At 65.9% G+C, this 114440-nt stretch carries 104 protein-coding genes, 1 tRNA gene and 1 pseudogene (2 of these 106 running past the window's edge); 33 read left to right on the top strand and 73 right to left on the bottom strand.

Annotated features, from left to right (window positions below):
- Positions 1–17, top strand: the final stretch of a protein-coding gene (locus Cte04_RS12350) for a response regulator (protein WP_066478137.1). Its footprint begins 364 nt before the window's first position; only the last 17 of its 381 coding nucleotides appear in the window; its start codon lies beyond the left edge, outside the window; it ends in the stop codon at positions 15–17.
- A 44-nt stretch (positions 18–61) separates the two neighbouring features.
- Here the strand turns inward: Cte04_RS12350 and Cte04_RS12345 are convergent, their stop codons facing one another.
- The gene (locus Cte04_RS12345) at positions 62–694 is read right to left on the bottom strand and encodes a response regulator (protein WP_066478135.1); all 633 of its coding nucleotides are present in this window, start codon (positions 692–694) and stop codon (positions 62–64) included.
- Between the two features lie 136 nt (positions 695–830).
- Here Cte04_RS12345 and Cte04_RS12340 point away from each other — a divergent pair, with 136 nt between their 5' ends.
- From Cte04_RS12340 to Cte04_RS12320, 5 genes are all read left to right on the top strand, one after another.
- Positions 831–2183, top strand: coding sequence for a CHASE3 domain-containing protein (locus tag Cte04_RS12340; protein WP_066477757.1), 1353 nt, complete (start codon positions 831–833; stop codon positions 2181–2183).
- Between the two features lie 185 nt (positions 2184–2368).
- Positions 2369–2530 carry a DUF1328 domain-containing protein gene (locus Cte04_RS12335; RefSeq protein WP_083526647.1) on the top strand — a complete coding sequence of 54 codons (162 nt, stop codon included), beginning with the start codon at positions 2369–2371 and terminating at the stop codon, positions 2528–2530.
- A gap of 153 nt (positions 2531–2683) precedes the next feature.
- The gene (locus Cte04_RS12330; protein WP_083526646.1) at positions 2684–3178 is read left to right on the top strand and encodes a hypothetical protein; all 495 of its coding nucleotides are present in this window, start codon (positions 2684–2686) and stop codon (positions 3176–3178) included.
- Between the two features lie 71 nt (positions 3179–3249).
- Complete coding sequence (locus Cte04_RS12325) at positions 3250–3570, top strand: BON domain-containing protein (RefSeq protein ID WP_066478110.1); 321 nt, start codon at positions 3250–3252, stop codon at positions 3568–3570.
- An 85-nt stretch (positions 3571–3655) separates the two neighbouring features.
- Positions 3656–4777 (top strand): zinc-binding metallopeptidase family protein, encoded by a 1122-nt coding sequence (locus tag Cte04_RS12320; protein WP_066477754.1) that lies wholly within the window; start codon positions 3656–3658, stop codon positions 4775–4777.
- Positions 4778–4877: 100 nt separating this feature from the next.
- Here Cte04_RS12320 and coaD read toward each other — a convergent pair whose 3' ends face one another.
- The 4 genes from coaD to Cte04_RS12300 form a co-directional block, all read right to left on the bottom strand.
- On the bottom strand, positions 4878–5387 hold the full coding sequence (coaD, locus tag Cte04_RS12315; protein ID WP_066477751.1) for a pantetheine-phosphate adenylyltransferase: 510 nt from the start codon (positions 5385–5387) through the stop codon (positions 4878–4880).
- A 74-nt stretch (positions 5388–5461) separates the two neighbouring features.
- Complete coding sequence (gene rsmD / locus Cte04_RS12310) at positions 5462–6178, bottom strand: 16S rRNA (guanine(966)-N(2))-methyltransferase RsmD (protein ID WP_066477746.1); 717 nt, start codon at positions 6176–6178, stop codon at positions 5462–5464.
- On the bottom strand, positions 6175–7530 hold the full coding sequence (locus Cte04_RS12305) for a M16 family metallopeptidase (protein WP_066477742.1): 1356 nt from the start codon (positions 7528–7530) through the stop codon (positions 6175–6177). Before Cte04_RS12305 ends, rsmD begins: the two co-directional genes overlap by 4 nt.
- A gap of 18 nt (positions 7531–7548) precedes the next feature.
- Entirely contained in the window at positions 7549–8985 is a 1437-nt protein-coding gene (locus Cte04_RS12300) for a M16 family metallopeptidase (protein WP_083526645.1), read from the bottom strand.
- Positions 8986–9049: 64 nt separating this feature from the next.
- On the opposite strand from Cte04_RS12300, the gene ftsY reads away from it, so the two are divergent.
- Positions 9050–10204, top strand: coding sequence for a signal recognition particle-docking protein FtsY (gene ftsY, locus Cte04_RS12295; RefSeq protein ID WP_066477736.1), 1155 nt, complete (start codon positions 9050–9052; stop codon positions 10202–10204).
- Positions 10205–10327: 123 nt separating this feature from the next.
- Here ftsY and cutA read toward each other — a convergent pair whose 3' ends face one another.
- On the bottom strand, positions 10328–10702 hold the full coding sequence (cutA, locus tag Cte04_RS12290; RefSeq protein ID WP_066477732.1) for a divalent-cation tolerance protein CutA: 375 nt from the start codon (positions 10700–10702) through the stop codon (positions 10328–10330).
- Between the two features lie 176 nt (positions 10703–10878).
- Positions 10879–12150: a beta-ketoacyl-ACP synthase gene (locus Cte04_RS12285; RefSeq protein WP_083526644.1), complete on the bottom strand. Its 1272-nt coding sequence runs from the start codon at positions 12148–12150 to the stop codon at positions 10879–10881.
- 106 nt (positions 12151–12256) lie between these two features.
- Between Cte04_RS12285 and Cte04_RS12280 the strand changes: the two genes are divergently transcribed.
- From Cte04_RS12280 to Cte04_RS12245, 8 genes are all read left to right on the top strand, one after another.
- Entirely contained in the window at positions 12257–12871 is a 615-nt protein-coding gene (locus tag Cte04_RS12280; RefSeq protein ID WP_066477726.1) for a TetR/AcrR family transcriptional regulator, read from the top strand.
- A gap of 598 nt (positions 12872–13469) precedes the next feature.
- Positions 13470–14702: an anion transporter gene (locus tag Cte04_RS12275; RefSeq protein WP_066477723.1), complete on the top strand. Its 1233-nt coding sequence runs from the start codon at positions 13470–13472 to the stop codon at positions 14700–14702.
- 476 nt (positions 14703–15178) lie between these two features.
- Positions 15179–16123 carry an RNA polymerase sigma factor RpoH gene (gene rpoH, locus Cte04_RS12270; protein WP_066478105.1) on the top strand — a complete coding sequence of 315 codons (945 nt, stop codon included), beginning with the start codon at positions 15179–15181 and terminating at the stop codon, positions 16121–16123.
- A gap of 138 nt (positions 16124–16261) precedes the next feature.
- Positions 16262–17254 (top strand): Bug family tripartite tricarboxylate transporter substrate binding protein, encoded by a 993-nt coding sequence (locus Cte04_RS12265; RefSeq protein WP_066477720.1) that lies wholly within the window; start codon positions 16262–16264, stop codon positions 17252–17254.
- A 129-nt stretch (positions 17255–17383) separates the two neighbouring features.
- A complete protein-coding gene (locus Cte04_RS12260) occupies positions 17384–18133 on the top strand; it encodes a sterol desaturase family protein (protein WP_066477717.1) in 750 nt (249 codons plus the stop codon).
- Positions 18134–19078, top strand: coding sequence for a fatty acid desaturase (locus tag Cte04_RS12255; protein ID WP_066477710.1), 945 nt, complete (start codon positions 18134–18136; stop codon positions 19076–19078). It begins immediately after the preceding gene.
- Positions 19079–19095: 17 nt separating this feature from the next.
- Positions 19096–21036 (top strand): StlD/DarB family beta-ketosynthase, encoded by a 1941-nt coding sequence (locus Cte04_RS12250; RefSeq protein ID WP_066477708.1) that lies wholly within the window; start codon positions 19096–19098, stop codon positions 21034–21036.
- 15 nt (positions 21037–21051) lie between these two features.
- Positions 21052–21996 (top strand): DUF6999 family protein, encoded by a 945-nt coding sequence (locus Cte04_RS12245; RefSeq protein WP_066477706.1) that lies wholly within the window; start codon positions 21052–21054, stop codon positions 21994–21996.
- Between the two features lies 1 nt (position 21997).
- Here Cte04_RS12245 and Cte04_RS12240 read toward each other — a convergent pair whose 3' ends face one another.
- From Cte04_RS12240 to Cte04_RS12220, 5 genes are all read right to left on the bottom strand, one after another.
- Positions 21998–23650, bottom strand: a complete 1653-nt coding sequence (locus tag Cte04_RS12240) for a putative bifunctional diguanylate cyclase/phosphodiesterase (protein WP_245633359.1) — start codon at positions 23648–23650, stop codon at positions 21998–22000.
- Between the two features lie 340 nt (positions 23651–23990).
- A complete protein-coding gene (locus Cte04_RS12235; protein ID WP_066477703.1) occupies positions 23991–24596 on the bottom strand; it encodes an SCO family protein in 606 nt (201 codons plus the stop codon).
- Positions 24597–24602: 6 nt separating this feature from the next.
- On the bottom strand, positions 24603–25517 hold the full coding sequence (gene cyoE, locus Cte04_RS12230; protein WP_066478099.1) for a heme o synthase: 915 nt from the start codon (positions 25515–25517) through the stop codon (positions 24603–24605).
- Positions 25518–25602: 85 nt separating this feature from the next.
- Positions 25603–26364: an SCO family protein gene (locus Cte04_RS12225; protein WP_083526643.1), complete on the bottom strand. Its 762-nt coding sequence runs from the start codon at positions 26362–26364 to the stop codon at positions 25603–25605.
- The gene (locus tag Cte04_RS12220; RefSeq protein WP_066478094.1) at positions 26303–27100 is read right to left on the bottom strand and encodes an SURF1 family protein; all 798 of its coding nucleotides are present in this window, start codon (positions 27098–27100) and stop codon (positions 26303–26305) included. Before Cte04_RS12220 ends, Cte04_RS12225 begins: the two co-directional genes overlap by 62 nt.
- Positions 27101–27144: 44 nt before the next feature.
- Here Cte04_RS12220 and Cte04_RS12215 point away from each other — a divergent pair, with 44 nt between their 5' ends.
- Positions 27145–27375 carry a twin transmembrane helix small protein gene (locus Cte04_RS12215; protein ID WP_066477700.1) on the top strand — a complete coding sequence of 77 codons (231 nt, stop codon included), beginning with the start codon at positions 27145–27147 and terminating at the stop codon, positions 27373–27375.
- Between the two features lie 148 nt (positions 27376–27523).
- Here Cte04_RS12215 and Cte04_RS12210 read toward each other — a convergent pair whose 3' ends face one another.
- From Cte04_RS12210 to Cte04_RS12185, 7 genes are all read right to left on the bottom strand, one after another.
- A complete protein-coding gene (locus tag Cte04_RS12210) occupies positions 27524–28405 on the bottom strand; it encodes a cytochrome c oxidase subunit 3 (RefSeq protein WP_066477698.1) in 882 nt (293 codons plus the stop codon).
- A 109-nt stretch (positions 28406–28514) separates the two neighbouring features.
- Positions 28515–28751 (bottom strand): DUF2970 domain-containing protein, encoded by a 237-nt coding sequence (locus Cte04_RS12205; protein ID WP_066477696.1) that lies wholly within the window; start codon positions 28749–28751, stop codon positions 28515–28517.
- Positions 28748–29362 (bottom strand): cytochrome c oxidase assembly protein, encoded by a 615-nt coding sequence (locus Cte04_RS12200; RefSeq protein ID WP_174522920.1) that lies wholly within the window; start codon positions 29360–29362, stop codon positions 28748–28750. Before Cte04_RS12200 ends, Cte04_RS12205 begins: the two co-directional genes overlap by 4 nt.
- 104 nt (positions 29363–29466) lie before the next feature.
- Entirely contained in the window at positions 29467–29574 is a 108-nt protein-coding gene (locus tag Cte04_RS21885; RefSeq protein ID WP_217997578.1) for a cytochrome oxidase small assembly protein, read from the bottom strand.
- 21 nt (positions 29575–29595) lie between these two features.
- A complete protein-coding gene (gene ctaD / locus Cte04_RS12195; RefSeq protein WP_066477693.1) occupies positions 29596–31239 on the bottom strand; it encodes a cytochrome c oxidase subunit I in 1644 nt (547 codons plus the stop codon).
- 35 nt (positions 31240–31274) lie between these two features.
- Positions 31275–32474, bottom strand: a complete 1200-nt coding sequence (gene coxB, locus Cte04_RS12190) for a cytochrome c oxidase subunit II (RefSeq protein ID WP_066478089.1) — start codon at positions 32472–32474, stop codon at positions 31275–31277.
- Positions 32475–33118: 644 nt separating this feature from the next.
- The gene (locus Cte04_RS12185; protein WP_066477689.1) at positions 33119–34027 is read right to left on the bottom strand and encodes a class I SAM-dependent methyltransferase; all 909 of its coding nucleotides are present in this window, start codon (positions 34025–34027) and stop codon (positions 33119–33121) included.
- A 343-nt stretch (positions 34028–34370) separates the two neighbouring features.
- Here Cte04_RS12185 and Cte04_RS21990 point away from each other — a divergent pair, with 343 nt between their 5' ends.
- The 3 genes from Cte04_RS21990 (at position 34371) to Cte04_RS12170 (ending at position 35904) form a co-directional block, all read left to right on the top strand.
- A complete protein-coding gene (locus Cte04_RS21990; protein WP_245633357.1) occupies positions 34371–34853 on the top strand; it encodes a ComF family protein in 483 nt (160 codons plus the stop codon).
- Positions 34854–34936: 83 nt separating this feature from the next.
- Complete coding sequence (gene trmL, locus Cte04_RS12175) at positions 34937–35431, top strand: tRNA (uridine(34)/cytosine(34)/5-carboxymethylaminomethyluridine(34)-2'-O)-methyltransferase TrmL (RefSeq protein WP_066477682.1); 495 nt, start codon at positions 34937–34939, stop codon at positions 35429–35431.
- A gap of 164 nt (positions 35432–35595) precedes the next feature.
- Positions 35596–35904, top strand: a complete 309-nt coding sequence (locus Cte04_RS12170; protein ID WP_066477679.1) for a DUF4148 domain-containing protein — start codon at positions 35596–35598, stop codon at positions 35902–35904.
- An 80-nt stretch (positions 35905–35984) separates the two neighbouring features.
- Here the strand turns inward: Cte04_RS12170 and Cte04_RS12165 are convergent, their stop codons facing one another.
- Both Cte04_RS12165 and Cte04_RS12160 read right to left on the bottom strand, forming a co-directional pair.
- Entirely contained in the window at positions 35985–36449 is a 465-nt protein-coding gene (locus Cte04_RS12165) for a MaoC family dehydratase (protein ID WP_066477673.1), read from the bottom strand.
- A 190-nt stretch (positions 36450–36639) separates the two neighbouring features.
- Positions 36640–37272: a LysE family transporter gene (locus tag Cte04_RS12160; protein ID WP_066477671.1), complete on the bottom strand. Its 633-nt coding sequence runs from the start codon at positions 37270–37272 to the stop codon at positions 36640–36642.
- A gap of 187 nt (positions 37273–37459) precedes the next feature.
- Here Cte04_RS12160 and kefC point away from each other — a divergent pair, with 187 nt between their 5' ends.
- Together kefC and Cte04_RS12150 are read left to right on the top strand one after the other, a co-directional pair.
- On the top strand, positions 37460–39319 hold the full coding sequence (kefC, locus tag Cte04_RS12155; protein ID WP_066477669.1) for a glutathione-regulated potassium-efflux system protein KefC: 1860 nt from the start codon (positions 37460–37462) through the stop codon (positions 39317–39319).
- 16 nt (positions 39320–39335) lie between these two features.
- On the top strand, positions 39336–39800 hold the full coding sequence (locus tag Cte04_RS12150) for a DUF1841 family protein (RefSeq protein WP_066477663.1): 465 nt from the start codon (positions 39336–39338) through the stop codon (positions 39798–39800).
- A gap of 80 nt (positions 39801–39880) precedes the next feature.
- On the opposite strand, the gene Cte04_RS12145 is transcribed toward Cte04_RS12150, so the two are convergent.
- A complete protein-coding gene (locus Cte04_RS12145) occupies positions 39881–40549 on the bottom strand; it encodes a c-type cytochrome (protein WP_066477659.1) in 669 nt (222 codons plus the stop codon).
- Positions 40550–40666: 117 nt separating this feature from the next.
- Here Cte04_RS12145 and Cte04_RS12140 point away from each other — a divergent pair, with 117 nt between their 5' ends.
- The 7 genes from Cte04_RS12140 to Cte04_RS12110 all read left to right on the top strand — a co-directional run bounded on the left by Cte04_RS12140 (position 40667) and on the right by Cte04_RS12110 (position 51932).
- Positions 40667–41509: an AAA family ATPase gene (locus Cte04_RS12140; RefSeq protein WP_066477657.1), complete on the top strand. Its 843-nt coding sequence runs from the start codon at positions 40667–40669 to the stop codon at positions 41507–41509.
- A 148-nt stretch (positions 41510–41657) separates the two neighbouring features.
- The gene (locus Cte04_RS12135) at positions 41658–42260 is read left to right on the top strand and encodes a GNAT family N-acetyltransferase (protein WP_066477649.1); all 603 of its coding nucleotides are present in this window, start codon (positions 41658–41660) and stop codon (positions 42258–42260) included.
- 18 nt (positions 42261–42278) lie between these two features.
- On the top strand, positions 42279–43463 hold the full coding sequence (locus Cte04_RS12130) for a vWA domain-containing protein (protein WP_066477642.1): 1185 nt from the start codon (positions 42279–42281) through the stop codon (positions 43461–43463).
- 4 nt (positions 43464–43467) lie between these two features.
- Positions 43468–45381, top strand: a complete 1914-nt coding sequence (locus Cte04_RS12125; protein WP_083526641.1) for an autotransporter assembly complex protein TamA — start codon at positions 43468–43470, stop codon at positions 45379–45381.
- Between the two features lie 2 nt (positions 45382–45383).
- Positions 45384–49742 (top strand): translocation/assembly module TamB domain-containing protein, encoded by a 4359-nt coding sequence (locus Cte04_RS12120; protein ID WP_066477629.1) that lies wholly within the window; start codon positions 45384–45386, stop codon positions 49740–49742.
- A gap of 101 nt (positions 49743–49843) precedes the next feature.
- A tRNA-Arg gene (locus tag Cte04_RS12115) sits at positions 49844–49918 on the top strand.
- 1489 nt (positions 49919–51407) lie between these two features.
- A complete protein-coding gene (locus Cte04_RS12110) occupies positions 51408–51932 on the top strand; it encodes a hypothetical protein (RefSeq protein WP_157081969.1) in 525 nt (174 codons plus the stop codon).
- A 219-nt stretch (positions 51933–52151) separates the two neighbouring features.
- Here the strand turns inward: Cte04_RS12110 and Cte04_RS12105 are convergent, their stop codons facing one another.
- From Cte04_RS12105 to Cte04_RS11990, 25 genes are all read right to left on the bottom strand, one after another.
- Positions 52152–52763: a hypothetical protein gene (locus Cte04_RS12105; protein ID WP_157081967.1), complete on the bottom strand. Its 612-nt coding sequence runs from the start codon at positions 52761–52763 to the stop codon at positions 52152–52154.
- An 8-nt stretch (positions 52764–52771) separates the two neighbouring features.
- A complete protein-coding gene (locus tag Cte04_RS12100) occupies positions 52772–53248 on the bottom strand; it encodes a hypothetical protein (protein ID WP_157081965.1) in 477 nt (158 codons plus the stop codon).
- A gap of 89 nt (positions 53249–53337) precedes the next feature.
- Positions 53338–53799, bottom strand: a complete 462-nt coding sequence (locus Cte04_RS12095; protein WP_066477612.1) for a hypothetical protein — start codon at positions 53797–53799, stop codon at positions 53338–53340.
- The gene (locus tag Cte04_RS12090) at positions 53800–56685 is read right to left on the bottom strand and encodes a DUF927 domain-containing protein (RefSeq protein ID WP_169798049.1); all 2886 of its coding nucleotides are present in this window, start codon (positions 56683–56685) and stop codon (positions 53800–53802) included.
- Positions 56682–57206, bottom strand: coding sequence for a hypothetical protein (locus tag Cte04_RS21750; RefSeq protein ID WP_066477601.1), 525 nt, complete (start codon positions 57204–57206; stop codon positions 56682–56684). Before Cte04_RS21750 ends, Cte04_RS12090 begins: the two co-directional genes overlap by 4 nt.
- Entirely contained in the window at positions 57203–57544 is a 342-nt protein-coding gene (locus tag Cte04_RS12085; RefSeq protein ID WP_083526638.1) for a helix-turn-helix transcriptional regulator, read from the bottom strand. Before Cte04_RS12085 ends, Cte04_RS21750 begins: the two co-directional genes overlap by 4 nt.
- A gap of 541 nt (positions 57545–58085) precedes the next feature.
- Positions 58086–58466: a hypothetical protein gene (locus Cte04_RS12080; protein ID WP_066477596.1), complete on the bottom strand. Its 381-nt coding sequence runs from the start codon at positions 58464–58466 to the stop codon at positions 58086–58088.
- Positions 58467–58469: 3 nt separating this feature from the next.
- Positions 58470–58715 (bottom strand): hypothetical protein, encoded by a 246-nt coding sequence (locus Cte04_RS12075; RefSeq protein WP_157081963.1) that lies wholly within the window; start codon positions 58713–58715, stop codon positions 58470–58472.
- Between the two features lie 295 nt (positions 58716–59010).
- The gene (locus tag Cte04_RS12070) at positions 59011–59907 is read right to left on the bottom strand and encodes a DUF4435 domain-containing protein (RefSeq protein ID WP_083526637.1); all 897 of its coding nucleotides are present in this window, start codon (positions 59905–59907) and stop codon (positions 59011–59013) included.
- A gap of 4 nt (positions 59908–59911) precedes the next feature.
- Complete coding sequence (locus Cte04_RS12065) at positions 59912–61381, bottom strand: AAA family ATPase (protein ID WP_083526636.1); 1470 nt, start codon at positions 61379–61381, stop codon at positions 59912–59914.
- A gap of 318 nt (positions 61382–61699) precedes the next feature.
- Positions 61700–62908 (bottom strand): tyrosine-type recombinase/integrase, encoded by a 1209-nt coding sequence (locus Cte04_RS12060; RefSeq protein WP_066477595.1) that lies wholly within the window; start codon positions 62906–62908, stop codon positions 61700–61702.
- Positions 62909–63090: 182 nt separating this feature from the next.
- Positions 63091–64119, bottom strand: a complete 1029-nt coding sequence (locus Cte04_RS12055; protein WP_066477592.1) for a sensor domain-containing diguanylate cyclase — start codon at positions 64117–64119, stop codon at positions 63091–63093.
- A gap of 84 nt (positions 64120–64203) precedes the next feature.
- Positions 64204–65646, bottom strand: coding sequence for an ATP-binding protein (locus Cte04_RS12050; RefSeq protein WP_066477582.1), 1443 nt, complete (start codon positions 65644–65646; stop codon positions 64204–64206).
- A 17-nt stretch (positions 65647–65663) separates the two neighbouring features.
- Positions 65664–66323, bottom strand: coding sequence for a response regulator (locus Cte04_RS12045; RefSeq protein WP_066478086.1), 660 nt, complete (start codon positions 66321–66323; stop codon positions 65664–65666).
- A gap of 46 nt (positions 66324–66369) precedes the next feature.
- Entirely contained in the window at positions 66370–67905 is a 1536-nt protein-coding gene (locus Cte04_RS12040; protein ID WP_066477580.1) for a Do family serine endopeptidase, read from the bottom strand.
- Between the two features lie 250 nt (positions 67906–68155).
- A complete protein-coding gene (gene arsC / locus Cte04_RS12035) occupies positions 68156–68527 on the bottom strand; it encodes an arsenate reductase (glutaredoxin) (protein WP_066478084.1) in 372 nt (123 codons plus the stop codon).
- A 42-nt stretch (positions 68528–68569) separates the two neighbouring features.
- Positions 68570–69934, bottom strand: coding sequence for a uracil-xanthine permease family protein (locus Cte04_RS12030; protein ID WP_066477578.1), 1365 nt, complete (start codon positions 69932–69934; stop codon positions 68570–68572).
- 189 nt (positions 69935–70123) lie between these two features.
- Complete coding sequence (locus Cte04_RS12025; protein WP_066477571.1) at positions 70124–71509, bottom strand: 8-oxoguanine deaminase; 1386 nt, start codon at positions 71507–71509, stop codon at positions 70124–70126.
- Between the two features lie 161 nt (positions 71510–71670).
- Positions 71671–72579 carry a LysR family transcriptional regulator gene (locus Cte04_RS12020; protein ID WP_066477568.1) on the bottom strand — a complete coding sequence of 303 codons (909 nt, stop codon included), beginning with the start codon at positions 72577–72579 and terminating at the stop codon, positions 71671–71673.
- A 34-nt stretch (positions 72580–72613) separates the two neighbouring features.
- On the bottom strand, positions 72614–73375 hold the full coding sequence (locus Cte04_RS12015) for a lysophospholipid acyltransferase family protein (RefSeq protein ID WP_066478081.1): 762 nt from the start codon (positions 73373–73375) through the stop codon (positions 72614–72616).
- Positions 73376–73498: 123 nt separating this feature from the next.
- Positions 73499–74797, bottom strand: coding sequence for a dihydroorotase (locus Cte04_RS12010; protein ID WP_066477565.1), 1299 nt, complete (start codon positions 74795–74797; stop codon positions 73499–73501).
- Positions 74798–74959: 162 nt separating this feature from the next.
- Entirely contained in the window at positions 74960–75946 is a 987-nt protein-coding gene (locus Cte04_RS12005; RefSeq protein WP_370671031.1) for an aspartate carbamoyltransferase catalytic subunit, read from the bottom strand.
- Positions 75925–76443 (bottom strand): bifunctional pyr operon transcriptional regulator/uracil phosphoribosyltransferase PyrR, encoded by a 519-nt coding sequence (gene pyrR / locus Cte04_RS12000; protein ID WP_066477556.1) that lies wholly within the window; start codon positions 76441–76443, stop codon positions 75925–75927. The genes Cte04_RS12005 and pyrR overlap by 22 nt, the downstream gene beginning before the upstream one ends.
- Positions 76440–76931, bottom strand: coding sequence for a Holliday junction resolvase RuvX (ruvX, locus tag Cte04_RS11995; RefSeq protein ID WP_066477553.1), 492 nt, complete (start codon positions 76929–76931; stop codon positions 76440–76442). Before ruvX ends, pyrR begins: the two co-directional genes overlap by 4 nt.
- Positions 76928–77527 carry a YqgE/AlgH family protein gene (locus Cte04_RS11990; RefSeq protein WP_066477544.1) on the bottom strand — a complete coding sequence of 200 codons (600 nt, stop codon included), beginning with the start codon at positions 77525–77527 and terminating at the stop codon, positions 76928–76930. The genes ruvX and Cte04_RS11990 overlap by 4 nt, the downstream gene beginning before the upstream one ends.
- Before the next feature lie 22 nt (positions 77528–77549).
- On the opposite strand from Cte04_RS11990, the gene Cte04_RS11985 reads away from it, so the two are divergent.
- A complete protein-coding gene (locus Cte04_RS11985; protein ID WP_066477540.1) occupies positions 77550–79064 on the top strand; it encodes a cryptochrome/photolyase family protein in 1515 nt (504 codons plus the stop codon).
- A gap of 102 nt (positions 79065–79166) precedes the next feature.
- On the opposite strand, the gene Cte04_RS11980 is transcribed toward Cte04_RS11985, so the two are convergent.
- The 6 genes from Cte04_RS11980 to Cte04_RS11955 all read right to left on the bottom strand — a co-directional run bounded on the left by Cte04_RS11980 (position 79167) and on the right by Cte04_RS11955 (position 89391).
- Positions 79167–85403, bottom strand: a complete 6237-nt coding sequence (locus tag Cte04_RS11980; RefSeq protein ID WP_066477531.1) for a hybrid sensor histidine kinase/response regulator — start codon at positions 85401–85403, stop codon at positions 79167–79169.
- Positions 85404–85576: 173 nt separating this feature from the next.
- Complete coding sequence (locus Cte04_RS11975) at positions 85577–87838, bottom strand: methyl-accepting chemotaxis protein (RefSeq protein ID WP_066477529.1); 2262 nt, start codon at positions 87836–87838, stop codon at positions 85577–85579.
- Between the two features lie 20 nt (positions 87839–87858).
- On the bottom strand, positions 87859–88386 hold the full coding sequence (locus Cte04_RS11970) for a chemotaxis protein CheW (RefSeq protein WP_066477526.1): 528 nt from the start codon (positions 88384–88386) through the stop codon (positions 87859–87861).
- 13 nt (positions 88387–88399) lie between these two features.
- On the bottom strand, positions 88400–88765 hold the full coding sequence (locus tag Cte04_RS11965; RefSeq protein ID WP_066477523.1) for a response regulator: 366 nt from the start codon (positions 88763–88765) through the stop codon (positions 88400–88402).
- Positions 88765–89163, bottom strand: a complete 399-nt coding sequence (locus tag Cte04_RS11960) for a response regulator (RefSeq protein WP_066477521.1) — start codon at positions 89161–89163, stop codon at positions 88765–88767. The genes Cte04_RS11965 and Cte04_RS11960 overlap by 1 nt, the downstream gene beginning before the upstream one ends.
- A 75-nt stretch (positions 89164–89238) precedes the next feature.
- Positions 89239–89391, bottom strand: coding sequence for a rubredoxin (locus Cte04_RS11955; RefSeq protein WP_066477513.1), 153 nt, complete (start codon positions 89389–89391; stop codon positions 89239–89241).
- Positions 89392–89506: 115 nt separating this feature from the next.
- Between Cte04_RS11955 and thiD the strand changes: the two genes are divergently transcribed.
- Both thiD and hemL read left to right on the top strand, forming a co-directional pair.
- Positions 89507–90475 carry a bifunctional hydroxymethylpyrimidine kinase/phosphomethylpyrimidine kinase gene (gene thiD / locus Cte04_RS11950; protein WP_066477497.1) on the top strand — a complete coding sequence of 323 codons (969 nt, stop codon included), beginning with the start codon at positions 89507–89509 and terminating at the stop codon, positions 90473–90475.
- A complete protein-coding gene (gene hemL, locus Cte04_RS11945) occupies positions 90459–91763 on the top strand; it encodes a glutamate-1-semialdehyde 2,1-aminomutase (protein WP_066477494.1) in 1305 nt (434 codons plus the stop codon). The genes thiD and hemL overlap by 17 nt, the downstream gene beginning before the upstream one ends.
- Before the next feature lie 64 nt (positions 91764–91827).
- On the opposite strand, the gene Cte04_RS11940 is transcribed toward hemL, so the two are convergent.
- From Cte04_RS11940 to Cte04_RS11905, 8 genes are all read right to left on the bottom strand, one after another.
- Positions 91828–92433, bottom strand: a complete 606-nt coding sequence (locus Cte04_RS11940) for a DNA-3-methyladenine glycosylase I (protein ID WP_066477488.1) — start codon at positions 92431–92433, stop codon at positions 91828–91830.
- Between the two features lie 182 nt (positions 92434–92615).
- On the bottom strand, positions 92616–94094 hold the full coding sequence (locus Cte04_RS11935) for an amino acid permease (RefSeq protein ID WP_066477480.1): 1479 nt from the start codon (positions 94092–94094) through the stop codon (positions 92616–92618).
- A 300-nt stretch (positions 94095–94394) separates the two neighbouring features.
- Positions 94395–95039, bottom strand: coding sequence for a phosphatase PAP2 family protein (locus Cte04_RS11930; protein ID WP_157081961.1), 645 nt, complete (start codon positions 95037–95039; stop codon positions 94395–94397).
- A 98-nt stretch (positions 95040–95137) separates the two neighbouring features.
- The gene (locus Cte04_RS11925; RefSeq protein ID WP_066477473.1) at positions 95138–95590 is read right to left on the bottom strand and encodes a c-type cytochrome; all 453 of its coding nucleotides are present in this window, start codon (positions 95588–95590) and stop codon (positions 95138–95140) included.
- Between the two features lie 178 nt (positions 95591–95768).
- Complete coding sequence (gene purH / locus Cte04_RS11920) at positions 95769–97367, bottom strand: bifunctional phosphoribosylaminoimidazolecarboxamide formyltransferase/IMP cyclohydrolase (protein WP_066477465.1); 1599 nt, start codon at positions 97365–97367, stop codon at positions 95769–95771.
- 95 nt (positions 97368–97462) lie between these two features.
- The gene (locus tag Cte04_RS11915; protein WP_066477459.1) at positions 97463–97696 is read right to left on the bottom strand and encodes a Fis family transcriptional regulator; all 234 of its coding nucleotides are present in this window, start codon (positions 97694–97696) and stop codon (positions 97463–97465) included.
- The gene (gene dusB / locus Cte04_RS11910; protein ID WP_066477457.1) at positions 97693–98766 is read right to left on the bottom strand and encodes a tRNA dihydrouridine synthase DusB; all 1074 of its coding nucleotides are present in this window, start codon (positions 98764–98766) and stop codon (positions 97693–97695) included. Before dusB ends, Cte04_RS11915 begins: the two co-directional genes overlap by 4 nt.
- Before the next feature lie 164 nt (positions 98767–98930).
- Positions 98931–99695 carry a M15 family metallopeptidase gene (locus Cte04_RS11905; protein ID WP_245633356.1) on the bottom strand — a complete coding sequence of 255 codons (765 nt, stop codon included), beginning with the start codon at positions 99693–99695 and terminating at the stop codon, positions 98931–98933.
- Between the two features lie 110 nt (positions 99696–99805).
- Between Cte04_RS11905 and Cte04_RS11900 the strand changes: the two genes are divergently transcribed.
- Positions 99806–100336, top strand: coding sequence for a YqaA family protein (locus tag Cte04_RS11900; protein ID WP_174522918.1), 531 nt, complete (start codon positions 99806–99808; stop codon positions 100334–100336).
- Between the two features lie 2 nt (positions 100337–100338).
- Here Cte04_RS11900 and Cte04_RS11895 read toward each other — a convergent pair whose 3' ends face one another.
- The 12 genes and pseudogenes from Cte04_RS11895 to Cte04_RS11845 form a co-directional block, all read right to left on the bottom strand.
- On the bottom strand, positions 100339–101799 hold the full coding sequence (locus tag Cte04_RS11895; RefSeq protein WP_083526635.1) for a carbohydrate porin: 1461 nt from the start codon (positions 101797–101799) through the stop codon (positions 100339–100341).
- Positions 101800–102253: 454 nt separating this feature from the next.
- Positions 102254–102988 (bottom strand): alpha/beta fold hydrolase, encoded by a 735-nt coding sequence (locus Cte04_RS11890; RefSeq protein ID WP_066477448.1) that lies wholly within the window; start codon positions 102986–102988, stop codon positions 102254–102256.
- Between the two features lie 58 nt (positions 102989–103046).
- Positions 103047–104051 carry a tripartite tricarboxylate transporter substrate binding protein gene (locus Cte04_RS11885; protein WP_066477443.1) on the bottom strand — a complete coding sequence of 335 codons (1005 nt, stop codon included), beginning with the start codon at positions 104049–104051 and terminating at the stop codon, positions 103047–103049.
- 167 nt (positions 104052–104218) lie between these two features.
- A complete protein-coding gene (gene nadC, locus Cte04_RS11880; RefSeq protein ID WP_066477435.1) occupies positions 104219–105088 on the bottom strand; it encodes a carboxylating nicotinate-nucleotide diphosphorylase in 870 nt (289 codons plus the stop codon).
- A gap of 138 nt (positions 105089–105226) precedes the next feature.
- Positions 105227–106171: an NUDIX hydrolase gene (locus Cte04_RS11875; RefSeq protein ID WP_066477428.1), complete on the bottom strand. Its 945-nt coding sequence runs from the start codon at positions 106169–106171 to the stop codon at positions 105227–105229.
- A gap of 113 nt (positions 106172–106284) precedes the next feature.
- Complete coding sequence (locus tag Cte04_RS22200) at positions 106285–106875, bottom strand: alkylhydroperoxidase domain protein (protein ID WP_306302928.1); 591 nt, start codon at positions 106873–106875, stop codon at positions 106285–106287.
- A gap of 108 nt (positions 106876–106983) precedes the next feature.
- Positions 106984–107595, bottom strand: a pseudogene (locus Cte04_RS22195) (CMD domain protein); the annotation flags it as partial.
- A 14-nt stretch (positions 107596–107609) separates the two neighbouring features.
- On the bottom strand, positions 107610–108710 hold the full coding sequence (locus tag Cte04_RS11865; protein ID WP_370671030.1) for a putative FMN-dependent luciferase-like monooxygenase: 1101 nt from the start codon (positions 108708–108710) through the stop codon (positions 107610–107612).
- On the bottom strand, positions 108646–110397 hold the full coding sequence (locus Cte04_RS11860; RefSeq protein ID WP_083526632.1) for a dipeptide ABC transporter ATP-binding protein: 1752 nt from the start codon (positions 110395–110397) through the stop codon (positions 108646–108648). Before Cte04_RS11860 ends, Cte04_RS11865 begins: the two co-directional genes overlap by 65 nt.
- Positions 110394–111332 (bottom strand): ABC transporter permease, encoded by a 939-nt coding sequence (locus tag Cte04_RS11855; RefSeq protein ID WP_066477417.1) that lies wholly within the window; start codon positions 111330–111332, stop codon positions 110394–110396. Before Cte04_RS11855 ends, Cte04_RS11860 begins: the two co-directional genes overlap by 4 nt.
- A 4-nt stretch (positions 111333–111336) precedes the next feature.
- Positions 111337–112275 carry an ABC transporter permease gene (locus tag Cte04_RS11850; protein WP_066477414.1) on the bottom strand — a complete coding sequence of 313 codons (939 nt, stop codon included), beginning with the start codon at positions 112273–112275 and terminating at the stop codon, positions 111337–111339.
- On the bottom strand, positions 112272–113888 hold the full coding sequence (locus Cte04_RS11845) for a TIGR04028 family ABC transporter substrate-binding protein (RefSeq protein ID WP_066477409.1): 1617 nt from the start codon (positions 113886–113888) through the stop codon (positions 112272–112274). Before Cte04_RS11845 ends, Cte04_RS11850 begins: the two co-directional genes overlap by 4 nt.
- Positions 113889–114185: 297 nt before the next feature.
- On the opposite strand from Cte04_RS11845, the gene Cte04_RS11840 reads away from it, so the two are divergent.
- A protein-coding gene (locus Cte04_RS11840) for a VOC family protein (protein WP_066477401.1) crosses the window boundary here: on the top strand, positions 114186–114440 show its 5' end (the start). The gene runs 564 nt beyond the window's last position; the window shows 255 of its 819 coding nt (coding positions 1–255); the start codon lies at positions 114186–114188; its stop codon lies off the right edge, out of view.

The following is a 114440-nucleotide window of genomic DNA, read 5'->3' as shown; positions in this document are numbered from 1 at the left end:
ACGCAACGAATGCTTGATTTTTTGGCGAAATAAAAAGGCCCGGTTTCCCCGGGCCTTTTTTTCAGTCGATCAGTCGGTTTTTGAGTGCGTAATAGGTCAAATCGCTGTTGGACGAAAGCCCCATCTTTTCCATCAGGCGCGTCCTGTAGGTGCTCACCGTTTTTACACTCAGCGACAAAGATTTCGCTATATCACCCGCCGTTTCGCCGCGCGCCAGTTTCAGGAACACCTGGAACTCGCGCTCGGACAGTTGCTCATGGGCCGGCGCATCGTCCTTGCGGTTGAGTTGCTGGGCCAGCAGATCGGCCACTGCAGGCGTGAGATAGCGGCGCCCCAGCGCCACGGTGCGGATGGCTTCCGCAATTTCCTGGGGATCGCACTCCTTGTTCAGATAGCCGCTGGCTCCCTGGCGGATCAGGTTGATCGCGTAATGCTCTTCAGGATAGCCACTGAGAATCAGGATGCCCATGTCCGGAGCCTTGGCCCTGAGCATGGCCAGGGCATCGATGCCGCTTTGGCCCGGCATGGAAAGATCCATCAGCAACACGTCGATTTCATGCTCCCGGACCAGATCGATGGCCTCCCGGCCATTGGCTGCCTCGCCCACCACGCGCAGATCCACATGCTCGGATAAGAACTGACGCAAGCCCGAACGAACAATTGCATGATCATCCACAATGCCGACTTTAATCATGAACACCTCTTTTTGACGAAGCCCTGCCAGCTCCTCTCGATCCAACAACAGGATACGGCCGACATCGATGCGTCAGCCACTGGCGATACGATCACGCAGAATATCAGGGAAACAGCTTGTAGGTGAAGGAACGCAGATGCGCTGGACACAATTTCGCAAAATTGCGATCAGCCTGACGGTCGCCATTATTGCGGCGGTACTGATGGCGAGCATTAACGAAGCCGGATATGTGCGTTCCATGAATGCGCTGGAGACGCTGGCCAAAACCCAGAACACGCGCGCCCGTATCAACCAGCTGATACAGCAGATGCTGGATGCCGAGACCGGGCTGCGCGGCTACCTGCTCACGGGAGAGGAGCGCTATCTTGCTCCTTACACCAGCGCGATGTCCTCCATCAATAGCACCATGGATGAGCTGCGCAAGATCTTCCTGCTCAATCCGGACGAGCTGGCCACCTTCACGCCGCTGGCGCGCCAGGTCGAGCGCAAGATGAACGAGATGGAGCTGAGCCTGCGCCTGTACCAGCAGGGAAACAACGAGGCGTGGCGCTTCGTCATGTTCACCGACCTGGGCATGGAGAACATGGATGCCATCCGCGGCTATGGCAGGACGCTGCTCGAGAGTGTGAACAAGCAGGCCGGCCAGAACATGCGCGATATCGAGCACACGCTGTCCCTGTCGCGCATCGGCATTGCCACGGTGACGGTGCTGGGCATCCTGGGCTTCTTCATGTATCTGCGCCAGGCTTATGCGCTGCAGCAGGCCAGCCAGCGCGAGCAGGAAATACAGCGCGACGAACGCAACCGGCTGGAAGAGCTGGTGCGCGAGCGCACCACCTCGCTGACCGAACTGGCGACCCACCTGCAGCAGGTGCGCGAAGACGAGCGCGGCCATCTGGCGCGCGAACTGCACGACGAGCTCGGCTCATTGCTCACCGCCGCCAAGCTCGATGTGGCGCGCCTCAAGTCCAAGATCGACGTGTCCTCCCCCGAGGTCTCCGAACGCATCGCCCACCTGGTCGAGACGCTCAACAGCGGTATCGCGCTCAAGCGGCGCATCATCGAGGACCTGCGCCCCTCCTCCCTGTCCAACCTGGGCCTCACCACGGCGCTGGAAATCCTGACACGCGAATTCGCCGAGCGCAGCGGCCTCGAGGTGGAATCCAATCTCGAGCAGGTGGACCTGCCGGAGTCCACCCAGCTGACCGTGTACCGCATCGTGCAGGAGTCGCTGACCAATATCGGCAAGTATGCCCAGGCCAGCCATGTCATCGTGACCGTGCACAACTACCCTACCTATGTGGCGGTACAGATCCAGGACGACGGACGGGGTTTCGAGGTCACATCCACGCGCCCCAACTCCCATGGACTGGCAGGCATGCGCCATCGCGTCGAAGCAGCGGGCGGCCGCCTGACGGTGGCTTCGCAGGTGGGCAAAGGCACCACCATCTCCGCCGTCATCCCCTTGAATACGACGGCTGCGGCCTGAAGGCCACGGGCCCAAAACGGGGCTTGCGCAAGGTTACAACTCGAGCCGCTCCTACATTGCCGTGGGCCGCAACCCCGACGCTGCGGCACGCCGGGCTCCGTCAGAGCACCCGCAGATTGCACTCTACAGTCTGGTAGCAAGCGAGGCGATCATCCGTTCGCCCCGGCTCTATCAAGGAGATCAAGATGTTGCATTACGCCCTGGTATTTCTGGTGATTGCCCTGGTGGCCGCCGTGTTCGGCTTTGGCGGCATTGCGGCAGGTGCCGTCGGCATTGCCAAGATTCTGTTCTTTGTCTTCATCATCATGGCGGTGATTTCGTTTGCCGTGAGCCTGATAAAGAGATAGGGCAAATCCATATCTCGACCTCGCCATGCAGTTGAGCGGCGCTTGCATTGCGCAAAGCGCATTCATTCGCCATGATGGGCTTTCTGCTTTGGAAATGGGGTCGTGTTTACTGGACCTTCCCCGAAACACTCGCTTATCAGGGAGCTAAAACTTATGAGTCAGCACGAGAAAGAGGCCAAGGAAGTGGTGGAAAACATCAAGAACTCTGCAAAAGATGTTGCAGATCATGCGCAGGAAGCAGCCGAGGACGTGCTCGACACCGCCAAGCATGCAGCCAAGAAAGCGGCACATGCCGCCAAGGATGCGGGTGAGGAGATCCAGGACACCGTTTCGGATACCTACCAGCGTGTGCGCCGCACCGCATCCGAAGCCATCGACGAGACCGGCCGCCACCTGCGCGATGCCGAGAACGAATACAACCGCCAGCTGATCGACGATCTGGCGCGCCGCGCCCAGGACCTGGCCGAGCGCAGCATCAACTTCTGGGCCGACAGCTCGCATCGCGCACGCCGCCAGTTCCAGACTGCCGCAGACGCCACAACCCGCTATGTCACGGAGCAGCCCGGCCGCTCCGTACTGATCGCCGCAGCGACCGGCGCCGCGCTTGCAACCGCGTTCTTCCTGGGCTCCAGGTCCCGCAAGAAATAAGCAACAAGCGCTCGCGGCAGCCCGTCGCTCTGTCCGCCATACCTCCACCCACCCTCGAAGAAAGGAAAGTGATGAAAAAAGCAATGCATGCTCTGGCCATCGCCGCCATGGCCGGCGCCGTGGTCTTCGGCACCACGGCCTGCTCCGTGGTCCGCGAACAGCAGACCGTAGGCTCCTATGTGGACGACGCCAGCATCACCGCGGCCGTCAAGGCCAAGATGGCCGAGGACAAGAGCGTTTCGGCCACGGCCATCAGCGTGGAGACGCTCAACGGTACGGTGCAGCTGTCCGGTTTCGCCAAATCGGAAGCCGAGAAGGCACGCGCCGCCGAAATTGCGCGCACCACCAAGAACGTGCGGGAAGTGCGCAACAGCATTGTCGTGCGCCCCTGAGCATCCCCACGCACATGCAGCAGAACCGGCGCTCCTGCCGGTTTTGCTGTTTCAGGGGATGCACAGGCTGCCTTACAGTCGAGCCATGCGAGTTTTCAACTGCGATGCCTGCGGGCACCTGGTTTTTTTCGAAAGCCTGCAATGCGTGCACTGCGGGGCTGCCCTGGCCTTTTTGCCCGACAGCCTGCGCATGGCCAGCGTGAGACCTGAATCCGCTCCCGAACCCTCACCGCCACATGGGTGGCACAGCGCCAAGCCGGCGCCGCAAGGCACTAGCGCCGACAGCGGCCAGCCGCTGCGCTACCGCCTGTGCGCCCATCGGCACGACATCAGCCTGTGCAATTTCGCGATTGCCGAGGACGACAACCAGGATCTGTGCCTGTCGTGCCGGCAAACGCTGTGGCTGCCCGACGCCAGCAATCCGGCCAATCAAATGCGCTGGGCCAAGATCGAAGCAGCCAAGCGCCTGCTGTTCTACACCTCGGCCAAGCTTGGCCTGATGCGCACCGACGGCAAGGCGGACCCGGACCAGCATCCGCGCTTTTCGCTGCTGGCCGACATGCCGGACGCGGCACCCGTACTGACGGGCCATGCCCACGGAATGATCACGCTCAATGTGGTGGAGGCCGACGACGAGGAACGCGTGCGCCGCAGGCTCGCGCTGCACGAGCCCTACCGTACCCTGATCGGCCATCTGCGCCATGAATCGGGCCATTTCTACTGGGACAGGCTGATCGCCGGCTCGCACTGGCTGGAGCCGTTTCGTGCGCTGTTCGGCGACGAGCGCCAGGACTACGCCCAGGCACTGAAGGTGCATTACGGCAAGGATCCGCTGACCTTGCACTGGCAGGAGGATTACATCAGCGCCTATGCCACGGCCCATCCCTGGGAAGACTGGGCCGAAACCTGGGCCCACTACCTGCACATGGTGGACCTGCTGGAAACCGCAGCCAGCTACGACACGCACATCCGCCTGCCCGACGGCATGGTACAGCCCGTGGGCATGCGCGACCCGTTTGCCAGGCCGGGGCCCGATTTCGACACCATGCTGGCCCAATGGGTGCCGCTGACCCTGCTGCTCAACAGCATGACGCGCAGCCTGGGTCATGTGGACGCCTACCCGTTCACCATCTCGCCCGGCGCGCGGCGCAAGCTGCGCTTCGTTCACGATGTGGTCCGGGAACGCGCGGGCAGCATGGCCTTGTAAGGCCGGTTAAAAAGGCCTCCGCGCTGCTCACTTGGTATAGCCGCGGCCTTCGAGGGGAAACTCGGTTGCCTGGAGCGGCACGGCGGCAGGCAATCAAGAATCAGGCTTTCGCCCCGAGTTTCTCACGCAAGCGCTCGTGCACGCTGGCCGAGACAAACTGGCCCACTTCACCGCCCAGCGTGGCGATCTCGCGCACCAGCGTGCTGCTGATGAACTGCAGCTGCGGATTGGGCGTGAGAAACAAGGTCTCCACTTCGGGCTGGAGATGGCGGTTCATGCCGGCCAGCTGGAATTCGTAATCGAAATCCGTGCCGGAGCGCAGCCCACGCACCATGACCTGGGCATTCTGTGCCGCCACGCATTCGATCACCAGACCTTCGAAACTGACCACCGAGACATTGGGCAGATCCGCCAGCGCCCCGCGCACGATGGCTAGGCGCTCCTCCAGCGTGAACATGGTCTTCTTGTGGTGGCCCGCCGCCACGGCCACGACGACATGGCTGAACATGCGGCTGGCACGGCGCACCATGTCCTCATGCCCCAGGGTGATGGGATCGAAGGTGCCCGGGTATACGGCCCGCACCTGGACCGTCTGCGCTGCTTGCTGCATTGGAATTCCCTTTATCTGTAAAAAAGCCTGCAACGCTGATCCATCAAGCGCCGAAAGCTATTCAATTCAGAGCATCAGTTCTTTTGGCGGCGCAGCAGATGCGCATGCACGGCGCCAGCCTTGAGATAGCGGTATACCGCAAGTCCGAAGGCCTGCAGGCGTCCGTCGTCCCAGGCCTCGGGTGCTTCCAGATAGATATAGCCGTCCTCGTTGATGGCCTCGGCGGCCGCCTTCAGCGCCGGATCGAACAGCTCGGCCTGGCCGAACGGCGGATCCAGCAGCACCAAATCCTGCCCGCTGCATGACTTCAGGCAGCTGAGCGCATCGCCGCGCTGCAGCTTGACCATGCCGGCCTGCAGTTGCTGCTGCAGGCGCTGCAGCTGCTGCTGCAGTCCGGCATCCAGCTCGTTCATGAGCACGCTGGCCGCGCCGCGCGAAGCAGCCTCGAAGCCCAGGGCACCGGTGCCGGCAAATGCATCCACGCATTTCCAGCCGGCCAGGTCCTGACCCAGCCAGTTGAACAGGGTTTCGCGCACCCGGTCCGGCGTGGGCCGCAGGCCGGGGCGCTGGGCCACGGGCAGGCGCTTGCGGCGCCACTGGCCGCCGATGATACGGATTTCCCCGCTGCCCGCAGCGGCCTTGGCCGCGACCGGCCTGGCCGCAGGGCTCTTGCCCGGCTTCGCGGTCCTGGTTTCCGCAAGGGCCTCGGCCTTGCGCTGGGCTTCATGCATCAGCTTGTCCAGCGCCTTGCGGCCGGCCGGGGTGTGCAATTTCAGGGCGCTGCGGCTCATGGCTGGGCTCCCACGGTCACCGTCACCATGCGCTCGGGCTGCAGCATGCGCTGCATGGCGGCCTTCACATCCTTCACGGTCAGCGCCCGCACCCTGTCCGTCCAATGCTCGAGATAGTCGAGCGGCAGGCCGTTCCAGGCGATATTGGCCACATTGGCCAGCAGCTTGCTGTTGCTGTCGATGCGCAGCGCAAAGCCGCCGATGAGGTTGTCCTTGGCGGCCTGCAGTTCCTTCTCGGTCGGCCCTTCGGCCACGAACCGGCGGATGACCTCCTGCGAGACCTTGACGGCCTCGGCGGCCTGGTCGGGCCGCGTCTGCAACGCCACGATGAAGGCGCCGCGGTCCAGGCCCGGCGAGAAATCGCTGTACACGCTATAGCTCAGGCCGCGCTTTTCGCGCACCTGTTCGGTCAGGCGCGAAGTGAAGCCGCCGCCGCCCAGGATGTGGTTGCCCACCAGCACGGCCAGGAAATCGGGATTGTTGCGCGCAATGCCGGGCTGGCCGATGAGCACATGGGCCTGGGCCGACTGGAACGGAATGTTCTGCGTGACAGGCTTGTCCAACGCCGCCACTTCGGCCACCGGCGGCAGCGGATCGCACGCGTTGTCGCCGTTGACGGTCTGCAGCGGTGCCAGCAGCTGTTTGACCAGGGCATCGGCCTGCTCGCGGCTCACGGCCCCGACCACGCTGACCTTGGCGCGGCAGGCCGCGATCAGGTCACGATGGAAGGTCTTCATGGCCGGGATGTCGATCTGCGCCAGCGTCTCGCCCGTGGCCTGGTAGCCGTAGGGATGGCTGCCGTACACGTCCTTGCGGAAGGCCTTGGACACCACCGTGCCCGGACGCGTATCGGCCTCCTTGAGGGCGGCGGCCCAGCGCTCGCGGTCGCGCTGCCACACGGCCTCGGGCCAGCTGGGCGTGGCCACCTGGCGCGCGGCCAGTGCAATGGAGCGCTGCAGCAGGTCGGGTTCGGTCAGCGAGCGCAGGCCATAGGTGAAGCTGTCGCGCGCGGCGCTGGCGCCAAAGCTGGCCCCCAGGTCGGCCCAGGCCTGGCCCAGGCCGTTTTCGTCGAGCGCGGGGGCATCTCCGGCAGCGCGCACGCCCTTGGATGCCATCATGGCCACGGCCGTGGCCAGGCCTGCCTGCGCCTGCGGGTCGCGGCGGCTGCCGGCGTCGAAGGCCAGCTGTATGTCCACCATGGGGATGCCCGGGCTTTGCACCAGCCAGACTTCTGCGCCGCTGGACTGCTTCCAGTGCTCGATCGGCAGCAGGGCCCAGGCGGACTGGGTCATGAATCCCATGCTGGCGGCCACGAATGCCGCGCCGGCCACTAACTTTTTCATACTCTTCATCGGTTTCTCCGTCGGCTTTCAGTGCACGGCGCCGCCGGTATCGGTCTTGCCGGACATGGGCTGCTGCGGCTTGCCGCCCGCAGGCAGCGGCTGGGGCACCAGCGTGCCCACGGTCAGCTGGTCGTCGCCAAAGTATTTGGCGGCCACGGCCTTGATGTCGTCCGAGGTGATCTTGCGGAGTTCGGCCAGCAGCCTGTCTTCCGCATCCAGCGGCATGCCCTGGATCCAGTAGCTGCCCAGGTTCTGGGCCTGGCCCATGACGGAATCGCGCTCGTAGACGTTGGAGGCCATCCACTGCGTCTTCACGCGCGCCAGCTCGTCGGCCTGCACGCCTTCGGCGGCGATCTTGCGGATCTGCGCACGCAGGCCGGCCTCGACATCGGCCGGCGCCTTGCCGGCCGCGGGCACGCCGCTCAGTATGAACAGGCTGGGGCCGCGGCCCATGACCGAGGCCGAACTGCCCGCGCTGTCGGCCACGCGGCCATTCGGGCTTCCCTCACCCTGCACCAGGGCGCGCTCCAGGCGGGCGCCGTCATAGCCGTCGAGCACGGCCGAGAGCACCAGCAGCGCCAGTGCGTCCTTGTCGGTCGGCTGCAGGTTCTCCACGGCCCTGAGCGTGGGCACGCGGTAAGCCATGGCGATGAAAGCCTGCTGCGCGGGCTGCTTGACCTCGATGCGGCGCACGCCGACCTGCGCCGGCTCGGTGCGCGGCTTGCGCTCGGGCAGGGCGCGGGCCGGAATGCTGCCGTAGTATTTTTCGGCCCAGGCGCGCACCTGGGCCACGTCCACATCGCCCGCCACCACGACGGCGGCATTGGCCGGCACATACCAGCGCTTGTGGAAATCGCGCACATCGGCAGGCGTCATGGCATCCAGGTCCGTCATCCAGCCCACCACGGGGCGGTGGTAGGGCGAGACCATGAAGGTCGAGGCCATCAGTTGCTCCATGAGCACGGAGCGCGGCTGGTCCTCGGTGCGCATGCGGCGCTCTTCCTTGACGACTTCGATCTCCTTCTTGAACTCCTCGTCGGGCCACTGGTTGTTGGCAAAGCGGTCGGATTCGAGCCGCATGACCTCCTCCAGCCGGTTGGCCGGAATCTGCTGGTAATAGCCCGTGTAGTCACGCGTGGTGAAGGCATTCTCCTGTCCGCCCAGGGCTGCGACGCGGCGCGAGAACTCGCCGGGCGCCAGCTTCCTGGAGCCCTTGAACATCATGTGCTCCAGCGCATGGGCCACGCCCGAGGTACCGTCCACCTCGTCCATGGAGCCCACGCGCACCCACACCATGTGCACGGCCGTGGGCGCGCGCCGGTCGGGCTGCACGATGAGCTGCATGCCGTTCTTCAGCGTGAATTGCTGCACGGCGGGCGCAGCCGCCGCAGCTGCCGCGGCGGGCGTGGTTGGGGACGATGCGCCCGGCGCAGCCAAGGCTGCCCCAGCGCTCAAACAGGCCATTAAGCCCAGTACAGGGAGTGCACGTACATGTTTCATAGAATGATGCGATTCTAAGAACCCGCCAATGTTCAGTTTTTTCAAGAAAAAGCCCACTCCGCCCCAGACAGCGGACCACGCGCCGGCCGCCGAGCCGGCCCAGGCACCCGCGCCCGTCGTCCCCGCCGAGCCGGCCGTACAGGATACGCCGGCGACGCCCGCCGCGACCTCCTGGTGGCGCAAGCCTTTTGCCAAGGAAGCCGGGCCCGCGCCTGAGGTGCCGCCGGCGACTCAGGATTTCATAGCCCCCCCCGAGCCTACCGCAAAGCCGCAAGCCGAAAATGCACGCCAGAGCTGGATGGAGCGGCTCAAGGCCGGCCTGCGCAAGACCGGCACCAGCATTGCCACCGTCTTCACCGGCACGCAGATCAACGACGCACTCTATGAGGAACTCGAGGACGCTCTGCTGATGGCCGACACCGGCGTCAAGGCCACCCAGCACCTGCTCGACGACCTCAAGCGCCGCGTCAAGGAAACCAGGACCACCGAGCCCGCAGCCGTCAAGGCCCTGCTGGCCGATGCGCTGGCCGACCTGCTGAGGCCTCTGGAAAAACCGCTGGTCATCGGCGAGCACCAGCCCACCGTCATCATGGTCGCGGGCGTCAACGGGGCGGGCAAGACCACCTCCATCGGCAAGCTGACCCGCCACCTGGCCGACGAAGGCCAGACCGTGCTGCTGGCCGCCGCCGACACCTTCCGCGCGGCCGCGCGCGAGCAACTGGGCGTCTGGGCCAACCGCAACACCGTGGAAATCGTCAGCCAGGAAGGCGGCGACCCGGCGGCCGTGAGCTTCGACGCCGTCTCGGCCGGCAAGGCCCGCAAGAAGGACGTGGTGCTGGTCGACACCGCCGGGCGCCTGCCCACGCAGCTGCACCTGATGGAAGAGCTCAGGAAGATCAAGCGCGTGGTGACCAAGGCCGACGGCTCGGCGCCGCACGAGGTGCTGCTGGTCATCGACGGCAACACCGGCCAGAACGCCCTGGCCCAGGTGCGCGCCTTCGACGATGCGCTGCAGCTCACCGGCCTCGTCGTCACCAAGCTCGACGGCACGGCCAAGGGCGGCGTGCTGGCCGCCATCGCCCAGGAGCGCCCCGTGCCCGTCTACTTCATCGGCGTGGGCGAGAAGATCGAGGACCTGGAAACCTTCAACGCCAGGGAATTCGCCCAGGCTCTGCTGGCCTGATCCCGCGTGCAAACTAAATCGATAGCTGCCAGCGCTTGACATGTCTGCATTTCAGGCTTATGAAGCCACAAAAACCTTGAAAGGAGTGCGCAACGCACTCCTTTTTTCATAGTGCAAGCGCTTTCAGGCCCTGACCTGGGCATGCAGCCACTGCGCGTAGTCGGGCAGGCAGCGCTCCGTGCGCATGGTGATCTGCGGTACCTCGTAGCTGTGGTGCTCGCGTATCAGCGCCGTCAGCCGGTTCAGCACCTCGGGCAGTGTCTTGCAGATCAGCCGCCATTCGGGCGTGGACTGCAGCACGCCATCCCATTCGTAATAGGAAACAATGCGCTCGCACTGCACACAGGCCGCCGCCTTGGCGGCCACCAGCGCGCGCGCCATGTCCTCGGCTTCCTCGGCGCTGGCCACCGTCGTCGCCACCACGCACAGGGTCGCCCATCGGAGATGGGCGGAATCGGCGCCCGCAGGCTGCGGGCCGGAAGAGGTGAAAGAGCTCATGGACCCGCAGTCTAGAGCCACTGGCCTGTGGCGGACAACGCTTTTTGTCCGGCTGGGACGCCAAGGGGCAAAACCGCCAAAGAACCGGACGTGATCGCTTCCTGCCCCGGACCGAGCAGCCACCGGGGCAGCAGCGAGGGTCTCTGGCTCGTCTCGGCTTCCGCGGAAGGTGGAGCTCAGCCTGTGAATCTCTTCAGGACCAAGGACGCATTCACGCCGCCGAAGCCGAACCCATTGAGCATGGCGTGCTCCATGGCATGCGCACGCGCATTTCCAGCGATCAGGTCCAGGCCGTCTGCCAGCGGGTCCGGGGTTTCCAGATTGAGTATGGGCGGTGCGATCTGGTCGCGCAGGGCCAATACGGTGAAGATGGCGGCAGCCCCGCCGGCAGCGCCCAGCATGTGGCCCAGAGCGGATTTCGTGGCGGTAATCGAAGGGCCGGAGCCTGTTCCGAATACCTGGCGAATGGCTGCCAGCTCGCCGCTATCGCCCACCGGGGTGGAAGTGGCGTGGGCATTCAGGTGCTGGATAGCGCCGGGTTGCAAACGGGCATGGCGCAATGCCATGCGCATGGAGCGCACGGCGCCGGCTCCATCCTCCGGGCCTGAAGTGACATGGTAGGCATCGGCAGAGGTACCGTAGCCCACCACCTCGGCCAACGGCCTGGCCCCACGCGCCAAGGCATGGTCCAGGGACTCCAGCACCAGCAGGCCGGCCCCTTCGGCCATGACAAAGCCATTGCGCGTCCTATCGAAGGGCCGGGAAACCCGGGCGGGATCGCCGTCGCAGTGAGTTGCCACGGCCTTGGCCGCCGCAAAGCTGCCCAGGGCCACCCGGTCAATGGTGGCTTCGCTGCCCCCGCAGAGGGCCATATCCGCCTCGTCGTTGCAGATCAGGCGTGCCGCATCGCCGATGGCCTGGATGCTGGCAGCGCAGGCGGTGACTGGAGCCCCGATCGGGCCCTTGAGCTGGTGCCGGATCGACACCTGCCCTGCGGCCAGATTGGCCAGGAAAGCCGGGACGGTGAACGGCGACAGGCGCTGCGGCCCTTTTCCGTCCGTCGTGCGCACGGCTTGCGCAATGGTGCCGAAGCCGCCCACGCCGGAGCCGATGACGGTTGCCGCACGCTCTTGCTGCTCAACGCTAGCATGGGCCCACCGCGCATGCGCCAGGGCCGCATCGGCCGCCCCCAGGGCGAACGCAATGAAGCGGTCCATGCGGCGCAGCTCCTTTGCTGAAATGGCGTCCTCGGCGCTCCAGCCGGCCTGCGGGTCCTCTTGCAGATCCGGCACCCGCCCGGCGATGCCCACGCCCGTGCCTTCGGACACCGAGGCATCCAGGGCGCGCACTCCTGACTGGCCAGCCAGCAGGCGTTGCCAAGCCAGTTCCACATTGCATCCGAGAGGGGATACCAAACCCAAGCCGGTGATGACGACCCGACGACCCATGCTGCACCTTTCGCTTGCCAGTCCCAGCCTTGTTGAAGGCGGATCCGGCATTATTGATGATGACCATCATCATAAATGAGTTTTGATGATGGGTATCATCTAAAAAATGAAAGTGAGCAAAGTACAGGCTGCCGAAAATCGCGAAGGCATCGTGGAGGCCGCTGCGCGCCTTTATCGAGAAAAGGGGCTGGACGGCGTGGGGGTGGCAGAGATCACTCGCGATGCGGGCCTGACGCATGGAGGGCTGTACCGGCATTTCGAGTCCAAGGATGCCCTGGCACGCGAGGCCTGCTTGCGCGCATTCGACTGGACGATCACGCCGCTGGACAGGCTGGAATCTTCACAGGCCGAAACCTCTGCGCCAGGTACTCAAAGACTTCGCGCGCTGGTGCATGCCTATCTTTCCGCGAACCACCGCGATCATCCCGGAGAAGGCTGCCCTGCCGCGGCATTGGCCGCAGATGCCGCACGGGCCGGACCGGAAATGTCGGAAGTTTTTGCCCAGGGCGTGGAACGCAACATTCAGCGCTTCATGCATGTGCTTGAAGGCGAAGAGGCTGCCAGGCGTACCCGGACCATCGTGACCCTCAGCAGCATGGTGGGTGCCTTGGTACTGGCCCGCGCCACCGCCGCAGGCAACCCGGCACTTTCGGAGGAAATACTGGAGACCTTGCGGGCGCATCTGGCCCCGGATGCTGCACAACAACCGGATGAACAGTAGGCCGCCTGCGTCTTGCACGGAATCATTCCCGCCTATTCCGTCACTCGGGACTCTCGAGGCATTGGAAGCAGCGCTATCCGGCAGGATCCCGGTATTGGGCCGGCAGTGCCACGGGCGTGCGTCCCGACCAGCGCTGTATCGCCCTGAATGAAGCGCTATGCCTTCCCGGCGGGCCGGTCAAGAACCGAAATTCTCTGCGCGTCGCTGCTCGGGAAGTCTGGATCGACGTATATGTACATTCTGCTTATCAGCGGGCCAGTGAACTCGAACACACCGCAAAAGCGCCCTTGCGACACCTGCCTGTCAGGCCACACGGTTCCATTTAGACGCAAAGCCTGCGCAATATTCGGACACCGATATCTCATGAAACGACTGGCAGTCTGCAGTTGCAGATCCGGCGCTGGCCAGGCAGCCCATTCTAAAAATTCCGTTCTGGCACGCTACAGCGTGCACCCCTGCCATCCAGGATCTCCACCGCCAGGTTCTGGACCCCATGCATCCCGGTTGCAGAACACCCACCGCTTCGGGGGACGGGTGAACGCACCAAAGCTCCGTAGTGGCGAGCTTTCATCGCCAAGGCCTCGCCGATAATGCGACCATGACCGCAACCGTCCTGGTGATTTTTGGCTTGGTGTATCTCGGCATGATCCTCGGCGGACTGCCTTTTTTGCAGCTCGACCGCACGGGTGTGGCACTTCTCGGCGCAATCGCCATGATGGCAACCGAAGCTGTCACGGTCGAGCAGGCAGCACGTTCCATTGATCTGCCGACGGTACTGCTGCTGTTTGCCTTCATGGTCGTGTCGGCACAGATGCGCCTTGGCGGCTTCTATGACTGGATCACGGTCCGCCTATCGGCATTGCCGGTCACTCCTGCAGCATTGCTGGCTGTGTTGATCGCCGTCGTCGCGTTGCTGTCCGCCGTATTCAGCAACGATATTGTCTGCCTGGCCATTGCCCCCGTGCTGGTGGACGCCTGCATGCGTCGCAACCTCGATCCGATTCCGTTCTTGCTCGGTCTTGCCTGTGCCGCCAACATCGGGTCGGCGGCGACCCTGATCGGCAATCCTCAGAACATGCTCATCGGGCAGACACTGCATTTGTCCTTTGGAGCCTATGCCGTCGAGGCAGCCGCACCAGTGCTTGCCGGACTGGTGCTGACATGGATGGTGATCGTGAAGTCCGTCCGAAGGCAATGGCAGCTGCCGGGCGAAAAAGCATCCGGAGCCCGGCCAGAAATGGAGATGCGGGCTTTGAATCGTTGGCAGACCGGGAAAGGGCTGGTGATCGCGCTCGTGATCCTCCTGTCTTTTCTATTTGCACCGTGGCCGAGGGAGGTTGTCGCACTGACTGCTGCAGGTGTGCTGCTGATGAGCCGCCGGCTGAGCTCGAGCCGGATGCTGGGCCTGGTCGATTGGGAACTGCTCGTTCTCTTCATGGGCCTCTTTGTGGTCAACGATGCGTTGCAACGCACAGGCATGCCGGCACAGCTTGTGTCGGATGCAGCAGCGCTGGGCCTACACCTGGATCACCCTGCCCCCCTGTTCGGAGCAGCCTTCGTGCTGTCCAACCTGGTCTCCAATGTCCCCGCAGTGATGCTGCTCCTGCCCGTTGCGCACCATCCGATGGCGGGCACCTTGCTGGCTCTGGCAAGTACCTTTGCCGGCAATCTGCTAATCGTGGGCAGCATAGCCAACATCATCGTCATCGACGCAGCTGCGCGCCGCGGGGTTGCGATCGACTGGAGACAGCACGCTCGAATCGGCGTGCCCGTAACGCTCGCCACCATGGGCGTCACCGTGCTGTATTTGTGGTGGCGGATGCACGGCTGATCCACGCATTGGGGCACCGATGAACCCAGGCAGCACCTGTCCATCGAGCGAGTTCATGGAATTCGTAGGGGCTAGGTGCTGCAGCTCGCCTCTATCCACCTTTCAACTGACACCCGCCGTCAGGCTGACAGAGTGAAATGACTCTGCCGAGAACAATGACAGTCGTCCACTTCGCTATGCGGCGAACCAGCTACCGAACGGCTGGCTCCTAAAGGCCAAGCGCCGTTGAATGCATGCAGCGTTTTGACCTTGCAGCCTCTCAGGTGCGGGATCGTCAATACAAAAATGGTCCGAGAACCAGTAAAGCGCTTGGAGAGAAAGTACAAAATCCAAGAGGGAACGGCTCTCGTCCGCCGCGCGGGTTTCCACCTACAGCAAGCCGCAGGCACAGATGACAAAACCCCGGGGAACTTTGGCTTTAGCACTCCCTCTAACGGAGTGCTAATATGAAGACCATGGAAGAAAGGATACCCGCAATGAAAACTGCCTCCGGCTCCATTGCTACCGCCCTGGCACCCACGAACCCCTGGGCTCTGGTGCCGCCGCTGGGCAACCTGGATGCCTATATTTCGGCCGTGAACCGCCTGCCCATGCTCACACAGGAAGAAGAGCAGGATTACGCACGCAAACTCAAAGAACACAACGATCTGGATGCCGCCGGGCGTCTGGTGATGTCCCATCTGCGCCTGGTGGTGTCGATTTCCCGCCAGTACCTGGGCTACGGCCTGCCGCACGGCGACCTGATCCAGGAAGGCAATGTAGGGCTGATGAAGGCCGTCAAGCGCTTCGACCCCGACCAGGGCGTGCGCCTGGTGAGCTATGCCATGCACTGGATCAAGGCCGAGATCCACGAATACATTCTGAAGAACTGGCGCATGGTCAAGGTCGCCACGACCAAGGCCCAGCGCAAGCTGTTCTTCAATCTGCGTTCGATGAAGCACGACCTCAAGTCCGACGCCGCCCTGGCCGAAGGCGACTTGGCTGCCCGCGAAACGCTGACCGCCCACGAAATCGACACGGTGGCGGCCAAGCTCAACGTCAAACCCGAGGAAGTGATCGAGATGGAAACCCGCCTGGCAGGCGGCGATATCCTGCTCGACCCTTCTCCCAGCGACGACGGCGAGCAGACCTATGGTCCGATCGCCTACCTGGCCGATGCCAGCCATGAGCCCACGGCCATGATCGAATCGCGCCAGCGCGACCATCTGGCGACCGACGGCATCGCCATGGCCCTGGAAGGCCTGGACGAGCGCAGCCGCCGCATCGTGGAGGAGCGCTGGCTCAAGGTCAACGACGACGGCTCGGGCGGCATGACGCTGCATGAGCTGGCTGCGGAATACGGCGTCAGCGCCGAGCGCATCCGCCAGATCGAAGTCGCGGCCATGAAAAAGATGAAAAAAGCGTTGGCCGAGTTCGCGTAAACCGCATCTTGCGCATATGCGATCAAAAAGGCTGAAATGCTGAAACCCAAACCCGGATAATCTCCGGGTTTTTTATTGTCCCCTGCGGACCGCTGCGCCATCCATGGCCGGCGTTCTGTGCATCCCGATAGAGTCGCCATGTCTTCTTCCGCCTCCCAGTTCCTGTTCCGCCGCGGCCTGATTGCAGCAGGCGTGGCCCTGGCCACCGGTGCACTTGCACCTGCAGCCATGGCAGCAGACAACTGGCCCGACAAGCCCCTGCACCTGATCGTCGGCTTTCCCGCCGGCTCCTCCCCCGACCTCACGGCCCGAGCCCTGGCCGAGCCCCTGGAAAAGAAGCTGGGCCAGACCATCATCGTGGAAAACCGCGTGGGCGCGGGCGGCAACATCGCGGGCGACTATGTGGCCAAGGCCACCGACGGCTACACCTTCAGCGTGATGATCAACGGCAACATGACCATTGCCAAGCTGCTCAATCCCACGGTGCGCTACGACCCTGTCAAGGATTTGCAGCCCGTGAGCCTGATCGGCGTGGCACCGCTGGTCCTTGTCGCACCGTCCTCCGCCCCGCAGGGCAAGGCTTTCCTGGAGGCCGCAGCCCAGGCCGGCAGCAAGTGGAGCTATGGCTCCCCCGGCGTGGGCACCGTCGGCCACCTGGGCATGGAGCTGCTCAAGAGCCGCTCGGCCATCAAGGCCGTGCACGTTCCCTACGCCGGCTATCCGCAGGTGTTCAACGGCATCCAGGGCGGCGATCTGCAGCTGTCCATGCTGCCCCCGGCCCTGGCCATGGCCCAGATCCAGGCCGGCAAGCTGCATGGCATCGGTGTGACCTCTGCCGCACGCAGCCCGCTGGCCCCCGGCCTGCCCAGCCTCAAGGACCTGGGCATCGCCAATTTCGACCTCGAAATCTGGAATGCGGTAGCCGCGCCCAAGGCCATGCCCAAGGCCCATGTGGAAAAGCTCTCGGCCGCCGTCAGCGAGATCGTGCGCACGCCCGAAATGCGCCAGAAGCTGGCCATCCAGGGCTGGCAGGCCGTGGGCAGCTCGCCCGAAGGCCTGGAAAATCGCATCCAGCAGGACGTGAAGGCCCTGGGCACCATCATCCGCGAGCAGCACATCACGGCCCAGTAAGCGGCCTGCGCGGCCGATGGCGGTCCTCCCCGGCCGCTCCGCTATCATGCGCCCGGTGCTGCTGCATCACGGCAATGACATCGGGCGCGCCGCCTTCCTTCCGGCGCCGCCTCTATTCGCGGAGCTTTTATGAACGCCGGAACCTGGTTCGTCCAACTCAACGCCTGGCAGGTCATGGCCCTGGGCCTGGCCTTCTTCGGGGCGCTGTATCTGCTCGGCGGACTGGGAATGACGTGGTTGACGCGCGCACTGAGCCGCCGCGGCATGGGCCGGCCACTGGACACGCGGCCGCTGAAGCCGGTCCAGTTGCGGCGCGAATGGCGCCAATCCCTGCATTCCGTGCTCATCTTCGGCACCGGCATGATCGTGCCCTGGGGCTTTCTGCAGCTGGGCTGGGCCCATCTGGCGCCCACGGCCAGCGCCGGCCGCATCGCCCTGGAGATCGTGGCGCTGATGATCTGGAACGACGTGCATTTCTGGATCAACCACCGCCTGCTGCATACGCGCAGCCTGGTGCGCTTTCACGGCGACCACCACCGCTCCGTGGTGACCACGCCCTGGTCCACCTACAGCTTCCACCCCATCGAGGCGCTGATGCTGGGCAACGTCATCCTGCTGCCCATGGTCGTGCATGACTTCTGTTTCTGGTCGCTGGCTGCCGTTCCCGTGCTGAGCCTGCTGCTCAACGTCATCGGCCATTCCAACTACGACTTCTTCCCGCACGTCTCGAACACCCATGCGCTCGCGGCCAGCCGCCGGCACCACCTGCACCACGCCCGCCCCGCAGGCAATTACGGCTTTGCGCTGGCCTTCATGGACCGGATCATGCGCACCCAGGTGACGACCGACACCGTACCGGCAGCCCGCTCCGCACGCTGAATGGCAATCCGCCCGAACCACTTGCCCGCCCGCCGCCTGCTGCCCCGACTGCGCCACTGGCGCGACTGGCAATCCCTGGCCTACATGGCCGTGCTGCCGTACATCGTGTGGTGGCAATGGACGCATGGCTTCAACTGGCTGCTGTACGGCATGGAGCTGTTTCTGACGCTGGGCGTGGGCGTCATCCACCACAACCATACCCATGTGCGCATGTGGCAGGGACGCTGGACCAACCGTTTCACCGACTACTGGCTCACCCTGCTGCAAGGCCACCCGACTTTCGTGTTCTGGCCCGCCCATGTGGCCAATCACCACCGCTACCGCCATGGCCCACGGGACATTGCGCGCACCTACCGGCCGGAGTTCGGCGGCGACACCAACCACCTGTGGGGCTACCTGGTCCATCCGTTTCAGGCAGCCTGCGTGCTGTACCCGCTGTTCGTGCGCTGGCTGAACAACCTGCGCATCCACTGGCCCGGAGCCTTCCGCTATTGCATGGGGCAATACCTGCTGTGGCTGGGCAGCTGGGGCGTCCTTCTGGCGCTGGACTGGCGCAAGGCCCTGCTGTTCGTGATCCTGCCCCAGCTGCACGGCCTGCATTGGCTGCTGGCCACCAATTACCTGCAGCACGCCCATGCCGACGGCCGCCCGCTGACCAGGGCACAGCGCAATACCCCCGGTACCGCGTTGAACTACGCGCGCAATTTCGAAGGCTGGGTCAATCCGCTGCTCTTTAATATTGGCCTGCATACCGCGCACCATGAATGCCCGCATGCCCACTGGTCGGAGCTGACCCGGCTGCATGCCGAGCAGTATCGCCAGCGGGTGGATCCGGCCCTGAACGAAAAAGGTCTGCTGCCCTACATGGGACGCGTGTTTGTATGGGGTCTGATATCGCCTGCGGCCAGAACCCGGCCGCAGATGCCTGCGGACGCTGTCCGATGACAACCAACTGAAAGCCTATGCCTGTCGCCTATTCGAACGTGTATCTGCAATCTGCCGGGATGTTCCTGCCCGGTGCTCCGGTGGACAACGCCGGCATGGATGCGTTCGTCGCGCCGCTCAACCGCATCTCCGAGCGCATCAAGCGCCGCATTCTTGCGGAAAACGGCATACAGACCCGGCACTACGCCATCGACGGCGAGGGCCACACCGTGTACAGCAATGCGCAGATGGCCGCCAGCGCCATCCAGGCCGCGCTGGACGGCGCAGGCAAGACCCTGGCCGACATCGGCTTTCTCTCCAGCGGCTCCTCGGGCGGCGATGCGCTCATGCCGGGCTTTGCCAGCATGATCCAGGGCGAGATGGCGGCTCCGCCCATGGAAACCCTGTCCGTGCACGGCGTCTGCGCCGCCAGCGTGGGCGCCATGCAGGCCGCCGCCATGGCCGTGGAAAGCGGCGCCCACCGCCTGGCACTGTCGGTGGCCAGCGAGATGCCTTCGCGGCTGTTCAAGCGCTCGCGCTTCGCGGCACAAGGCTACGACACCGATTTCGACGCCCATTTCCTGCGCTGGATGCTTTCCGACGGTGCGGGCGCCCTGCTGCTGGGCGGCCCCAGGGCCCTGCCCCAGGCCGGTGGCCTGCGCCTGAAACTGCGCTGGACACACATGCGCAGCTTTGCGGGCGACTACCCGGTGTGCATGCAGCTGGGCATGACGCCCGACCGTTCCAAGAGCCATCTGGACTTTCCTGCCTGGAGCGATGCCGAAGCCGCCGGCGCGCTGGCGCTGCGCCAGGACATCCGCCTGCTGCCACACCTGTTCGACGTCTGCATCCACGAATATGCGGATCTGGCCCACAAGGGCTGGGTGCCCGGGCGCGGCATCGACCATTTCCTGTGCCACTACTCTTCGGAGCGCTTCATCCCCGTGGTGGACGACCTTCTCAACAAGGCACAGCTGGCCATCCCGCGTGAGCGCTGGTGGAGCAACCTGGCCTGGCGCGGCAACACCGGGGCGGCATCCATCTTCATCATGCTGTCCGAATTCCTGGAAAAGGAAGGCACGCGGCTCAAGGCCGGCGACACGGTGCTGTGCTTCATTCCCGAGTCGGGCCGCTTCACGGCCGGCTACATGCTATGGGAAGTGGAGCTTGACACGTCCGATGCACCGGAGAGACAGGCCGTTTTCCCTCACAAGATCGAAGCCACCGGAACCATCGCTGGCGACACTCTGCCCGATGTCTCGACCATCGCCCCGCCGCACGATCCGGCCACGGCACCCAGTGCACTGGCACCGCTGCTGACCGAGCTGGCCAGCATCTGGCAGGACTACCGCTCGCGCGTCTGGCGCACGCCGCTGCTGCAGCGCATCCGCACGCGCCAGCTGCAGACCGGCGACTACGTGCGCTGGATGAGCCACTGGATTCCCCAGGTACGCGAAGGCAGCCTGTGGATGCGCGAAGGCGCGGCCTCGCTGACCGGCGACCATGCAGCGCTGGCCGCGCTGATCGACCTGCATGCCAGCGACGAGCAGAACGACTTCAAGATCCTGCACAGCGACTACCTCAAGGCCGGCGGTACCGAGACCGACATTTCCAGGCTGCGCCGCAATCCGGGCGGCGAAGCCCTCAATGCCTATCTGCACGGCCTGGCTGCCACCCCCAACCCCATAGGCCTGCTGGGCGCCATCTACATCATCGAAGGCACGGGCCAGCGCATCGTGCCCAGCCTGCTGCCGCTGCTGCGCGCCACCCTGCCCCTGCCACCCGACGCCTTCCGCTTCCTCGAATACCACGGCGCCAACGACGAAAACCATCTGGAGCGCTGGCTGCTGGCCGTACAGATGGCCCTGGAACTGGACAGTGAAGGCACGGCCCAGCAGGCCATCCTGCAGACGGCACGCAATACGGCGGCCATGTACCTGATGCAGTTCCAGCATGTGCTGCCGGATGCGATGCACTAAGCCATGGGAGCAGACATGAAAGAGGATTTCTCCGCGCAGCCCTGGGACGAGCGCGACCCCAGTCCCTGGCTGGCCCTGTACCTGGACCAGAGCACGCCGCTGCCCGACGCGGTGAAGGCCGCCTGGCTGCGCGACTGCAGCAGCGGCTCGCGCCAGTACCTGCTGCCGTTCCTGCGGCCGCTGGCGCGCACCAGCATCATCCTCATCCAGGTGCTCAAGGTCTTTCTGCCACGCCGCTGGGCCCATTCCAGGCTGCTGCACCGGCTGCTGGCCTTCAGCATGAACACCTTTGTCTCGCCCGAGGCCAACTGGCTCATCATGCGGCATTTCCACCTGGGCTCGCAGGTGCTCTCCTTCGTGGCGGCCAACGCGCCCACGCCGGTCCAGACCACGCCGCTCGAGCCGACCAGCGTGGACGACATCAAGGACGAGCTGTTCCTCAAGCACGACCTCAATCTCTTCAATTTCGTGATCCGCCTCAACAAGGCCCTGCGCGCCGCAGGCGAGGAACTGCGGCCCGTGCCCGAGCCCGACTTTTCCATGGTGCGCGAACCGGAGCTGAAGCTAGAGGACATGCCGCGCGGCAGGCTCAACCGGCTGGACCTGCAAAGCGCCATCGAGATCTACACCCCGGTCTACCAGCTGCTGCTGACGGACAACGATTTCTGGCGCGCCAGCAACTCGCTGCAGCTCGACGAAACCGTGGCCATCTACTGCGCCAAGATCCTGGCCTCGCCCGAGCATCTGGTGATGCTCAACAACAAGCATCCGCTGGTGCCGCTGTCCACGCTGCGGGCCGGCCATCGCCTGGTGCTGCACGGCCTGTCCACCGAAATGCTGCACTGCCTGCTGATGCGCATGGGCAGCGGCCAGATTCCGCTGCCCGCGCGCGAACTGGCCAGAATGCGCCAGGCAGCCGAGATGGCCGACAGCGCTTGCGCGCCCACGGCCGGGGCCTGATTCAAGCCGCCACCAGCCAGGCCTGTATCTGGTCGGCGGACATGGCCCGCGAGTGCAGCCAGCCCTGGAAGCATTCGCAATCGACGTCACGCAGTAGCTGCAGCTGATCGGGCTGCTCCACGCCCTCGGCGACCACGTCCAGGTCCAGCGCATGGACCATGTGCACGATGCCCTCCACCAGCCGGTCGCGGCTCGGCGAGGGCAGCAGGAACTCGCGCCCCAGCTTGACGCGCTGCAGCGGCAGGTATTGCAGATAGGCCAGCGACGAATGGCCGGTGCCGAAATCGTCCAGGGCAATCGTCACCCCCAGTGCGGCCAGATCGGCCAGCACCTGCCGGCCCTGGTCCGGGTCGATCATGGCCTGGGACTCCGTCACTTCCAGCTCCAGCCACTGCGGCGGCACCTCGTGCTGCTGCAGGCAGCTCCTGACCTGCTCGACCAGATTCACTTGGCGCAGCTGATGGGCGGAAAGATTCACCGCCACGCGCAGCGGCGTACCGGCCTGGAACCATGCGGCAATCTGCCTGCAGGCGGCATCGAGCACATAGTTGCCCAGGGCGACGATCTGGCCCGAAGCCTCGGCCACGGGGATGAAGCGCCCCGGGCTCACATTGCCCAGTACCGGGTCGCTCCAGCGCAGCAGGGCCTCAACGCCCACGACCCTGGCCGTTTTCACGTCCACCTGGGGCTGATAGTGCAGCTGCAGACCGCCATAGCCGAGCGCCATGCGCAAGCGCTCGGCCAGCAGAACCCGTTCGGCCATCTCCTGGCCCATGGAGGGCTCGAAGAACACGGCATTGCCACGACCCTGCGCCTTGGCGCTGTACATGGCCATATCGGCAAAGCGCATCAGGTCGTCGCCGGCCTGCGCGTTGTCGGGGTATAGCGCAATGCCGATGCTGGCACCGAAGTCCAGCGCCAGGCCGTCATGCTTGAAAGGCATGGCCAGCGCCGCGAGGATCTGTTCGCTCCAGAACCTGGCGCGGGCCGCACCTTCGCCCATGAGCAGCACCACGAATTCATCGCCCCCCAGACGCGCCAGAATTCCTTCGCTGCGCAGCTGCGCCTTCAGGCGCCGTGCCACCTCCCGCAGCAGCTGGTCGCCCGCCTCATGCCCGTAGCCGTCGTTGATGGCCTTGAAATTGTCCAGATCCAGTTGCAGCAGGGCCAGCATGTCGCCATTGGCCTGGGCGATCTTGATCTGCTCCAGCAGCTCCTGGCCGAACTGCCAGCGGTTGTTCAAGCCCGTGAGCGTGTCGCGCGTGGCCTGGTACTTGAGCCGCTGCTGCATCTGGTGCAGTTCGGTCACGTCACGCACAAAGGCCACTGCCACGCCCTCGTGCTCGGCGCCGAAATGCCCCAGGGCAATGTCCACCGGAATCGCGCCGCCTTGCTTGCGCTGCAGCCAGAGCACTCCGCCCAGGCCCATGGGACGGCGTGACGGCTGGGCGAAATAGCTGCGCAGATAGTGGCCATGCGCGGCGCGCGTATCCGGCGGCAGCAGGATTTCCAGCCCCCGCCCCTCCAGCTCGCTGCGCTGATAGCCGGAAATCGCCAGCATGGCAGCGTTGACGGCGACGATGCAGCCATCGTGCCGGACCAGCAAAATGCCGTCCGGTGCGGCATCCAGGGCGTCCCGCTCGCGTGGGTTCAACCGCCAACGCTCAATGCCGGCCGGAGCGCGAGGCCCGGCAGCACAGGCTTGCGCCTGCCGCGTACGTTCTTCGGCCTGCGCCGTCGCTGCAGGCGGCGTGATTGAGGAAAAAGGGCAGTCTGCCATGCGTGCTCCCAGCATCCACACCGGCATTCCTGCTTGCGGCTCCTCTGCCGCATCAAGGTCTTGCTGCGGCGGCTCCAGGAAGCGGGCAGCCCTCGTGCCGAGTGAGTTAAGCCGCCCACTATGCGCAGCACGCCGGGCAACCCGGTTGCGCTATGTCAAAGGACAATATGTAACCAGGGGTTTCCACCATCCGCAGCGATGGGGCGGAGCCCGCTCAGCCGAGCAGCGCCTTCACATCCTGGGCCAGCACCTGCGGCCCAGCGCCATAGCGCTCGTACACGCGCAGGCGGCCCTGGGTATCGTACAGATAGGTCCCGGCCGAATGGTCCAGCGTGTAGGTACCTTCGGTCTTGCCAGGCACCTTCTTGAAGAAGATCTTGAAATCCTTGGCCACGGCGGCAATCTCCTCGGGCGTGCCATGCAGACCCACGAAGCTGTCGTCGAAATTGGCCAGATAGGCCTTGAGCACCGCAGGCGTGTCGCGCTCGGGGTCCAGCGAGACAAAGACGGCCTGCAGCCTGTCGCCCTGCGGACCCAGCTGCTGCTTGACCTCCACCAGCTCCTGCAGCGTGGTGGGACAGACATCGGGACACTGCGTATAGCCGAAGAACACGGCCACCACCTTGCCCGAGAAATCCTTGAGGCTGCGGCGCTGGCCGTTCACGTCGGCCAGCGGAATGTCCCTGGCGTATTCGGCGCCCGTCACATCCACGCCCTGGAATCGGGGCTTGTCGTTCTTGTTGCAGGCAGTCAATGCCAGCGCGGCCGTGCCGGCCAGTGTTGCCGCGCCCAGTGCGCGCAGCACGCCTCGTTTGTCCATGGTCTCTCAGGCTAGGTAGTGGTCCACCAGCAAGGCTGCGAACAGCAGGCTCAGGTGGATCAGGGAAAAGCGAAATGTCTTTCGCGCCAGCGCATCCGAATAGCTGCGCAACAAGGCCCAACCATAACCGCAAAAGCCCAACCCCAGGACCACTGCGGCCAAGAGATATAACAGGCCGCACATGCCCACCACATAGGGCAGCAGCGTGGCGGCAAGCAGCACCACCGTGTAGAGGAATACCTGCAGCCGCGTGAAGGCATTGCCGTGCGTGACGGGCAGCATCGGCAGGCCGGCGCGGCGGTAGTCCTCCACGCGGTACAGGGCCAGCGCCCAGAAATGCGGCGGCGTCCACAGGAAGATGATGAGGAACAGCAGCAGGGCCTCGTGGCCGACCTGCCCGGTCATCGCGGCCCAGCCCAGCACCGGCGGCATGGCGCCCGAGGCGCCGCCGATCACGATGTTCTGCGGCGTCAGCGGCTTGAGCACCAGCGTGTAGACAACGGCATAGCCGATGAAGGTGCCCAGCGTCAGCCACAGCGTCAGGGCATTGACGGCCAGCAGCAAAATGGACGCCCCGGCCGCGCACAGCAGCGCGGAAAACAGCAGCGCCTGGCGGTGCGTGAGCTCGCCGCGGGCCGTGGGGCGCCAGGCCGTGCGCTTCATGCGCGCGTCGATGCTTCTCTCCACCAGGCAGTTGAAGGCCGCAGCCGCTGCGGCCACCAGCCAGATGCCGGCGCAAGCCACCGCCATGTGCCCCAGCTGCGCCAGCGTGGGCACGCCCGGCGTGGCCAGCACCATGCCGATCAAGGCGCAGAAGACGATGAGCTGCACCACGCGCGGCTTGGTCAGCGCATGGTATTGCGCCCAGCGCGAGGACAGGGTTGCCGCGCCTTCAGACGCTGCCGCATCGGCGGACCGCAAGGGCTGGGCCGAAGCATCGGCCTGCGCAGTGACCCGAGCATTCATAGAGATCCTCCTTGTCGCATGGCCTCGCCACGATGGCTGTTCAGCGTCCGGCGGACGGGCTGCCTCTGCCGGCCTCGTCCCAGGAAGACGAGGCGCGCAGCAGCCGCTCCAGGTCGCGCCTGGCCTTGCCTGCGCTGGCTTTGTCCAGATCGGCGGGAAAGCGCATCATCCAGTGGCCCAGCGGATCCACCACATACAGATGCTCCTGCAGCGAATGGCCGGCCGCGGGCTTGAGCCATTGCGCGACGACCCCAGGCGGCATTCTCAGCACCGTGGCCTGGGCCAGTGCAGGCAGCAATCTGGCATCCACGGGCTGCTCGTCGTCAATGAGCCAGACCCAGTCCAGCCGCTCCTTGTCCTTGCCCAGCGATTCGCGCAGCTGCCGCTGCAGATAGAGATTGTTTTCACACTGCTGCGCGCAACGGCCGCTGCCTGCACTGACCAACAGCCACTGGCCTTTGAGCGTGTCCAGCGCGACCGTTCTTCCGTCCAGGGTCCTGGCCTGCACAGCGGGCAGCGCGGCCTGCTCGGCCATCAGCTCGCCGAAGCTGCGCTGCTGCGTGGGCCGGATCACGTAATAGGTGAAATAGGAAGCCACCACGGGAGCCGCGCAGACGGCCAGCACCGCCAGCATCTTCCAGCGCCCGCGCCGCTGGTGCCGGGCAAGGCCCTGCTCTGGGCTGGGCAGGCTGTGCACGGTCAACCCCAGCATTTCATCGGCCGGCGGCGCCGGATACCGTTCACTGCGCGGCACTGCGGCGGCGGACGGGGAGACGAGGTCGGACGAGTTGGAACCAGACATACAGCAATACCACCAGGACACAAAGCCCGAACCATTGAAACGCATAGCCGTAGTGTTTTTCCACTCCGGCATTGATCGCGGGCCAGTCGCGCTGCAAGCCTTCGCCGGCTGCACCGGTCTGCAGCACCGTCAGGCTCAGCAGCGGCAGCCGGCTCTGCCGGGTCCAGGCCGCGATATCGGCATTTTGTCGGATACGCGACTGTTGCCCATCAGGGTCTGCACTGGCCGCTGCGCCGGGCTCCAGCTCCATGAGCCTCGTGGGCGGCGCTTCCAGCCGCCCCTGCAGGCTCACCAGGCCTTCGGGTGTCTGCACCGGCGGCAAGGCCGTGCGGTCCAGGAAGTTGCGTGGTGCCCAGCCGCGCTGCACGACGATCACTTTTCCCTCGTGCGGCGGCGCCAGCTGCAGCGGCGTGAGCACATAAAAGCCCACCCTGCCCTGCATCTGCCGGTTGTCCAGGTACAGGGTTTCATCGGCCAGCCACCGGCCCTGCAGCTGCACCGGCCGGTGCAGCAGTGCCTGGCTGGCCGGCTCGGAAAGCGCTTGCCCTGCCGCCGGCACCTGCGCAGCCACATCGGCGTTGTGCCAGGGCGCCAGCGCCTGCTGCTTGGCAATGGCATCGAACAGCCGCTGTTTCTGCGCGGCACGGTCCAGCTGCCAGAAGCCCAGCGAAGCCGTGACCGCGGCCACTGCCGCAGCCGCCAGGGTGATCAGGGCCAATCGCCATGCCGGCGGGATGCGCGATGCTCGCGTTCGTGATGTTTGCACCAGATAATCCGTCCATGAAATTCCTGATCATCCTCGCCTTGCTGGCCATTCTTGCAAGCCTGGGCAGCGCGCTGTTCTTCATGATGCGCAGGGGCGGCGATCAGCGTGACGACCAGCAGCGCAGCCGGGCCATGCTCCGCTCGCTGGCCCTGCGCGTGGGGATTTCCATCGTGCTGTTCCTCTGCATCCTGGTGGCCGCCAAGCTCGGCTATCTGCATCCCACAGGCTGGAGCCCGCAGCAATAGGCCTGCCGGCAATGCCATCTCCTGCTACCAAAAACAAAGCACCTTACGCCATCCAGTCAATGTCTTCAGGCCGATGAAGCACTGAAAGCATTGACCAGCAAGCGCAAGGCACTTCCATTTTTGCAGCAACCGGGCCGCCGCGAGCAACTCACATCCAATAGACCAGCACGTACAGGAACAGCCAGACCACGTCCACGAAGTGCCAGTACCAGGCCGCGCCTTCGAAACCGAAATGGTGCTTGTCCGTGAAGTCGCCGCGCATCAGGCGCAGGGTGATGAAAAACAGCATCAGCATGCCCACCAGCACGTGGAAGCCGTGAAAGCCCGTGAGCATGAAGAAGGTCGAACCGTAGACGCCCGAGGACAGCTTGAGGTTGTATTCGGTATAGAGGTGGTGGTACTCATAGCCCTGCACGCACAGGAAGACAAAGCCCAGCACCACCGTCACCCACATGAAGGCAATGCAGCGCGCACGGTGGTTGGCCTGCAGCGCATGGTGGGCAATGGTCAGCGTCACGCCGGAGGACAGCAGCAAGGCCGTGTTGATCGTGGGCAGCCAGAACGGGCCCACCGTCTTGAACGGCTCCACGATATCGGCCGGCGATGCCGTGGCACCCGCGCTCACGCTGGGCCAGACAGCCTGGAAATTGGGCCACAGCACCTCGTTGGCCAGACTGCCCAGCGCAGGCACGGAGTGCGCGCGCGCCCACCACAGGGCCGTGAAGAAGGCGCCGAAGAACATGACCTCCGAGAAGATGAACCAGCTCATGCTCCAGCGGTAGGACAGGTCGATCTTGTGGCTGTTGAGCCCGGCCTCGCTCTCGCGCGCCGCATCCCGGAACCAGACGAAGAGGACCGCCAGCCACCAGACCAGGCCTGCGAACAGGGAATACATGCCCCACTCGTAGCCATTGATCCAAGTGCCGGCACCCAGGATGACAAAGAACAGGCCAATCGCCGCCATGACGGGGTGACTGGATTCAGCGGGTACATAGTAATAAGGGGTTGCGCCCTGGGGGGATGCACTCATCGCTCAGCTCCTGAGACTGTAGATCGTTGTTATTCACCGCGGCCTGTCAAAGAACCGCACCCTTCACATTCAACTGCCCAAACCGATTCTCTTGCCGCATGCCCGCAGGCTAAACCACCAGTTGCACCAGCAATATCAACGCCAATACCAAGCCCACGATCGCCACCAGCCCCACGATGATCACGTGCAGCGGCGTGATGTGCGCAAAATCCTTTGCATATTCCGAGCCCTTGCGCACGCCCAGGATGGCCCAGGCCACGGCCAGCAGGGTGCGCAGCAGGCTATGGCCGGGCGGCCCCGGCTGCCTGCCTGCATCGTCCTCGGGTCCGGGCACCTGGCCGTTCATGACGCCTCCGCTTCAGCATTGCGCACCTGGGCCGTGCCCTGCGGCACGGCAGGCGTCTTGCCGCCGACTTCGAAAAACGTGTACGACAGGGTGATGGTCTTGACATCCTTGGACAGCCGCGGATCGATCACGAAGACCACAGGCCACTCGCGCTTTTCGCCGGGCTGGAGCGTGTACTGAGAAAAGCAGAAGCACTCGATCTTGTTGAAGAAGGCCGTCGCCTGGCGCGGTGCATAGCTGGGAATGGCCTGCGCCGACATGGTGCGATCCTGCACGTTCTGGAACTCGTACATCACCGTGGCCATTTCGCCCGGATGCACCTGGAGCGAATGCACAGCCGGCTTGAACTGCCAGGGGCCGCGCGCATTGGCATCGAACTCCACGGTGATGGTGCGGCTGGTGTCGACCTGCGAGTTGCTGGGCAGCTTCACGTTGCGCCCGGCCGCGCCGGCGCCCGGCACCTCGCGCTCCGACAGCGACAGGATGTTGATGCCCGTCACCTCGCAGATGTGCTTGTAGATCGGTATCAGCACATAGCCAAACGCAAACATGCCCAGCGCCACCGACAGCAGCTTGCCGACCATTTTCGCGTTTTCCTTGTGCACGTTCACCGCCATCTCCTGACTGCATGGGCCGCCGGGCACACGGTCCGGCTGCCGAATTCCAAGCTGCAGGCCCGGCATCCGGGACCGCAGCGCCTTTTGCGCATGCCCTGCTACATCCAGGCCATCTTGACCATGAAGCCCACCATGAAGGCCACGGCCGTGGATGCCAGAATCAGTGCCAGCCGCAGATTGGCCTTGCGCTGCTCGGGTGTCTGCATGTGCGCTTCTCCCGATCCTGCTCAGCCGATCACGCGCGTGGCGCTCTCGTCGAGCTTGGGCGGCGTGACATAGGTATGGAACGGCGCGGGCGAAGGCACTTCCCACTCCAGGCCCTCGGCGGCTTCCCAGGGTTTCTGCGGCGCCTTCTCGCCATGGCCGCGCATCGCGGGCCACACCACGAACAGGAAGAAGTACACCTGCATCAGGCCGAAGCCGAAGGCTCCGATGGAGGCAATCATGTTGAAATCGGCAAACTGCATGGGGTAGTCCGCATAGCGGCGCGGCATGCCGGCCAGCCCCAGGAAGTGCATCGGGAAGAAGGTGATGTTGAAGGTGATCAGCGAGCCCCAGAAGTGGATGCGGCCGCGCGTCTCGGAATACATCACGCCCATCCACTTGGGCGACCAGTAGTAGTAGCCCGCGAACATGGAAAACAGCGAGCCGGCCACCAGCACGTAGTGGAAGTGCGCCACCACGTAGTAGGTGTCCTGCAGCTGGATGTCGATGGGCGCCATCGACAGGATCAGGCCCGTGAAGCCGCCCATGGTGAACACGAAGATGAAGCCCACGGCGAACAGCATGGGTGTCTCGAAGGTCATGGAGCCGCGCCACATGGTGGCCGTCCAGTTGAACACCTTCACGGCCGTCGGCACCGAGATCAGCATGGTCGCGTACATGAAGAACAGCTGGCCCGTGACCGGCATGCCGGTGGTGAACATGTGGTGCGCCCAAACGATGAACGACAGGATGGCGATCGCCGCCACCGCGTACACCATGGAGGTGTAGCCGAACAGCTTCTTGCGGCTGAAGGCCGGCACGATCTGGCTCACGATGCCGAAGGCCGGCAGGATCATGATGTAGACCTCGGGGTGGCCGAAGAACCAGAAGATGTGCTGGTACATCACCGGATCGCCGCCGCCTGCGGGATTGAAGAAGCTGGTGCCGAAGTGGCGGTCGGTCAGCGTCATCGTTATGGCGCCGGCCAGCACGGGCATCACCGCGATCAGCAGATAGGCCGTGATCAGCCAGGTCCAGGCGAACAGCGGCATCTTCATCAGCGTCATGCCGGGAGCACGCATGTTCAGAATGGTCACGATGATGTTGATCGCGCCCATGATGGAACTCGCGCCCATGATGTGCATCGCGAAGATGCTGGTATCCATCGAGGGGCCCATCTGCAGCGTCAGCGGCGCATACAGCGTCCAGCCGGCAGCAGGGGCGCCGCCGGGCATGAAGAACGAGCCCACCAGCATGATGCCCGCGGGAATCAGCAGCCAGAAGCTGAAGTTGTTCATGCGCGCGAACGCCATGTCGGAGGCGCCGATCTGCAGCGGCAGCATCCAGTTCGCAAAGCCCACGAAGGCCGGCATGATGGCGCCGAACACCATGATCAGCCCGTGCATGGTGGTCAGCTGGTTGAACAGCTCGGGGTTGACGATCTGCAGGCCGGGCTGGAACAGCTCGGCGCGGATCAGCATGGCCAGTATGCCTCCCACCATCAGCATGGTGAAGGAGAACAGCAGGTACATCGTGCCGATGTCCTTGTGATTGGTCGCGAACAGCCAGCGACGCCAGCCCGAGGGCGCCGCATGGTGATGGTCGTCATGCCCATGCGCATGCCCATGATCCGCAGGCGTCTGGATGGGAGGATGTACGGCGCTCATATTCTTAACTCCAGTCGATCATCGGTTCCAGGCACTTATTGCGAAGCGGCAGCGCCGCCCCCTTCGGGGAACTTGCCGCCGCGCGCGGCAACGAACTGCGCGGGCTGGACGACCTGCCCTGTCTTGTTGCTCCAGTGATTCTTGGCAAAGGTCACCACGGCCGCCAGGTCGGTATCGCTCAGCTGCTTCCACGAAGGCATGGCGCCATTGGCCCGGCCCTCGAGCACGGCATGCATCATCTCGGCAGGCGCGCCCTGCACGACAGCGCTGCCGTCCAGCGGCTTGATCGGGCCGGCGCCCTTGCCGTTGGCCTGGTGGCAGGCCGCGCAATTGGCCGCATAGACCTTCTCGCCGCGGGCCACGAGGTCCTGCAGCGACCAGACCTTGTTGGGGTCGTCCTGCTTGGCCGCAGCCTTCTTCTTTTCACCGTCGACCCAGGCCGTGTAATCGGCTGCGGACAGCACCTTCACATGGATGGGCATGTAGGCATGCTCCTTGCCGCACAGCTCGGCGCACTGGCCGTAGTAGTCGCCGGCCTTCTCCGCCTTGAACCAGGTATCGCGCACAAAGCCAGGAATGGCGTCCTGCTTGATACCGAAGGCCGGCACCATGAACGAGTGGATCACGTCGTTGGCCGTGGTGATCACGCGCACCTTCTTGTTGATCGGCACCACCAGCGGGTTGTCCACCTTGAGCAGGTAGTCGACGGGAGCATTGGCCACGTTGCCGCTGTCGGACAGGACGCGGTGGCTGCTGTCCAGCGTGGAGACGTAGCTCAGGCCCTCGCCCTCTCCGTTGAGATAGTCATAGCCCCATTTCCACTGGTATCCCGTGACCTTGATCGTGAGGTCGGCATTGGTCGTGTCCTTCTGCGCCACCAGCACCTTGGTGGCCGGCAGCGCCATCAGCACCACGATGATGAACGGCACCACGGTCCAGGCGATCTCCACCGTGACGGATTCGTGGAAATTGGCTGCCTGGGCGCCCTTGGATTTACGGTGCTTCCAGATGGCATAGAACATCACGCCAAAGACGCCCACAAAAATCACCGTGCAGATGATCAGCATCATCCAGTGCAGGAAATGCTGCTCCACGGCAATGCGCGTCACGGGCGGTGCCAGGTTGAGCTGATTGACCGCCGGCCCGCCAGGCAGATCCTGAACGGCATGAGCCAAGGATCCCGTCATCGCCAATGTCAAACCCCAGGGAATCAGCTTGGTGGAAATGTTTTTCATCGTTTTCACTTACCTCTAAGCCTCAGGTTGTCCACTCATTCACAGCCTTCTGCGCCCTCGCCGAACACAGGCGGCCGACTGCCGCAGCTGCAGGCTAGCGTGCAGCATGCCTTAAAGTTTGATAGCACTGTCTGCGCGCATTCACTAATACCTGCGGTCGCAACACCGGCAGCCGGGCGCCAGGAGCGGCAGCGGCAACCGGCCTGAGCCGGCCTTTGCAAGTGCCAACTTCGCTTGCAACGCAAGGCCCGGCAGCACCGCCCCTGCAGGCAGCAGGCGCATGCGGCTCACGGAAAAAATGGGAGGGGAAAAACAGCTTCAACTGCAGCGACGGTAAAGTGGCGCCAAAGCGGCGGCCGCCATCCTGCCAACAGAAACTGGAAGCGCGCCAAGCAGCGCCTCGCCGCGCGGAAGGCTTCTCTGGCTTTCGGTAATGACCCAACACATGGCCCGGCGGCATCTGCACCCGCTGGCCAGTCTCCATGGCAAAGCGAAACACCCGACTTCTCTCCTTGCAGCCTGCCGGCTGGCGCTGTCTTTGCGGGCAGGAGAGACAGGCCCACAAGAAACGCTGTTATCTAGGAACCGAACGGAAATTGTAGGCAGCTTTGTGTTGAATCAATGACAGGAAAACGACGTTTGGGCTATCGCAAACCCGTGTTGCGCGGCTGGCGCAACATGGCCCGCATGTCCTGCAGCGACACCGAGCTGCTGGATTCCAGTCGCACCTTGGGCTGCGGCTTGTAGGCATGGCCATAGACGATCTCGAAGGTCAGCGCGAACTGCCCGTCGGCCTGCCTGTCGCTCCAGCGCTCGGCAATGGCCTGCTCCAGACCCTGCTTCCAGCCTCGCCCCCGCAGGCCGGCAAAACGGTCCGGATGCAGATTGCGGCCCAGCTCGCGCAGCTCTTTGAGCAGGCGCTCGGGCGTGGCAAAGGTCAGCGTGATGTGCTCCATGTCCATCACCGGCTCGGCAAAGCCCGCATGCACCAGCATGTCGCCCCAGTCGTGCATGTCGGTAAAGGCATGGCCGGCCGGCGCCCAGCCCAGTTCGGCATACAGGCGGTGCAGCTGGCGCACGGTGTCAGGCCCCAGGCAGGAGAACATGACATAGCCGTCCACCTTGAGCGTGCCGTGCCAGCGCTCGATCAGGGCCTGCGGGTCGGCTGCCATGTGCAGCTGCATGTTGGCCCACAGCATGTCCGCACTCGCCTGCCCGGGTTCGGCGATCTGCACGCCCGCGCTTTTCCAGCGCGCCGGCTGCCACCAGCGGTGGCCCAGTCTTTCCTCGGCAACGTCCCGGTGCGAAGCCACGGCTTCGTAGACCGTACAGGAGGCCTGCGGATAGCGTTCGCGCAGCAGGGCATGGGCCTGCATGCCACCGCGCACCGGCTCCCAATGGCACCAGTGCTGCGGCGGCTTGACGATCCAATCGAGCCGCTCCTGCATGCGCCTGGCCACCTCTTCATGCAGCCACGGCGACTCCGCGGGCGCGGCAGCATGCCAGCGCTGGGCGGCAACAGGGTCGATCGTGGGAGGCAGTTGATGGGGCATGGCGAAGGGAAACAGGGGCGTGCACCAACGGCCACAGACGCGGCCGGCAGCTGGCACACCAAAGAGGAAGGCGATGCGGCGCGAGTATATTGATTCCATGCCCGACCTTCATGCGACATGGCTTTCACGGCGGAGCCGGCCCTGGAATGCAGTGCTCGATGCCCTGCCCAGCCAGTGTGCCATCTGCAGGCGCTGGCCCGCGGCCCGCTTCTGCGCCGATTGCCTTGCCAGGTGGAGTCAGCCCGTCCCGCGGTGCAGTCTTTGCGCACGCCATCTGGAAGGAGGTGCGGCGGTCTGCGGCGCCTGCCTGAAGCAGCCACCCCGGCTGAAGCACTGCATTGCAGTGCTGGACTATGCCTATCCGTGGCAGAACGTGATTGCGCGCTACAAATTCCACGGCGACACCGGCCTGGCGCATGGTCTGGGCCGGCTCATGTCCAGCCACCCCCAGGTGGAACAGGTGTTGGACGGCAGCGATCTGCTGCTGCCTGTACCTGCGTCGGACCAGCGCCTGCGCGAGCGCGGCTTTGACCATACGCTGCTGCTGGCCCGCGCCCTGCATCCGCCCATTCCCGTCTGGCACCGGGCGGTGGAACGCCGGCACACACTGCAGTCCCAGCATGAGCTGGGCCGCGCCCAGCGCCTGCGCCATCTGCAGAAGGTCTTTGCCGTTGCTCCGGATTTCAGCAGCCGCATCCGAGGCCGACACATTGCCTTGCTGGACGACGTCATGACCACGGGCGCCACGCTCGATGCGCTCGCAGGCTGCCTACTGCAGTCGGGCGCCGCCGGCGTCTCGGCGCTGGTGCTCTGCCGCACGCCCTGAAAAGGAGATGGCATCACGCCGCGCCAGTCTGGAACTTCCCGGCCGAGCCACGCCATGGCTCCCGCAACTGCACAATACCGGCCATGTTCCATATCGTTCTTGTCGCTCCCGAGATTCCGCCGAATACGGGCAATGTCATCCGCCTGGCGGCCAACACGGGCTGCAGCCTGCATTTGATCGAGCCCCTGGGCTTTTCCATGGAAGACCGGCATATGCGCCGCGCGGGCCTGGACTATCACGAATATGCCGCCGTGGCCCGCCATGCCAGCTGGGAGGCATTCCTGGCCAGCTGCCAGCCCCGGCGCGAGCGCATGTTCGCCATGACGACCCACAGCAGCAGCCCCGCACATGCCATCGCATTCCAGGACGGCGACTGGCTGGTGTTCGGTTCCGAAAGCAAGGGACTGCCGCAGGAAATCCGGGCCCAGTTCCCGGATGCGCAGCGCCTGCGGCTGCCCATGCGGGCGTCGCAACGCAGCCTCAATCTTTCCAACGCCGTGGCCGTGACGGTATTCGAGGCCTGGCGCCAGCTCGGCTTTCCCGGCGCAGCGCTTGCAGAGCCGACTCCTGCGCCTTAGGCTTGTGGCCGGCCCGCAGGCCGATTGTTGCCGTTTCTGGAACGATAAGTTGCTGTTTCAGGGGTTTTTCCCCATATCGCTTCGTCCTAAATTACTGGTCATGGGCTCGCGCCATCCAGCGATATCCGCAAGGAACAACGAGCCCTGCGATAAAAGGAAGAACCATGAAAAACGCCAGCCGTTTTGCCATTGTTGCTGCCATTGCAATGTCCGCCGTTGCAGCCCAGGCCGCAGGCCTCGATTTCGCCGATGGCCACTACCCTCCCCAGGAGCAAAGCCACTCCACGCTGACACGCGCCCAGGTGCTGGCCGAACTCAAGGCCGCCCAGGCCAGCGGCGAATTCCGCGCCATCGAGGAAGGCTATCACTTCTCCCAGGCGCCCGGCACCCGGTCCACCGTTTCCCGCGAGCAGGTGCGCCAGGAAGCGGTTGCAGCCAACCAGGCCGGCCAGCTGGACAACTTCGGCGGCTAAGCCCGTCCGCCTTCACCAGGCAGGAAAGCCCCAGGTTTCAAGGCTCGGGGCTTTTTGAACGGATTCGTTCGCCAGGCGGCTCAGGCGGCAGCGCCGTAGTTGCGGGCCAGGGATTCGGCCACACATACGGGCTTGTCGCTGCCCTCGCGCTCCACTGTCACCAGCCAGGTCATCTGCAGGCCGTCGGGCTCCACGCGCTCGGCGGCCTGCAGCGTCATGCGGGCGCGCAAGCGGCTGCCGACGGGCACCGGCGAGGTAAAGCGCACGCGATTGAGGCCATAGTTCACGCCCATGCGCGAGCCCTCGATCGCAAAGCTGCGGGCAAAGAACTGGGGCAGCAGCGAAAGCGTGAGAAAGCCGTGAGCGATGGGCGCGCCGAACGGCCCCTTGGCTGCGCGCTCGGGATCGGTGTGAATCCATTGCTGATCGCCGGTGGCATCTGCAAACAGCTGGACCTGCGCCTGCGTGATGGTGATCCAGTCGCTGACCGCGACTTCCTGCCCGATGCAGGACAGCACTTCTGAGTAGGAATGGAAGGTTTTCATGCCCCCAATGTAGGGGCGCCTGCGCGCCGGCTTTGTCTGCCATGCGACAACACGATCCCTATACCCACAACCCGCGCATCGCTTGCGGGCCATGAAGGCACGGCTCAACTCAAGGACATCGAGCAAGGGCCACCCCGCAACGAAGATGTCGCCTCCCTCATGGGAAAGCGGCGCCGCCGCTTAAGGGAAATCAAGATGACGCGGCGCGCTGCACGAAGAACAGGCCGGAGCCGACGGCCATCAGCAGGCTGCCGAAGACGCGATTCTGGTTGCGCATGGCGCGTGCGCTGCGCATGAGGCCGCGCAAGGCGCTGGCGCCCGCCGCATAGCCGTGCATGACGGTCGTGTCCACGGCCAGCATGGTGACGGCCAGAATGGCCAGCTGGGGCGCCAGCGGGCGGCTGCTGGTCATGAACTGCGGCAGCACGGCCACCATGAAGATGATGCCCTTGGGATTGGTGGCATTGGTCAGGAAACCCGTGAGCACGCGCCGCCTGAAGCTGATCTCGGGAACCACTTCCTGGGCGATCAGGGACGAGCCGCCGGCCCGCCACTGGCTGATGCCCAGATAGATGAGGTAGCAGGCGCCCGCGATCTTGACGGCATTGAAGGCCCACTCCGAAGCCATGAGCAGCGAGCCTACGCCCGCGCCGGCAATCAGCAGGATCAGCAGCAGTCCCAGCTGCAACCCCAAGATCGTGGCGCTGGTCTTGCGCACGCCATAGGACAGCCCATGGCTCATGGAGAGCACGGCCCCCGAACCCGGGGACACCGCAATGATCCAGGAAGCCACAAAAAACGCGAGCCACGTATGCCAATCCATGAAAAGCCCCAAAATGCCTGCAAAGCCGAGGACGACATCTTAGAAGTTGTCCGGCATTGCTGCATGCGCCCGAGCGACAGACCCATCGGCAGCAGGCTTTGAACGGCCGCTTTTTCACATGCCGCAAGGCCGGCGGCCATTGCAGGGTGCCACAATTGGCGGCAACTCAGGGTTAACACCGAATTCCATGGAACACAGCGCGCCCATCTGGCTCACATACGGCTTCATCTATCTCACCGCCGCCGTACTGGCCGTGCCCCTGGCCCGCGCACTTGGCCTGGGCGCCATCATCGGCTACCTGGGGGCCGGCATCGCCATGGGACCGTGGGGCCTGCGGCTGGTGAGCAATGTGGAGGACATTCTGCACTTCGCCGAATTCGGCGTGGTGCTCATGCTGTTCGTGATCGGGCTGGAGCTGCAGCCCAAGCGCCTGTGGGAGCTGCGCCGGCCCATCTTCGGCTGGGGCATGGCCCAGATGCTGGCCTGCACCGGCATTCTGTTCGCCGCCGCCTGGGGCTTCGGTTTTTCCTGGCGCGTCAGCCTGATTGCCGGCCTGGGGCTGGCCCTGTCCTCGACGGCCGTCTGCCTGCAGATCATGTCCGAGCGCAATCTGCTGCGCACGCCCAGCGGCCAGGCGGCCTTCTCCATTTTGCTGTTCCAGGACGTGGCGGCCATTCCCATCCTGGCGCTGATTCCCATCCTGGGTGCCTACAAGGCCGCCCACGCCGCTCATGCCGACAGCCATATCTGGCTGCAGGTGGCCAAGACCTTGGGCACGATCGCGGCCGTCATCATCGGCGGCCGCCTGCTGCTGCAGCCGCTGCTGCGCTGGATCGCGCGCAGCAGGACGCCGGAGATCTTCACCGCCACTTCGCTGCTGCTGGTGGTCGGCATCGCGATGCTGATGACACAGGTCGGCCTGTCCATGGCCCTGGGTGCTTTTCTGGCCGGCGTGCTGCTGGCCGACAGCGAGTACCGCAGCGAGCTGGAAACCAATATCGAGCCGTTCAAGGGGCTGTTGCTGGGCCTGTTCTTCATGGCCGTGGGCATGAGCATCGATTTCGGCGTCATCCTGCAAAGCCCCTGGGTCATGGCAGCCATGGTGCTGGGCTTCGTGGCGCTCAAGGCCGTCATGATCTACGGGCTGGCCAGGGTCATGAAGCTGCCCTGGCGCGAGCGGCCGGTCTTCACGCTCATGCTGGCCCAGGGCGGCGAATTCGCCTTTGTCGTGTTCCAGACGGCTGCGCAATACAAGGTCTTCCGCCACAGCGTCTCGTCCATGCTGGTGGCCGCCGTGGCCCTGTCCATGCTGCTGGGCCCGCTGCTGCTGGTGGCCCTGGACAGGCTGCTGCTGCGCCGCTTCGCGGCCATCAAGGATTGCGATGACCTGCCCCGGACCGAGGAAATCTCGGAGCCGCAGGAATCCCCCATCATCATTGCCGGCTTCGGCCGCTACGGGCAGATCGTGGCCCGCGTGCTGCTTTCCCAGGGCATGACACCCACCATCCTCGACCACAGCGTGGAAATGCTGGAGGTGGCCCGCACCTTTGGCTACCGCGTGTTCTACGGCGATGCCACGCGCATGGACCTGCTGCGCATCGCCGGCGCCGCGCAGGCCCGGGTGCTGGTGATCGCCGTGGACTCGCCCGAGCAGTCCATGAAGATCGCGACCCAGGCGCGCAAGCATTTTCCCGACCTCCAGATCGTGGCGCGCGCACGGGACCTCAACCACTGGTTCCGGCTGCGCGACCTGAAGGTCCAGCACGCCGAGCGCGAGGTCTTCGAGTCCAGCCTGGTTTCCGCGCAATCCGTGCTGGAGCTGGTCGGCGAAAGCCCCGAAGAGGCACAGCGCATCACGGCACGCTTCAGGCAGCACAACCATGAGCTGGCCGAGCGCATGTACCCGCACTACAAGGACCAGACCCAGCTCATCGCCGTGGCCAAGCAGGGCCGCCAGCAGCTGGTGGAGCAGATGGCCAACGAGCGCGCCCAGGCACTGGCCGAACGGCGGCAAGACCACAGTCCCTCGCAGGCCGGGCAGCCGTGATACGCTGCCGCCCATCATGTTCAACCCCAGCCAAGCCGATGTCCGGCGATTTTTTTGCAGCGTACGCGCCAAGATGCTCAGCAATGCGCCGATGGAGGCCATAGAAACGCTGGCCAGCCTGTGGATTGCCGAGCATCCCGAATACTTTGACGACCTGTCCGACGTGGACGCAGCCCTGTTGCGCAACTACGATGCCGAGCCCGGCCGCACCAACCCGTTCCTGCACCTGTCCATGCACCTGTCGATCAGCGAGCAGTGCAGCATCGACCAGCCGCGCGGCATACGCCAGGCCGTGGAATTGCTGAGCAAGCGCCTGGACTCGCTGCACGATGCCCACCATGCCGCCATGGAAAGCCTGGGCCAGATGCTGTGGGACAGCCAGCGCTCGGGCCGTCCGCCCGACGGCGATGCCTATGTGGCCAGCGTGCAGCGCCGCGCCACCAGCGATGGCAGCCATGTGCGCCGCAATCCGGCCGCCTGAACGCAGGTCGCCCGGGCCGGTGCCAGCAAAAAACAAAGCCTGCATTGATGCAGGCTTTTTTCATGGGCGGCGACGATGGATCATTTCTGGCCGAATTTGAAATGCGGCTGCACCACGGTCTGCATGTCGCCATCCAGGCTGCCGATGTAGCGCGACAGCTGGCGCAGCTCGTCGTTGCTGAACTGCTTGGCGATGCCGCCCATGATGCCGTTGCTGCGTCCGATCAGGGGATTGTTCTGGGTCTTGTAGGACTGCAGGGCCGCATAGACATAGTCCGCATACTGGCCGGCGACCTTGGGGTAGCTGGGGTCGATGGGCTTGGCAAAGCCTTCGCCGTGGCAGGAGAAGCAGGCGCCCTTTTGCAGCAACGGAGCCACGCTGGCATTGGCCTGCACGGCCTTGACCTGCCTGGCATCGCCAATGCCGTGCCCCGCGTAATACGCAGCGACGTCGGCCATGTCCTGGTCGCTCAGCGAGTCGGCAATGCCGCGCATGGTGGGGTGCTTGCGCTCGCCCTTCTTGTAGGCCTGCAGGGCCGAGACGATATAGGCCGCGCTCTGGCCGCCTATCTTGGGAACTTTGTATACCTCGGGGAAACTGGCCTGATAACCCTGGATGCCATGGCAGCCAATGCACATGGCGATTTTTCCCTCACCTGCCTTCGCGTCGCCAGCCGCTTGCTGGGCATGTGCCATACCGGTCACTGACGCGACAGCTACTGCCAATACCGTGGTCCAAGTTTTTATCATTTTGCGCGCACAATCCTTCAAGAGTTCAGACGGGTGCTCAAATGCCTTGCTGCAGTGCAAACGGATTATGGCAGCCCGTGCCCGGCACGCTTATCAATACTTACGCTGATACCGCCCATGAAGTTTCAAGGTTCCGACAATTACGTGGCCACGCAGGATCTGATGCTGGCCGTCAATGCCGCAGCAACCCTGCAGCGCCCCCTGCTCGTCAAGGGCGAGCCCGGCACCGGCAAGACCATGCTGGCCGAGGAGGTGGCCGCGGCGCTGGACATGCCGCTGCTGCAGTGGCACATCAAGTCCACCACCAAGGCCCAGCAGGGTCTGTACGAGTACGACGCCGTGAGCAGGCTGCGCGATTCGCAGCTCGGCGACGAGCGCGTGAAGGACATCCACAACTACATCGTCAAGGGCGTGCTGTGGCAGGCCTTCACGGCGGACCGGCCCGTGGCGCTGCTGATCGACGAAATCGACAAGGCCGACATCGAATTTCCCAACGATCTGCTGCGCGAGATCGACCGCATGGAGTTCTACTGCTACGAGACGCGCGAGATGGTGCGCGCCAAGCACCGGCCGCTGGTGTTCATCACCTCGAACAACGAGAAGGAGCTGCCCGACGCCTTTCTGCGCCGCTGCTTTTTCCACTACATCAAGTTCCCCGATGCGGACACCATGCGCCAGATCGTGAACGTGCACTTCCCCAGGCTGCAGGGCGAGCTGCTGTCGGCGGCCATGAAGGTGTTCTACGACGTGCGCAACCTGCCGGGCCTGAAGAAGAAGCCCTCGACCAGCGAACTGCTCGACTGGCTCAAGCTCCTGATGGCCGAGGACGTGCCGGCCGCGTCGCTGCAGACCGAGGACGGCAAGGTCGCCGTTCCGCCGCTGGTGGGCGCGCTGCTCAAGAACGAGCAGGACATGAGCCTGTTCGAGAAGCTGGTCTTCATGAACCAGAGGAATAGGTGACATCCCTCTGTGTCGCTCCGCTCCTTCCCCCTTCTCTCACTTCGCTGCGCTGCGTGGGAAGGGGGACGACGCCGGCGCGGCGAGGCGGCTCTTGCGCGGCGTCTGCTGACCCGAGCCATGCTTGTTTTATGCGCCATGGATAACTGATATGAGCTTTGTTGAACCTGTCACGCTGCGCGACCGGGGCGTGCGCCTGGAGCCCCTGGCACTGGAGCATAAAGCCGGCCTGGCCGCCGCCGCGGCCGACGGCGAGCTGTGGAAGATCCGCGTCACCTCGGTGCCCGAGCCGCACGAGACGCGCTCCTATATCGAGGCGGCCCTGCTGGGCCGCGAGCAGGGCCACCGCTTCGCCTTTGCCGTGCTCGACGACGAGAGCGGCAAGGTGCTGGGCACCACCAGCTACCACGATATCCTGCCCGCCGTGCGCCGCGTGGAGATCGGCTACACCTGGTACGCCAGGAGCGTGCAGCGCACGCATGTGAACACCTCGGCCAAGCTGCTGCTGCTGGCCCATGCCTTCGGCACGCTGGGCTGCCATGTGGTGGGCTGGCGCACGGACAACTTCAACTTCGCGAGCCAGCGCGCCATCGAGCGCCTGGGCGCGAAAAAGGATGGCGTGATCCGCGGCCACGCGCTGCGCCGCGACGGCACGATCCGCGATACCGTGATGTACAGCATGCGCAGCGGCGAGTGGCCCGAGGCACGCGCCCAGCTGCTCTATCTTCTGGAGCAGCATGCGCCCGCCACATAAGCGCTGGAGGCATATCCGATGCTGATCGACTTCTTCTACACCTTGCGCGCAGCCAAGCTGCCGGTTTCGGTCAAGGAATTCCTGACCCTGCTCGAGGCGCTGCAGGCCGGCGTGGTCGGCCCCAAGGGCGACAACCTGAGCCTGGACGATTTCTATCACCTGGGCCGCACCGTCCTGGTCAAGGACGAGAAGCACTACGACAAGTACGACCGCGCCTTCGCCGCCTATTTCAAGGGCGTGGAGATGCTGACCGACCTGACCAAGGAAATCCCCCAGGACTGGCTGCGCAAGCTGCTCGAGCGCGAACTCAGCCCCGAGGAGAAGGCGGCCATCGAGGCCATGGGCTGGGACGAACTCATGGAGACGCTCAAGAAGCGCCTGGAAGAGCAGAAGGAGCGCCACCAGGGCGGCAGCAAGTGGATAGGCACGGGCGGCACCAGCCCGTTCGGCCACGGCGGCTACAACCCGGCAGGCATACGCATCGGCGGGCCGGGCCGCAACAAGAGCGCCGTCAAGGTCTGGGAACAGCGCGCCTACCGCGACTACGACGACTCGCAGGAGCTGGGCACGCGCAACATCAAGGTGGCGCTGCGGCGACTGCGCAAGTTCGCGCGCCAGGGCGGCGAGCTGGAGCTGGACCTGCCCGACACCATCCGCTCCACGGCCGCCAATGCCGGCTACCTGGACATCAAGATGATTCCGGAGCGCCACAACAACGTGAAGGTGCTGCTGCTCATGGACGTGGGCGGCACCATGGACGAGCACGTGCAGCGCGTGGAGGAGCTGTTCTCGGCCGTCAAGAGCGAGTTCAAGCACCTGGAGTTCTACTACTTCCACAACTGCGTCTACGACTTCATGTGGAAGAACAACCGCCGCCGCTTTGCCGAGAAGTTCCCGACCTGGGACATCATCCGCAAGTACAACAAGGACTACAAGCTGATCTTCGTGGGCGACGCGACCATGAGCCCCTACGAGATCCTGCAGCCCGGCGGCAGCGTCGAATACATGAACGAGGAGCCGGGTGCCGAATGGCTGCAGCGCCTCACGCACGCCTTTCCCAAGTTCGCCTGGATCAACCCCGAACCCCAGGGCGTGTGGCAGTACCGCCAGAGCATCAGCATCATCGACCAGCTCATGGGCGGGCGCATGTACCCGCTGTCACTCAAAGGCCTGGAGGACGCCATGCGCATGCTGTCAAAATAGGGGCATGCACAAGACTTTGCCTACGAAGACGCCGACCTTGCGGTCGGCGTTTCTCTTTCCGCTAGGAGTAGCCCTGTTGCTGAGCGGCTGCAGCCTTCTGCCTTCCAAGGACAAGGGGGGCGATCCGTCCATTGCCACCGCCGGCGGCGATCCGGCGTTTTCGCTGGAAGTCGATGCCCCCAAGGAAGTGCGCGAACTGCTGGAAAAGCATCTGGAACTGCGCCGCTACCGCTACCAGCCCGATCTGCAGCGCCGCGAGCTCACGCGCCTGCTCGGCGCCACCGATGCCAACGTGCGCGACCTCATCGGCACGCTGGGCTACTTCAGCCCCACCGTGACCGTGGAGCTGAGCGAGACGCCCGACGAAGATGCGCCGCGCAAGGTGGTGGTCAAGGTGGACCCCGGCCCGGCCACGGTCATCGCCCAGTCCGAAGTGCGCTTTGCCGGCACCAATGCCGAGGACGAGCTGGGCACTTCGCAGCGCCTGCAGATACAGGACAACTGGCCGCTCAAGCCCGGCGAGAAGTTCTCGCAGGCCGCCTGGAGCGGCGCCAAGAGCGGCGGCCTCAAGGTGCTGCAAAAGCGGCGCTATCCGCTGGCGCGCATAGACACCAGCCTGGCCGATGTGGACGCGGATACCCACCAGGCCCGGGTCAGCGTGAGCTACGAACCCGGCCCCGCCTATACCTTCGGCCCGCTGAAGATCGAGGGCGCCGAGCGCTACGACCCCGTGGGCACGGCGCGCATCGCGCGGCTGCCCGAGGGCCGGGAATACGACTTGCAGGCCATGCTGGATGCCCAGCAGCGGCTGGTCAGCAGCGGTTATTACGACTCGGTGTTCCTGACGCTGGCCGATGCGCCGCAGCAGGCCGAAAGCGAAGCCGGCAACGAGGCCCGGCGCGATGCCCAGGGCACGGCCGTCACCTCGCCCGTGATCGCCAAGGTGCGCGAAGCCAAGCTGCAGAAATGGGTGTTCGGCATCGGCGCCAGCACCGACACCGGGCCGCGCCTGTCGGTGGACCATGTCTACAACAAGGTGCCGGGCCTGGGCTGGCGCGCGGTCAGCAAGCTGCAGCTGGACCGCAAGAACCCGCTGCTGTCCACCCAGCTCACGGGCCTGCCCGGCGAGGACCTGTGGCGCTGGTTTGCCGGCGCCAAGATCGAGCGCGCGCCCACGGGCGACTTCTACACCAACAGCGTGCAGATGCGCGCCGGCCGCGCCAAGGCCGAGGACCGCATCGAGCGCAACTACTACCTGCAGTACGACTACGCCAAGACCCAGGGCGACGGCGCCCCGCCCGGTGCCTCCTCGCTGCTGGCCAACTACGGCTGGACGGCCCGCTACTTCGACAACAATCTCTCGCCCACCTCGGGCTTCGGCTTTGCCTTCGAGGCCGGCGCCGGCACCACGCTCACGCCCCAGCGCTCGCCGTTCGGGCGGCTGACGGCGCGCTGGCTGGGCATCATTCCCATGGGCGAACGCGACGAGGTCACCCGCCGCCGCAGCCGCCTGGCGCTGCGCGCCTCGGGCGGCGCCATCCTGGCCAAGAGCGGCATCGACCTGCCCATGACGCTGATGTTCCTCACCGGCGGCGACAACACCGTGCGCGGCTACGGTTACCAGACGATCGGCGCGCGCACCGACAACGGCCGCGTCATCGGTGGCCGATACTTGGCCACGGGCAGTGCCGAGTGGCAGCGCCCCATCACCATCAAGGGCAACACGCAGGATTTCGAGCACGCCGTGTTCGTCGACGCGGGCACCGTGGGTGATGACATCAACCATATGTACATGCGCGTCGGCGTGGGTACCGGCATCCGCTGGAAAAGCCCCGTCGGCCCGATACAGGCAGATATCGCCTGGGGTGCGCAAGAGCATCAGCTGCGCTTGCACCTGCGCCTCGGCTTCACATTTTGAACATGGCGGATTCCGACTCCAGCCGCGCGGCGCCCCTGCCTGATGCGGCTCCCTCTTCCAGCGGTGCCAAGGCGCCACCGCCCGGGCGCCGGCGCCGCTGGCTGCGCGCCGCTGCCTGGCTGATCACGGCACTGGTCGCCCTGCTCGTGCTGCTGCTGGGCAGCCTGTGGTGGTGGTCCGGGCGCGACGATTCGCTCAACCAGACGCTGCAGCGTGTTGCACGCTGGCTGCCCGAGGGGCAGAGCCTGGTGGCCCGGGAAGTGACGGGTTCGCTGCGCGCGGGCGGGCGCATAGGCTGGCTGCAATGGCAGAACCAGACCACCAAGGTCGAGGTCCGGGACGCGCAGATCGGCTGGCAGCTGCGCCCGCTGCTGTCGCGCGCGCTCCAGCTCGGCGAGATGCATGTGGCGGAGGTGCGGATCGCCAGCACGCCCGACCCCGAGAAAAAGCCCGCCGAGCCGCTGCAGGGCCTGACGCTGCCCGTCAAGATCGACCTGCCGTTCGCCGTGGACCGCATCGTCTGGCAGGGCCCGCCCGAGGCCGTGGCCGAAGACCTCAAGGGCCACTACCGGTACGACGGCAACGAGCACGCGCTGCAGGTATCCAGCCTGCGCTTTGCCGACGGCAGCTATCAGGCCCAGCTCAAGCTGCAGGGCGCCGCGCCCATGCAGCTCGACGCCCAGGTGCAGGGCGACCTGCGCGTGCCCAGCCCCATGCCAACGCCCGAAGCCAGGGCCGGCGAGGCTGCGGATGGCGGTGCGCCCGCCGCGCCCATGATCGCCGTGCAGGCCAGCGCCCGGGCCCGGGGCACGCTGGCCACCGCAGCCGCGCGGCTCGAGGTCGCGGCCCATGCCAGCGCCACCGCCACGCCTCCAAAAGAGGAGCAGGCAGCGCCTGCCAGTTCTGCAGATTCCAGCAAAATCAATTCAAAAACCAATCAGACAAAGCGCAAGAAGCTAGAAAAAAAGAAGCAGGATGCCGCCGACCCGACACCCATGCAGGCCGATGTGCAGGCCAGCGTGATGCCCTGGGCCGAGCAGCCCCTGCTCTCGGCCAAAGCCGCGTTGCAGAACCTGGACGTGGCCGCCTTCTGGCCCCAGGGGCCGCGCACGCTGCTGAACGGCGAACTGCTGGCCGGCCCCGAAGGGACAGAACAGGACCAGGCGGCGCCAGGCGCATGGAAGCTTGCCGCCCGGTTCGACAACAGCCGCCCTGCTCCCTGGGACAGGCAGGGCCTGCCGCTGCAGGCTCTTTCCGCCCGGGTGCACTATGACGGCCGGCAGTGGCGAGTGCCCGAAGCCCTGCTGCTGATCGGCAAGGGCAGCATCCGCCTGCAGGGTGACTACACGCCGGCTTCGCAGCTGTTCGAGGGCCGGGCGCAGGTCGCGCAGCTCAACCCCGCCGACCTCTACAGCACGTTGGATGCCGCGCCGCTGCAGGGCGAGATCAGCGCCAGGACCGAACAGGCGCAGCGCCCCGCACAAGAGGCCGAGGATGCCCCTGCACCATCGCCCAGGGTCGTCTTTGCCGCCGACCTGCATGCCATGGCGGGCGGCCGCGGCTCCAAACCCGGCCTGCGCATCCAGACCCTGGCCGCCAAGGGCCAGTGGCAGCAGCCCCTGCTGCAGCTGAGCCAGCTGCAGCTGCAGGCACTGCAGGCCAGCGTGAACGCCAGCCGGCTCGAGTTCGACACCGAAAGCCGCCATGCCCGAGCCAGCATCAAGGCCGAACTGCCGGGCGCACATCTGCAGCTGGACGGCCAGATCGGTCCCCAGTCCGGCCAGGGCCAGGCCAGGGTCCATCTCACGGCGCTTTCGTCGCTGGTGCAATGGCTGGGCCAGTTGCCCGGCATGGAGCGCCCGCTGGCCGGAGCCCGGGCCGACGGCAGCGCCCAGCTGCAGCTGGACTGGCGCGGCGGCTGGGGCGCGCTGCTGCAGCGCCTCAACGCCCAACCCGGCACGCCCCTGCCGGCCAGCGGCCTGCAGCTCAACGCCGGCCTGCAGGCGCAGAAACTGCGTTACCAGGGCGCAGGCCAGAGCGCCGATCAGGCGCTGGTCATTCCCAGCCTGCAGCTCGATCTGGCCGGCAGCCCCGAAAACGCAAAGCTCAGCCTGAACGCGCAGGCCCGGCAGGCGGACTTCAGCGCGCAGCTGGAAACCGCCCTGCAAGGCGGCCTGGCCCGTGCCGGCGCGCCGCTGGACTGGCAGGCCAGCCTTGAAAGGCTGCAGGCCCGCATCCATCCCGGCAAGGACCGGTCCGGCCAGGCAAGGCCCGGCCCCTGGCTGGTGCAACTGCAGCCCGGCGCTCCGGTACAGGTGGCGCAGCGCACGTCCTATGCCAAGGGCCAGCCCGTGCTGAGCACGCGCTACCAGCTCTCGGCCGGCCGGCTGCAGATCACGCCGCCCGATCCGGGCATGCGCCGCCCCCAGGCCGAGCCGCTGGCTCCGGCACAGATCGCCTGGGACGAAAGCAGCGCCGTCCAGGCCGGCAACGGCCAGTGGTCGCTGCGCAGCACGGGCCGCGCCCAGGGCATTGCACTGGCCTGGGTGGATGCCTTCAGCCTGGGCGACGACGAGCCGCCGCTGGCCGCTGCCGGCCTGAGCGGGGATCTGAGCTTCAACGGCCAGTGGGACCTGGATACCATGGGTCCGGCGCTCAAGGCCCAGCTCGTGGTGGAACGCGCCGCCGGCGACCTGCGGCTGGCCGTGGACGACGGCTCCGGCACGACGGTGGTACAGACCACCGGCCCCAGCGCCGACAAGCCCGGGCGTACGCGCACCCGCACCATCAGCGGCACCGGCATGCGCGCGCGCATCCAGCAGGCGCGCCTGACCGTGCAGGCCAGCGGCAGCGATGTCACCGCCCGCATGCTGTGGGAAAGCGAGCGCGCGGGCTCCATGACCGGCGAGCTGCGCACGCGCCTGGCGCAGCAGAATGGCAGCTGGGCCTGGCCCGAAAAGGCGCCGCTGCAGGGCCGCGTGACGGCCAGGATGCCCGATATCGGCCTCTGGGCGCTGTTCGCACCGCCAGGCTGGCGCGTCAAGGGCACGCTGGCCGCCGACGCCACCATCAGCGGCGACCGGCAGACGCCGCACTGGCAGGGCAATCTGCAGGCCGACGACCTGAGCATCACCTCGGTGCTCGACGGTGTGGACCTGCGGGACGGCATGCTGCGCGCCAGGCTGCAGGGCACGCGCCTGGACATCACCGAGCTGCGCCTCAGCGGCGGCAAGGGCAGCAGCGCACCCATCCTGGGCTACAGCGGCAATCTCACCAATGCGCCCGCGGATGGCGGCGAATTCACCGGTTCCGGCTACGCACAGTGGACGCCGCCCGGCGAGAGCGGCGAATCGGGCCTGAGCATGAACCTGCAGGCACAGGCGAAAAAGCTGCAGGTGCTGGTGCGCGCCGACCGCCAGGTCAGCGTCTCGGGCAGCCTGCAGGCGCGGCTGGAGCAGGGCCAGTTCGTGCTGCGCGGCGACCTGGGCGTGGACCGGGCCGCCATCATCCTGCCCGAGGAATCCGCACCTTCGCTGGACAAGGACGTGGTCGTGCACACGGCCGCCTCGCGCAAGGCCGAGGAAGCCGCGCGCAAGAAGCAGGAGCGCGCAGCCCGCAAGGACCAGGCCCGCGCCACGCCGCGCAAGCTGCCCGATATCCAGGTCAGGCTCGACCTGGGCCGCGACTTCGCGCTGCAGGGCTACGGCATCACGACACGGCTGCGCGGCCAGCTCGAAGTCCAGGGCGCCAGCTATGCCGGCGGGCCACCGCGCGTGACCGGCGAGATCCGCACCGAGCAGGGCCGCTACCGCGCCTGGGGACAATCGCTGGATGTGGAGTCGGGCCTGATCCGCTTCAACGGCCCCTACGACAATCCCTCGCTGGACATCCTGGCCATACGCCCCAACATCGCCGTGCGCGCGGGCGTGCAGGTGCTGGGCACGGCCAGCGCGCCCCGCGTGCTGCTGTATTCGGACCCCGACCTGCCCGACGCGGAAAAGCTCTCCTGGGTGGTCATGGGCCGCGATCCGGCAGCCGGCGGCGCCGAAAGCGCCATGCTGCAGCAGGCGGCCCTGGCGCTGCTGGCCGGCGGCCACAGCGGCAGCGGCAAGATCGCGGGCAGCCTGGGCCTGGACGAGGTCGGCTTCAAGGGCCCGGGTGCGGGCGAGGACGCCTCGGGCGCCGCGCTGACGCTGGGCAAGCGGCTGTCCAACAAGCTCTACGTGACCTACGAGCAAAGCCTTTCGGGCGCCATGGGCACCATCTACATCTTCTACGACCTCTCGCGCCGGCTGACGCTGCGTGCCCAGACGGGCGTGACCAGCGCGCTGGACCTGGTCTACACCATGCGCAAGGATTGAGGCCTTGCAACGGCACCGGCCGCCCGATACCCCCGGGCGCTGCCGGGCCGGCGCCGCGCGAGCCGTTCATGCCCCGCCAACGCAGTTAGAATCGGAGGCTGCTCCTCGTAGTTCAATGGATAGAACGAGCGCCTCCTAAGCGCTAGATACAGGTTCGATTCCTGTCGAGGGGACCATCTTCTAGTCCGTTAGCTTCCAAAGGCTTCCGGACTTTTTTATTTCTCCTCTGAAAACGGCCTTTTTCTTTCCACGGAAGTCCATCAGAGTCCAATAGCATCCACGCATATGCGGGGGTACATTTGGGGGTACGACAACGAAATCTGGGGGTACATTTCATTTGTACCCCCAAGGCGCTCTGCAGGATGTACCCCCAATGATCCGGGCCAGATACTCCCCACAGGCTAGGTTCACTTAACCCCCTCCGGTTGCCACCTCTACGCTTGCGACCGCACAACTCTGCTGATTCGTAGAGTTCAGATCTTCAGTTAACCCCCTTAGGCAACCCGCTGAACAGTCCGACAACGCGGCTCGAATTACCCGCTTCCAAGCTATGCGGGAAGGACCCGTGGCTGGTCGTACTAAACAACCCCCTATAGAGGGCCGTAGAACAGCGGGCACATGCGGCTCGGGGCATCCGCGTCATAGTGAAATGTTTTTGGGCATGCCCTGCAGGCCGTGGCCATACCCATGCACGCCCGTATCGGCACCAGAAGGCTGCCCGAGCACTGTCTTCTCTGGTGCCATTCCTGCCTCACTGCTATCCGTTGCAGCGCACAGAAGGCCTTGCCCAGCCCCCTCCGGGGCCACCGCTCAAACTGCATTCGGTTGGTCAAAACTCGTTGAACAGGTGCGGCAACTGCCTGCACACATGCAACTTGCTTCGGGGTATGACTCTTTTTTAGTGGGAACAGTGGGAACACGCAGAAAAATACACGCAAGCCAATGATTTTATTAACAAAAACCGTTCCCATTGATCTATGGGAACATCCAAATTCGTAGTGGGAACGTGGGAACAGATTGCAGCTCAAGCACACATGCAACCGCACTTCCTTCGGGGTATGACTCTTTTTTAATGGGAACGCGGGAACAAACGCGAAAATCTCTTGCAATCCTATGATTTCATTAAATAAAAGTGTTCCCACTGCCTTGTGGGAACAGCCAAATTCGCAGTGGGAACGTGGGAACAGATTCACCTCACTTAACAACTTCAACAGCAAGGCAGCTTGATAAGGTTCATCGTTCTCTACGACGCGCTACGAAAGCCGGATAGTGACGCGTCGCCTACTCAAACCGGCCAGGAGACAGTGATGAGCAAAGGTGGCATGAGCGGTGGTGGCGGTCGCAGCGGCGGCTCACAAGGTGGGGGCGGGTCTCAAGGTGGCGGCAGCAAAGGAGGCGGCTCTGGCTCCAGCGGCGGCCGCGGCCAGGGCAACGCCGGTGGCTGGCCAAGCACCACAGGCAATGTTTCAGGCGGTGGCCGTAGCAATGCACCAGCAGGGGGCGGTGGAAAGAAATAACACCGGCGTCACTCCTGACTAACGTTACGACCCAAGACCCTCGGCTTCACCAGCTTGAAGACGTTGGGTCTTCCGGATCTTTCTTGCGGCACCAAACCCGCAGTGAAACATGCATTGCTAGACTGGCGGTTTACACATTCGTTACAAAATGAATCGCAAGAATCCCAAGACTAATTCAAGTGCTCCGTCATCCCAAAAAGCACAAGCAGCTGAGGCATCGCCGACACCTAAGGACGCCAAGAACCTTCATCCCAAGCTGGTGGCTGCAGTGGTCAATTTCGCCATGTGGTGCATCTTCTGCATGGCCGTGCAGACGTACCGAAACATCACGTTGAATCTCTCATTCAATGCTCCGATGAATGGTGCAGCAATAGCTGCGCTCACTCGGTTTGTAGACGGGAAAATGGTTTTTCTTCTGTTTGTTTCTTGCCTTGTGCTGTTCGCGTTTATTGCATTTGTCGGCCACAAATTTGCAGTTCCAGAAGCTGAAGGACGAGTCAAGCTGGTTCTTAATCAAGTCCTCCATGAGGCGGCATCAGTGTTTCAAAATATTGGCTCGCTTCTGCTAGCGATCGCATACTTCGCTACGCTTCCCCTCTATGCTCTCGCCGGTGCTGCTTGCTGGATTGGATGGTTAATCCTCTCACCCAAGGTAGTTCAAACTCACTCGTGATCGTCGCAGTTTCAGGGCATAGGCGGCGCACTTAGTCGATCTCTATAGCCATTGGCTCAACAAAAAAAGGACTCCCGAAGGAGTCCTTGAAGCCTCTGTCAAAAGGCAATGACAGCCGCAGCCCTGTCATGTCAGCCATTCACGCTTGCAGGCCCGCGGTGGTCTTTTCGTGGGCAAAGGAGTAAAGCCCGGCACCGCAGACCTGCAAGCGCTCTCGCTCTAGGGCGCGGCTGGGTTCGATGTGGGGGCGCTGCTGCTGACGCTCACCATCCGTGCACCTTGTGCCCCCATGTCTCCGTCCGGGTCGTAGGCCAGCACCACGGCGGGATCGGCGTCGGCCCGGCGGTAGATCGGCAGGTTGGCCAGCTCGGCTTCGCAAATCAGCTCTTCTTCTTTTTCCTCCAGCGTGCGCAACTGCGTGGCCAGCTGTTCGCGGCGTGTGGTGCGTTCGGTCAGCGGCAGGCCGGGCACATAGTCCATGGCATCCACCTTGGCCAGAAATACCTTTTTGATCGTGTCGCCAAACAGCCAGATCAGCTGCGGTGCGATCGAGATATTCAGCATCCCCGAAGCATTGCTTTGCCCCACCGGCAAATTCAGCCCCTGCGTCACGCGCAAAGGGTTCACCTCGGTGACGGATGCCCCCGGATTGCGCAAGCTCAGAAACTTGTTGTTGACCTCTGCGGCATCGCTCGACATGCGATCGAACCACACGGTCACTCGGGCCTTGAGGTCTTCGCGGGACAGCGGTGCCTGCTCCAGCCAGTCGATCTCTTCCTTGATCTGCGCGATCTGCTCGCGCAACTTGTCGATTTTTTGAATCAGTTCCATGCCCAACCTCACAGCTCATGCTCGGGGGAATTGAAACCCCATTGAATGACGGCTTTCACCAGCGGACCGACGCACGCAAATTGCTCGCTCTGTGCCATGTGCACGCGCTCTTTTTCGGCCTCCAGGCGCTGCTGGCGCTCCAGCAGTTGCAGGTACTCGCCCCACAGGCCGTAGCTGATGCCTGTTGGTGCATCGTTGTGTTGAGTGCCTGAACGGGTGTATGTGGGACGCTGGAATTTCTCGACCTGCTCCCGCGTCAATGCACGGGCCTTTTCCAGCGGCAGTTCGAGCATGGCCTCCACCTGATCCCGGCTCTCGTGCATGTTGGCATTGCTGCGCATGAAGGTGCGCTTGCCGCTGATGTGCTCTCTCAGTTCGCGCAGGCGAACATAGAAGTCATTCGATGTCAGATGCATGGCCCGCTTTGCTTCCAGCAGCCGCATCATCTTTGCCTTGTCATAGCTTGGCATGTGCTCTCCGTTCAAGTGCCGTTGTGACAAGAGCAATGCTCGCCCTGCAGCCCGAGAATCAACAGCCACAGCCCGCGTATTCGTGCCGTGCGCACGCCATCGACTCAGCTGCAACCCATGTTCCGCAAGGCCTTGCGCAGCCCGTCCAGCGTGGCGGGCAGGCCCAGCCCCTGGTGGCTGGCCCGGTGTATCAGGCTGCGTGCGGCAGACCAGCTCGCATCCGGTTGCTGCCGGTCTTTGAGGTGCTCGGGCACCCGCTCCAGATACAGCAGCACTTCACGGTGCAGTGCCCGCATATCGCCATGCAGATGCCGCAATGCACGCGACAACAGGCGGTTGCGCTGCACACGCAGCACATCGAAACGGGGCGTGCGGCCCAGCGTGCCCGCAAAGCCCAGCGCCTTGTCCATATCGGTGCCCTGCCGGATGTGTTCCTGCACCGCGGTCTCCAGCCATGCAGCCAGCTCGCCATGGTGCTCACGCAGCAAACGGGCAGCAATGCGTACACGCCGGATGGGGTTTTCGGGCAGGCGGCCGGCCCGGCTCCTTCGCTTGCATTCGGTCATTCACACCTCCAGCTCATAGATCGACGACGTGATGCGATAGCAGCGTGCCTGCCCCAGACCGGGCAGGCGCTGTTTGTCGTCATAGGCTCGGCCCTTGCCCGGCTTCAGACAGCCATGCTGCAGCAGCACGCTGCACACGGCCGTGTAGTCGTAGCCATTGCAGACCTCGTTACGGAACACCTCGGGGAGCACGAAGAACTCCACCTGCATATCCTCCGAGGCCACCGCAGGCAGCAGCTCGTCGTACAGCCGCTGATCGTCGCCGTTCAGGCGTGGGCCGCTCAGCTTCGGCTCGGCCTTCACAGGCTTGCCCTCTGCATCGACCAGACGCCGATATCCGGCCCGCTGCAACGTCTTCACGCTGTGATCGTCTGCAGCTCGATGCCACCACGTAAAGCGGCCCTCGCCATGCGCTTCAAAGAAGGCCCGCACCTGCCGCAGCATGGCCGTCACTTCGCCGCTGCCGGCTCCGCCACGGCCGGCCAGCCATGCGTCGAAGCAGGCTTTCACCGCGTCCTCACTCTCGCCTTCGTCCCAACCGGTCAGGCCCGCTTCGGTCGCCATGGCACCGGCCACCGCAACCAGGGCAAAACGGGCCGCCACACGCGCCACCTGTCCGCTGGCCCCCTGCGGCATCCAGGCCGTGGCAAGCACGTTCGCAGCATCCCGCAAACGCTTGGGCAAGGTTTCTGCATGGGTCGTGGCCCACTGCAGAAAAGCACGGCCGACGGCACCATGGCAGCGCTCGGTCCCGCGGGTCAACAAACCGGCCAGAGAGGCCGGATCCGGCTGACCATGCAAATGCTCGAAGGCTCCCCAGCCCTTGCCCGCTTCGGCGGGGATATCGGCCATGCGCACGTCCTGGCCGGTTCTGGAGCGCTTGCCGCCCTCGGCCATGTGATCGCTCAAACTCAGCTCACCCGTGCTCAGAAACAGCAGGCGCCACGACAGCCGCGAACGTGCAGCGCCCGTGCGTGTCGATCGCGCCTTGCTCTGCTCGTTGGCCAGCATGTAGGCACAGTCGCCCGCCACTTTGCCGTCCACTTGAGACAGCTCGTCCAGAATCAGCAGACTGTCGCAATGCTGGGCCGCAATCACCTCCAATGCGTTGTCCGTGGTGCGCCAGCGCTGCATATAGTCCGGCCCGCCATAAACGCTGGCCGCCACACGCGCCGCCGTGGTCTTGCCCGACGAGCTGCCGCCCCGAATGTGAAAGCCGCCGCTCTCCATGCCCGCAGGCCGCAGCATCGGCCCGGCAAACGCACAGCACACCGCAAACACCATGCGGCTGTTGCCCGCACAGTAGCGGCCTACGTGCTCGATCCAGTCATCCACGCCGCGCCTGATGCGGAAGGTGTTTTCCATCGCCGCATCCGACTGAAAAACAATGCGCTCATCCTCGTCGCCAATGGTTTCATGCGGCAGCACAAAGGCCCGCTTGTGCCAGCCTATGCGGTCTGTGCAGCTCGCAAACGCACCGGGCTTGCGGGTCTGGATGTACTCGGTCAGCCGGTTTCTGGCCATGGGTGCCGTGGCAATGCGCAGGCCCATGTTCAGCAGCGTGCCCCGGTACTCGCCGCCGTCGCCGCTCAGCATGCGGGCCGGCATGGCCCACTGGCGCGGCACGCCCAATGGATCTTCAAAGGTCAGCAGGTAGCCCCACCCCATGCCCTCCTGATTGCGCGTCAGCGCCTCCACCTGCAGGGGCGAGCACAACCACAGCGGGCGGGCCGGGTTGCCGTCCTTGTCACGGCCATGAAACCACACGCCGTATTGCGTCACGCTGAACGGGTCGTCGCCCGTTTGCACAGGCGCAGCATCAGGCCCTAATTCGTGCCCTTGCTGGGAGTCTGCAGCCTGTGCAGCATTCTTGTGGTGCTGCTCGATCGCAGCCATCACGCACGCCTTCACGGCCTCCAGGCTGCGGGCCAGATGCATGTCGTTGAAGTCGCTGCCGCCCTCGGGCAGATCCGTGGGGAAGACCACCGCACCGCCCACGGCCGCAGCGGCGGCATTCGCCTTGCTGCGCCCGGTATTGCGGCCCATCTTTTGCTCGGCGGCGGCATCGTCATCACCGCACACCACCAGCAAAGCCTCGGGCATCTGCCCATGCAAGGCCTTGGCCACATGCAGCAAGTTGCCCGCATCAAAGGCCGTGGCCACCGGCAAGCCCGTGGCCTGCCGCAGGCTGGCGGCCGTGGCATAGCCCTCGGCCAGCAACACGGTTTCGGCGCCCTCGGCACCGCCCAGCATGTGCCACAGGCCCGACTTTCTGCCGCCCTTCAAAAACAGCTTGTCCGGCCCCTTGGCAGGCTTGGCCGGGGCAATGCGTTGCACATTCCACAGCTCGCCTTTCTCGTCCCGCAGCGGCACCAGCAGGCAGCCATCGGCGGCATAGCGCACGCCGTAGCCCATCACGCCTTTTCGGTGCAAATACGCACTGTTTCCCGTGGTGCTGGCGGCATCCCACAGCTGCACGGCCTGCCGGGCAACAGCCTGATGGGCAGCCCTTTGCTGCGCTTCTTCGGCGGCTTTGGCCGCGGGCGACTTTTGCACCGCTCTGGCCTGCAGCTGCTGGCCCGGCACATGCGGCCCCTTGCTTCGCCGCGGCAATTTGAAGCCGTGCTGCTTGGCCAGATAAAGCAAGGTGGACACGCCCACCCCGCCACCGGCCTTGATGCTGCGCCATGTGCTCAATGCCGCAGCTTCGTCGAAGCTGGCCGCATCCCTGGCGCTCCAGTCTCGAAACAGTCCCCAGCCCGCGTCGTCCGGAAACTCGCTTTTGATCGCCATGCCCACGCGTGCCCATTCGTCACGCGGCAGGCTTGCCGGGATAAAGCCCAGCGCCTCGCCCAATAGGGCGACAGAAATCGGCGTGCCACTCATCGCAGCCTCGGCATCAGATCGTGAAAGGTCAGCGCCTGAAAATCGGGCGACAGCTTGAACGGCGCACCCTGTGCAGACACCGCCAGCAGCTTGTGCGTGCGGGCATGCATCACGCGCAGCACGCCCGATGCATCGAAGCTCACCTTCACCGGCAGGGTGTGCGGGCGGCGCATGGTGGACTTGAGCAGCACGCGGTCTGCCGGGCAGCGAACCCGCAGCTGGGCCAGCCGCTCGGGCATCACCCAGCTTGCATCGACCAGATTGGCGCTTTGCAGCAAGCCGACGCGGGCCTTCACCAGCTGCAGCACGCCGGGCCATACGATCTGCAGATGCAGAGCCGCATGCGGGTTGCCAGGGTCTGCAGGAATCCGCACCTGATACAGCACTTCATCCTCCGGCACCTTGTTGCCCTGCAGATGCTCGGCGGCCAGCCGCAGCAGCCTCTGGGCCTGCAGCTGCGCCGCCTGAATGGCTTTCTCGGCAGCGGGGCTGGGCGTCCATTGATCGGGTAATCGGCTCATACCTTTTCTCCCTCGGTATTGCGTTCAGGCACATCGCTCAGGCCGCCCGCACCGGCAGACTGGGCCTCGATCCAGGCTTGAATGGCCCGCTCGCTCCAGGCCACGCGGCGGCCTGCACACAGGCGGATCGGGCGGGGAAACAGCCCCTGCCCGATGCGGTAGTAAATCCAGCTCTTCTTGGCCGAAGTCATGCGCTCCACCTCGGCCAGCGGCAGCAGGCGGTCGCCCGGCTGCAAGCCGCCCTTGGCATACACCGCCACCGGCACGGAGCGGCGGCGCTTCTTGCAGGTGTCTGCATCCTTGCGGGACGGTGCGTTGTCGATCTCATGCACGTTCATGTCTTGCTCTCCGTGGAAAAGTGGGAAACCTCAGCCCTGGCGCAACTTGGCCGAGGTGCTGGCCGGAGCCTGTCTGCACCGGCCTGCCGCAATGCGTGCGAAGCGGCGCGGTGCATGGTTTGGCAGCGACTGGCGAGCATTGATGTGCATGCGCCAGTAATGGGCACTGGCAGCCAGAACGGCACGCGTGGCTTGTGATCGGTGATGCATGTTTTTGTCTCTCCAACAAAGTGCAAAGAAGTCCAAGAAAGTCAGCGCGGGCGATCGTCCAAGAGACGCGCGGACAAGTCCATGTAAAACATGTCGCCATATTTTGTAACTGCACTAAATCTCTTATCAGACATTGATTTCATGCAATCAAATAAATAGCAAACGCATGTTTACGTTGCAACTTGAAGCACCTTTTTTTCGACTCTGCGGAGAGCTAGCAACCACGCCAAAAGCTCACCTGAAAAAACCGAAAAAATCAGTCTCTGATATCGCATGACCCACTGACATTCAGGGGGACAAGCCCCCTGCGGCCTGTTCCAGAGCGTTTTTTTCAGCCCTGATCGGCGTTTTTTCGGCCCAGCCAGCGGCCCAAAAACTGCATGGCCACGGCCCGCATTTCGGCGGCTTTTTCGGGGGTCTTGGCGGACTCGGCCAGCGTCAAACGCAGCAGGCTTTCGTCCATCTCCGTCCACAGCCAAAGCAACAGGCGCTCCATGTCATCCATGGCTGCGGCCAGCGCCTTTGCATCGGGTGCGTTGAACTGGCGTGCCCATGTGCGGATCTCGCACACCAGCTGGCGCGCTTCGCGGTGCGAGAGCCGGGCCTGCTGATCCGAGGTGGCGTCAATGGGGGTTGTGTGCAGCGGTGCAAAGGACGGGCGCGGCTGCGCTGCCACTGCGTTGCGGGCAGCAGAAGTGTCGAGGGCTGTCATGGCTCAGCCCTCCGGGTTCAGGTCGATGGATTGCAGCGTGGCAATGGCCTGCTGTGCCTCGGCCAGAAACTTCTCGGCAAACAGGTACATCGGCTCGCGGGCCGTGAGCATGGCTTTGCAGCGGCTCAGGCTGTTGAGCGCCTGCATGTGCAATTGGATGGGGTCAGAGGTGTTGCCCGTGGCGGGCAGAGACAGGCATGCAGCACCAGAAGGCTGGGCGCAGGCCAGGGGGCGAGATACGGTGTTCATGGTTCCGTGCTCCTGTGTGAGACTGAAACCACCTGCATCGCGTTTTCAAGCACGAAGCAGGTGGACGGGATGTTGAAAACACGCACACAGACGTGCGGGCAGCCTTACGGGTAGCCCCATCCCGCCCGTAACCATGTGGATGTGCAGGCGCGGTGCCCACATTTCCAGTGTTCAGACGTGACAAGGCCTCGCTGACGGGGAGGCTTAGCCGCTGTGTGATCCGGTGTTTTCAAGCACCAGCCCCGGGACAGGGGGCTTGGACGAATTGTGGCATAAATTTGCCTCACACTGACAATCAAGCCTTGGCGGTAGCTGAAATTCTCTGAAGCATATCCCTTACATAATTTAGCTCATTGTTATCAACAATGTCCATTGCCAACGAGTATATGGCTTTATGAGAAATACCGTCTTTTATCTTAAACAAGCATGATGATTTATCATCAAATTGACAAACCCTGCATTGCATAATACTCTTTGCTTTGCATTTTCTAGGCAGATCTTTAATTACTTTCTCCAGCCCTTCAGAGAAAGATTTCAAAAGCCATTTTCCCTTTACAAATATCTTTAATTCAGAAATACTACGTCCTAAATTTTTACTAGCGGATAGTTGGTCAAGTACATCAGATTTAGCCATGATGGATTGCATTGTATTTTCATCTTTTCGCCGCCCTATGTTATCTCCATACCCAACGACACTTGAGTAGCTGGAATCTATGGCTCCCTGAAGAGCTTCCAAGGAAAAATAGTAAAGACCATCTAAATCGTCAATGCATTCTTGCACAGTAATCAGAGGCGTTACTTGTTTTTCTGTGATGTGAGTCAATTTCACTAAAAGTTTATTCAGAACTTCAGAGTTAACAAAATGACTCTCGATTGAATACTGAGCCAAAGTAAATAATGCCGGCATATTCAAATTTCCATTTCTAAAGTATCCGACATCTCTATCAATTATTCCGACAACATATTTATCAAGAATTCCTTGAGAATCTATTGAGTTTAGATCTTGGATAGCATCTTTAACAAAATCACATCCACCAGAATAACCCTCAATGGACTCTATTGCATAAACCTCACAATCACCCGATGAAAGTTTTTCGTAAATACGAACATCATCAACACCTTCCACTAAAACATGAGCTGTTTTAGTCATAATGGCCATCGACAATATTTCATCTATCTCGTACTTATTCATATTCTTATACTCTAAAAGTTACGAGCTCTGTGAGATAGTGTGGATTTCTCTTGGAAATAGCTGGACTATGCGACGCGACAATTATTTGCGTATCTGGAACCAGTTCATTAAATAGGCCGAGCAATTCTCTTTGCCATGTAATATTCAAAGAAATTTCAGGCTCGTCAATTATCAGAAAATCTCTGTCCTGACCATGGAAAAGAACTAGTGTTAAAAAGGTCAGAATGTGTCGCTCACCACTAGAAAGTTCGTTTATTTCCAGTTCTTTATCATCTATTTTGACAACAACCTTTTCTTCTGAAATTTCCAACCTTTTACCATCAATCAAATATTTATTAAACTTCTCTACAATTAGATTAATAGAACTCAAAAGCAGTCTCTCAACTTTTAGTTCTGCCATCATGTTATTGAATAGCTTGCGAAGCAATTCATTATTGTAAACTTCCTTGTAATCATTCTCTGATTCAAGACCTTCAAGTTTTTTTAAAATTGTTTCTTTAAACTTATTATCGACAGCGCTCTTTAGAGCCTCAATCAATCTAGGGCGGCCCTTTTCCAAGTTGCCATAAAATTCCGACGGCTCGGCATCCACTGTTATATTAGATTCTTGATCGATTGCGAATGCAAGAGTATCAAACAAGGCATTCTGTATTTTTAATGTTGCAGACTTTTTTGCTGCCTCATAGTGATCAATTAATATTCCCTGAATGTTTTCAAGTTTAATATTCTGCAAATTAGCGTGCTTACTTTTTAAATCAAACTCTGACTTTCTAACCCTAGACAAAGCATTTTGTCTTTGTCGTATATAGAAGGAAAGGTCTTGAGCCAACATATGCAGGCTCTTCTCTCTATCCATAGAGAATAAACTTCTATATCTTGGATTTGAGAAAAACTCAAGAATCAAATCTGGCTCAACCCGAGTCTGCTGAGTAGTAACGCCGCGTTCAATTCCAAGAGATAGCGAATTCGTAGCAAATAAACTCGATGATTCGAAGCGTGACCAGTCATAACCCGAATCTTTTTTATCAACAACTAATTTTCTAAGAACAGGCTCTTCAATGTATTTTTTTAATTCTTTCCACGCTGCAGTACTTATTCTAGATTCATCAACTATGCCGTACTGATTTATAAGACTCTCTGGAATCTGAATCTTCGCTGCCTCGAAGGTTCCACTATCTATAAGATGGCTAATATCTTTATTTGATAAACCTTCCAATCGAGGAAATTCTTGCTTTATAATCTCACCACATGGAGCTATTTCAAAGTACTCACAATAGATGCTGTTTACACAAATACTTTCCAAAATTTGATTATTTTGTGAAAGAAATGCATTAATGGCTCTGAGAAATGTTGTTTTACCTGAGCCATTAAGACCATAAATAACAGATACAGGTGAAGCTGAAAAATCAACTACGGCAGTTTGATCGGCACTCCTAAAGCCATTAAATATTAGTTTACTTATTCGAATTTTCATAATTAACACCAACTAATTGATTTAATAAATTATATTGATATTAGATTTAATTTCTATATTCATGTGCCATTGTTCCCACTCTGTTCCCTTCGTGTTCCCACTCTGTTCCCACTCTGTTCCCACAGCTTTTGATAGCATCTAACGCTTGCTGTATCAGCGTTTCCGGAATTTCCGCTGCATTTGTTCCCACGTTCCCACGGTTTTTGCAGAAATAGTCCCGGAGCAAATTGCGTTGTAACAAAGTGACACTTTTGGTTGGTAGGCACAAAAAAGCCGCCTCGGCGGGCGGCTGGGTCTGTCTCTGGTGTCTGGTGCGGGCTAGCCCCTGGCCCACTGAGGCATGGTCAGCGTCTGCCCTGCTCTGCGGGCATCCAGATAGTCGGCCCACCATTGCATGAGCTGGGTGCGCTCTGCCATATAGGTGCTGCGGTGGTAGGCAGCCCGCACCTGGTTGCGCTCTTTGTGGGCCAGTTGGCGCTCGATCACGTCCGGGCGCCAGCCTGCCTCGTTGGCCACGGTCGAGAACAGGGCTCGAAAGCCGTGGGCCGTGGCCAGGTACTTGTAGCCCATGCGGGCCATGGCCGAGTTGAAGGTGTTCTCGCTCAGCGGCTTGGTGCTGTAGAAGGGGCTGGGAAAGACCAGCTCCAGCCGCTCGGAGATGGGCCGCATCTGCTGCAGCACGGCCAAGGCCTGCCGCGACAGGGGCACGCGGTGTTCCTGCCGCATCTTCATGCGCTCGGCAGGGATAGTCCACACGGCAGCGTCCAGATCGATCTCGTCCCAGCGGGCACCGCGTGCCTCGCCGGGGCGCGTGGCGGTGAGGATGAGCAGGCGCAGGGCACTGATGGTGTGCAGCTCGCCGTCATAGGCATCGAGCCGGGCCAGGAACTCGGGCAGCTCGCGGTCATCGATGGCGGCACGGTGTTTGACTTCGCGGGGCCGCAGGATCTCGGACGGCACCAGATCCACCATGGGGTTGCTTTGCAGCCGTCCGTGAATGAGGGCCCAGCGGAAGATGGCCTTGACCCGTTGCAGCACCCGGCCCGCCTGCTCGCCGGCGCCACGGGCCTCGATCACCTTGACGGCGGCCATGATCTCCAGCGGCGTGATGCTGGCCAGCGGCCTTGCGCCCAGGATGTTCAGGATGTCGTTTTCCAGAGAGGCCTGTATGCGCTGCAGGGTGACTGGCTCCCACCGGGCGGCCTGATGCTCCAGCCATTCGGCGGTCACGGCCTGCAGGGTGTTGACGGCCTCTTTCTCGGCCTTGGCCTTGCCCACCTTGCGCTGCTCTGCCGGATCAATGCCGGACTGAATGAGCATGCGGGCCTGCATGGCCTGTTCCCGTGCATCCTTGAGGCCCACAGCCGGATAGACGCCCAGGGCGAGCAACTTCTCTTTGCCGTTGCTGCGGTACTTGAGACGCCAGTACTTGCCGCCAGTCTTGGCGTAGTCGAGAAACAGCCCGCCGCCGTCGAAGTATTTGCCGGTCTCGCTCAGGTTGCGCAGCTTGGCGTCGGTCAGTTTCATGGGCATCCTCGCATGGCTGGGGGTACATTTGGGGGTACATCTTAGGCTCGTTTGTGCGAGACCTAATATCCATGCGGGTTAGCGGACAGAGTGTGATTTCTGTCGAGAAATCAAAGGCCGCGAAGGTGCATCCCTCGCGGCCTTTTTCATGGCCGGACGCTGCCGGCGCGGGCAGCGCCGCTTCAATGCGCGGCCCCGGCCGACTGCTTGCGGCGCGCAGCCTTGGTGCGGTACATGGCGGCGTCGGCCTTTTGCAGCGCATCGTCCAGGTCCGTGCCGTCGGGCGGCAGGCAGACAACCCCCACGCTGGCACCCTGGTAGGCCAGCTGGCCGCCGCCGGGCAGCTCGATGCAGGCGGAGGATGCCTCGAACAGGCGCCGCTGCAGGTCGCGTGCGATCTGATCGCCGTCGTCGTCGAGGCCGGGCCCCATGCCCACCATCACGAACTCGTCGCCGCCGAAGCGAGCCAGCATGTCGCTGCTGCGCACCGCTGCGGCCAGTTGCGTGGCCAGCGTGCACAGCAGCGCATCGCCGGCCTCATGGCCGTAGCGGTCGTTGATTTCCTTGAAATGGTCGAGGTCCACAAAGCCCACCAGCACCCATTCGCGGCTGCGGCGGCAATGGGCGATGACGCGCTGCAGCTCCTCGGTCAGGCTGCGGCGGTTGGGCAGTCCGGTCAGCGCATCCAGCATGGCCAGCGAAGCCAGCTCGCGGTTCACCCGCTGCAGCTCCTGCACCAGCTGCTCGCGCTCGGCAAAGCCGGCCACGATGCGGGCAAACAGGCGCAACACGCTCTCGGCCTCCGGCGCCAAAGGCTCCGACTCGCAGCTGGCCGCGCACAGCGTGCCGTACAGCTGACCTGACGTGAAGCACACCGGCATGCTCATATAGGTCTGGATGCCCAGCTTGCGCGCAGCCGCCGAATCGCCCCAGCATTCGGCCACATTGCCCGTGTACATGCGGCCTTCGGCCAGGGCGCGCTTGCACAGCGTGTCCTTCCAGGGCACCTGCAGGCCTTCGGTCATCTGCAGCGTCCCGGCATTGAGCACATAGAGCACGGTCTGCACGCCATGCTCCTCGTCGACCGTGGTCAGATAGGCCGATTCGAGCCGGGTCACTTCCACCAGCATTTCAAGCAGCGGTCGGGTCAGTGCCTGCAGCGACTTGGCTGCAGCCACTGTCTGGGACAGACGCTGAACAATGGATTCCATCAATGTACCTCGCTACCTGGCAGGGGCCGCGCAGCCGTGCGCGGGCCGGATGGTGCAAGTCTAAGCCAGTACCGGCCCGTTTTTTCAGGCCTGGGCGGCTGGCGCCTGCGCCGGCCACAGAATGCGCACACGCAGGCCGCCCAGCGAGGGCGAGGCATCGAGCAGCAATTGCGCGCCGGCCGACCGTGCAATGCTCTGCACGATGGCCAGCCCCAGGCCGCTGCCGCCGGCCATGCCGCCCGCGTCGTGGCCGCGCACGAAGCGCTGCACCACGCGCTCGCGCTCGTGCTCGGCGATGCCGGGGCCGGAATCCTCCACCACCAGCGCCCGGCCCTGCGCATCCTGGCTCCAGCCCACATCCACGCGCCCGCCGGCCGGAACATACTTGATGGCGTTGTCCAGCAGGTTGCGCAGCAGCGTGGCCATGGCCTGGGGATCGGCGGCCACGGCAAAGCTGTGCTGCAGCTGCGGGGCCTCGCTCAGGCCCACGTCGAGCTGCCGGGCCTGGGCCATGACGGCGGTCTCGGCCAGCACCTGCTCGGCCAGCGCGCGCAGATCGACGAGGCCGGCGCCCGCGCCTTGCCCGGCCGCAGCCTGCGCCGGCGTGGGTGTCCCCCGGGCCTCCTGGCGCGCCAGCGCCAGCAGTTGTTCCACCAGATGCTTGGCGCGTTCGATGCCGGCGGCCAGGCGCTGCTGCGCCAGCTCGCGCTCGGCAGGTCCGGGCGCCCGCTGCAGGGCCTGCAACTGCAGCTGCAGCGCGGCCAGCGGCGAGCGAAGCTCGTGCGCCGCGTCGGCCACGAAGTGCTGCTGCGCCTCGAATGCCTGGTCCACGCGCTGCAGCAGCGCATTGAATTCGCGCACCAGCGGCTGCATTTCCTCGGGCAGGCCCGCCACCGGCACAGGCGCCAGGTCCTGCGGCTGGCGCATGGCCAGCTCGCGGCGCACGCGCTGCACGGGCGCCAGCGAACGGCGCACCACCCACCACACGGCCAGGGCCAGCAGCGGCGCCAGCAGCGCGATGGGCCAGAGGCTGCGCAGCGCGGCCTCGCGCGCCAGCGCCGTGCGCACATGCATGTCCTGCGCGACCTGGATCACCTGGGAACGGGTCTGCAGCGAGAACACCCGGTACATGGTGCCGCGCGCGGGCACGTCGGCAAAGCCCAGCACGGCCATCTGCGGCAGCGCGGTGCCGAAAGCCGACTCGAAGATGCGCAAGCCTTCGTTGGTCCAGACCTGGACGATGAACTCGTTGTTCTCGTCCTCGGGCGGCGTGCCCTGCGGCCGCCCCCGTGCATCCACGGGCAGGCCGGCGCGCAGCGCGAACGCCGTCTGCTGCATCTGGTAATCGAACAGGGTGTCGGTCTGCGCCAGTGCATTGCGGTAGGCCAGCACGCCCTGCAGCAGCGCCGTCAGCACGATCGCCGCGCCGATGAACAGCAGCAGCCGCGCGCCCAGCGAGCCGGGCAGGCAGCGGCGCAGCCAATGCCTGGCGGCGGAAGAAAATCCCAGCGGGGCGGCGGCTGTCATGGCAACTCGAACGGTTCTCAGGCCCGCGGCAGCATATAGCCCACGCCGCGCACATTGAGGATGGCGCCCTGGCCCAGCTTCTTGCGCAGGCCGTGGATATAGACCTCGATGGCATTGCTGCTGACTTCGTCGCCCCAGCCGTAGAGCTTGTCCTCCAGCTGCTGGCGCGACAGCGTGCTGCCCGGGCGGGCCAGCAGCGCCTGCAGCACGGCCCATTCGCGCCCCGACAGCACCACGGGGCTGCCGTTGACCGAGGCTTCGCGCGTGGCGGGGTTGAGCCGCACGCCCTCGTGCTCGTACTGCACCTCGGCCCGGCCCGAGGCCCGGCGCGCCAGGGCCCGCAGACGGGCCAGCAGCTCGTCCATGTCATAGGGCTTGACCACGTAGTCGTCGGCCCCGGCATCCAGTCCCGCGATGCGGTCGCGCACGGCATCGCGCGCCGTGGCCACCAGCACCGGCGTGGCATCCTTGCGCGCGCGCAGCTGGCGCAGCACCTGCAGGCCGTCCAGGCCCGGCAGGCCCAGGTCCAGCAGCACCAGGTCGTACTGGTGGGCGTGCAGGGCCGTGTCGGCCTGGCGGCCGTCCCGGACCCAGTCCACCGCATAGCCTTCGCCGCGCAGCAGGCTCTGCACGGCTTCGCCGATCATGGCGTCATCCTCAACAAGCAAAAGGCGCATGGAGCCAAGCATAAGGCAAGCTCCATGCGCCTTCCATGCCCGGGCTTCAGCCCAGGCGCACCGGCACGAAGATCTTGTTACCGTCGCGCCAGATCAGCACGGCAACGGTCTTGTCGGCCTTGGCCATGGCGGCGCGCACATCGTCGATATCGCGGGCCGGCGTGCCGTTGATCGACAGCAGCACGTCGCCCGGCATGATGCCGGCCATGGCCGCAGGTCCATTGGCCTGGGCCACGAGCAGGCCGCCGTCGACGCCGATCTGCTTCTTCTCGCCGGGCTGCAGCGGGCGCAGCGCCAGGCCCAGCTTGCCCTTGCCGGCATCGGGCGTGCTCCTGGCCACCTTGGCGGCCTTGTCGCTGGCATCGCCCAGCGTGGCGCTCAGCGTCTTGGACGCCCCCTTGCGCCAGACTTCCAGCGTCACCTTCTGTCCCGGCAGCGCCTGGCCCACATAGGCGGGCAAATCGCCCGAGCCCACGATGGCATGACCGTCGATCCTGCGCACCACGTCGCCGGCCTCCAGGCCCGCCTTGGCGGCCGGGCCGCCGGGCTCCACGCTGGAGACCAGGGCGCCCTCGGGCCGGTCGAGCCTGAAGGAGTCGGCAAAGGCCTGGTTCACCTCCTGCACGCTCACGCCCAGGCGCGCATGCTGGGCCTTGCCCGTGGCCTGGATCTGCTGCTGCACGCGCGTGGCCACCTCGATGGGGATGGCGAACGACACGCCCTGGTAGCCGCCCGAGCGCGTGTAAATCTGGCTGTTGATGCCGACCACTTCGCCCTGCGCATTGAACAGCGGGCCGCCGGAGTTGCCGGGGTTGATGGCCACGTCGGTCTGCAGGAAGGGCACGAAGGAGTCATCGGGCAGCGAGCGCCCCTTGGCGCTGACCACGCCGGCCGTCACGCTGTTTTCGAAGCCGAACGGCGAGCCGATGGCCAGCACCCAGTCGCCCACGCGCAGGTTCGAGGTCTGGCCGAGCCGGACCGTGGGCAGCCCCTTGGCATCGATCTTGAGCACGGCCACGTCGGTCTTGGGGTCGGCGCCCAGCACCTTGGCATTGAATTCGCGGCGGTCGGTGAGCTTGACCGTCACCTCCTTGGCGCCATGCACCACGTGGGCGTTGGTCAGGATCACGCCGTCGCTGGAGACGATGAAGCCCGAGCCCTCGCCGCGCATGGGCACGTCGGGCTGCTGCTGGCGCCCGCCGATGCCGGGCATGCCCGGAAGGCCGAACTGGCGGAAGAACTCGAAGAACGGATCGTCCGGGTCCATGCCCTGCGGCGCGCGCTGCTGGCGCGAGGAGGCCGTATCGCCCTCGTCATCGCCCATGGAGCGCGAGGTACCGACCACGCTGATGTTGACCACGGCCGCGCCGTTGCGCGCCGTGATGTCTGCAAAATTGGGAGCGGCCACCACCGGCTGGCCGCCGGCCGGCTGCACCAGGGGCGTGGCCACCACGGCCTGGGCATGCGCGTCGCCGTGCACGGCACCGACGAGGCCGGCGCCCGTGGCGCCCAGCGCCCCGATGGCACCGGCGGCCACCAGGGCCATGACCAGACGGCGGGGAGTGGAGACAAGCGTGTTCATGGCAAACCTTTCATAAAAGCGCCCGTTGCGGGCTTTGCTGAAAGGCAGTTTGAACGCCGAGACTTAGGCCAGGCTTAGACGGCGCAAGCAGTGCCGGCGGTTCGCGTTCGCTCCTGAAACAGGAGCTTTCAGCGCATGCCATATCCCGGATATCGGATGAATGCCACCCGATATCGATTCAGGGAAAGCGCTGCAAGCTCATGGATTCATAGCAACCGCGGCCACCGCTCCAGGGCGGCGGAAGGCTGTCTCAGAGGAGATCCAGCACCTTCTCGGGCGGGCGGCACAGGGCCGCGCCCCTGGGCGTGACCACGATGGGGCGGTTGAGCAGCACCGGGTGGGCGGCCACGGCGGCGATGAGCTGGGCATCGCTCACGCCGCTCTGGTCCAGGCCCAGCGCCTTGTACTCGGCTTCCTTGGTGCGCAGCAGCTCGCGCACGGGCACGCCCAGGTGCTCGACGAGTTCCGCCAGCTCGGGCGCCGTCAGCGGCGTGGCGATGTAGTCCACGATGCGGGGCTCGATGCCGTGCTCGCGCAGCAGGGCCAGCGCACCGCGCGAATTGCTGCAGCGGTTGTTGTGGAAGATGGTGATGTCGTCGCGAAGAGTGGGGGCGGTAGTCATGCGCGCAGTGTATTCGCTGCACTGCGCGCAGCCTTGCATGGCTTACGCAGCGGACGCCGAAGCGGCGACGGGAGCAGCGGCAACGCCCTGCCCGGCCGGTTCGTCTTCCTCATGCGCCTGTCCTTCGCGGCCCGGCAGCAGCAGGTTCAGGCCCACGGCCACCAGCGCCCCCACGGTGATGCCCGAGCCGAAGACTTCGCGCACAAAGGCCGGCATCCTGGCGAGCAGGTCGGGGCGCACCGTCACGGCCAGGCCGCAGCCCAGAGAGACCGCGATGATCAGGCTGCTGCGGCGCGACTGCTCGCAGCTGCCGAGCATGCGGATGCCTGCCGAGATGATCGTGGCGAACATCATCAGGCCCGCACCGCCGAGCACGGGCTGCGGGATCGTCACCACCAGCGCGCCCAGCACCGGGAACAGGCCTGCGGCCAGCAGCATCACGCCGGTCAGCATCACCACATGGCGGCTGGCCACGCCGGTGAGCGAGACCACGCCCACGTTCTGAGCAAAGGTGGAGACGGGCGGGCTGGACATCAGCGCGGCAAAGGCCGAGCCCAGGCCGTCGCACAGCATGCCGCTGGCCAGGCGCTTGCCGTGGATCGGCGTCTGCGTGGCCGCGCCCAGCGCCATGAAGGTGCCCGTGGTCTCGACGATGGTCACGAGAAAGGCGATGGACATGGCCACGATGCCCGACACCGGGAACGCCATGCCGAAGTGCAAGGGCTGCGGAATCGCGAAAACCGGCGCCTCGCGCACCTGGGTGAAGTCGATCAGGCCCAGCGCCAGGCACAGCAGGTAGCCGCAGGCAATGCCCAGGACCACGGCCGATGCGGAGACCACGCCCTTGCCCCATTGCACGAAGCCGATCACCAGCGCCAGCACGAAGCCGGCAATCGCCAGATGACCCACTGCGCCGTAGCTGCCGCTGCCCACGCCGCCCGCGGCCCAGTCCACCGCCACGGGCGTGAGCGACAGGCCGATCATGGTCACGACCACGCTGGTCACGGTGTGCGGGAAAAAGCGCCGGATCACCGGCATGAAGAAGCTGCCGGCAATCATCACCAGCGAGCCCACGAGCGAGGAACCCAGGATGCCGGGCACGCCATGCTCCAGCCCCACGCTGACGCCCGCGCCGACAAAGGCGAAGCTCGTGCCCATCACGCAGGGCAGGCGTATGCCCACGGGCCCGACGCCGCGGCACTGGATGATGGTGACGATGCCCGAGCCCAGCAGCGCCGCGTTGACCAGGGCCACGATCTGGTCGGCCGGCAGCTTGAGCGCGCCGCCGAACACCAGCGGCACGGCGATGATGCCGCCCAGCGCGGCCAGCAGGTGCTGCAGCGAAAGCAGCGTGGTGGTGATGAGGCCGGGCGGACGGTCTTCCACCCCGTAAAGCAGTTTTTCCATGGTCTTGTCTCCTGTTCCCTGTGCAATGGCCTCTGCGGAGGCACTGGTCGCTATGTCGTCAAGGGCCCGAAAGGGGCGGTTGCTGCATGCCTGGCTGTGTCGTGGCGCGCCTCCTGTGGCTGGATGGGGAATGCACCGGGTGCCGCCGCGCTGCACCTGGCCCGGCAGCAGCACGGCAGGAAACGGTGCTCAGTGGCCTGCGGCCCGCTCGAACAGGGTGCGAGCCAGGTCGCGGTGCCGGCCCAGCACCACGGGCAGGTCGGCGGTCAGCAGGCGGCCATCCTCGACCACCACCCGGCCATTGATGACGCTGCTGGACACCTGGGCCGGCGTGCAGAACACCAGCGCCGCCACGGGGTCGTGGCCGGCGCCCGCATGGGCCACGCCTTCCATGTCGAAAGCCACGAAGTCGGCCGACATGCCGGGCGCCAGCGCGCCGATGTCGTCGCGGTTCAACACCCGCGCGCCCCCCAGCGTGGCGATCTCCAGCGCCTCGCGGGCGCTCATGGCCGCAGGGCCGTAGCCCACGCGCTGCAGCAGCATGGCCTGGCGCGCCTCGCCCAGCATGTGGGCCCCGTCATTGGACGCGCTGCCGTCCACGCCCAGGCCCACGGGCACGCCCGCGTCGCGCATGCTGCGGATGGGCGCGATGCCCGAGGCCAGGCGCATGTTCGAGCACGGGCAGTGCGCCACGCCGGTGCCGGTGCGCGCAAACAGGGCGATGCCCTCGGGGTCGAGCTTGACGCAGTGCGCGTGCCATACGTCGCGGCCCACCCAGCCCAGGTCCTCGGCATACTGCGCGGGCGTGAGACCGAACTTCTCGCGCGAGAAGGCCACGTCGTTGTCGTTTTCGGCCAGGTGGGTGTGCAGCGACACGCCGTGCGCGCGGGCCAGCACGGCCGATTCGCGCATCAGCTCGCGCGTGACCGAGAACGGCGAGCACGGCGCCAGCACCACGCGCAGCATGGAGTGGCGCGAGCCGTCGTGGTACTGCTGGATCAGGCGCAGACTGTCGCGCAGGATGGCTTCCTCCTCCTCGACCACCACGTCGGGCGGCAGCCCGCCCTTGCTTCGGCCCAGGCTCATGGAGCCGCGCGCCGCGTGGAAGCGCATGCCCATCTGCTGCGCGGCGACGATGGAGTCGTCCAGGCGCGAGCCGTTGGGAAACAGGTACAGGTGGTCGCTGGTCGTGGTGCAGCCGGACAGCATCAGCTCGGCCATGGCGGTCTGCGTGGAGATGTGGATCATCTCGGGCGTCAGGTGCGACCACAGCATGTACAGGTTGGTGAGCCACGAGAACAGCTCGGCGTCCTGGGCCGCAGGCACGGCGCGCGTCAGGCTCTGGTACATGTGGTGGTGGGTGTTGACCAGGCCCGGAGTCACGACCTTGCCGCGCATGTCCAGCACGCGCGCCCGGCCCTCGTCGGCCATGCGGCGGTACTGCGCGGGCAGGTCGGCCGTGGCGCCCACCCATTGCACGGCCGGGCCGTCTGCCACCAGCGCTCCGCCTTTGATTTCGCGGCGCTGCGCATCCATGGTGACCAGTACGTCGGCATTCAGGGCAATCAGGGTCATGGGTCTATTCCTCTCTAAACAAGAAGCGCCAGTCTAGAGAGGAGGTGTAGCGCGCGATAGCGCCAAATTCAGCTTGGCATGTCCACAAAATGTGGACATGCCGAACCCGATGGACCGCTACTGCCCGGCAGCATGCGGCCTGCCTGGCGCCAGGTGCCGCGTCAGCGCTTCATCGCAAACAGCCGCGCCAGCTCCGCCTGTATGCTCTCCGCCATCAGCTCGGCGGCTGCACTCAGTTCGGCGCCTCTGCGCGCGGCCAGCACCAGGGTCTGGCGCTGCAGGTGGGCATCGCGCAGGGGCACGAAGACCAGGGCGCCGCGGCCCAGCTCGTCCACCACGTCCAGCGCATTGAGCAGCGCAATGCCCTCGCCCAGCATGACCAGCCGCTGGATCAGCGCCAGCGAGGTCGATTCGGCCACCGGCGTGACCTCGATGGCGTTGCGCGCAAAGGCTTCGTCGAGCAGCGTGCGTATGGTCAGCGGCGCCGCCGGCAGGATGAGCGCATGGCCCACGCATTCGCCCAGCAGCAGCGACGAATGGCGCGCCAGCGCATGGCGCGGCGGCAGCACGGCGCCGATCTGCCACACGCTGTCAGCCAGCGTGCGCAGGCCGGGCCGCTGCGGCAGGTCGTAACCCAGGCCCAGGTCTGCATCGCCGCCCTCGACGGCGGCCACGATGTCCGCCGTCGGCAGATCGATGACGCGCACGGCCATGCCCGGATGGCTGCGCCTGAACGCGTGCACCAGCGAAGGCAGCAGCGAGCCCGCCAGGCCCGTGGTGGCCGCCACCGTGATCTCGCCGCGCCGCAGGCCCTTGAACTCGGCAATGCGCTCGCGCAGCGCCGCATGCTCGCGCAGCGTGCTGCGCACATGGGCCAGCACCATCTCGCCCAGCGGCGTCAGGCGCAAACGGTTGTGGATGCGGTCGAACAGCGGTGCACCCAGCTCGGCCTCCAGGTCGAGGATCTGCCGGTTCACGGCCGTGGGCGCCACATGCAGATGCTCGGCCGCCTTGCGGATGGAGCCGCGGCGGACCACTTCGTCGAGATAGCGCAGGACTCTGGCGTGCATGCGCGCAGCCTACACGGATTTGAAGGCGGGCAGGTCAGCCCTGGCGCAGCCGGTCCACTTCGGCATGCAGGTCCTTGGCCCAGATGCGGCGGTCCCGCCCCTGCGCGCGCTGCGGCTCGCCGTAGTGCACCACGGCCACCAGGTCGTCGGCGCTGAGCACGCGCCAGATGGAGCCCAGCAGGGTTTCGTCGCCCACATAGGTGGCCGCGTAGCTGGTCTCGCCGGTGGCGCCGTCGACAAAGCGCAGGCCCACGGGCTGCACCGGCGCATCGCACTGCACGGCGGCTTCCAGCAGATTCGAATGAAAGGACAGCAGCTGGCGTCCGTCGCCCGTCGTGCCTTCGGGAAACACGGCCAGGATCTCGCCGCGCCCGAAGGCCTCGCGCATGCTGCCGACCATGCGCAGCGCATCGCGGCGCGAGCTGCGCTGGATGTACAGCGTGCCGGCCGCCGTGGCCAGCGTGCCGATGATGGGCCAACCCTTGACGTCGGACTTGGAGATGAAGCGGCAATGGCGCGCCGCATGCATCATGGGAATGTCGAGCCAGGAGATATGGTTGCTCACGAGCAGCACCGGCCCCTTGGCCGGCGGCCGGCCCCGGATCTCCAGCCGAACGCCGGCGCGCACCATCATGGTCGCGGCCCAGGCCTGCACATGCTCGTGCTGCTGCCAGTAGTGCAGCCGCGGAAAGCGCAGGGCCACGATCCAGGCGCCTCGGGCCACATGGGCCAGCAGGCGTAGCGCACGCCAGATGGCGCGCAGGCCGGTTTTGAATTTGCGCAGGCCAGTTGCCATCATGCGAGAAAGGCTCCCTTGCTCCGCCATGCGCCACCAGGCCCACGGCACATATCCGCGGCGCGGCCCCGGCCTGTGGCCCGAGCCCGCCGCACCGCCCTGCAGCGAGGCTATCGAAGCGACTCAGAGGGTATTTTCAAAAGCAATACGGCCGTCCACCAGCGTGCAGCGCACGCGGGCCGGCAGTTCGTAGCCGGCAAACGGCGTGCTCTTGCCCTGGCTGGCCAGGGCCTTGCCCTCCACGGTCCAGGCGGCGTCGGGGTCGACGATGCACAGGTCGGCCACGCCGCCCTCCTGCAGGCGGCCCAGCTGGCCCAGCTGTTCGCCCAGGGCCTGGCCCAGCACGGCCACGGGCGCCGAGGTGACCACGGCCAGCGCGCGCGCCAGCGGCACGCCGTGGTCGCGGCTCCACTTCACGGCGACGGACAGCAGCAGTTCCACGCCGGTGGCGCCGGGCTCGGATTCGGCAAACGGCAGCACCTTGGCATCCTCGTCCACGGGCGTGTGGTCGGAGACCAGCGCGTCGATGGTGCCGTCGGCCAGCGCGGCCGACAGCGCATCGCGGTCACGCTGCTGGCGCAGCGGCGGCACCAGGCGCGCGCTGCTGTCGAAGTAGCCGATGTCGTTCTCCGTCAGCAGCAGCGAGTTGATCGAGACGTCGGCCGTCACGTTCAGGCCCTCGGCCTTGGCGCGGCGCACCAGCTCCACGCCCTGGCTGCTGGAGATGCGGCACAGGTGCACGCGCGTCTGCGAGCCGCGGATCAGCTCGAAGATGGTGTGCAGCGCAATTGTCTCGGCCGCCACGGGCACGCCGGACAGGCCCATGCGCGTGGCCAGCGCGCCGCTGGCGGCCACGCCCTTGCCCAAGTCCTTGTCCTGCGGGCGCAGCCAGACGGCGTAGCCGAAGGTGTTGGCATAGCTGAGCGCGCGGCTCAGCGTGGTGACGCTGGACAGCGGCACATCGGCCTGGCCGAAGGCCACGCAGCCGGACTCGGTCAGCTCGGCCATCTCGGTCAGCACCTCGCCCTTGAGCCCCACGGTCAGCGCGCCCATGGGGAACAGGCGCGACTTGTGCTGCTTCTCGGCGCGGAACTTGAGCATTTCCACCAGACCCTGCTCGTCGAGCACGGGGTCGGTGTCGGGCGGGCAGACCAGGCTGGTCACGCCGCCGGCCACGGCCGCGGCCATTTCGGACTGCAGCATGCCTTCGTGCTCATGGCCGGGCTCGCGCAGGCGCACGGCCAGGTCCACCAGGCCGGGCAGCACCCAGCAGCCGCTGGCATCGATTTCGCGCTCGGCCGCAAAGCCCTCGGGCGCCGCGCCGATGGCGGCAATCCGGCCGCCATCGATGGCGATATCGGCCGGTTGATCAAAGCCCCGGGCCGGGTCCATCACGCGGCCGTTACGGATGAGAATTTTCATGGTTTGCCACCAAACTGGCCGCCAACCCTTATTTCAAAAGCGCTGGCAGCTATCAAAATTATATTTACTCCTGAACTGCGCTGGGCACGCAGCTCCCGAAACCGGCACCGCCCCACCCGGGGGAAGCGGCGCAGCCGCTCAGGGGGATGGCCTGATGTTCCCTCAGGCCTCATTCCCTGCAACGATGGACATCACAGCCATGCGCACGGCAATGCCGAAAGTCACCTGCGACAGGATCACGGCCTGAGGGCCATCCACCACGGCGGAGTCGATCTCCACGCCGCGGTTGATCGGGCCGGGGTGCATGACGATGGCATCGGGCTTGGCCAGCTCCAGGCGCTTTTCGGTCAGGCCAAAGCTCTTGAAGTATTCCTGGCTCGAGGGCAGCAGCGCGCCGCTCATGCGCTCGTTCTGCAGGCGCAGCATGATGATGACGTCGCAGCCCCTGATGCCTTCCTCGAGGTTGTGGAACACGCGCACGCCCATCTGCGCCATGTCCGAAGGCACCAGCGTGCGCGGGCCGACCACGCGCACCTCGGCGGCGCCCAGCGTGGTCAGCGCATGGATGTCCGAGCGGGCCACGCGCGAGTGCAGCACGTCGCCCACGATGGCCACGGTCAGATTGGAGAAATCCTTCTTGTAGTGGCGGATGGTGTACATGTCCAGCAGGCCCTGCGTGGGGTGGGCATGGCGGCCGTCGCCGGCATTGACCACGTGCACATGGGGCGCCACGTGCTGGGCGATCAGGTAGGGCGCGCCCGACTCGCTGTGCCGCACGACGAAGATGTCGGCGGCCATGGCCGACAGGTTGTCGATGGTGTCCAGCAGCGTCTCGCCCTTGGCGGTGGACGAGCGCGCGATGTCGAGGTTGAACACGTCGGCCGACAGGCGCTTGGCCGCGATCTCGAACGTGGTGCGCGTGCGCGTGCTGTTTTCGAAGAACAGGTTGAACACGCTCTTGCCGCGCAGCAGCGGCACCTTCTTGACTTCGCGGTCGTTGACGCTGACGAAGTTGCCGGCCGTGTCCAGGATATGGGTCAGGATGTCCTTGGACAGCCCTTCGGTCGAAAGCAGGTGGATCAGCTCGCCGTTCTTGTTCAGTTGGGGGTTGCGCTTGTACAGCACGATCAGGCCTCTTGGATGCGGAATTGGAAAGCGCCGCCTTCGTCGCGAGCCAGCGACAGCAGGCGGTCGGCCGGCAGCGCCACGCGCGCTGCGGCAAAGTCGGCCTGGAACGGCAGCTCGCGCCCGCCGCGGTCCACCAGCACGGCCAGGCGCACGCAGGCCGGGCGGCCGTAGTCATAGAGTTCGTTGAGCACGGCGCGCACCGTGCGGCCGGTGTAGAGCACATCGTCGAGCACGAGGATGTCGGCGCCATTGACGTCGAAGTCCAGCTGCGTCTGCGCGCTGGTGCTCATGCCGCGCTGGGCGAAGTCGTCGCGGTGCAGCGCCGAGGACAGCACGCTGGGCTTGCCCGGCAGGTTCAGGTCCTTGTGCAGGCGCTCCACGAGCCAGGCGCCGCCCGAGGTGATGCCGGCCAGGCGTGTCGCGGGGCCCATGAGGCGCTGCACGCCGCGCAGCAGTTCGCCGTACAGGGCTTCGGCGTCCAGGATCAGGCTGCCCTGCCCTGCGATGGTTTCACTCATGGAAGACTCCTCAAGAATTGTTCAAGAATGATGCAGGCCGAGGCTGCATCGGCATCGCGCGCGCCGCCGGCCAGGGCTTCTGTGGTGCTGTAGCGCTCGTCCACCTCGTAGACCGGCAGCCTGAAGCGGCTCTGGAGCTGGCGGCCGAACTTCCGGGCACGCGCCGTGTTCTCGTGGGGTGCGCCGTCCGGGTGGTAGGGCACGCCGATCACCAGCGCCTGGGGCTGCCATTCGCGCACCAGCCTTTCCACCGCATCCAGGCGCGCCTGCGCGCCTTCGGCCTTGATGGTGGGCAGGGGACTCGCGCCGCCCAGCACCCGGTTGCCCGAGGCGCAGCCCGTGCGCCGGGTGCCGAAGTCGAAGGCCAGGAACTGCTGGAAATGCGCGGGTACCTGGGGCGCCGCGGCCGCCGGGGCGCCGGCCGCCGGATCGCCGGCCGTTGAAAAGGCCGCATCGGCGGCCTTGTGGGAAGAAGGGATGTCGCTCATGCGCGTCCGGCTTCGGGCGAGAGCATCCAGCGCTGCAGGCCCAGCAGGCCCAGCGCCCGGTCGTAGCGTTCGTCCACGGGAGTGTCGAAGATGACCGTGGCATCGGCCTCGACCGTGAGCCAGGCATTCTCGGCGATCTCGGATTCCAGCTGGCCCTCGTCCCAGGACGAATAGCCCAGCGTCACCAGCAGGCGCCGGGGGCCGGCGCCGTCGGACAGGGCTTCGAGCACGTCCTTGGAAGTGGTCATCTCCAGGCCGCCGGGAATGGTCATGGTCGAGGCATAGGCCGATTCCTCCTCGGCCGCGCCCTCGATCACCATGGGCTCGTGCAGCACGAAGCCGCGGTCGGTCTGCACCGGACCGCCCCGGAACACCAGGTCGCCGCGCAGATCCTCGCGCTTGAGGCCCAGATCCACCTTGTGGAGCAGGTCTTCGAGGCTGAGCTTGGAAGGCTTGTTGATAATCAGGCCGAGCGCGCCGCGCTCGCTGTGTTCGCACAGATAGACCACACTGCGCGAAAACGACTCATCTTCCAGACCCGGCATGGCGATCAGGAAATGGTGCGTCAAGTTGATAGGCGCAGTTGCTGCAGACATGCGGCGATTTTACCGGCGATCCATGACTCCTTCGCACCCTGTGGGCTTGATCTGGTTCCGGCGCGACCTGCGCCTGGCCGACAACGCCGCACTGTATGCCGCATTGCAGCAATGTAAAAAACTGTTCTGCGTTTTCATTTTCGACGACAGCATCCTCGCGCCCCTGCCGCATGCGGACCGGCGCGTGGAGTTCATCTGCCAAAGCCTGGCCGAACTGGACGGGGACCTGCGCGCCGCCTGCGGGCGGCAGGAGGCCGGGCTGATCACGCGCCGCGGGCTGCCGCAGGACATCATTCCCGAACTGGCCCGGCAGCTCGGTGCCGATGCCGTGTTCTGCAACGACGACGACGAACCCGCCGCCCTGGCGCGCGATGCCCAGGTGGCGCACCGCCTGCGTGCCATGGGCAGGTCGCTGCAGCGCAGCAAGGACCACCGCATCTTCGGCCGCGACGAGGTGCTGACCCAGAGCCTGTCGCCGTTTTCGGTCTTCACGCCCTACAAGAACGCCTGGCTGCGCAAGATCACGCCGTTCTATCTATCGAGCTACCCCAGCGAGCGCGATCTCGCGGCGCGCCTGGCGGACCGGCCCGAAGGCGAGCGCAGGCCGGTGCCGACGGCGGCCGAACTGGGCTTCGAGGCCGGTACGCTGGACGGCCTGAAGCTGCCCACGGGCGCCAGCGGCGCACGGGAGCTGCTGGACGATTTTCTGCCGCGCCTGCCGCGCTACCAGGCGGCGCGCGACTATCCGGCGCTCAAGGGCCCGAGCTATCTGAGCGTGCACCTGCGCTTCGGCACGGTGTCGATCCGCGAGCTGGCCCGTACCGCCCATGCCTCCATGCAGCGCGAGGACTGGGATGCGGCCGCGCGCGAAGGCGCGGCGACCTGGCTGTCGGAGCTGATCTGGCGCGACTTCTACTTCCAGATCCTGGCCCACCATCCGCATGTGGTGGAGCGCAGCTTCAAGCCGGCCTACGACGCCATCGTCTGGGACAGCGGCCCCGAGGCCGATGCGCTGTTTGCCGCCTGGTGCGCGGGCCGCACCGGCTACCCGCTGGTGGACGCGGCCATGCGCCAGCTGGCCGGCAGCGGCTACATGCACAACCGGCTGCGCATGGTGGCGGCCAGCTTTCTGGTCAAGGACCTGGGAATCGACTGGCGGCGCGGCGAGGCGTGGTTTGCCGAAAAGCTCAACGACTTCGACCTCGCGGCCAACAACGGCGGCTGGCAGTGGGCGGCATCCACGGGCTGCGACGCCCAGCCGTGGTTCCGCATCTTCAACCCCGTCACGCAGAGCCAGAAGTTCGACCCCGAGGGCCGCTTCATCGCGCGCTACGTGCCCGAGCTGGCGCGGCTGCCGGCCAGGCTGCGCCATGCGCCGTGGCTGGCCGCGCCCCTGGAGCTGGCCGAGGCCGGCATCACCCTGGGCCGCCACTATCCGCACCCCGTGGTCGACCATGCCGCAGCACGCGAGAAAACGCTGGCCCGCTATGCCGTGGTCAAGGCCGGCGATGCAGGCAGCGCCGCTTCGCACTCCTGAAACAGAAGCGGCTTGCGCGAGCCCCATAAGGTTTTCAGCATTGAATAAAGCTGAAACCTAGGCAGAGCAGGCGCAAGCCGCTTTGTTTGGAGGAGCAACCATTCAGGGCGCCGCGTCCTGCACAGCCTCGGCCACGCTGGGCTCGGGCGCCGGTCCGCCGCGCTGCAGCGCATAGTGCTGGATCAGGCCCAGCAGCTCCTCGTCCGAATAGGGCTTGCCCAGATAGTGGTCGGCGCCCAGCTCCCTGGCCATCTCGCGGTGCTTCTGCGCGATGCGCGAGGTGATCATGATCACGGGCAGGCCCTTGAGCTGGCCGTCGCCGCGGATGTTGCGCAGCAGATCGAACCCGTCCATGCGCGGCATTTCGATATCCGACAGCACGACCGTGGGGCGCTCGTCCTGCAGGCGCTCCAGTGCCTGCAGGCCGTCGGCAGCCAGGGCCACGCGGTAGCCTTCGCGCTGCAGCAGGCGCTGGGTCACGCGGCGCACGGTGATGGAGTCGTCCACCACCAGCACCAGCGGCACCGAGGCCTGGCCCTGGTCGCCGCCCGCCGCCAGCAGGCCGGAGCCCGCCTCGCCGGCCGCGGCCTGCTGCGCCTGCCCGGCCTCGGCCACCAGGGCGCGCACCTGCTCGCCGTAGACATTGGCCAGCGCCACGGGGTTGTAGATCTGCACCACCGCGCCCGAGGGCAGCACCGACATGCCGGTCAGGCCCGGCAGGCGCGACAGCTGCGGGCCCAGGTTCTTGATCACCACTTCCTGGTTGCCCAGCACTTCGTCCACGTGCAGCGCAACGCGCTGCGCCGCGCTGCGCACGACGACCACGGGGCGCGTGCGGCCCACGGCCTCCTCGCTGCGCAGCGAGGACTGCCACAGCGCGCCGCCCCAGTAGAAGGGCATGACTTCGTCGCCGTCCTGGAACTCATGCGTGCGGTAGGCCTGGTCCAGCGCCTCCAGCGGCGTGCGGCGCACGATTTCCACCAGGTTGGCGGGCACGCCCACCGACATGCGGCCCACGCGCAGCATGACCACCTGGGTCACGGCCGTGGTCAGCGGCAGCACCAGGCGGAAGGCACTGCCGAGGCCGGCTTCGGAGTGGGTCTCGATGCGGCCGCCCAGTGCGTTCACCTCGGAGCGCACCACGTCCATGCCGATGCCGCGGCCGGCCACGCCGGTCACCTCGGCCGCCGTGCTGAAGCCGGGCTCGAAGATCAGCCGGCCCGCATCCTCCATGGCCATGGCCTGGCCGTCCTGCCAGAGCCCGAGGCCGACGGCCTTGCTGCGGATGCGTTCCAGATCCAGCCCCGCGCCGTCATCCTCGACCGACAGCGCCACGTCGTTGCGCTCCTGGCTCAGGATGATCTCGATCGTGCCCACGGCAGGCTTGCCCGCGGCGACGCGCTGCCCGGGCGACTCGATGCCATGCGCCACGCAGTTGCGCAGCAGGTGTTCGAAGGCCGGCATCATGCGCTCGAGCATGCCGCGGTCCATTTCGATGGTGCCGCCCAGGATGTTCAGGCGCACCTGCTTGCCCATTTCCTTGGAGGTCTGGCGCACCACGGCGTACAGGCGCTCGGCCAGCGAGTCGAACTCCACCATGCGCGTGCGCAGCAGGTCGCGCTGCAGGTCGCGGGCCTGGCGGCCCTGGGCCACCAGGTCGTCCTCGGCTGCCGTCAGGTCGCGCTGAAGATTGCGCTGCACGGTGGCCACGTCGTTGACGGACTCGGCCATCATGCGCGTGAGCTCCTGCACGCGCGTGAAGCGGTCGAACTCCAGCGGATCGAAGCCGGCCGCCGTGTCCTTGGACAGCGCCAGGCGCGACTGCATCTGGCTTTCGGCCTGCACCTCGACGTCGCGCAACTGGGCGCGCAGGCGCTCCAGGTTGCCGGTCAGGTCGTTGAGCGAATTGCGGGCCTGCATCAGGCGTGCGTCGACGCGCGAGCGGGCGATCAGCACCTCGCCGGCCTGGGAGATCAGCCGGTCCAGCAGCTGGGCACGCACGCGCACCGTCTGCTGCGAGGCCGTGCGTGCAGCCGGCGCGGCAGCCGCAGCCAGCGCCGAGGCGTCCAGCTCGTCGTCGGCAGCGGCCAGGGCCTGGGCCCCGGCTTGCCGCAGCGCCGGCACCGCTTCGGCCACAGGCAGCGGCGCGGCCGCCTGGCCTGCATGCAGCGGCTGCTGCGCCACGGAAGCGCTGTCCAGGTGGGCCAGCGGCGTCTCCGGCATCTGCTCGCCAGCCCTGCGCAGCGCATCGAAGCCGGCCTGCATGGCATCGAAGCTGCCCAGCAGGGGCTCTATGCCTTCGGCCGTGGGCTTTTCGGCGTCCACGCGCTCCACGGCGGATTCCAGGCGGTGGGCCATCTCGCCCAGGCGCATGGCACCGGCCAGGCGGGCGCTGCCCTTGAGGGTGTGCAGGGCACGCAGCGCCTCGTTGCGCGCCTCGTCCAGGCTCGGGCGCGCATGCCAGCGGCGCAGCGCCGCACCCAGCTTGGGCAGCAGGTCGATGGCCTCTTCCTCGAAGATGGGAAACAGGTCGATGTCGACCTGATCCAGCACATCGATGTCGTCCTCGTCCGCATCGGGGCCCACGGCCAGGGCTATGGCCTGGTCGATGCGGCGCTGCCGCTCCAGCTCCTGCGCCACATCGGGGGAAGGCACGGCAGCGGGTTCCCCCACCTCCACCGTTTCTGCAGCTTCCGCCGGCGCCGCGGCTTCGGCCTCGGGGGCGGAAAAGTCCAGCGGCACGTCCAGCGGATCGGCCGCCGGCTGCGCCACGGCCTGCAGGGCCGTCCAGCCGGAATCTCCGGCCTCCAGCGTGGCGGGGTCGGCGGCCTCGGACTGCTCGGCCGGCACGATATCCAGCGCCAGGATGGCGCTCAGCGCCTCCAGCACCGACGGCAGCGGTGTCTTGAGGAAGCCCGCGGCAAACTGGTGCAGCAGGCGGCGAATCTCGTCCGAGGCATCCAGGCATTGCTGCACATGCGCGGCCGAGGCAAAACCCTGGGGCTGCAGATGCTGCAGCGCATGCTCGAGCTGGCGCGCCAGATCGGACAGGGCCGCGAAGCCCACGGTGCCCGAACTGCCGGCCAGGGAATGGGCCAGCGCAATCGCATCGCCGGGCACGGGCTGCTGCGGATCCTGACGCCATTGCTGCAGCTGCGCATCCAGGCGCGCGGACCATTCGTCCGCCTCGTTGAGGTAGACGTTGTACAGCGGCGTGCTGATGCGCAGGCCGTCGATCACGCGGAAACCGTCATCGGCGGGCACGGTGGCGGGCTCGATCTGCACGGCATCGGGCCTGGGCTCGGCTTGCGCTTCGCCGGCCACGGTGCCGGTCTCGCTGCCCTGCCCGGGCTGTTGCGCCTGGGCGGCGGGCTGGCCCCCGGCTTCGGCGGCCGGAGGCAGCTCCTGTGCCTCGAACGCAGCCAGCTCGCTGTCGCGCATGGCCGCCTCGAAGGCGGAGAAATCGATTTCCTGCACTGCCTGCGGTTCGGCCGGCGGGATCTCCGCAGCCGCATCGTCGAGCGCCGGCTCCAGCGCCTGTACGGCGGAGGATTCGGCAGCCGTCTGCTCCAGCAGATCGAAAGGCCAGACCGTCTCTTCTGCGGGGGCGGCCAGAGCTTGAGGCTCGGCCGGCTCGGCGGCCACGCCGGCCTGGGCAGACAGGAGGGGCTCGGTCTGCGCCAGCAGCTCGTGGGCGGAAAGCCCCGGCTCCAGCTCCAGCTGGGGCATGGCAGAAAGGGCTTCGGCCGCGGGCGCGGCATCGACCGGCTCGACAGCCGGGTCTGCGGACGCAACCAGCTGCTCGTCGGCGGACCCGCGGCCGCGGCGCGGCACCAGTGCGACCTCGGCGCGCTCGCCGTTCAAACGCATGGCATCCGCCGCCGCGCGGAACGGCGTGGCGGACCAGGCCTGCGCCCGGTGTGACTCCAGGTCCTGGGCCCAGGCGCCGAAGGCCTTGAGCGCGTCGGCGGACAGGGCCTGCATGGGCGCGGGCATGGGCTTTTGCTCGGCCAGCCAGGCATTGAGCATCTGCTCCATCGCCCAGCCGGCCTCGCCGAATTCGTCCAGCCCCACCATGCGCGAGCTGCCCTTGAGCGTATGGAAGGCGCGGCGCAACGTGGTCTGTTCGCTGAGATTGCCAGGCTCCTCGGCCAGCGCATGCAGCGACTGCAGGCCCGTGGCCACCACTTCGCGTGCTTCCTCGAGGAAGATGGCCAGCAGCTCGTCGTCGCCGTCGAGTTCGTCGGCCGACAGCTCAACGGCTTCGGCCACCGGCGCGGGCGTAGGCTCTTCGGCCGCCGGCCCGGGCACGTCCAGTTCCAGCGAAGGCAGATCCAGGGCCATGTCCAGCGAAGGCACCCCCACCTGCGCGCCCAGTGGCGCCACGGCATCGGGCACGGGCACCCCGGCCGGTTGCACAGCAGCCGAGACCGGCTCCGGCACGGACAGCGCGGCCGGCGCCAGCGGCGGCTGGACCGGCTCGGAAACGGGCAACGCAGCGACTTCGGCATGCGCGGACGGATCTGCCGCCGCGGCCTGCGCCGGTGCGGCCTCCTTGTCGCCGCGCTGGCGCCGGCCCAGGACGAAGCGCAGCTCACCCTCGGCCTCGTCGTACACGAACAGCTTGCGCGCCATGTTGCGCTGGTAGCTGAGCATGTCGATCAGAAAGCCCATGGCGCCCAGGCTGTTGCCCAGCTTCTCGAACACGCGGGCGCGACCGTCCTCGGCGATTTCGCCCAGGATCAGGTGCTCCACGGTGTCGCGCATGCGCTGCATGGCCAGGGCGGCCTGCTCGAACCCCAGCACCGACAGCACGCCGCGCATCTGCAGCATCTGCCCCGGCACGGCCGACAGCACGCCCGCGTCCTGCGGGTTGCGGAAATACTGGTCCAGGTTTTTTTCGGCTTCGGCCATGGTGGCACGCAGCTCGCCCACCACGGAACCCATGGTCTGGTGGTCGCTGGCCTGGCGGTACAGCTCTTCCATCCAGGGCTCCAGCGGCTGGGCCTGCGCGCCCTGCAGGGCCGACTCCAGCCGCTGCAGCAGGCTGGCGGACTGGAAGGCCAGCTCCTCGTCATCCCGGTCGGGCGTGGCGAACGAGGCCTGCAGATAGAGCACGGCCGTGGCCACTTCCATGGCCAGCTCCGGCGGCGGCGGCTGGCCGATGCGCTCCACGGTCTCGGCCACGCGGATCAGCACGCGCGCCAGCCCATGGCTGCCGGGCTGCAGCTTGACCAGCGACTCTGCCACCTGGCCGAACTGCTCGGCCATGGGCCGGATCTTGCTCTTGTCCCCGCCGGCCAGGGCCGACCAGGTTTCCGCAGCGGCCGCGATGCGCTTGCGCGCCTGCACCAGTACCGCGGGGTCATAGCGGCCAAAGCGCGCCACCTGGTAGTCCACCAGCGGCATGGCCTCCATCGCGTAGGCGCTTTGCACGGCCTGCAGCGCCGCGCCTGCGCGCTCGCGCGGCCTGGCCTGGGCGCAGAAAAACATCAGGTCCTGCAGCAGGCGCGCCGGCGGCACGCTGTCGCCCTTGGCCATGGCCGCATACTGCATGAGCACGCGCGAAGCCATGCGCTTGACATAAAGGTCGGGCACGAGCATGCCCTGCGCCAGGGCATCGAAGAAGCCGGCCGCAATCTTCCAGAAGCTGCGGGCCGCCACGTCCTGGGGCTGGCCTGCGGCAAAGCGCAGGCACAGCTCGCGCATCTGCGCGGCGGCTTCGCGGTCGTCGCTCTTGACCAGGCGCAGCACCACGCCGTCGAGCATGGCGCGCGCGGCCGGGCCGTAGGCGAGCGGCTCGGGCTGGGGAGATCCCCATTGCGGTTCGCGCGCACGGCGCTCGGGCGGCCACAGGTCGGCCGGATGCACCTTGTCGCTGCCGGCCAGTGCCTGGATGTCCCGGTACTGCGGAAAAAGGGCCACGGCCGAGACGCTCTTGCCGGCCAGCATGGCCTCCAGGAACTCCATCAGCGCGAAATGCGTGCGCTCCAGCGTGGAGGCCGCCTCGTTGGTGCACAGTTCGGGGCGCTGCACGAAGCGGTTCACGGCCGCCTCCATGCCGCGCAGCACCAGCGCCGGCGCCGTCAGCCCCACCATGTCCAGGGCGCCGCAGGCCTGGTGCAGCTGCTGGCGCGCAATGCGCAGCGACGAGGTGTCCAGCGATTCGAGATCCTCGACGCGCGCGGCATCCGCGTCGCGCACGAAGCGGCCCACGGCCTTGGTGGCGGCATCAAGCGACTTGCGCAGCTCGTCCAGCACCCAGGCCAGGGGCCCGAGGTCCTGCTCGCCATGTGCAAGCCCCGCTGCGCGTGTTGGCGAATCGTCAACCACTGACATGCTCAATTTCCTTGACCCCTCAGGAGTCCGTGTTCAGTTATCCAAGCTGCCCGCACGCCGCACACCCCACGCCAGGGACGCCGAGCAAGAGCCGCCTCGCGGCGGGGGCGCCTAGCCGATGGCGTCGTCCCCCTCCGGGGGAAGCCGCGCAGCGGCTCAGGGGGGAGCGTTATCTACGCAATCTTGAATCGGGCCACCGACTGGCGCAGTTCCTCGGCCATGTGCGACAGCTCGCGCACCTGCTGGGCCGTGACCCGCGTCCCCTCGCCGGTCTGCTCGGTCACCGCGAAAATGTGCTGGATGCTTTCGGCCACCACGTTGGCCAGCGCGGCTTCGCGCGAAGTCGAGGACGAAATCTGCTCGATCAGCTCGGCCAGGCGCCGGGACACGCTATCGATTTCGGTCAGTGCCGTACCGGCCGAGTCGGACAGTCGCGCGCCTTCGACCACGCCCTGGGTGGAGCGCTCCATGGCGGCCACGGCATCCTGGGTATCGGTCTGAATCGCCTTCACCAGCGCCGCAATCTGGCGCGTGGCGTCGGCCGAGCGCTCGGCCAGGCGCTGCACCTCCTCGGCCACCACAGAGAAGCCGCGCCCGGCTTCACCGGCCGACGCGGCCTGGATGGCGGCATTCAGGGCCAGCACGTTGGTCTGCTCGGTAATGTCCGAGATCAGCTCCGTGATTTCGCCGATCTCCTGCGAGGATTCGCCCAGGCGCTTGATGCGCTTGGAGGTGTCCTGGATCTGGTCGCGGATCGAGTTCATGCCGCCGATGGCGTTCTGCACGGCCTTCAGGCCCGAGTCCGCCGCCTGCAGCGACTGGCGCGCCACCTGGGCGGATTCCTGGGCCTGCGTCGAGACCTGGTTGATGCGGCCGGCCATGTCCAGCACCGACTTGCCGGTTTCGCGGATCTCGCGCAGCTGTTCGTTGGAGGCGGCCAGCAGCTCGGTGGAGTTGGCGTCCACCTGGGCCGTGGTCTGGGCCACGCGCGTGGCCGTGTTCTGCACGCTGCCCACCAGCGCGCGCAGCTCTTCCACCGTGTAGTTCACCGAGTCGGCGATGGCGCCGGTGATGTCCTCGGTCACCGTGGCTTCCTGAGTCAGATCGCCCTCGGCCACCGATTGCAGCTCGTTCATCAGGCGCAAGATGGCCGCCTGGTTGGCGTCGTTGATGCGCTTGGCTTCCTGCTCCTGCAGGCGGGCATCCTGCTGGTGGCGTTCGGCCAGCTGCTGGCGCGCCCGGCTGTCGAGCAGCTGCACGCGGGAGATGCCGATACCGCACAGCAGCGCCACCACGATGGCCAGGGCCAGCGCAGCGAGCTGCAGCGGGCCGGCGCCCGAGTTGCCCTGCAGCGCGCTCTGCAGCGCTTCGAGCTGGCGGCGCAGCGGCTCGCTGTCAGCGTTGATGACGGTCTGCGCTTCGCGGGCCGACACCAGGCCCTGCAGATTGCCCAGGATGGCGCTGGCCTGCGTGCGCGTGGCGTCGTACTGCTTGATCAGCGTTTCCAGCTGCTCGCGGGTCTGTGCGTCGCGCGTGGGCGCCAGGCGCAGCTCGGTGCTGCCATTGAGCAGGCCTTCGGCGATTTCCTTGAACGAGTTCAAGTCCTTGCCCAGCAGGAACACGGCCTCGGGGCTCACGCCTTCCAGGGTCTGGAATTCGTTGGCCGACTTGCCGATACGCTGGGTCAGCATCACCAGTTGGCCCGAGGCCGCGATCTCGGCGGCGCCCGCGCCCTGCTGCAGCTTGAGCGATGCAATGGTTTCGGCGATTTCCAGCAGGTCCGAGGACTGGCGGTTCACGGTGCGCAGCGCATCCCCCACCTGCGTCAGCACCTTCTGCTGGCCCATGATGAGAGCAGCGCTTTTCTCGGCACGCTCCATCAGCGGCACGATGGCCGCCACATCGGCCTGCAGTTGCTCGCCGCCCAAGGCGTTGACACCCATGTCGGCATCGCCCGAAGCCAGGGCGCGCACGTTGCGCGCCAGCACGCCGGCGCTGTCCTTCACGTCCACGAAGGCCGCGGGCGCACCGGTCATGGCCTGCGAGACCGACTTGGCCAGCCGCTGCGACTGCATCAGCGCCTGGCCGGTCGCGGCCAGCTGCTGGTTGGAGTTGTTGGCCGTGCGCAGCATCCAGGCCGCCAGGACCACCAGCACCAGCACCGCGATGCCCAGCATGGTGAACAGCGTGCGCTGATGCCGGGTCACCGGCGCCTTGCCCAGCACGGGCAGGCTCACCAGCTCGTCCACCGGCAGCGCATCGGCGTCAGCATCGCTGCGGCCTGCCAGCGGGTCGCCCTGCACGCTGTTGAGCGAGCCGTCGAGCGCATACATATCCTGGTCGACGGTGTCGCCCAGCATGCTGTTGCCTGCGCTGGCTGCAGGCTCGGCGGGCCGGCGTTGGAACCACTGGGTGAATCGTTGGGCTAAAGACATGGCGCTGTATCCAGAAACGCTCAAGCACGAATGCTCAAAAACTTGGTGGTTTGCGACAGGCGCTGCAGCTGCAGCTCTTGCCAGCGGCGGCCTGCGCTATCGATGTGGACGGGTCCGAAAAACGTGGGCGAGCGCGGCGGCGCAGCCTCGTTGTGCACGAAGGCGTCGGCAGCGCGCAGGCCCTGCAGGCGGTCGACCAGCAGGGCCGCGTTCACTTCCAGTGAAGGATTGAATGCCAGCAGGCTGGCCTCGGCCAGCGCCTGCTCGCTGCGGCCCTCTCCATGGCCGAGCATCTGCGCGAGATCGACCACGCCGGCCAGGGTGCCGCGCAGGTTGGCAATGCCCAGGAACCAGGGCTGCGTATAGGGAACGGGCTGCACGCCGGTCCAGGGAAAGATCTCCCCGGCCTGGCTCAGGGGCAGCAGATAGTCGCGCCCGCCCGCCTGCACCGCGAGCCAGGCCGCCACGGTGACGCCTTCGCTGCGCGCTGCCTGCAAACGGCCGGCCAGACGGGATTGGAGATCTCGGAGGGCTTCGCGGTTCGCCATGGCAGCGACCGCCTCAGTTCAGCGCCGCGATCTTGGCTTGCAGCTCGGCTGCATCCACGGGCTTGGTGATATAGGCCTTGGCGCCCTGGCGCATGCCCCAGACGCGATCGGTCTCCTGGTTCTTGCTCGTGCACATGATGATGGGCACGTCGGCATACAGGGGATCGCGGGAGATGGCGCGCGTGAGCTGGAAGCCGTTCTGCCCGGGCATGACCACGTCCATCAGGATCAGGTCCGGCTTGTCCTCGGCCAGCCGCTGCATGGCCTCGTCGCCGTTTTCCGCCGTGCGCACCTTCAGGCCCTGCTTCTGCAGCAGATCCGTCAGATACATCAGTTCGGTCTTGGAATCGTCCACGACCAGCACCTTTTGAATAGTCATCACGCTGCTCCTACAGCCTGCCTGCCGAACTGCACCACGGCCTGCAGCAATTGGTCTTTGGTAAAGGGTTTGGTGAGGTAGTCCTGGCAGCCGACCATGCGGCCGCGTGCCTTGTCGAACACGCCGTCCTTGGAGGAAAGCATGACCACCGGGGTATTGGAGAAGCGAGCGTTGCGCTTGATGATGGCGCAGGTCTGATAGCCGTCGAGCTTGGGCATCAGAATGTCGCAGAAAATGAGCTGCGGCTGATAGTCGTTGACCTTGGACAAGGCATCGAAGCCATCGTCGGCCAGCAACACTTCGTAACCGCCTTGCTTGAGAAAAATCTCGGCGCTGCGGCGGATGGTGTTGCTGTCGTCCACCACCAGCACGCGCAGGGGCGTGTCGGATGTCGTCACAGTGAAGTCCCTCCCAGGATTGCCATTTTTTCGGTGCAGGTTCATCCCGCACTCGGTTTTCAGAGCAGTGCGCTCTTAGATCTCCACCATCTCGAAATCGTCTTTGCGGGCGCCGCATTCGGGGCATGTCCAGTTCATCGGCACATCCTCCCAGCGTGTATTCGGCGCAATGCCATGTTCGGGGCAGCCTTGCGCCTCGTCATAGATCCATCCGCAGGTCAAACACATCCAAGTTTTAGGGTCGGTCACAGCTTAAAGGGCCTTCACATAGAATGCAACGATTGTATCTAGTCATTACCCCGGCCCTCACCCTTGCATTCCCGGGTGCAAACTGGGGTGCGCCATGGCATCGAATCCCCCCTCCTCCACTTCCAGCCCCAGCAACAACGAAACCCCGGCCGCCGAAGCGCCCCCGGTCTGCGTCCTGGTTTTCAACAGCAGCGACCCCTCGGGCGCGGGCGGCCTGTCGGCCGACATCGCCACCATTGCCTCGGTCGGCGGCCATCCGCTGCCGGTCGTAGCGGGCGCCTACGCTCGCGACACGGCGCGTGTCTACGAGCATTTTGCCCTGGACGACGAGGCGCTGACCGAGCAGGCCCGCGCGGTGCTGGAGGACATTCCCGTGGCGGCGATCAAGGTGGGCTTCGTCGGCAGCCCGGGCAACCTGGCCGCCATTGCCGAGATTTCCTCGGACTATCCGGACATCCCCATCGTCAGCTACATGCCCGACCTGTCCTGGTGGGACGACGACAAGCAGGACGAGTACCTGGATGCGTTCAAGGAACTTGTGCTGCCGCAAACCTCGGTGTTGGTTGGAAACCACAATACGCTGTGGCGCTGGCTGCTGCCGGACTGGGAGCACAGCCGCTCGCCCACGGCGCGCGACATTGCCATCGCCGCCGAAGCGCTGGAAGTGCCCTATGTGCTGGTCACCGGCATTCCGCTGCCCGACCAGTTCGTGGACAACGTGCTGACCACGGCCCAGACCGTGCTGGGCAACAGCAAGTACGAGATGTTCGACGCCACCTTCACCGGCGCCGGTGATACGCTTACGGCCGCGCTGACGGCCCTGATCGCCACCGGCAACGACCTGGGCACGGCCACGCTGGAAGCGCTGGAATACCTGGACCACAGCCTGGACGCCGGCTTTCGCGCCGGCATGGGCCACTATGTGCCCGACCGCCTGTTCTGGGCCCAGCCCGAGGAAGGCGAAGAGCCGCCCGCCGAGGAGGCCGTGGCCGAGCCCGACAACGAACCCGACACCAAGCCCATCGAAGGCTTTGTGATGCCCTCCCATGACACAAAACACTGATCTGAATATTGCCCTGTTCGAACGCGCCAAGCAGGTGATCCCCGGCGGCGTGAACTCTCCCGTGCGCGCCTTCGCAGCCGTGGGCGGCACGCCCCGCTTCGTGCAGCGTGCGCAAGGCGCCTATTTCTGGGACCAGAACCAGCAGCAGTTCACCGACTACATCGGCTCCTGGGGTCCGATGATCCTGGGCCACGGCCACCCCGAGGTGGTGGCGGCCGTGCAGGCCGCGGTGCTCGAAGGCTTTTCCTTCGGCGCGCCCACCGAACGCGAAGTGGTGCTGGCCGAGAAGATTCGCGCCCTCATGCCCTCCATGGACATGGTGCGCATGGTCAGCTCCGGCACCGAGGCCGGCATGAGCGCGCTGCGCCTGGCGCGCGGCTTCACGGGCCGCAACCGGATCATCAAGTTCAACGGCTGCTACCACGGCCATGCCGATGCGCTGCTGGTCAAGGCCGGCTCGGGCCTGGCCACCTTCGGTGCCTCGTCCTCGGCCGGCGTGCCGGCCGACGTGGCCAAGGACACCGTGGTGCTGGAGTACAACGACGTGGCCCAGCTCGAGGAGGCCTTTGCCAGCTTCGGCAGCGAGATCGCCTGCGTGATCATGGAGCCCATTGCCGGCAACATGAACTTCGTGCGCGCCACGGTGGAATTCACGCGCCGCATCCGCGAGCTGACCCGGGAACACGGCGCGCTGATGATCTACGACGAGGTGATGACGGGTTTCCGCGTGGCCCTGGGCGGCGCGCAAAGCCTGTACGCCAGGGAGATCGCCGGCTTTGCGCCCGACATCACGGTGATGGGCAAGGTCATCGGCGGCGGCATGCCCATGGCGGCCTTCGGCGCGCGCCGCGAGATCATGGAAAAGCTCTCGCCGCTGGGCCCGGTCTACCAGGCCGGCACGTTGTCGGGCAACCCGATTGCCACGGCCTGCGGCCTCAAGACGCTGGAGCTGATCAGCCGCCCAGGCTTCCACACCGATCTGCACCTGAAGACCGGCCACCTGATGCAGGGCCTCAAGTCCGAGGCCCAGGCCGCGGGCGTTCCCTTCAGCGTGGACTGGCAGGGCGGCCTGTTCGGCTTCTATTTCCTGCCCGAGCTGCCCAGGACCTATGCCGAAGTCATGAAGACCGACGGCAAGGTATTCAACAAGTTCTACCACGGCATGCTGGAGCGCGGCCACTACTTCGCGCCCGCGCTGTACGAGGCCGGCTTCGTGAGCGCCGCCCACACGGACGAAGACATCGACCGCACGATCGAGGCGGCGCGCGAAGTGTTCAGGACGCTCTGAGCCTCTGCCCACGGCCAGCCCGAAGCCCCGCGCATTGGCGCGGGGCTTTTTTGCATCGGCTCGCTCAGCGCGGCGGATTGAATGCGGCCCGCGCCTGCTCCACCTGGGCGCGCGTCGCGCAGCCCGGCGCGTGGTCGTTGACCATGCCCATAGCCTGCATGAAGGCATAGACCGTGGTGGGGCCGACGAACTTCCAGCCGCGCCTTTTCAGTTCCCTGGACAGGGCCTGCGACTCGGCCGTCTGCGCCGGAACCGCCTCACCCGTGGACGGCGCACCCGGCATGTAGCGCCAGAAGAAGGCGGCCAGCGACCCCTCCTGCGCCACCATTTCCTGCGCGCGCCGGGCATTGTGGATGACGGCCTCGATCTTGCCGCGGTGGCGCACGATGCCGGCGTCCTGCACTAGGCGCTCGACGTCGGCCTGGCCGAACTGCGCCACGCGGTCGAAGTCGAAGTGGGCGAACGCCGCGCGAAAGTTCTCGCGCTTGGCCAGGATGGTGTACCAGCTCAGGCCCGACTGGAAGCCTTCGAGGCTGAGCTTCTCGAACAGGCGCCGGTCGTCCGCGACCGGAAAGCCCCACTCATGGTCGTGGTAGTGCACGTACAGCGGCGAGCCCTGGCACCAGAAGCAGCGGTCCTGCCCGTCGGCAAAAGAAAGTGTGTGGGACATGCGCCCACTGTACGCAAAGCGGGGGGCAGCGGGCGGGAACCCGACAAAAATGCCCTGCCGGCCGGGCCGTGCAGGGCATTCATTTTGATAGCTGGCAGCGCCTGTCTTTTGAACGTTTCAGCCATCAATCCATATGAAACGCATTAATGGCAAGCGCAAGCAGCTTCTGTTTCAGGAGCATCTCAATGCTTTTGCGCCAGGCGCGAATGGCGCATGCCGTAGACCAGGTAGATGAACACGCCGATGACCATCCAGCCCACGAAGCGCAGCCAGGTCAGCGTGGTCAGGTTCAGCATCAGATAGGTGCAAAGCAGCGCCGAGGCCACGGGCAGCACCGGCACCCAGGGCACGCGGTAGCCGCGCGGCATCTGGGGATTCTTGCGGCGCATGACCAGCACGCCAACGCTCACCAGCACAAAGGCCGACAGGGTGCCGATGTTGATCATCTCCTCCAGCAGCTCCACCTGGGTGAAGCCGGCCAGGCCCGCGACGATGGAGCCCACCATCAGCTGCAGCCGCACCGGCGTCTTGCGCGTGGCCGAGGTCACGCTCCAGCTGCGCGGCAGCAGGCCGTCGCGCGACAGCGCCATCAGAATGCGGGCCGCGCCCATGAGCAGCACCATGACCACGGTGGTCAGGCCCAGCAGTACGCCCACGGCGATCACCTGGGCGGCCCAGTTCGCGCCGACGCTGATGAAGGCCGTGGCCAGCGAGGGATTCTCGGCCTTGGCCAGCTCGGTATAGGGCACCATGCCCGTGAGCGCCAGCGTGACCAGGATGTAGAGCAAGGTGACCAGCGCCAGCCCGCCGAAGATGCCGCGCGGCAGCGTCTTCTGCGGCTCCCTGACCTCCTCGGCCGAGGTGGCGACCACGTCGAAGCCGATGAAGGCGAAGAACACCAGCGAGGCGCCCGAGATCACGCCCAGCCAGCCGTACTGGCTGGGCCGCGCGCCGAACAGCCAGGCCAGCATGGGCTGGCCCCAGACGTCGCCGGTCACGCCATGGCCCGCCACCGGCGGCTGGGCCGGCGGCACGAAGGGCGTGAAGTTGCGCACGTCCATGTAGGTGAAGCCCACGACGATGACGAACAGCGTGATGGCGATCTTGATCAGCGTGAACACGTTGTTGACGCGCGCCGATTCGCGCGTGCCCAGGATCAGCAGCGCCGTGAACACCGCCACGATGAAGAACGGTCCCCACTCCAGGCTGACGGCCCCCAGGTGCAGGGTGCTGGGCACATGCATGCCCGCCGTGGCGAACACCGTGGACAGGTAGATGCCCCAGTACTTGGCGATCACCGCGCCGGCCGCGATCATCTCCAGCAGCAGGTTCCAGCCGATGATCCAGGCCAGGCCCTCGCCCAGCGTCAGATAGGTATAGGTATAGGCGCTGCCCGTCACGGGCACGCTGGAGGCGAACTCCGCATAGCACATGGTGGCCACGGCGCAGGTGGCCGCAGCCAGGATGAAGGAGAAGATCACGGCCGGCCCGGCAAAGCTGCCGGCGGCACGCGCGCCCACCGAGAAGATGCCGGCGCCCACGGCCACCGCCACGCCCAGGATCATCAGGTCGAACACGCCCAGGCTGCGCTGAAGCTGGCGGCCCGGCTCGTCCGAATCGGCCAGGGCCTGCTCAATTGTTTTGGTCTTTAACCACTGCATGCAAACATCCAAGAAAAGGCCTGCGGCTACCGGCGCGGCAGCTGCACAGAAAGACGCCTTTTCCCGCAATTGCGCTGACGATGGCGACCCAGGCCCGGGGTTTCCAATCAAACGCGCATCCTAGGGTTTTTCTCTACCCTCCGCACTTTCCTGCGGCTTCTCCGGGTTTCCCGCATGTTTTGTGCAGACGGCTTGCCAAACACATCGTGTTCGGATTAGCAGGCATGCGTTTTTCAAGAAGCCTGCGCAGATGGATTCGCCACGCATGCATATCTGCATGCAAGTCCGCACTCACGCAATTTAACTGGGCGGACTGCTGCGCACCGCCCACTGCAGCACGGCCACCAGCGCCACGGCCGTCACCACGTCCAGCACATGGTGCTGGTGCACCAGCATGGTGGAGGCACAGATGGCCAGGCCCCAGAGCACGAGCACGGCGCACAGCCAGCGCCTGCCGCGCCGCCACTGCGCGGTGCACAGCGCCAGGCCCGTGGCCACGGTGTAGACGATGTGCAGCGACGGCAGCAGATTGTGCGGCGCGTCCACCGCGAACATCAGGCCAAAGATGCTGCGGTAGGGCTCGGCCTCGGGCAGCACGCGCTCGAAGGCCAGGTTGGCCGGAAACAGCGCGAACACCAGGCCGCACAGCACCGTGGCCAGCACCTGGCGCCGGCCCAGCGCGTCGATGCCGCCGGCATCGACCAGCCAGATCGGCAGCAGGATGAAGAGAAAAAAGGAAAAGTAGACCCAGATGAACTCGGGCACCAGCGGAATCAGCGCATCCCAGGGGGTGATGAAGTCGTGGCGCCGCGCCTGCCGCGCGGCCAGCCAGTTGCTGGCCGGATAGATCGCATAGAACACCGCCAGCGTGCACAGCGACCAGAACAGCAGGCCGCGGCGCCGCGGTGCGGCGGTGGCGGTCGGTTCAGGCAAGGGGGGCGTCATGCGGCGATTATCCGGGGTGCGCCATATCACCGGACAGGCCAAGACAAAGGCCCGAGACCTTGCAGCATCGGGCCCTGGGCCAGGTCGTGCGCCGCCGGCTACCGGGCGGCACCGGCTGCCGGCCGGGTCGCCAGCAGCCAGCGCGCCATCTGCAGCGACTGGTCTTCACTGATCTGGGGATGGCGCGGCATGATGGCATTGCCCCATTCGCCCGCGCCGCCTCCGCGTATCTTGCCTGCCAGGTATTCGGCCGCATCGGCCCGACCGCGATAGCGCTCGGCAATTGCCACGAACGAGGGCCCCACGTAGCGGCGCTCCCAGCCATGGCAACGCATGCAGTCCGATCCTTCGACCAGCTTCTTGCCCTCGGCCAGTTCGGGATGCCGCGCCACCTGGGCATCGGCCGCCCTCTCCGCCGGACTCACCTTCAGAATGCGCCAGCCGATATTGGCCACGCCCAGCGCCGAGGCCGCCATCACGACGGCAATGGCCCAGCCCATCCAGCGCGGACGCGGCGGGTAGTTTTCTTCGTCGTCAATGGGGTCCGTCATAGCAAACAATCACAGCTCAAAAAGACGATGGCCAGCTTGCGCTGGCCATGGGACGCGGAGCAAAAACTGGCGCGAACCCAGCCAGGGACACCGAGGATGCGCCGCCGCGCACCGAAGGTGCCGTCACCCTCCGGCGCACAGCGCCAGAGAGGGGGAAGCCGCGCCGCGGCTCAGGGGATCAATGCCTGAAATGGCGCACGCCCGTGAACACCATGGCCACGCCACGCTCGTTCGCCGCATCGATCACTTCCTGGTCGCGCATGGAGCCGCCGGGCTGGGCCACGCAGGTCGCGCCCGCGTCCACCACCACGTCCAGGCCGTCGCGGAACGGGAAGAAGGCATCGCTGGCCACCACGGTATTCTTGAGCGACAGCTTGGCGGCCTCGGCCTTGATGGAGGCGATGCGGGCCGAGTCCAGGCGCGACATCTGGCCGGCGCCCACGCCCATGGTCATGCCGTTCTTGCAGAACACGATGGCGTTGGACTTGACGTACTTGGCCACCTTCCAGGCGAACAGCAGGTCGTCGAGCTCTTCGGGCGTGGGCTGCTTGACGGTCACGACCTTGAGGTCGGCCAGCTGCAGCTCGTGGTTGTCGGCGGTCTGCAGCAGCAGGCCCGAACCCACGCGCTTGGACTCGACGGCGTTGCGGCCCTGGTCCCAGGCGCGCTCGCCGCCGGCCGGCAGGGCGATCTTCATCAGGCGCACATTGACCTTGGCCTTGAAGATCTCCAGCGCCTCGGCGCTGAAGTCGGGCGCCATCAGCACCTCGACGAACTGCTTGGACACGGCCTCGGCCGCGGCCTTGTCCACCGGGCGGTTGAAGGCGATGATGCCGCCGAAGGCACTGGTCGGGTCGGTCTGGAAGGCCTTGGCATAGGCCTCGTGCGCATCCTTGCCGATGGCCACGCCGCAGGGGTTGGCATGCTTGACGATCACGCAGGCGGGCGCGTCGAAGCTCTTGACGCATTCCCAGGCCGCGTCGGCGTCGGCGATGTTGTTGTACGAGAGTTCCTTGCCCTGCAGCTGCACGCCGGTGACCAGCGAGCCGGGCGCCGGGTACAGGTCGCGGTACAGCGCGGCCTGCTGGTGGCTGTTCTCGCCGTAGCGCAGGTCCTGCACCTTGATGAAGTGGCCGTTGCTCTGGCCCGGGAACAGCGCGCGCTCGGGCACGTATTCCTCGCCGAGCTTCTCGTCCTCGAACTTGACGCTGGACAGGTAGTCGCTGATCGCGCCGTCGTACTGGGCGATGCGGTTGAAGGCGGCCACGGACAGCGCAAAGCGCAGCTTGTCGGACAGCTTGCCGGCGCTCTTCAACTCGGCCAGCACGGCGTCGTACTGGTCGGCGGCCGTGACCACGCCCACGTCCTTCCAGTTCTTGGCGGCGGAACGCACCATGGCCGGACCGCCGATGTCGATGTTCTCGATGGCATCGGCCAGCGTGCAGCCGGGCTTGGCCACCGTGGCCTCGAACGGGTACAGGTTCACGACCAGCAGGTCGATGGTCTCGATGCCGTGCTCCTTGAGCGCCGCCATGTGCGCGGGCAGGTCGCGGCGCGCCAGCAGGCCGCCGTGCACCTTGGGGTGCAGGGTCTTGACGCGGCCGTCCAGCATCTCGGGAAATTGGGTGACCTCCGCCACCTCGGTCACGGGCAGGCCCTTGTCGGCCAGCAGCTTGGCCGTGCCGCCGGTGGACAGCAGTTGCACGCCCAGGCCGTGCAGGGCTTGGGCAAATTCGACGATACCGGTCTTGTCGGAGACGGAGATCAGAGCTTTCATGGCGTCAATCAGGCAGGGTTTGAAAATAAAACAAGCCGCAAGCCTCTTGTATCAAGCGCTTGCAGCTATTAATTTGGAAGTATCAGAGCATCCTCTTACAGCATCTGGTGGTCGACCAGCTTCTTGCGCAAGGTGTTGCGGTTCAGGCCCAGCCATTCGGCCGCGCGCGACTGGTTGTTGTCGGCGTGGCTCATCACCACGTCCAGCAGGGGCTTCTCCACCAGGCGGATCACCATGTCGTAGACATTGGCGGGCGTCTCGCCGTCCAGATCGCGGAAATAGCCCTCCAGGCTGTCGCGAACGCATTGTTCCAAGTTTTGATTGCTCATGCAGTCATTCCTGCGGGCTCGTCCAGCTCGGCGTCTGTTGCACCGCCAGCCGTGGCTACCGTGGCCATGGGCAGCCGGTCCATCTGCTGCCCCAGGGCATCCAGATAGTCGGCCACGGCCTGCCATTGCACCGCGCAGTCCTCGATAGTGTTGATGTGTTGCCTGAACTGTTCGCCGCCCGGAAGGCTGCGTACATACCAGGCGATGTGCTTGCGCGCGCTGCGCACGCCCGTACCCTCTCCGTACAGGCTGTAGTGATCCTGCAGATGCTCCAGCAGCAGGCGGCGCAGCTCGGCCACCAGCGGCGGCGCCATGTGCTCGCCCGTTTCCAGGAAGTGGGCCATCTCGCGGAAGATCCAGGGCCGGCCCTGGGCCGCGCGGCCCACCATGACGGCATCGGCGCCCGTGCGGGCCAGCACGTCGCGGGCCTTCTCCGGGCTGTCGATGTCGCCGTTGGCCACCACGGGCACGGATACGGCCTGCTTGACGGCGGCGATGGTGTCGTATTCGGCAAAGCCTTTGTAGCCCTGCTCGCGCGTACGGCCGTGCACCGTGAGCATCTGTATGCCCACGCCCTCGAACTGCCGGGCCAGCACCACGGCGTTCCTGTGCTCGCTGCACCAGCCGGTGCGCATCTTCAGCGTGACCGGCACGTTGTAGGGGCGCGCGGCCTCCACCACGGCGGCGGCGATCTCCACGGCCAGGGCCTCGTTCTGCATCAGGGCCGAGCCGGCCCACTTGTTGCAGACCTTCTTGGCCGGGCAACCCATGTTGATGTCGATGATCTCGGCGCCGCGCTCGATGTTGTAGACGGCGGCCTCGGCCATCATGGCGGCCTCGGTGCCGGCGATCTGCACGGCGATCGGGCCGGGCTCGCCCTCGTGGTTGGCGCGGCGGCTGGTCTTGAGGCTGTTCCACAGGTCCTTGCGCGAAGTGACCATCTCGCTGACCGCATAGCCCGCGCCCAGGGCCTTGCACAGCTGGCGGAACGGCCGGTCCGTCACGCCCGCCATGGGCGCGACAAACAGGCGGTTTGCCAGTGGAATATGGCCGATGTGCAGGGCAGGCATGGGAGCAGGGTCGGGGAAACGCCGAAGCCAGGCCGGAGCCTGGACTGCGGGGTCAGCCGGGGATCAAAAAGAGGGCCGGATTATACCTGCCCAAAATTTCAGCAATACGGAAATAGGCCCACCGCGCGCGTCGCCACTCGCGCTCCGGGCGGGCCTGACGCCGCTCAGGGCGCCTTGCGTACCGGAATGTCGAAATAGCGGTCCGGATAAGGCTCGTCCTGCAGCGTGTAGTGCCACCATTCCTCGGGCAGGTTGCGCCAGCCGTGGCGCTGCATCAGCGCGCGCAGCCAGCGGCGGTTGTGCTGCACGTCGGGCGACTGGTCCGCGTTGTCGGTATGGGACTGCTCGTCGAACAGATCGAACGGCGTGCCCATGTCGACGGCAATGCCGTCGGCCAGCGGTCCGCGCACCTGCTTGCGGGCCAGGAGGCTGTCGGCCACATCCAGCCCCAGGTCCACCGTGCTGCCCCGGCTGTGGCCCGATTTCTCGGCGATGTAGCCGCGCTTGAACAGTTCCGACTTGGGCACGCGCGGGTAATACATGTCCTTGTTCTTCTGGTCGGACAGGTCCTTGCCCCAGCGCACGAAATCGTTCACCGCCGACTGCGGGCGGTAGCAATCGAAGACCCGCAGGCGCAGGCCGTAGCCGTCCAGCTCCTGCTGCACCGCGGCCAGGGAGTCGGCGGCCCTGCGGCTGAGCCAGCATTCGGGCGCTTCGTAGCCGGCCACCGGGCGGCCCATGAAATTGTGCCGCCCGGCATAGCGCATGCTCTGGCGGATGCCGGGCGCCACGGCCCGCAGCGCCACCAGGTCGGGCGGCGCGTCGTCCACGGATTTTTTTGCTGCAAACGGCATCTGCTGGGCGCATCCAGCTATCAAAAGAAAAGCAATACCGGCAAGGCCGCCGCGCATCATCGCTTTGCTGAACATGTTTTTTTCTCCTGGGCCGCTCGCGGCCCTCTCTCTCGCGGATACGGCACGATACATGAACGCCGCTGTGCCCGCCGGAAGGATATAGGCGAGCCTCTACACTGCCGCCCATGCAAGAGTGGATGAATCTGGTGCTGCAGTGGCTGGCCTTGCCCGAGTTCGGGCTCAGCACGGTATTTCTCGTGTCCCTGATCTCGGCCACCCTGCTGCCGCTGGGCTCGGAGCCCGCGGTTGCCGGCCTGGTGCAGCTCAACCCGGATCTGTTCTGGCCGGCCATCCTCGTGGCCACGGCCGGCAATACCCTGGGCGGCGCCATCAGCTGGTGGATGGGCCTGGGCGCGCACAAGGCCGTGAACGCGGCGCGCGCGCGCCGCCACCACGATGCCCATGCACCGGCCCGCGCACCGGCGCATGTGCAATCGCGCTGGCACCGGCTGGCGCGCTACTGGCTGCGCCGCTTCGGCGCCAAGGCCTGCCTGCTGAGCTGGCTGCCCATCGTGGGCGACCCGCTGTGCGCGGTGGCCGGCTGGCTGCGGCTGCCGTTCTGGCCCTGCGTGGCCTATATGGCCGTGGGCAAGTTCGCGCGCTATGTGCTCATGACGGCAGGCCTGCAGCATGTGCTGGCCCAGTGGATGGGCTGACGTCAGAACTCCGTGTGCAGGCGCACCGCCAGCGCATTGACCGGGCCGCGGTCGGCGTTGTAGGCGGGATTGCGGATGTGCTGCCAGTCGAAGGTGATCGAGCTGTGCTTGGCAATGCCCACGCTGTAGAAAGCCTCCATCACCATCTCGGGACGGTAGTTCAGGCGTCCGTCGCCGATGAACGGCCCCATGCCGCCGGCCGCCAGGTAGTTGCGGTGCTCGGGCGACAGGAAGTTGCGCGCCAGGCCCAGGCCCAGGTGGTCCTGCGCCCGGCCCCATGAGCGCCCCCTGATCAGCAGGCCGCCGGACAGCGAACGGTCGATCTCGGTGAACGCATAGATCTCGGTCTTGCCGTCGGCCCAGCTGGCGCGCGCGAACAGGCCCACGTCGTCCGACAAGGCCTGCTCCAGGTTCAGCCCGAAGCCGTGCTTGCTCTGCGCGCCATGGCGCACCTGGTTGAGGTCGGGCACCTCGCCGGTCTGGGCGCCCAGGCGCGTGGCATCGTCGTAGCGGGACATCACCGCATGGTTGCGGAACACCAGGGCGCGCAGCTTGCCGGGGCGGCCGGCGATCGTGTGCGCATGCTCGACCTCCAGCTGGTCGCCGTAGTGCTTGAAGATGCGATAGTCCAGCGGCTGGCCGTTGGGCTCCTTGGGCTGGACGAAGCGGCCGAAGCGCACCGCCCAGTCGTCGTGGTACCACTCGAGCACGGCGCCCCAGGAATAGCCGCGCGCGTCGGCCGCGTAGTCGTAGGCGCCGTAGGTCATCATCGACCAGTTCATGAACTGGGTGCGCGGATCGTGGTTGTAGGCGTTGTCGTCGAACATGTCGATGACGGCCAGGTTGCCCACGGTCAGCACCGTGCGGCGCCTGTCCACCATGCCGGCGAGCTGGCCGGCGCCGGACTCCACGGCCTCCAGCTGCCCGCCCCGGTTCCAGGTCTGGCGCAGATAGGCCCTGGCGCGGTACATCCTGAACTGCGCGCCCGAGGTCTTGGCCAGCTCGCCGTTGGTCGGGCCGCCCAGGCCCGCCAGGTGGGACAGCGCAATGCCCTGGGCGCCTTCCAGATCCAGGTAGGCCTCGCCGCCCTCCCAGGGCCGGAAGCCGAACGAGGCGGTCGCCGTCAGCGAATAGCTGCGCTCCTTCTCGGGCCGCAGGCTCATCGCACCGCTGTAGGGAGCGTGAAAGCCGGGCTTGCGCTGCCACACATAGGTGCTCTGGAACTTGGCGTTCCAGTTTTCCTGCGGCACCACGGTGCCGCTGCCTGCGGCTTGCGCGCCGGCCGGCACCGACGCGGACAGGGCCAGCACCGACGGATCCTCCGGCTGGTCCTGCGCCGTGGCCGGCAGCGCCCAGGCCAGGCCGAAACCCAGTGCCGCGGCGCCCAGCAGGGCGGCATGCCGGCGCTGCCGCAGGGAAGGCTGGCCGCAGGGCTGGCGGAGGAAGCAATATTTCTGACGCATTTTTTCTCCTCGATACGCGTTCAAGCGCGAACGATTTGCCTGGGCAGCGCGCACAGCTTGGGAAAGAGGCCAGCCGTCCCGCCACGGCCGCCTTGCGGCCAGCCCGGCGCAGGCGGCCGAAAGCCGCGCGCCGGCAACTGTCCGAAGAGGACGGATTCCTGCGGGAAGGGGATGGATAAGGCCGGTGCAACCCATGGCTGCTGGCCCGAAGGCCGTGCTATCGCGTGAGCACGGCAAGACAAGACGTCAGCGAGCCCAAGCCATGCCGATGCAATGCACCGGCCTACAACTATCACTTGCGCTGTTAGTCACTGCCGTCCTTATGAAATGGAATTGGCGCGGATTATAGGCAGCATATATTGCAGCGCAACAAAATCATCGGCGTTGCGGCCCGGGCGCCACAAAAGCCCCTGCAACCGCGAACAGTCACCAAACCGTCATCGAACGCAGGCCATCACCCCCTGCGGCGCAGGAAGTCCTGCAGCAGGCGGCTGACCTCGGCCGCAGCCTCCATGGGCGCCATATGGCCGCAGTCCTCGAGCACCTCCAGCCGAGCCCGGGGCAGCATGGCGGCCATGGCTTCGTGCCGCGCCACCGGGCTCCACAGGTCCTGGCGCCCCACCATCAGCAGCACCGGGCATTGCAGCGCCGCGAACACGGCCTGCGCATCGGGGCGGTGCAGCAGGGCATGGACCTGGGCCTCGAAGCGCTGGGGCGAGCCGCGCTCCAGCATGTCCAGCACCTGCTCGAACAGGGGGGAGTGGCGCAGCCGGGGATGGACCATGCCGCCGGCCCATTGCCGTCCCATGGCGCGCATGCCCTGGGCCTTGGCCAGCTTGACCAGGGCCAGCCGGGTGTTGCGCTCGCGCTGGCCGGCCTCGCCGGGCGCCAGCGCATCCAGGCCCGTATCCATGAGCACAAGCGCCGCCACCCGCTCGGGAACCCTGCGCACCAACTCCATGGCGACGCGCCCGCCCATGGAATGGCCGACCACGGCCAGCGGCCCCGGCGGCGCGGCGGACAGAACCGCATCGGCCATGGCTTCGATGGACGCGGCCATGCCGTAGTCCGCCATCACGCATTCATGGAACGGCGACAGGGCCGCGTGCTGCGCGGCCCAGACGGCGCCGTCGCACATCAGCCCCGGCAGCAGGACAACGGCAGGCGGGGACGGTGGCAGGGCAGGCATGGCGGTTCAGGCTGGGAAAAACAAGGCCCGAGTATGCCGCCAGCCGCGACCTTTCTTCTCAATCCACCTTGAGCCCGAGCCGGGCAGCCACGGCCGCATAGCGGTCGATATCGGCGGCGATGAGCTGGCCGAACTGGGCCGGGGTTTCCCTGGCCGGGGTGTAGCCCTGCTCGCGCAGCGACTGCTGCATCCCGGGCTCGGCCAGGATCTGCGCCAGCGCCTCGTGCAGATGGTTCACCACCGGCTCCGGCGTGGCGGCCGGCGCCAGCAGTCCGTGCCACTGCTCCACGGCAAAGCCCGCCACGCCCTGCTCGGCCACCGTGGGCACGTCGGGCAGCTGGGCCGCGCGGGCCGGCGCCGTGATCGCGATGGCGCGCACGCGGCCCGCCGCCATGAGCGGCGCGGCGCTGCTGGCCGTCACCACGGCCAGGGGCACCTGACCGGCCGCCACCGCCGTGATGGCCGGTCCGCACCCCTTGTAGGGCACGTGCTGCAGGCTGACGTGCGTGGCCTGGGCCAGCATCTCGCCCGCCATGTGCTGGGGCGTGCCGTTGCCGCAGGAGGCAAACGGCAGCGGCCGCTCGGCGGTCGAGCCGGCCAGCGCATCGCGCAGGTCCCGGACGCTGCTCTGCTCGGGCACCACCAGCACCGAGGCGATGGTGCCCGCATTGAACACGGCCTTGAAGTCCCGGCGCGGATCGAAATCCAGATGCCGGTAGACGCCGGGATTGATGGCGAACGAACTGTTGACCATCAGCAGCGTGGCGCCGTCGGGCACGGCCTCGGCCACGGCGCGCGCGCCGATGTTGCCGCTGGCGCCGGGCCGGTTCTCCACCATCACGGGCTGGCCCAGGCGCTGCTGCAGCGCCGCGCCCAGGCGGCGTGCCAGCAGGTCCGTTCCGCCACCCGGCGGAAAGGTCACGACAATGGTGACGGGCTTCTCGAAACGCACGGCGGCCGCGCCGCTGCGCGACAGCCACAGCCCCGCCGCAGCGCTGGCCAGCGCCGCGGCCGCCAGGATCCAGGCTCCGCGCCACCTCAAAAGATGCTGTGTGACTGGCATGACTCTCCTTCCTCCTGATGTGCCCCGCTCACCAGACTGGCGCAATACAGGCTGGCGACGCCAGGCAAGGGCCTGGGCGGCCCGGCCGCCCCGCAGCGATGGCGCCGTCCCGTGGCACGTCGCCCCTTCCGGGGGAAAGCCGCACAGCGGCTCGGGGGGAGCTCATCTCAGGCGTCCAGGCCGATGTCGAGCACCTTGGCGCTGTGCGTGAGCCAGCCCACGGCGATCTGGTCCACGCCGGTGGCCGCGACCGCCGGCGCCGTCTCAGGCGTGATGCGGCCCGAGGCCTCGGTGATGGCCCGGCCCTTGCACATGGCCACGGCCGTGCGCAGGTCATCCAGGCTCATGTTGTCCAGCAGCACCACGTCCACGCCCAGCTGCAGCGCGACATCCAGCTGCGCCAGCGTGTCCACCTCCAGCTCGATCTTGACCATGTGGCCCACGCCGGCACGGGCCCGGCCCACGGCCGTGGCCACGTCGCCGGCCAGCGCGATGTGGTTGTCCTTGATGAGCACGGCATCGTCGAGGCCGAAGCGGTGGTTGCTGCCCCCGCCCACGCGCACCGCGTATTTCTGCAGCGCGCGCAGGCCCGGCATGGTCTTGCGCGTGCAGGTCACGCGCGTGCCCCAGGCCCGGATGGCCTCGGCAATGGCATGCGTGGCCGAGGCCACGCCGCTCAGATGGCACAGGTAGTTGAGCGCCGTGCGCTCGGCGCTCAGGATGGCGCGGCTCCTGCCGCGGATGCGTGCGATCTCCATGCCGGGCCTGAGCACCGTGCCGTCCTGGCAGGCGGCCTGGAATTCCATGCGGGCATCCATCAGCGTGAAGGCCAGGCGCGCCAGGTCCAGGCCGGCCAGCACGCCGTCCTGGCGCGCCACCAGGCGCAGTTCGTCGCAGGCATCGGCCGGCACGATGGTGTCGGTCGTCAGGTCTCCGGCACGGCCCAGGTCTTCCAGCAAGGCCATGCGCACCAGCGGCTCCAGCATCACGTCCGGCAAAGGGGAAACAGGCAATGCGTTCACGGTATTAATGCTCATTTTGAGTATTTGTATAGAAAAAAGAAACGCGATGCATGTCTGTTTCATCGCGCACGGCATTTATGCTAATCCTGAGCATTATTCGCGTCAAGCGGAAAACCGCCCTGGCAGCGGCCGCAGACGGGCAGCATCAGCGATTCATGCGGTGCGGGCCAGCGGCAGCTTGTTGCCGGCAATCGCGCGCTCCAGCATCACATTGCGCCGGAAGCGGAACAGCTTGGCCGGGCGTCCCGCAGTGCCCATGACCATCTGCCCGGTCTCCTCCACCAGGGCCTGCTGCTCGATCTGGCGCCTGAAGTTCTGCTTGTGCAGGCCGCGCCCGGCCAGCGCCTCCACGGCCTGCTGCAGCTGCAGCAGCGAGAACTCGGGCGGCATCAGCTCGAACACCACGGGCCGGTACTTGATCTTGGCGCGCAGCCGCGCGATGCCGGTGGCCAGGATGCGCCGGTGGTCGTTGCTCATGGCCGCGCCCGCGACCAGGCAGCCGGCCGGCGCGGCCACGCCGTCGCGCCAGGCTTCGGGAACCAGGCCGGCCTCGAACAGCAGCTCATAGCGCTGCAGCACCAGTTCCTCATTCCACTCATTGCCCTCAAGGCCAAAAGTCATTGAAACCCTCTGCCATCGAGCGCTTCGCGCTACGTTATCCGAAGCATTTTCGCTCCAGGCCTTCAGGCCCGGCAAGATCTGCGCCGCCATCACCGGCGGTTCGCCCTCGCGCCAGTCTTCCCAGGGAAAGTAGCGGTACCAGTCCTGCCAGCCGGGCTGGGCCACGTCCGCCACGGCGCCATCCAGCTCGCGCGTCAGCGCCAGGTAGCTGATGGAGATGGCGCGCATGCCCACTTCCTGCGAGCGGTCGCGGTCGGCAAAGGTATAGAGCTGCTCCACATAGCCCAGCGGGTGGTGGGTCTGCGTCTCCACCCAGGCGCGCAGGCTGGCCTGCAGCGAGCGGTGGTTGGCGGTGAACGGACCGGCAGGCAGGGTGCGCCCGGCCCGCGTGGTCAGGATGCGCGGCTGGCCCGCGGTGACGGCCACCAGCACCGCCACCAGATCGGCTTGCACCGAATGTTGCTCGGACTCGTTCAATGGATTCAATGGCGGATTCCGCTCAGACGTTGGACAGGGGAAACAGGCGGACAGGCGGCCGCCGCAACGCGCCCGGCACAGGCACTCAAAAGCCTGCGGCCAGCCGAAGCCCGCTATCGTACCGTAGCCCGTCCCCCCTCCAGGCCCTGGGAATACGCAGCCGAGCCCAGCGACAGCATGAGCCGGTTGGCCCAGTTGAAGAAGGCGGCCGCATGCAGCAGGTCGGCCACGGCCCGCGCGTCCAGCCCCTGCTGGCGCAGCGACGCGATATGGCCGGCCGTGAGCCCGTGCGGCGTGTCCGTGAGCGCCACGGCGGCGTCGACGATGGCATTCCAGCGCGGGCCCAGGTCGGCCTGCACGCCCTCGTCCAGCAGCCGCTGCACATCATCCCGGCGGCGCGCGAAATGGCTGGCAAAGCGCGCATGCACCGAAGCGCAGTAGATGCAGCCGTTGCGGCGCGAAGCGGCCGCCGCCGCCAGCTCCCGCTCGGCGCGCGGCAGGCCGGCTTCTGGGTTGTAGAAGATGTCCTTGTCGGCGCGCGTGCGGGCGCCCAGCGTGTCCGGGTCGCGCGCCAGCAGCCGGAAGTACGGCGACTTGGCGCGCGCCGCGTCCACCAGGCCCGCATGGTGGCGCGGCGTCAGCGCCGCTTCGTCCAGCGGCGCAAGCCAGGGCTGCCAGTCCAGCTCGGCCAGGGTGAAGACCACGGGCTCGGCGCCCGGCGCCGCGGTCTCCTGCGCCGGCGCCGCCTTTGCGCAGGCGCTGCGCTGCGGCACGGGTGCATCGCTGTCCCAGCCGGCCTCCAGCACCTGCAGGCCGGCCACCACGCGCAGCTGGAAGCTCAGAAAAGCCACCAGCTGAGAGAGCACGACGATATCGTCGGCCGTCCAGCCCGCAGCCTCCAGCGCGCGCAACCGCCCGGGCTGCGCATCGCGCGGATGAAAGACCAGGAAATGCGCATGCCGCAAGCCGGCTACCAAGCGGGTGCCCAGCACGGCCTGCAGGGCCTCGGGCAGCGCGAACTCGGGGCCCACCTGGTCTTCAATCGCCAGCGGGCCTGCGGGATAGCGGCCGTAAGGGCCCCGGGTCCGGCCGGCATCTGCCGCCTGCGCCACGGCCCCGGCCCACTGCGGCGCCAGCGCCTGCAGCGCACGCAGGTGGAAGTCCGCCGCATGCGGCTGCCGGTGCAGGCCGGACACAAAGGCCGCCACCGCATGGCGCTCGGCCGGCGCCACCTGGCCGGCCGCCGGCGCCGCGGGCGAGAACAGGGCTTGATGGGTTTTCTGGGCCTGGGCACGGGTTTCAGGGCGCGCCCGGCGCAGGCCGTCCAGCCAGCTGCCTGCGGCAATGCCGGCCAGCTGGTCGATCACATCGGCAGGCTGCCCGGATACAGCAGGCGCCTGGGGCTCTTGCAGCAATTCGGTCATAGGGTGTCCTTTTCTCAGGCTGCGTGCAGCGCGGGTTCGGCGGCTGTGGATGCGCAAGCGGTGCCCGGCGGGCCGGCCCAGCCCAGGGCCGGCGCCACCACGGAGGCGGTCAGCTCCAGCGAGCGCAGGATGGCCTGGTGCGGCGGATCGATGGAATGCACCTGAAAGACCAGGTCCGTGGCGCGCGCCAGTGCCGTATCGGCCTGCAGCGAGGCGATCACGTCGCCGGGCGTGCCCAGGTGCACGTCATAGGCGGCGATCAGCTGCTCCAGCGGCGCCTGCGGATCGACGCGCGCGAACAGGCCCGCGGAGGACGGGCCGGCCAAGGCGCCGGCGTGGCGCAGGGCCAGGCGGCGCAGCCCGATTTCGGCCCAGTGCAGTGCTTCCTCGCGGCGGTCGGCCACGAACAGCGTACGCGACCCCAGGATGCGCGGCGCAGCGCCCAGCGGCAGCGCGGCCAGGTAGGCGTCGATGATGGGGTTCTGGATCCCGGAAAGGGAAAGTCCCGGCGCCTGGTCCGGCCGCGGCTGCGTGCGCGAGAGCATCAGCCCCTCGCCGGCCGCACCGGCGCGCCTGGCCCCTTCCACCGAGAACGTGGCCTGCCACAGGCGTTGCAGCAGCTGCGGCGCCTGGGGATAGACGCGCACGCCGCCCGGCAGCACCTCGCCGCGCCAGGCCGCGCGCAGCCGCTGCAGATTGCGCCCGAATACGGCGCCGCGCTCGCCGCCATCCACGCCGAAGGCCTCGAAGGATTCCGCCGTGCCGCCGGTGCCCAGCCCCACTTCCAGCCGCCCGCCCGACAGCAGGTCGAGCACGGCGGCGTCCTCGGCCACGCGGATGGCGTTTTCCATGGTCAGCGTCACCACGCCGGTGCCCAGGCGTATGCGCTGCGTGCGCTGCGCCACATGGGCCAGGAACACCAGGGGCGACGGCAGGCCGCCCTCGTTTTCGTGGAAATGGTGCTGCGCCACCCAGGCGGAATCGAAGCCCAGGGCTTCGGCATGGGCGATCTGTTCGGTCACCAGGCGATAGCGCTCGCCGGCAGGCGCATCATCCAGCAAGCGGCTGAAGAAGCCCAGGCGTTTTTTCCGGGGAATTGGGGGGATGGACAAAATCAAGACTCCTTGTGCCGGGGATGGCGGCAATCAGTTCACGGGTGTAATGGCTTTCGGGCTGGGTGAAGACCTGCTCCACCGTGCCCGCCTCCACCACCTGGCCGTGCTGCAGCACGGAGACGGTGTGGGCGATCTGGCGCACCACCGACAGGTCGTGCGTCACGAAAACATAGGTCAGCCGCAGCTGCTGCTGCAGCTCTTCCAGCAGGCGCAGGATCTGGGCCTGCACCGTCACGTCCAGCGCCGAGACGGCTTCGTCCAGCACCAGCACCTCGGGCTGCAGCACCAGGGCGCGCGCAATGGCCACGCGCTGGCGCTGGCCGCCGGACAGCGCATGCGGGCGGCGTTGCTGCAGCTCGGGCGCCAGGCCCACGCGGGCCAGGGTCTCTTCCACCCGCCGGCGGCGCTCGGCCGCCGGCAATGCACCGAAGTTGCGCAGCGGCTCCTCGACAATCGCGAAGACCGTCTGGCGCGGGTCCAGCGAGGCAAAGGGGTTCTGATAGACCAGCTGAACCTTGCGGCGGAACCGGCGCAGCGCCTCGCCACGCAGCGCGGTCACGTCCTCGCCCGCGATGCGGATCCGGCCGCCCGTGGGCCGCAGCAGGCCGGCCAGCGCCCGGATGGTCGTGGTCTTGCCCGAGCCCGATTCGCCGACGATGGCATGCGTGCTGCCGCGCCGCACCCGAAAGCCCACGCCGTCCACGGCCTTGAACGGTGCCCGCTGGCCCGGCACGACGAACTCCTGGCACAGCCCCTGGACCTGCACGGCCCAGTCGGGCTCTCCCGCCTCCTGCGGCAATGGCCGCGGCAGGGCCGCCGACAGCGCCGGCGCATCGGCCAGCAGCTGGCGCGCATAGGCGCTTTGCGGCTGGCGCAACACCTCCAGCGTGTCCCCGGCTTCCTGTACCTGCCCCTGGCGCAGCACCACGATGCGATGGGCCCGATCGGCGGCCACGCCCAGGTCGTGCGTGACCAGCAGCACGGCGGTGCCGGTCTCGCGCCGCAGCGTGTCGATCAGATCCAGGATGCGGCGCTGCACCGTCACGTCCAGCGCGCTCGTGGGCTCGTCGGCAATGATCAGTGCCGGCCGCAGCGCCACGGCCATGGCGATCAGCACGCGCTGCTTCATGCCGCCCGACAGCTCGTGCGGATACTGGCGCACGCGCAGCTCGGGCCGCGTCAGCCCCACCTTGCGCAGCAGCTCCACCACCTGACGCTCGATGGCTGCGCGGTCCCTGCAGCCATGCAGCTGCAGCACCTCGGCCACCTGGGCGCCGATGGTGCGCACCGGGTTCAGCGATGCCGTCGGATCCTGCGGCACCAGGCTCACCACGCGGCCGCGCAGGCCGCGCCATTGCGACTCGCCGGCATGGGTCACATCCTCGCCCAGCAGGCGTATGCGGCCCCCCACCACCTGACCGTTGGCCGGCAGCAGGCCGATGGCCGCCTGCGAAGTGGTCGATTTGCCGGAGCCCGATTCCCCCACCAGAGCCACCACCTCGCCGGGATGCACCGCCAGCGAGACGCCGTGCACCACGCGGCGCAGCCGGCCGTCTTCGCGGTAGGCGATCTGCAGATCGTCGATCTCCAGCACCGCGCCGCCCGCAGGCGCTGCGGACGCGCACGCAGCCGGACCCGCCCCTGCCGCGCGCAGCAGGCGCTGCCGCCATTGCTGCCAGGCGCTCATGACGGTGCCCCCGTCAGCGCCACGCCGATACGGTTGGCCGCCAGCACCACGGCCACCACCACCAGCCCGGGCACCGTGGTCAGCCACCAGGCGGTGGCCAGGTAGTTGCGCCCTTCCGCGATCAGCAGCCCCCATTCCGGAGTGGGCGGCGGTGCGCCGTAGCCGAGGAAGCCCAGCGTGGCAATGGCCAGGATGGCCGTGCCGAACTGCAGCGCCGCCAGCGCCACCACCGATGTCAGCGAATTGGGCAGCACATGGCGCCACAGCACGGCGCCGAAGCGCCCGCCGCTGCCGAAGGCCGCTTCCACGTACTCCGTGCGGCGCACACGCACGACTTCGGAACGCACCAGCCTGGCAAAGCCGGCCACCGATGCCACGCCCACGGCAATGGCCGCGTTCACCGTGCCGAAGCCCAGCACGATGATGATGGTCAGCGACAGCAGCAGCGCAGGTACGGCCAGCAGCACGTCCACCAGGCGCATCAGCGCATCGTCGAGGCGGCCTCCGGCCGCGCCTGCGAGCAGACCCAGCGCGGTGCCGCCGAACAGGCCCACGCCCACGGCGACCAGGGCCCCGGACAACGAGTGCACCGCGCCATGGACCACGCGGGCCCAGACATCGCGGCCCAGCGCATCGGTGCCCAGCCAATGGCCTGCGCCGGGGGCGCGCAGCTGCTGGCCGGCCAGGCCCGCCAGCGGATCCTGGCCGGCAAACCAGCCCGGCACCAGCGCCCACAGCAGCACCAGGACCAGCACGCCCCAGGCCAGCCACAGCCCCGGCGGCATGCGAACAACACGCCGCAGAACGGATGGCAGCCGCCATGGTTTTTTGCAAACCTGCGGGGCCGCAGCAAGCGGCTGCACCCCGGCCCGCGGCAACGGGGTGGCTGGCGGCAGCTGCAGCGCCAGCCCTTTCTTTTGCGTCAGTGCATTCATGGTTTCAGCTTCCCGCCGCATGGGCAAGCCGCGGATCCAGCCAGGGATAGAGCAGGTCCACGATCAGGTTGATGGTCACAAAAGCCGTGGCGGACACCATCACCACCGCCTGCAGCACGGCCGTATCCTGGTTGCCCACGGCCTGCTGGGTCAGGCTGCCCAGGCCGTTGAGGCCGAAGACCGCCTCGGTCACCACGGCGCCGGCCAGCAGCTCGCCGAACAGCATCCCGCCCATGGTCAGCACGGGCAGGACCGCGTTGCGCGCCGCATGCCGCAGCAGCACGTGCAGCTGCGACGCGCCCTTGGCCCGCGCCACGGCCACATAGGGCTGGGCCAGCGCGGCGTCCAGGTTGCGCATCAGGATCTGCGCCAGCGGCGCGGAGATGGGTACGGCCAGCGTCAGCGTCGGCAGGATCAGCCCCTGCCAGGGTCCCGGATTGATGACCGGCACCCAGCCCAGGCGAAAGGACACCCACTGGATCAGCATGATGCCCAGCCAGAACACCGGAATCGAGGCGAAAAGCGGGGGCAGCGACTGCAGCAGCGCGCGCACGGGCCGCCACCGCACCAGGCTGGCCAGCAGCGCCAGCCCCACGGCCAGCAGCAGCGCGGCCGCCAGCCCCATCGATGCCAGGCGCAGCGTGGGCGGAAGATTGGTGGCCAGGCCCTGGCTGACCGGCACGCCGGCCTGCAGCGAGTAGCCGAAATGCCCGGACAGGAACTGCCCCAGCGTGTGCAGGTACTGGCGCCAGACCGGCTGGTCGGCGCCGTAGGCCGCCTGGATCTCGGCGATCTGCTCCGGCCCCAGGCCCAGGTCGGGGTTGAGGAACTTGATCAGCACCGCATCGCCGGGCATGAGCTGCAGCAGCACGAACGATGCCGAGAAGGCCGCCCACAGCACCAGCAGGGCCTGGCCGGTGCGCCGCAACAGATAGGCAGTCATCGCTTGGCCAGCCAGGTGGCGTAGAAGCTGGGCCGGCCCACGGCCTCGAAGCCCACATCCCTGACCCAGGGGGCGCCCGCGAAGGCCTGCGGCTCCTCGAAGATCGGAATCACGTAGGCCTGCTCGATCAGGTAGCGCTGCACGTCCCCCGTGAGCTGCAAGCGCCTGGCCGCGTCGGTCTCGGCGGCAATCGCATCCAGCAGGCCGTTGAGCCTGGCATCCACGAAGCTGTTGACCTTCTGGCTGACGCCGCCCTTTTGCAGCAGCACATTGCGGTTGGTGGGGTAGTAGTTGCTCTTGATCACGTCCGGGTCGGCGCGGCCCACCATGTTCGGCGCCACCGGCGTCCGGGCGGGATCCAGGCTGTCCAGCGTTCTGCTGCCCGCATCGCCGGCCAGCACATTGAGCTTGACGCCCAGCCTGCTCCACTGCTGGGCCACCAGCTGCAGCGTTTCCTTGTTCTGCGGCTGCGGCAGGGATTCGTAGGCCGTCAGCACCAGCTCCTGGCCGTCCTTCTGGCGCAATCCGCCGGCCCCCAGGGTCCAGCCGGCCTCGTCCAGCAGGCGGCGGGACAGCTCGGGATCGAATTTGAGCTCGGACGACAGGTCCACATAGCCGGCCGCCGACCGGGCCACCACCGATGTCGCCTGCGGATAGTGGGCCGAGAACAGGGTCTGCACCACCTCGGCCGCGTTCGTGCCGTGCAGCAGCGCCTTGCGCACGCGCAGATCGGCCACGAGCGGATTGTCGGGGCGGAAAGCGATGCTGTTGTTCACGCCGCGCGTGGACGGCGCGTAGATCCGCAAGCCCTGGTCCTGCACGCGCTTTTCGTCATAGGCCTGGACCTGGCGGATCAGGCCGGCCTGGCCCGCCAGCAGGGCGCCGATGCGCACGCTGTCTTCGGGCGTGACCACGAAGCGGATGCTGTCCAGCCGCGCCCGGCCCTGGTGCGCATGCCTGGCCGGGCCCCAGTTGTAGTCGGCGCGGGCCTTGAGCAGCAGCTCCTTGCCCAGGGTTTCGCTGGCTACCACAAACGGGCCGGAGCCGATGATGCGCGTGGCGTCGCCCAGTTCCTCGAACGGCCGGGCCAGCGTGGCCAGCGACACCAGTCCCGAGCCGATGACCGACGTGCCCTGCAGAAAGCCCGGCGACGGCTTGCTGAAGTAGAACTTCACCGTCAGCGGGTCCAGGACTTCGCTGCGCTCATAGTTGTTGATGACCTCCGAGACCGGCAGCTTCAAGGCCTTGTTGCCCAGGCCGTAGGTATCGAAATTGCGGGCCACGGCGGTGGCGTCCAGCGGCGTGCCGTCCGAGAAGCTGACCCCGGGACGCAGCTTGAAGGTGAATTCCGTGGCATTGCCGTTGATGCTCCAGGACTCGGCGATCCAGGGCTGGATTTCCAGCGTCTGCGGATCCTGGTAGGTCAGCTTGTCCGTGATCTGGTTGAGCACGCCGCCATTGGGATAGAAGCCTCCGGCGGGCGGATACAGGCTGGTATGCGCCTGCTGCTCCAGGTACACCAGCTCTCCCCCCTGCGCCACCCCTGCCTGCTGCGTGCCGGCCTTGCCCGCGCCCTGCGGCGAGCAGCCCGCCAGCCAGACACCCGCGGCCATTGCGGCCAGCCACCGCCAGCCGTTGTTTCTTCTGCTTTGTTTTTGCACTAGATCATCCACCCTTCATGCCGTCGAGGCGCTGTAACGCAGGAACCGGAAAAGCTCTCCGGATGGCTTGCATGCTAGGAAGGCCACCCTCTTTCCCGAACTGCTGTTTTCGCACTTGGATATGCAGCCAGCAGATATGCCCACCCCTGGCGCATCCGGCACAAAACGCATAAGCAAAGCCGCATCCGGCATTTGCCCTGCGCAGGCCGCGGCACCAGCATGGCGCTTTCACACACAGGAGAAAGCCTCATGCCATTGCCTCTGGACCACATCGTGATCGCCGTGCACGACCTGCAGCAAGCCATCGCCGACTACCGCAGCCTGGGCTTCACGGTGACGCCCGGCGGAGACCATCCGGGGCGGGCCACCCACAATGCGCTGGTGGTGTTCCAGGACGGCTCCTACTTCGAGCTGATCGCCTGGAAAGCCCCCGAAGAAGTCCACCCCTGGTGGTCCAAGCTGGCCCGTTTCGGCCCGGGCATCGTGGATTTCGCGCTGCTGCCT

The organism is Comamonas terrae (genome assembly GCF_001544075.1).
GTDB lineage: Bacteria > Pseudomonadota > Gammaproteobacteria > Burkholderiales > Burkholderiaceae_C > Comamonas > Comamonas terrae.
This window is presented reverse-complemented; position numbering and strand designations above follow the sequence as displayed.

What these genes read in the sequence shown, in the direction of transcription:
- Cte04_RS12260 (WP_066477717.1), top strand. Translation starts at nt 17,384, where the DNA reads ATGAACGCCGGAACCTGGTTCGTCCAACTCAACGCCTGGCAGGTCATG.
- ruvX (WP_066477553.1), bottom strand. Translation starts at nt 76,931, where the DNA reads ATGAGCGACATCCCTTCTTCCCACAAGGCCGCCGATGCGGCCTTTTCA.
- Cte04_RS12145 (WP_066477659.1), bottom strand. Translation starts at nt 40,549, where the DNA reads ATGATAAAAACTTGGACCACGGTATTGGCAGTAGCTGTCGCGTCAGTG.
- Cte04_RS11905 (WP_245633356.1), bottom strand. Translation starts at nt 99,695, where the DNA reads ATGTTCAGCAAAGCGATGATGCGCGGCGGCCTTGCCGGTATTGCTTTT.
- Cte04_RS11900 (WP_174522918.1), top strand. Translation starts at nt 99,806, where the DNA reads ATGCAAGAGTGGATGAATCTGGTGCTGCAGTGGCTGGCCTTGCCCGAG.
- Cte04_RS11925 (WP_066477473.1), bottom strand. Translation starts at nt 95,590, where the DNA reads ATGACGGACCCCATTGACGACGAAGAAAACTACCCGCCGCGTCCGCGC.
- Cte04_RS11895 (WP_083526635.1), bottom strand. Translation starts at nt 101,799, where the DNA reads ATGCGTCAGAAATATTGCTTCCTCCGCCAGCCCTGCGGCCAGCCTTCC.
- Cte04_RS12215 (WP_066477700.1), top strand. Translation starts at nt 27,145, where the DNA reads ATGAAATTCCTGATCATCCTCGCCTTGCTGGCCATTCTTGCAAGCCTG.
- Cte04_RS12335 (WP_083526647.1), top strand. Translation starts at nt 2,369, where the DNA reads ATGTTGCATTACGCCCTGGTATTTCTGGTGATTGCCCTGGTGGCCGCC.
- Cte04_RS12015 (WP_066478081.1), bottom strand. Translation starts at nt 73,375, where the DNA reads ATGGCAACTGGCCTGCGCAAATTCAAAACCGGCCTGCGCGCCATCTGG.
- Cte04_RS12250 (WP_066477708.1), top strand. Translation starts at nt 19,096, where the DNA reads ATGCCTGTCGCCTATTCGAACGTGTATCTGCAATCTGCCGGGATGTTC.
- Cte04_RS12025 (WP_066477571.1), bottom strand. Translation starts at nt 71,509, where the DNA reads ATGACCCTGATTGCCCTGAATGCCGACGTACTGGTCACCATGGATGCG.
- dusB (WP_066477457.1), bottom strand. Translation starts at nt 98,766, where the DNA reads ATGCCTGCCCTGCACATCGGCCATATTCCACTGGCAAACCGCCTGTTT.
- Cte04_RS11935 (WP_066477480.1), bottom strand. Translation starts at nt 94,094, where the DNA reads ATGCAGTGGTTAAAGACCAAAACAATTGAGCAGGCCCTGGCCGATTCG.
- Cte04_RS12265 (WP_066477720.1), top strand. Translation starts at nt 16,262, where the DNA reads ATGTCTTCTTCCGCCTCCCAGTTCCTGTTCCGCCGCGGCCTGATTGCA.
- arsC (WP_066478084.1), bottom strand. Translation starts at nt 68,527, where the DNA reads ATGACTACCGCCCCCACTCTTCGCGACGACATCACCATCTTCCACAAC.
- ctaD (WP_066477693.1), bottom strand. Translation starts at nt 31,239, where the DNA reads ATGAGCGCCGTACATCCTCCCATCCAGACGCCTGCGGATCATGGGCAT.
- Cte04_RS12285 (WP_083526644.1), bottom strand. Translation starts at nt 12,150, where the DNA reads ATGGGTCGTCGGGTCGTCATCACCGGCTTGGGTTTGGTATCCCCTCTC.
- coaD (WP_066477751.1), bottom strand. Translation starts at nt 5,387, where the DNA reads ATGCAGCAAGCAGCGCAGACGGTCCAGGTGCGGGCCGTATACCCGGGC.
- Cte04_RS12255 (WP_066477710.1), top strand. Translation starts at nt 18,134, where the DNA reads ATGGCAATCCGCCCGAACCACTTGCCCGCCCGCCGCCTGCTGCCCCGA.
- Cte04_RS11845 (WP_066477409.1), bottom strand. Translation starts at nt 113,888, where the DNA reads ATGGCCGCGGGTGTCTGGCTGGCGGGCTGCTCGCCGCAGGGCGCGGGC.
- Cte04_RS12125 (WP_083526641.1), top strand. Translation starts at nt 43,468, where the DNA reads ATGCACAAGACTTTGCCTACGAAGACGCCGACCTTGCGGTCGGCGTTT.
- cutA (WP_066477732.1), bottom strand. Translation starts at nt 10,702, where the DNA reads ATGAGCTCTTTCACCTCTTCCGGCCCGCAGCCTGCGGGCGCCGATTCC.
- Cte04_RS11930 (WP_157081961.1), bottom strand. Translation starts at nt 95,039, where the DNA reads ATGACGCCCCCCTTGCCTGAACCGACCGCCACCGCCGCACCGCGGCGC.
- Cte04_RS12135 (WP_066477649.1), top strand. Translation starts at nt 41,658, where the DNA reads ATGAGCTTTGTTGAACCTGTCACGCTGCGCGACCGGGGCGTGCGCCTG.
- Cte04_RS12340 (WP_066477757.1), top strand. Translation starts at nt 831, where the DNA reads ATGCGCTGGACACAATTTCGCAAAATTGCGATCAGCCTGACGGTCGCC.
- purH (WP_066477465.1), bottom strand. Translation starts at nt 97,367, where the DNA reads ATGAAAGCTCTGATCTCCGTCTCCGACAAGACCGGTATCGTCGAATTT.
- thiD (WP_066477497.1), top strand. Translation starts at nt 89,507, where the DNA reads ATGGCATCGAATCCCCCCTCCTCCACTTCCAGCCCCAGCAACAACGAA.
- Cte04_RS12150 (WP_066477663.1), top strand. Translation starts at nt 39,336, where the DNA reads ATGTTCAACCCCAGCCAAGCCGATGTCCGGCGATTTTTTTGCAGCGTA.
- Cte04_RS11940 (WP_066477488.1), bottom strand. Translation starts at nt 92,433, where the DNA reads ATGTCCCACACACTTTCTTTTGCCGACGGGCAGGACCGCTGCTTCTGG.
- Cte04_RS12105 (WP_157081967.1), bottom strand. Translation starts at nt 52,763, where the DNA reads ATGGAACTGATTCAAAAAATCGACAAGTTGCGCGAGCAGATCGCGCAG.
- Cte04_RS12080 (WP_066477596.1), bottom strand. Translation starts at nt 58,466, where the DNA reads ATGACAGCCCTCGACACTTCTGCTGCCCGCAACGCAGTGGCAGCGCAG.
- Cte04_RS12235 (WP_066477703.1), bottom strand. Translation starts at nt 24,596, where the DNA reads ATGGACAAACGAGGCGTGCTGCGCGCACTGGGCGCGGCAACACTGGCC.
- Cte04_RS11860 (WP_083526632.1), bottom strand. Translation starts at nt 110,397, where the DNA reads ATGAGCGCCTGGCAGCAATGGCGGCAGCGCCTGCTGCGCGCGGCAGGG.
- Cte04_RS12205 (WP_066477696.1), bottom strand. Translation starts at nt 28,751, where the DNA reads ATGAACGGCCAGGTGCCCGGACCCGAGGACGATGCAGGCAGGCAGCCG.
- Cte04_RS11990 (WP_066477544.1), bottom strand. Translation starts at nt 77,527, where the DNA reads ATGTCTGCAGCAACTGCGCCTATCAACTTGACGCACCATTTCCTGATC.
- Cte04_RS12300 (WP_083526645.1), bottom strand. Translation starts at nt 8,985, where the DNA reads ATGGCCTGTTTGAGCGCTGGGGCAGCCTTGGCTGCGCCGGGCGCATCG.
- Cte04_RS11965 (WP_066477523.1), bottom strand. Translation starts at nt 88,765, where the DNA reads ATGACTATTCAAAAGGTGCTGGTCGTGGACGATTCCAAGACCGAACTG.
- Cte04_RS12170 (WP_066477679.1), top strand. Translation starts at nt 35,596, where the DNA reads ATGAAAAACGCCAGCCGTTTTGCCATTGTTGCTGCCATTGCAATGTCC.
- kefC (WP_066477669.1), top strand. Translation starts at nt 37,460, where the DNA reads ATGGAACACAGCGCGCCCATCTGGCTCACATACGGCTTCATCTATCTC.
- Cte04_RS12245 (WP_066477706.1), top strand. Translation starts at nt 21,052, where the DNA reads ATGAAAGAGGATTTCTCCGCGCAGCCCTGGGACGAGCGCGACCCCAGT.
- Cte04_RS12050 (WP_066477582.1), bottom strand. Translation starts at nt 65,646, where the DNA reads ATGACAGCCGCCGCCCCGCTGGGATTTTCTTCCGCCGCCAGGCATTGG.
- ftsY (WP_066477736.1), top strand. Translation starts at nt 9,050, where the DNA reads ATGTTCAGTTTTTTCAAGAAAAAGCCCACTCCGCCCCAGACAGCGGAC.
- Cte04_RS12090 (WP_169798049.1), bottom strand. Translation starts at nt 56,685, where the DNA reads ATGAGTGGCACGCCGATTTCTGTCGCCCTATTGGGCGAGGCGCTGGGC.
- Cte04_RS12070 (WP_083526637.1), bottom strand. Translation starts at nt 59,907, where the DNA reads ATGAATAAGTACGAGATAGATGAAATATTGTCGATGGCCATTATGACT.
- rpoH (WP_066478105.1), top strand. Translation starts at nt 15,179, where the DNA reads ATGAAAACTGCCTCCGGCTCCATTGCTACCGCCCTGGCACCCACGAAC.
- Cte04_RS11855 (WP_066477417.1), bottom strand. Translation starts at nt 111,332, where the DNA reads ATGAATGCACTGACGCAAAAGAAAGGGCTGGCGCTGCAGCTGCCGCCA.
- Cte04_RS12210 (WP_066477698.1), bottom strand. Translation starts at nt 28,405, where the DNA reads ATGAGTGCATCCCCCCAGGGCGCAACCCCTTATTACTATGTACCCGCT.
- Cte04_RS12040 (WP_066477580.1), bottom strand. Translation starts at nt 67,905, where the DNA reads ATGAACACGCTTGTCTCCACTCCCCGCCGTCTGGTCATGGCCCTGGTG.
- Cte04_RS12165 (WP_066477673.1), bottom strand. Translation starts at nt 36,449, where the DNA reads ATGAAAACCTTCCATTCCTACTCAGAAGTGCTGTCCTGCATCGGGCAG.
- Cte04_RS11975 (WP_066477529.1), bottom strand. Translation starts at nt 87,838, where the DNA reads ATGTCTTTAGCCCAACGATTCACCCAGTGGTTCCAACGCCGGCCCGCC.
- hemL (WP_066477494.1), top strand. Translation starts at nt 90,459, where the DNA reads ATGACACAAAACACTGATCTGAATATTGCCCTGTTCGAACGCGCCAAG.
- Cte04_RS11970 (WP_066477526.1), bottom strand. Translation starts at nt 88,386, where the DNA reads ATGGCGAACCGCGAAGCCCTCCGAGATCTCCAATCCCGTCTGGCCGGC.
- Cte04_RS12020 (WP_066477568.1), bottom strand. Translation starts at nt 72,579, where the DNA reads ATGCACGCCAGAGTCCTGCGCTATCTCGACGAAGTGGTCCGCCGCGGC.
- Cte04_RS12060 (WP_066477595.1), bottom strand. Translation starts at nt 62,908, where the DNA reads ATGAAACTGACCGACGCCAAGCTGCGCAACCTGAGCGAGACCGGCAAA.
- Cte04_RS11985 (WP_066477540.1), top strand. Translation starts at nt 77,550, where the DNA reads ATGACTCCTTCGCACCCTGTGGGCTTGATCTGGTTCCGGCGCGACCTG.
- Cte04_RS12305 (WP_066477742.1), bottom strand. Translation starts at nt 7,530, where the DNA reads ATGAAGAGTATGAAAAAGTTAGTGGCCGGCGCGGCATTCGTGGCCGCC.
- Cte04_RS12140 (WP_066477657.1), top strand. Translation starts at nt 40,667, where the DNA reads ATGAAGTTTCAAGGTTCCGACAATTACGTGGCCACGCAGGATCTGATG.
- Cte04_RS12330 (WP_083526646.1), top strand. Translation starts at nt 2,684, where the DNA reads ATGAGTCAGCACGAGAAAGAGGCCAAGGAAGTGGTGGAAAACATCAAG.
- nadC (WP_066477435.1), bottom strand. Translation starts at nt 105,088, where the DNA reads ATGAGCATTAATACCGTGAACGCATTGCCTGTTTCCCCTTTGCCGGAC.
- Cte04_RS11955 (WP_066477513.1), bottom strand. Translation starts at nt 89,391, where the DNA reads ATGTGTTTGACCTGCGGATGGATCTATGACGAGGCGCAAGGCTGCCCC.
- Cte04_RS11890 (WP_066477448.1), bottom strand. Translation starts at nt 102,988, where the DNA reads ATGCCTGCCCTGCCACCGTCCCCGCCTGCCGTTGTCCTGCTGCCGGGG.
- Cte04_RS21885 (WP_217997578.1), bottom strand. Translation starts at nt 29,574, where the DNA reads ATGCAGACACCCGAGCAGCGCAAGGCCAATCTGCGGCTGGCACTGATT.
- Cte04_RS12095 (WP_066477612.1), bottom strand. Translation starts at nt 53,799, where the DNA reads ATGACCGAATGCAAGCGAAGGAGCCGGGCCGGCCGCCTGCCCGAAAAC.
- Cte04_RS12055 (WP_066477592.1), bottom strand. Translation starts at nt 64,119, where the DNA reads ATGGAATCCATTGTTCAGCGTCTGTCCCAGACAGTGGCTGCAGCCAAG.
- Cte04_RS12185 (WP_066477689.1), bottom strand. Translation starts at nt 34,027, where the DNA reads ATGCCCCATCAACTGCCTCCCACGATCGACCCTGTTGCCGCCCAGCGC.
- pyrR (WP_066477556.1), bottom strand. Translation starts at nt 76,443, where the DNA reads ATGAGTGAAACCATCGCAGGGCAGGGCAGCCTGATCCTGGACGCCGAA.
- Cte04_RS12030 (WP_066477578.1), bottom strand. Translation starts at nt 69,934, where the DNA reads ATGGAAAAACTGCTTTACGGGGTGGAAGACCGTCCGCCCGGCCTCATC.
- Cte04_RS12275 (WP_066477723.1), top strand. Translation starts at nt 13,470, where the DNA reads ATGACCGCAACCGTCCTGGTGATTTTTGGCTTGGTGTATCTCGGCATG.
- Cte04_RS11850 (WP_066477414.1), bottom strand. Translation starts at nt 112,275, where the DNA reads ATGACTGCCTATCTGTTGCGGCGCACCGGCCAGGCCCTGCTGGTGCTG.
- Cte04_RS12225 (WP_083526643.1), bottom strand. Translation starts at nt 26,364, where the DNA reads ATGTCTGGTTCCAACTCGTCCGACCTCGTCTCCCCGTCCGCCGCCGCA.
- Cte04_RS11980 (WP_066477531.1), bottom strand. Translation starts at nt 85,403, where the DNA reads ATGTCAGTGGTTGACGATTCGCCAACACGCGCAGCGGGGCTTGCACAT.
- Cte04_RS12010 (WP_066477565.1), bottom strand. Translation starts at nt 74,797, where the DNA reads ATGAAAATTCTCATCCGTAACGGCCGCGTGATGGACCCGGCCCGGGGC.
- Cte04_RS11885 (WP_066477443.1), bottom strand. Translation starts at nt 104,051, where the DNA reads ATGCCAGTCACACAGCATCTTTTGAGGTGGCGCGGAGCCTGGATCCTG.
- Cte04_RS12065 (WP_083526636.1), bottom strand. Translation starts at nt 61,381, where the DNA reads ATGAAAATTCGAATAAGTAAACTAATATTTAATGGCTTTAGGAGTGCC.
- Cte04_RS12075 (WP_157081963.1), bottom strand. Translation starts at nt 58,715, where the DNA reads ATGAACACCGTATCTCGCCCCCTGGCCTGCGCCCAGCCTTCTGGTGCT.
- Cte04_RS12320 (WP_066477754.1), top strand. Translation starts at nt 3,656, where the DNA reads ATGCGAGTTTTCAACTGCGATGCCTGCGGGCACCTGGTTTTTTTCGAA.
- Cte04_RS12045 (WP_066478086.1), bottom strand. Translation starts at nt 66,323, where the DNA reads ATGCGCCTTTTGCTTGTTGAGGATGACGCCATGATCGGCGAAGCCGTG.
- Cte04_RS12280 (WP_066477726.1), top strand. Translation starts at nt 12,257, where the DNA reads ATGAAAGTGAGCAAAGTACAGGCTGCCGAAAATCGCGAAGGCATCGTG.
- Cte04_RS12130 (WP_066477642.1), top strand. Translation starts at nt 42,279, where the DNA reads ATGCTGATCGACTTCTTCTACACCTTGCGCGCAGCCAAGCTGCCGGTT.
- Cte04_RS21750 (WP_066477601.1), bottom strand. Translation starts at nt 57,206, where the DNA reads ATGAGCCGATTACCCGATCAATGGACGCCCAGCCCCGCTGCCGAGAAA.
- Cte04_RS11915 (WP_066477459.1), bottom strand. Translation starts at nt 97,696, where the DNA reads ATGAGCAATCAAAACTTGGAACAATGCGTTCGCGACAGCCTGGAGGGC.
- Cte04_RS12085 (WP_083526638.1), bottom strand. Translation starts at nt 57,544, where the DNA reads ATGAACGTGCATGAGATCGACAACGCACCGTCCCGCAAGGATGCAGAC.
- Cte04_RS12325 (WP_066478110.1), top strand. Translation starts at nt 3,250, where the DNA reads ATGAAAAAAGCAATGCATGCTCTGGCCATCGCCGCCATGGCCGGCGCC.
- trmL (WP_066477682.1), top strand. Translation starts at nt 34,937, where the DNA reads ATGTTCCATATCGTTCTTGTCGCTCCCGAGATTCCGCCGAATACGGGC.
- Cte04_RS12110 (WP_157081969.1), top strand. Translation starts at nt 51,408, where the DNA reads ATGAATCGCAAGAATCCCAAGACTAATTCAAGTGCTCCGTCATCCCAA.
- rsmD (WP_066477746.1), bottom strand. Translation starts at nt 6,178, where the DNA reads ATGAGCCGCAGCGCCCTGAAATTGCACACCCCGGCCGGCCGCAAGGCG.
- Cte04_RS12160 (WP_066477671.1), bottom strand. Translation starts at nt 37,272, where the DNA reads ATGGATTGGCATACGTGGCTCGCGTTTTTTGTGGCTTCCTGGATCATT.
- Cte04_RS12345 (WP_066478135.1), bottom strand. Translation starts at nt 694, where the DNA reads ATGATTAAAGTCGGCATTGTGGATGATCATGCAATTGTTCGTTCGGGC.
- Cte04_RS12120 (WP_066477629.1), top strand. Translation starts at nt 45,384, where the DNA reads ATGGCGGATTCCGACTCCAGCCGCGCGGCGCCCCTGCCTGATGCGGCT.
- coxB (WP_066478089.1), bottom strand. Translation starts at nt 32,474, where the DNA reads ATGAAAAACATTTCCACCAAGCTGATTCCCTGGGGTTTGACATTGGCG.